Here is a 109,483-nt window from a genome sequence, read left to right on the forward strand (position 1 = left end):
TCAGGCTTTTGCTGTCTCTCCTGCTCGCCGCCGCACTCCGCATGGTCAGATCCGACCCGCCAAGCAGCCAAGCCGCCTGAGCGATTTCTTCACGGACGACGTCGGTGCCCGACACCACTTCGGCCAGCAGGTAGGCCCGGTCGACGAAGCGGCGACCGGGTACCGGGTCGTAATCGATCACCGCCACATCCGGCTCCGGCCGGTAGGCGCCGGCGAAGCCGAGACCCGCCAGCACGGCGGGGCTGAGGCCGAGTTCGAGGCCCGGGCGCTGCACCGCCTCGCGGTCTGGGTCGTGCCGCTCCAGGGCATCGTTCAGCAGGCGCTCGAGGTTGCTGGCGATCCGGTTGTGATCGATCAGCGGCGGCGTCATCATGACGGGCATCCCATCGATCAGTTCCCAGCGTTCCTCGTCGGGCCGGCCCTCCTGGAAGAGCCGGAACGCCGCGGGAGAGAGGCGGCTGTCCATGGTCACGGCCCCGTCGGACGCATCACCCCGTCGGCGTCGCGCCGCAGGGGAGCGGGCTGGAGCGGGAGAGGCGCGCCGGGCACCGCCTCGACGCTGACGCCGTGCGGCCAACCCGCCGGCGCGATGGCGACGTAGCGGGCATAGCCCCCGGTGCCGCCGAGGGGCTTGGCGAAGCCGATGGCGACGAGCGCCCCGGCCTCCGGCACCTGATCGAGATTGGCGACACCCTCGGCCTGCGCGAAGTTGTTGTGCATCAGCCAGGCCTCGCCCTCGAGGGTCGGGGTCGTGTCGGTGTCGAGGGGCTCGTGGCCGTGGAACAGGATCTTGCGCTCGAGATGCAGGAACTGGAGCGCCGCGAGGCTCACGCCGGGAAAGGGCTTCTGCCGGAACCGCTCGGGATCGCCCCAGCGCTTCGACCAGTCGGAGCGCACCATCACCACGGCGCCGGCCGGGACGCGGCCATGCTTCGCCTCCCAGGCCGCGATGTCGGCGACCTGGAGATGGTAGCCCTCGTCCTTGGCGACCTGCGGGGAGATGTCGATCACCGCGAGCGGCCGCAGGGTGTAGGTCGCCGGCAGGTCGCTGATCGTGGCGCCGCGGGGGTTCCAATGCGCCGGCGGATCGAGCTGGGTGCCGTACTGGTCGGTCGGCAGGTCGTAGGCGGTGGCGACGAAGCCATGGGTCTCGTAGGTGAAGACGTCGCCCTCACGCGCGAAGCCCTCGAGGGTGCGGCCGGCCCGGGCCGGCTTGAAGCGGGCACCGGCGAAACCCGGCCAGACCGGCTGCACCGGCGCGAAGGCGTGGGTGAGGTCGATGTATTGCGCCGACCGGAGCGTCCGGTCGTAGAGCGACCAGAGGGAGAGGTCGTCCGCCATCGCCGGGCGGGCGAGGAGCCCCGCCGCCAGCGCCAGTCCGATGAGCCGCTTCATCGCGCATCCCCGCCGATTACAGGCGCCCAGAGTGCCGGCCCGCGGGCAGGGCCGCAACCGGCGGGGCCGGCCGCGCTCCGCGCGCTCATCGCGACGCAGAGGCGGACAGCGCCTGCGGCAGGATGAGGCTGGCGAAGCGCGCCGTGGCGAGGAGCCGGTCCCGGTCGTGACCTTGGCGGGCCATCGCGGAGAGGCCGGTCATCACGGTCACGACATAGTCGGCCAGGCCGCCGGCCGCGGCCGGGTGCGTGGCGGCGACGAAGCACCGGATCGTGTCCTCGGCCGCCCCCGTGAGGGCCCGGGCGGCCTCCCGCGCCTCCGGGTCATTGCAGCGCGCCCCCTCGATGGCGAGGCACCCGGCCGCGGCCGGATCGGCACCGTAGCGGCGGGCGGCCTCCTCCAGCACGGCGGCGAGGGCCTCCGCCACCGGACGGCCGGGGCGCAGGATCTCGGCCAGGGGGACGCCCTCGGCGTCGGTGTAGCGGCGGAGGATGCGGGCGTAGAGCCCGGCCTTGCTGCCGAAGGCGGCGTAGAAGCTCGGAGGGTTGATGCCGAGCGCCTCGGTCAGGTCGGCGACGCTGACGGCGTCGTAGCCGCGGGCGTGGAACAGGCGCTGAGCGGTGCCGACGGCCTGGTCGGGGTCGAAGCGGCGGGGACGGCCGCGGGGACGCGCTGATTTTGTCGTCATCGCCACAGAACAGTTTGACCAGGCTGCCGCCCCATTTATGTAATGGCCGCTAGGATAACTCTCAAGAACGCCTGAGGCGGCGCGGGACGGCTGGAGCCACGCGGCCCCGGTCTCCATCGCGGCTGATTCGGCACGACCGGGCCGCTCGCGATCCGCTCTCAGCGACGCCCGAGCACCTCCCGCACCCCGGTCCAATGCAGTCCCGGATACCGGTCGTTGTCGAGGGGCTCGAGCTTGCCCCGTCCCTCGACCATGTCGCGCCAGTATTGCAGGCCCTGCCAGACCGGAAAGACCTGGCCCCGCCCGGGCGCGAGGATGCGGGCCGCCGCGATCACCGGGGTGAGGAGGCCCGGGCCGCCGAGGCGCAGGACCGTGAAGGGCTCGCCCGTGACCTCGGACGCCGTCCGCGCCAGATCGCTGGCCGAGGTGACCGCGCCGGCGATGCGCAGGATCCGGGGCGCCTGCGGGTCGAGGGCGGCGCGCCCCGTGTAGGCGGCGACGTCGTCCATCGCCGTGACATCGAGGGGCTGGTCGGGATCGCCGAAGCAGAGGACGCGGCGCAGGCCGAACTGGATCAGCGGCATCGTGCCGGTGAGCATGTCCATGAAGGCGCCGTTGAGCACCGAGGTCGCGCGGAGCGGCGCCCGGTCGAGGTGGGCGTGGAAGTCGCGGCGCAGGTCCAGGTTGCGGTTGCGGCCGGGCGCGGTCCGGGTGAAGTCGAGGGCGAAGTCGGAGGGTATGAAGCGCGGCACCCCCGCCGCCGCCGCCGCGTCGAGCAGCACGGTCTGGGCGTCGAGGATCGTGTCGGCGAGGCCGTTGAGGGCCGAGACCACGCAGGCGACGTCGGAGCAGGCCGTCGTCACCGTCGCGGCGTGCAGGAGGTCGACCCGAACGACCTCGGCGCCGAGCCGCCGCAGCGGGTCGATGCGGTCGAGCGGGGTCCCGGGCCGGACCAGCACCCGGACGGAAGCGCCGCGCGCGGCGAGCGCCCGGACGATGCGCAGGCCGAGCCCGCCGGTCGCCCCGGCCACCAGCACGCGCTCGCTGGTTCCCGAACCGCTCTCCTCCGACCGTTCGCTCATCGTCGGCCTCCGATCCCGCCCTGCGGGCAATCGGCACCGCGCCGCGCGGTTCCGGGCGCGGCGTCTTGAGCGCCGCCCCGCCTCAGTTGGCGGTCGGCCGGTAGCAGCGGATCTCCGCCTCGGCCTGGGCACGGCGCAGCTCCGCCACCTTGTCGTCGAAGACCTTGGTCGAGCGGAAGCCGTTGGCGCGCTGGCCGATGCCCTGGCGCATGCCGAGGATGGTCGAGGCCTGGACATACTTGTCGTAGGGCAGGATCGCCGCGATGGCGTCGATCGAGCAGGCGCACTTCGTCAGCGCCTCGCGGGTCTGACCGTTGGCCGCCATGCAGCCGAAGACGTAATCGGCCCGCGCCTCGGTCGGGTAGTCGTTGTCGTCGGCCCGGGCGGGGGTCGGGACCGCCGCCAGGAGGAGAGCGCCCGCAAGGGCGCCTGCGAGGAGCGCCTCAGCCCGCGTTCGGTTCATAGGTCAGGGTTTCCTGGAGCAGGGATCCGCCTTCGGGGCTCGTCGCCCGCACGTCGATCGAAACGATCTGGCCGGGCACGGAATCTGAGACCACGACGGTGTAGGTCAGGCTGTCGAAGCCGCGCAGGCGGTCGCGGACCGGATCGTCGACGAGGGGCCGCGCCACCACGCGCCACCCCGGCCGCTTGGCCCCGTCGACCGTGACCTCGGTCGCGGTCACGCTCGCGCTCTCGCGCAGGGCGCGGCGGATGGCGTTCTTGATGTAGCGCGGATTGCCCTTGAGCACCCGGGCGAGATCGTCGAGGTGGTGCTCGAGGAAGCGCACCAGCACCGGGTTGCCCGGCACGTCCTCGTAGGTCGCGGTCGGCATCCGTCGCTCGCCGGAAAACATCTCGACCTTGAGGTTGCGGGTCTGGGGGCTGGCGCCCGGCGCCACCACCTCGCGGATGCGGTCCTCGACCGGCGGCCCGAACGGCGCACCCTCGATGCCGCTGAAGCGGGTGTAGCGGTAGGTGAGGGCCTGGCCGGCCGGGGCGTTGGCGAGCTGGTTGGTCTCGAACAGCAGGGCGGTGGCGTTCGGCGGCGCCTCCTGCGCCGGCGCGGGGCCGGCGAGGACGGCGGCGACCGTGGCGAGCAGGATCAGGCGTCTCACACGGGCGCTCCCTCGGGAACGGCGACGCGCGGCGCGCCGCCGATGGTGCGGTACTGGTAGTCGGGCGCGGTCTCCAGCGCCGATTCGGCGATGGCCAGGGCCTGGACCTTGCCGTGGAGGGGGGAGAGCGAGCAGGCCGGGTCGGTGGCGGCAGCGTCGCCGGCGAGCGCCAGGGCCTGGCAGCGGCAGCCGCCCCAATCCTTCTCGCGCCGGTCGCAGGAGCGGCAGGGCTCCTGCATCCAGGCCGTGCCGCGATAGGCCTGGAAGGCCGGCGACCGCGCCCAGATCTCCGCCAGCGACCGGTCCTGCACGGACCAGAACTCGAGGCCGGGAATCGTCTCGGCCGCGTGGCAGGGCAGCACCTTGCCGGCCGGGGTGACGTTCATCAGCCGCCGGCCCCAGCCGCCGGCGCAGGCCTTGGGGTACTTCGCGTAGTAGTCCGGCACCACGAGGTCGATGACGAGCTGACCTTTCAGCCGCTCGCGCGCCTCCTCGACGATGCGGATCGAGCGGTCGACATCGGGCTTGGCGGGCATCAGGGCGGCGCGGTTGACGTAGGCCCAGCCGTAATACTGGGTGTGGGCGACCTCCAGCCGCTTGGCGCCGAGGCGGACCGCCAGGTCGATCAGCGCCGGCACCTCGGCGATGTTGCCGCGGTGGATCACGGCGTTGAGCGTCAGCGGCAGGCCGAGGGCCGTCACCCGCTCGGCGAAGGCGAATTTCTGGGGCTGCGCGTTCTTCAGGCCGCCGATGCGCTCGGCATTGGCGGCCTCCGCCGCCTGGACCGAGAGCTGCACGTGGTCGAGCCCGACGTCGGAGAGGGCGTCGAGCTTGTCGAGCGCCCCCGCCACCCCGGAGGTGATCAGGTTCGAGTAGAGGCCGAGCTCGGCGCAGGTGCGGGTGATCTCGACGATGTCCTGCCGCGCCGTCGGCTCGCCGCCCGACAGGTGGACGTGCAGCACGCCGAGCGCCGCCGCCTCGGCGAGCACCCGCTGCCAGGTGGCGGTGTCGAGCTCGGCCGAGCGCCGGTCGAGTTCGAGCGGGTTCGAGCAATAGGGGCAGCGCAGCGGGCAGCGATGCGTCAGCTCGGCGAGGAGCCCGATCGGGGCCGGCAGGGGATTGGGCGCGACGGCGTTCATGAGTGTCTCTCCCGGCGAGTCTCTCCCGGAGCTCACGCCGCCGGCACGGTCTCGAGCACGCGCTTGAGCAGCAGGCCGTCCAGCATGGTGATGACGTCGGGCTCGATGACGCCGCGGTCGGTCTCGTATTGCTGCGCCAGCGCCTCGGCGATGGCCCGGATGCTGCGCGTCCCGTCGACGAGGCTCAGCACCGCGACGGCGTTCTGGTCGAGGTCGAAGGTGCGCTCGGGCGCCAGCAGCACGTGAGCGTTGCGCACCGCATCGACGCGCATCCGCACCCCGCGCGGCAGGCGCGGCACGCTGTCGGGGGTCAGGCTCATGCGGCCTCTCCGGCGGCGGCGACGTCCGCCCGCAGACCTTCCCCGGGCCGCCAGGCATCCGGCGGGACCATCGCGGGCGCCACATAGGCGAAGTAGAGCGCGTCGAGCTGGGTCCACAGCACGCTGCACTTGAAGCGCAGCGCGTCGAGGGCCTGGGCCTGCAGCTCCGGCGTGGTGGCGTGGCGCTTGACGTAGTCGAGGGCGAAATCCGCGTCGCGGGGCGCCTGGGTCAGGCGCTTGTCGAAATAGGCCAGGGTCTCGCGGGTGATGAAGTCGTAGTTCTTCAGCATCCCGGAGACGCGCTCGGAGATGATGGTCGGCGAGAACATCTCGGTGAGCGAGGAGGCGATGGCCTCGAGCAGCGAGCGCTCGGCGACGAAATGCACGTAGGCCTCGACCGAGAAGCGCGTCGCCGCCAGGATGCCCTTCGTCGACAGCACGTAGTCCCGGTCGAAGCCGACGCCCTCGGCGAGCTTGAGCCAGCGCTCGATGCCGCCGTCGCCCTCGTGGTCGCCGTCATGATCGACGATGCGCTGGCGCCAGATCCGCCGAAGGCTCGCATCCGGCAGGCGCGCCAGCAGCGTGGCGTCCTTCACCGGGATCATCGCCTGGTAGTAGTAGCGGTTGAGCGCCCAGGCCCTGACCTGATCCTTGTCGAGCTTGCCGTCGTGCAGCAGGCGGTGGAACGGGTGCAGGTTGTGGTAGCGCCGCGCGCCGATGTCGCGGAGCGCCGCCTCGAGCTCGGCCGGGGAGAGCAGGCGGCCGGCGGGCTCGGCCGGGGGGAGGGGCATGGCGGAGGCGGTCATGGCGGCGGTCATGGCGTCCTGGCGTTCCGGTTTCTTCGTTGGCGACTGACCCGTGGCCGGGAGATTGCCCCCCCGGGAGGGGCGGTCAAGGGCGACCAAAGTGCCCGGGGCGGGGCTGCCCTCCTGATCGCCGTGGGCGATCGCCAAACTCCAAAGGTAAAGCGCAATTCCCCTCTCCCGTGTGGGAGAGGGGCTAGGGGTGAGGGTGGCGCGCTTCAGTGTGAACCACTGAGCATGGTGCTGGCAGCGGGACGGTTCAGGCATCTTGCTGAAGCGTGTCACCCTCACCCCTACCCCTCTCCCACACGGGAGAGGGGATCCCGCGTCTTTTCTTTATCTGCTCATTGTCTGCAAGGACGGGTCAAACGGCCGCTCACAGGCTCAGCGCCAGCCCGTCATGCGCCACCGTCCACCCTTCCGCCTCGATGCCGCGGCGCTCCTCCGAGCCCTCGACCAGGACCGGGTTGGTGTTGTTGATGTGGACGAAGACCCGCCGGCCGACCGGCACCGCGGCGAGCGCCGCCACGGAGCCACCGTCGCCGGTCATCGGCACGTGGCCCATGCGCCAGCCGGTCTTGGTACCGACGCCGGCGCGGATCATGTCGTCGTCGGCGAGCACGGTGCCGTCGAACAGGAGCGCATCGACCCCGGCAATCCGGCTCTTCAGGCCCTCGGTGACCCGGGCGCAGCCCGGCACGTAGGCGAGGCGCTTCGCCCCGGCCTCGATCATCGCGCCGACCGTGGTCTCGGTCTCGGCGCCGATCTCCGGCGTGCCGTCCTCGAGCCAGAGCGGCACCTTGCCGGGCACCGGGAACAGCGTGACCGTCAGGCCCGGCACCGGCGAGAAGCTCTCGTTGAGCGCGATCTCGCTCCGCTCGACCACGCCCGGCGCCATCACGTCGAAGACGCGGTTGGCGGCGATCGAGTCGAGGATGCCGCGGGTGGCGTGGAGTCGGAAGGGCTGGCCCTCGCGCAGGGTGAGCAGGCCCGCGACGTGATCGACGTCGCCGTTGGTGAGCAGCACCGCCCGGATCGGCGAGTGGCGCAGGCCCTCGCGCGGGTGCAGGGCGGGCGTGTCGAAGAGCTGCTGACGGATGTCCGGCGAGGCGTTCACCAGGAGCCACTGGTCACCGTCGGCGGAGACGGCGAGGCTCGACTGGGTGCGGGCCAGGACCCGGCGGTCGCCCGCCCGGGCCATGGCGCAGATCGGGCAACGGCAGTTCCATTGCGGGACGCCCCCGCCCGCGCCGGAACCCAGAACGATGGCCTGCATGGTCCGTCCCGGTGCGGTTTACGCGGGTCTTGCCGAACCCGTCAGTTGAACGGATCGACCTCGGCCGATTCGTACGCGGTGACTTCCATGCCGACGCAGATCTCGGCGACGACGGGCAGCGACCAGGCAGCATTCTTCTTCATGGCGTTCCTCCTTCGACTTCGGCGGACGGTCCGGCTCGTTGATGAGCGAATGTGGAGGCCGGAATTCTGATCGGTCCATGCCGAGCGCCATCCGGCGGCGACCGCCGGAGGCGCGAACCGGGCGAGCCCTTAGTTGAAGGGATCGATCTCGGCCGACTCGTAGCTGGTGACTTCCATGCCGACACAGACCTCGGCGACGACGGGCAGCGACCACTTCATGGCGTTTCTCCTGAGCGGCAGAATCCTCTAAGAGGATCCTAAGACATTGAGATGACAGTGTTTTCCGTCACCCCGGGATATATCGGCAATCGGGGCCCAGAGCGCAAGCGCTATTTTGCCGCTCTTCCGGGGCGGGCGGGGGCGGTCCTTCTCATGCCGGTCTTATTGTGCAGGATTCTTGGGGATTTAGACCAGGTCGATCGCGCCCAAAATAATTTCGTCACTGGCGGAATCCGGCCTCGTGCAGGTCGAGCATGAAGCCGCGGCCGCGCACGGTGACGAGGCTCGGTCCGCCGGTCCGGCCGATATCGGCGAGCTTGGTGCGCAGGTAGCCGACATAGACGTCGACCACGTTGAGGGAGAGGCCGCCCTGGCTGGCCCAGAGCCGGTCGAAGATGTCACCTCGGGTGACCGGGCGGCCTGCCTGCTCCATCAGGATCGCCAGCAGCTCGGCCTCGCGCTGGGTCAGGCGGGCGGTGACCTCGCCGAACCGGACCTGCCGGGTGGCGAGGTCGAGGGAGAGGCGCCCGGCGCTCACCAGGGTGCGGGCCTCGCCGGTGACCCGGCGGCGCTGCAGGTGGGTGCGCAGGCGCGCGAGCAGTTCGTCGAACACGAACGGCTTGACGATGTAGTCGTCGGCCCCGACCGCGAGGCCGTCGACCCGGTCCCCGACCTCGTCCTTGGCGCTTAAGAAAAGGATCGCCCCCGGATAGCCGCCCTCGCGCAACGAGCGGCAGACGTCGTGGCCCGAGCCGTCCGGCAGCATGTTGTCGAGGAGCACCGCCTCGGGCACCCGCTCGCGGGCCGCCGCGAGCGCCTCGTCGACGCCACCCGCGAGGTCGACGGCGAAGCCCTCGGCGGACAGGCCCCGGGCCAGCATGGCGCGGATGTCGCCGTCGTCCTCGACGATGAGCACGCTGGTCATGCGCGCCCCGCCGCGTCCGGTCGCTGGCTCACGCCGCATCCTCCCTGGTCTCGTCGCCGGGCAGCTCCAGGACGACCCGGGCACCGCCTTCTTGGATTCCTGGCCCGCCCGATTCCAGGCGGATCGCCCCATCATGGCGCTCAACGACCCAGCGCGCCAGAGCGAGCCCGATCCCGAACCCCGAGGCCGGGCTATGGCCCGGTGCCGGGCTATGGCCCGATGCCGGGCTGTGGCCCGGGCCGGCGGAGCCGCCGCGGCGGAACCGCTCGAACAGGGCCTCGGCCTGCGGCGGGAAGCCCGGGCCGTCATCCGCCACCGTGACGGTGGCGCCGCTGCCGCGCGGCACGAACCCGACCCGCACCCGGGTGGCGCCGGCGGCGTGGCGCAGCGCGTTGTCGATCAGCCCCTCGACGATCTGGCGCAGCCACTCGGCGTCGGCCAGCACCTCGGCATCCGCCTGGCTCGGCTCCAGCTCCAGGGCGATGCGGCGGCGCCCGGCCTCGGGCGCGCAGCTCTCCACCGCCTCGGCGAGGATCGCCGCGAGGCCGACCGGGCGGCGCTCCAGCTCGATCTGGCCGGATTCCGAGCGGGCGACCCGCAGCATGTCGCCGACCCGGCGGTGCAGCCGCACGGCCCGCTTGCGGATGGTGGCGATTACGGGGCGGAATTCGGCCGGGGTGTCGGGGGAGCGGGCGGCGAGATCGCACTCGCCCAGGATCACCGTGAGGGGCGTGCGCAATTCGTGGCTGACATCGGCGAAGAAGCGCCGGCGCGAGCGGTCGATCTCCTCGAGCCGGGCGTTCGCCCCGCGCAGGTCGGCGGTGGCGCGGTCGACGATCTCCTCCAGCGCGGCCCGGTCGGCGGCGACCCGCGCCTCGCGGCGCTTGAGCCGCGCCGCCATGCGGTTGAAGCTCGCCACCAGGAGGCCGAGTTCGTCGCGGCTCGCCACGGCTAAGCGGGTGTCGAGCTCGCCCCGGCCGATGGCGGCGGCCCCGGCCCGGATCGCCTCGATCCGCCGCAGGATCGGCCGGGTCAGGCTCTGGTGCAGGAGGATGAGGAGCAGCACGACCACGACGGCCGCCGCAGCGGCGACGCCCCGCATGCGGCCCGCGAGCATCCGGACCTCCGCCGAGGAGGCCTCGACCGCCCGGCGCTCGGCCTCGACCAGGAAGGTGAGGGGCTGGCCCGTCACCGCCCCGAAGCCGTTGAGCGCCCCCCGGATGGCGTCGGCGCGCCGGGCGGGATCCGGCTCGCGCTGGATCTGCGCCACCTGGCGGTCGAGCATGGCGCGGGCCGCCCGCAGGCGGGCGAGCGGCCGGGCCCGGGCAGTGTACTGCGTGCGGTCGAGGACGCCGCCGGCCCCCGCGACCGCCCGGCTCAGGCCGTCATCGACGGCGTTGAGGGCCCGATCGACCTCGTTGCGGGCATTGACCAGCCGCTCCGGCCGGCCCGGATTGTCGCCTACCGCCTCGACGGCGGCGAGGCCGAACTCGGTCAGGCGTCCGGACAGCTCGGCGATCAGCTCCAGCCGCACCTGGGCGTTCAGTGTCGCGTCGAGGGTGCGCTCGGCGGCGTGCAGCGCCCCGTAGAGGCCGGCCGCCGCCAGCACCACGAGGGCGGCCGCGCTCCCGACGAGCAGCCCGAACCGTAGCCTGAGCGATCCCATCCCGGCGCGCCTCTCCCGTTCGCGCACCATCCTGCACGGGATCGGACCGGGGTGCGACCCGGACTCCGGTGCGGAGCGGGGCCCGCGCGCACGGACCGGGATCGCGGCGCAGCGCTTTGCCGGATCAACCGGACCGGCGAGAATGGCCGCCTCGGTTAGGAGCGATCCGTGACCATCGCGGCCGGGCGGGGCGAGAGGCCGCGGGCCTCCTCCACGGAGCCCGGGCCGGGCGGGAGGCACCCCAGCCCCGCCAGCGTCTCCCGGACCGCCCGGTCGAGGGGCGTGCGCGGCTCGGCCCCGAGGAACCCGACCAGCTCGGCATTGCTCATCCGCAGGGGCTCCTGCCAGAGGTAGCGCATCTCGCGGATCTCCCGGGCGAGCGGCCAGAACGGGGCGGCCAGCGGCAGCAGGCCCCAGGGGAAGCGGCGCACCCGGACCTCGCGGCCGACCGCGCGGGCGATGGCGGCGATCATCTGCCGGCCGTCCGGATCCCAGTGCCCGTCCATGTTGAAGGCGGCGAAACGCGGCAGCTCCGCCTCGCGGGCGGCCAGGCGCACCATCGTCTCGGCGACGTCGGGCAGGTAGGCCCATTGGTGGCCGATGCCCGGCGCGCCCGGGGCGAGCACGGTGCGGACCGGACGGCCCGGGCGCACCAGCCCGGCGGAGAACCAGGAATTGCCCGTGGTGCGCGGCCCGAAGAAGTCGCCCGCCCGCACGACGAGGCTGCGCAGGCCGGACTCCCGCAGGCGCGCCTCCATGGCGATGCGGATGCGGCCCTTCGCGGTCCGGGGCGTCTGGGGGGCGTCGGCGCCCGGGTTCGGTCCGGCGTCGCGGCCGTAGACGTAGACGTTGCCGGGGAGCAGCAGGCGGGCGTCGGCGGCCCGGGCGGCCTCGATCGAGGCGTCGAGCATCGGCAGCACCAGCCGGTCCCAGTCGCGGTAGCCGGGCGGGTTGACCGCGTGGACGAGGAGCGAGGCCCCGGCGGCGGCGGCGGCCACGTCGGCCGCCACCATCGCGTCGCCCCGCACCCAGGCGAGCCCGTCCTCGGCCCGCCGCACCCGCTCGGGGTCGCGGTGCATCGCCCGCACCGTCCATCCCTCCGCCATCAGGCGCCGGGCCACCGCGCCGCCCACCCCGCCCGTCGCTCCCAGAACCAGGGCCGTTCTCGTCGTCATCGCGCGCTCCTCATCCGCTGACGGGAGGAGTCATGCCAGGGCGTCCGTGCGGCGAAAATTGCCGAAGGGCGGCGATCGGCTATACGGTTTCGCATGACCGAGCCGAGCTGGGACCATTACCGCGCCGCCCTCGCGGTGATCGAGGAGGGCTCGCTCTCCGGCGCCGCCCGGGCGCTCGGCCTGACGCAGCCGACCCTGGGCCGCCAGATCGCGGCCCTCGAGCAGGCGCTCGGCGTCGCGCTCTTCACCCGCTCGCCCGCCGGCCTCGCCCCCACGGAAGCGGCGCTCACGCTCGCGCCCTATGCCCGCTCGCTCAAGGCGACCGCGGAGGCCCTGCACCGGGCGGTGACCGCGGAGGCGGAGGGCCTCGTCGGGCGGGTGCGGGTCACCGCCTCGGAGGTCGTCGGTGCCGAGGTGCTGCCGCCGATCCTGGCGGCCCTGCACGCGCGCCATCCGGACCTCGCCCTCGACGTGGTCCTGTCGGACCGGATGCAGGACCTGCTGCGGCGCGACGCCGACATCGCGGTCAGGATGGCGCCGCCGACGCAAGACGCCCTGGTGGCGCGCCGGGTCGGCACGGTACGCCTCGGCCTCTACGCCCATCGCCGCTACGCCGCGCAGCGCGGCCTGCCGGAGGGCCCCGCCGACCTGGCCCGCCACAGCCTGATCGGCTTCGACGCCGAGACGCCGTTCCTGCGGGCGATGATGCGGGTCGCGCCGCCGCTGGGCGAGGCCCGCTTCGCCTGGCGCAGCGACAGCACGCTCGCCCAGCTCGCCGCCCTGCGGGCCGGCTTCGGCCTCGGCGTCTGCCAGACGGCGCTCGCCGCCCGCGACCCGGACCTGATCCGGGTGCTGCCCGACCTCGTCTGGGAACTGCCGACCTTCATCGCGATGCACGAGGACCTGCGCCGGCTGCGGCGCTGCCGGGTGGCGTTCGACGCGCTGGTCGAGGGGATGGGGGCGTATTGCGGGGAGCCGGCCGCCGGATGATCCGGCATTGGCGCGGGCGATCGGATCTACGCCCGCCCCCGCCTTCACACACCCACCCGATCCCCCGCATCGCAGGCAGTCCAAGGGATTCTTCCGTGCGGCTCCCGGGATATCCCGGCAACCGGACGAGAGGGCCCACGATACGCGACACGAGGAGCTTGATCGCAGCATCGGTGTTTCCCACCCACGCCCTCATCCTGAGGTGCCGGCGATCGAAGATCGCACACGATCGGAGATCGGTTGGGCCTCGAAGGAGACCTCCCGGGATCGCGGAAGCCTCTGGAGCCCTCCTTCAAGGCCCAGCGATCGACGATCGCCGGTCACCTCAGGATGAGGTTTGCGGGTGGGATCAACGAAAGCCTGCGACCTTGATGCCGTGTCGTGGACTGTGAAGAGGGCCGATTTCACCTCACCCTGACCGAGCCGACGACCGCGCTCATCGGCGCCTCGATCCCCGGGAGAAACGCAGTCCTGCTCCTCGATCGCCCGCCGTGCTGCGGTCCGGCATTGGCTCTCTGCCGAACAATCAACAAGAATTCGGGACGCACTTCGATGAAGTGCGTCCCGCCCATTCGAACTTCAACGCGTGTCAGGCAGGCATATTACGCAGATCTTGAATCCTGCCTGTCGTTACAGGACCCACACTCAGCTGCATCCCGTCGTGCTGCCGCAAGTGTCGCACTTCAGGCAGGTCCCGTTCCGCACCAGCGTGAAGTTGGCGCATTCCGGGCAGGCCTCGCCGACATAGCCCTTCATCTTCGCCTCGGCCCGCCGGTCCGAGACGCTGCGGCCGGGCGCGATCGGATCCGGCTTGGCGAAGGGCAGGGACTCCGCCAGGGCCTCGATCGTGCTGGCGAGCACCGGCTCGGTCTTGAGGGCCACCGACCCCCGCACCGCGTGGATGCCGCCGCCGGCCGGGGCCGTCTGGCCCGTGGCCGGCGCCGCGACGCCGGGGGTGGCGCCCGCGGGGCCGCCATGGATCAGGGTGAGGCGGTCGCCGGAGCCGCGCAGCAGGCCCCGGGAGACGATGGTGCTCGCCGCCACCGGATCGGCGGCCGTCGCGGGCTTCGCCGGGGCGACGCCGGTCGCCGTGGTGCCCATCTCCGAGAGGTCGACATGGGCGAGGTCGGCACGGCCGAGATACGAGATTGCCAGCTCGCGGAAGACGTAGTCGAGCACCGAGGTGGCGTTCTTGATCGCGTCGTTGCCCTGCACGAAGCCGGCCGGCTCGAAGCGGGTGAAGGTGAAGGCGTCGACGTACTCCTCCAGCGGCACGCCGTATTGCAGGCCGAGCGAGACCGAGATCGCGAAGTTGTTGATGAAGGCCCGGAGCGCCGAGCCCTCCTTGTTCATGTCGAGGAAGATCTCGCCGAGCCGGCCGTCGTCGTACTCGCCGGTGCGCAGGAAGATGGTGTGGCCGCCGATCTTGGCCTTCTGGGTGTAGCCCTTGCGGCGGCTCGGCAGCTTCTCCTGGGAGCGCAGGCGCTCGACGCGCTCGACGATCCGCTCGACGATCTTCTCCGTCACCGCCACGGTCTTGGCGGCGGCCGGCAAAGCCTGCAGCGCCTCGACCGCATCCTCCTCCTCGTCCGCCTCGTCGCTGATCAGGGCGGCGTTGAGGGGCTGCGACAGCTTCGAGCCGTCGCGGTAGAGGGCGTTGGCCTTCAGCGCCAGGGTCCAGGACAGCCGGTAGGCGTTCTTGCAATCCTCCACCGTGGCGTCGTTCGGCATGTTGATGGTCTTGGAGATCGCCCCCGAGATGAAGGGCTGCGCCGCCGCCATCATGCGGATGTGGCTTTCGACCGAGAGGTAGCGCTTGCCGATCCGGCCGCAGGGATTGGCGCAGTCGAAGACCGGGTAGTGCTCGACTTTCAGGTGCGGCGCGCCCTCGAGCGTCATCGCCCCGCAGACATGGACGTTGGCGGCCTCGATCTCCTTCCGGCTGAAGCCCAGGAAGCTCAGCAGGTCGAAGGACGGCTCGGCGAGCTTGTCGGCGGGCACCCGCAGGGTCTGGGTCAAGAAGTCCTCGCCCAGGGTCCAGCGGTTGAACACGAACTTGATGTCGAAGGCCGACTTCAGCCCCGCCTCGACCGCCGCGATCTTCTCGTCGGTGAAGCCCTTGGCGCGCAAGCTACCCGGGTTGATCGCCGGCGCCTGGCCGAGCGAGCCGTGGCCGACGGCGTAGGCCTCGATCTCGGCGATCTCGGCCTCGCGGTAGCCGAGCGCCCGCAGGGCATCCGGCACCGCCCGGTTGATGATCTTGAAGTAGCCGCCGCCGGCGAGCTTCTTGAACTTCACGAGCGCGAAGTCGGGCTCGATGCCGGTGGTGTCGCAATCCATCACGAGGCCGATCGTGCCGGTCGGCGCGATGACGGTGGCCTGGGCATTGCGGTAGCCGTGCTCCTCGCCCAGCGCCAGGGCCCGGTCCCAGGCCGCCTTGGCATGCGCGACAAGCTCGCCCTGCGGGCAGCCGGCATGGTCGAGGGGAACCGGGTTGGTGTTGAGGAACTCGTAGCCCGTCGCCTCGCCGTGGGCGGCCCGGCGATGGTTGCGGATCACCCGCAGCATCGCGTCGGCATTCTCCTCGTAGGCCGGGAAGGGCCCGAGCTCGCGCGCCATCTCGGCCGAGGTGGCGTAGGACACGCCGGTCATGATGGCGGTGAGCGCGCCGGCCAGCGCCCGGCCCTCGCGGGAATCGTAGGGCAGGCCCATGGTCATCAGGAGGCCGCCGATATTGGCGTAGCCGAGGCCGAGCGTGCGGTACTTGTAGGAGAGGTCGGCGATCTCGCGGCTCGGGAACTGCGCCATCAGCACCGAGATCTCGAGGACCACGGTCCAGAGCCGGCACAGGTGCTCGTAGCCCTCGACGTCGAAGCGCTTGGCGGCACGGTCGTAGAGCGCCAGGAGGTTGGCCGAGGCGAGGTTGCAGGCGGTGTCGTCGAGGAACATGTACTCGGAGCACGGGTTCGAGGCCCGGATCCGCCCGCCCACGGGGCAGGTATGCCAGTCGTTCATCGTGGTGTTGAAGTGCAGGCCCGGATCGGCCGAGGCCCAGGCGGCCTCCGCGATCTTCTCCCACAGCTCGGCGGCCTTGACGGTCTTCGCCACCTTGCCGGTGACGCGGTGGGTCAGCGACCAGTCCTCGTCCCGGTCGACCGCCCGCAAGAAGTCGTCGGTGAGCGAGACCGAGTTGTTCGAGTTCTGGCCGGCGACCGTGAGATAGGCCTCGGAATCCCAGTCGGTGTCGTAGATCGGGAAGGAGATGTCGGTGTAGCCCTGGCGGGCGTACTGGATCACCCGCTTGATCGCGGCGTCCGGCACCATCGCCTTGCGGGCGCTCCTCACCTCGCGCTTCAGCGCCGGGTTGCGCTCGGGGTCGAAGCAGGCGTCGCCCGCGGCCTCGCAGTTGACGCAGGCCTTCATCACCGCCTTGAGGTGCTTCGACACCACCTTCGAGCCGGTGACCAGGGCCGCGACCTTCTGCTCCTCCTTGACCTTCCAGTCGATGAAGGCCTCGACGTCCGGGTGGTCGATGTCGACGATCACCATCTTGGCGGCGCGCCGCGTCGTGCCGCCGGACTTGATCGCGCCGGCGGCCCGGTCGCCGATCTTGAGGAAGCTCATCAGGCCCGAGGACTTGCCGCCGCCGGCGAGCCGCTCGTTCTCGCCGCGCAGGCGCGAGAAGTTCGAGCCGGTGCCCGAGCCGTACTTGAACAGGCGGGCCTCGCGCACCCACAGGTCCATGATGCCGCCTTCGTTGACGAGGTCGTCGGCGACGGACTGGATGAAGCAGGCGTGGGGCTGCGGGTGCTCGTAGGCCGAGGCCGACTGGGTCAGCTCGCCGGTCCTGTAGTCGACGTAGAAGTGGCCCTGCGCGGGACCGTCGATGCCGTAGGCCCAGTGCAGGCCGGTGTTGAACCATTGCGGCGAGTTCGGCGCCACCATCTGGCGGGCGAGCATGGCGCGCAGCTCGTCGTGGAACGCCGCCGCGTCCTCCTCGCTCGTGAAGTAGCCGCCCTTCCAGCCCCAATAGGTCCAGCAGCCGGCGAGCCGGTCGAAGACCTGCGTCGCCGAAGTCTCGGAGCCGTAGCGGTCAGCCTCGGGGAGGGCGGCCAGGGCCGCCTCGTCCGGCACCGAGCGCCACAGGAACGAGGGGATGCCGGTCTCCTCGACCTTCCTCAGGGCCGCCGGGACGCCGGCCTTGCGAAAATACTTCTGGGCCAGCACGTCGCAGGCGACCTGGCTCCAGGCCTCCGGCACGTCGATGCCGTCGAGGCGAAACACCACCGAGCCGTCCGGGTTGCGGATCTCGCTCACCGCCTTGCGGAACGGGATGCCGGCATAGGGCGAGAGCCCGGCCGTGGTGATGCGACGCTCGAACCGCATGGGGATACTCTCCGGTCACGAACAGCCGGGGACGGCCCGCGCCTGAGCGGGGTCCGCCGGATACGAGGAATGAGGGACGCACGGGGTCCGGTGGGCCAGCCTTCAGCCTCCCCGCGGGGACCGGCCGTCCTGTGCCCTGGAAACTACCGACCCTAGCGGCTCCACGTCAATAACTTGTGTCGCCTGACTCCGTTCCTCGCTAGATGTTGTGTCGACAGGCGGATTCCTGTGGATAGCGACGAACCCCGGCCTAAGCCCGCGCGAGTCCTGGCGGAATCGCGGCGGGGCTTGAAGCCGCCCACAGCCGGCGGGACGTCGGACCACGGACTTGTTCACAGCCGGTGAGGACTTTTGGTCACAATCGGGGGCCGGCGGGGACCGTTGGAGGTCCTTGGCAGCGGAATCATGCTGCGACGCGGGACGCGCTGGACATCCGGGGGTCCTCTCACCATAGTCCCGCGCGACGACGGGGGGCCTCCTCCCATTCCCGAGGGCCCTGGGCCCTAGAGACGGTCGCGATGGCGCTGAAAGACACCCTGCTTCGGATCTTCACCTGGTGGAGCGGCTCGACCGTCAGCCTGGAATTCTACACCAAGCGCCACGGCCGCTTCGTGGGCGAGGACGAGTTCGGCAACCGCTATTACCGCGCGCAGGGGCCGCTGATCGACGCCTCGGTCGGCTCGGAGCGGCGCTGGGTGATCTATAACGGCTACGCCGACGCCTCGAAGGTGCCGCCGGGCTGGCGCGGCTGGCTCTGCCATGCCACCGACGTGGCGCCCTCCGAGGAGACCTACCGCCCGCGCGAGTGGCAGAAGCCGCACGAGGAGAACCTCACCGGCACCGTGGCGGCCTACCGGCCGCGGGGCTCGCAGCTCTCCTACGGCCAGCGGCCGGCGGCGACCGGCGACTACGTGCCGTGGGTGCCGGGCGAGTAATCCGCCCTTTTTCCACCATCCTCCTCGCGTCTATCGCGGGTCGGGCGAGGGACGCCCCTGCGCCCGCTCGATTCGGGTGCGAGAGGCCGGCAACAGGGCTCGCGCCGAAGGGCCCCGGGCCAAGGGCCTTCGAACGACGAGCCGGGAGCGACTGGGTTTTGAGCCGCATGACCGCACGACGCGCCGCGGGCGCCTTCCTGCTCCTCGGCGGCGCGGTGCTGGGCGCCGTGGCGCCGGCCCGGGCCGACAAGATCCGCAACCCGACCGCGGTCTTTTCCGGCCTCGACAAGATCACCGGCCGCATCGTGTCCTTCGAGGTGGCGGTGGACGAGACGGTGCAGTTCGGCGCGCTCCAGCTCACCCCGCGGGTCTGCTACACCCGGCCGCCGACCGAGAGCGCCAAGACCACCGGCTTCCTGGAGGTCGACGAGGTCACCCTCGAGAACAAGTACCGGCGGATCTTCACCGGCTGGATGTTCGCCTCGAGCCCGGGCCTGCACGCGATCGAGCACCCGATCTACGACGTGTGGCTGGTCGACTGCAAAGGCGGCACCGACATCGTGGCCGAGCCGAAGGAGCAGGAGGACGCGCCGGTGGCCGCCGCCAAGCCCGAGCGGAAGCGCCGCGACCAGGCCCGCGGCGAGGAGGCGCCGCGCGCCCGCCAGGTCAACCGCCAGGGCCAGGTCGACGTCGAGCCGCTGCGCGGCACGCCGGTCCAGCCGCGCCAGACGCCGTCGCGGCGCTTCTTCCCGACCAATGACGGTCCGGCGGCCTTCGGCGGGGACGCGATGAACCCGAACCCGCGCTGAAGCCGGGCCGGGTCTCTCTCGTCCGCCACGACGGGACGGAGGCATGGTCCGATCGCTCGCGCCGAGCGGACCGGGCAATCCCATCGACATATCCCCGCATCGGAGACCCGGTTTCGCGTTGGAGGCGAGACCGCCTTCGCCGCGCCCGGCGCAGGCGCGCGGGGCGACGACGAGGACGCGTCGCGGGACGGCGACCATGGCCCGGTGAGAGCGGGGCGTTGCCCCGTTTCCGGGAGCCTGTTCGACCGAATCGACGGATCCCGTCCGACCCCGCACCCCGACAGGCGCTCAGTTGAACCGCAGCGGCACCGAGAAGCTCTGCTGCGCGCCCGTGAACTCGGCGGGCGCCGGCGGCAGGCCGCCGGAGGCGGCGGCGAGGGCGGCGGCGTCGAGGCTGCCGTTGCCGCTGCTGCCGACGAGCGAGGCGCCGAGCACCCGCCCCGAGCGGGCCACCGTGAAGCGCACCGTCACCGTGCCGCTCGCCCCCGCCGCACCCCGGGCGCGGCTGCGGATCGCCCCGGCGATCATCTGGCCCCAGGCCCGGGCGGCGTTGGCGCTCGCGGCGGCGGAGGCCCCGCCGTCGTTCATGCGGGACGCGGAGGCGGCGGCGCGGCGCTGGCGGGCGGCCTCGGCGTTGCGCTCGGCCGCCTGCTGCGCCTCGCGCTTGACGTCGCGCACGGGCTTGGGCGGCGGCTTGCGGGCCTCCACCGGCTTCTCGACTGGCTTGGGTTTCTCGACCGGCTTCGGCTTGGCCACCGGCTTCGGCACCGGCTTGGGAACCGGTTTCGGCTCGGGCTTGGGCTCGGGCTTCGGCTCCGGGCGCGCCAGGACGGCGGCCGGCGCCTCGGGATTGGTCGAGGTGACGACCTGCTCCTCGGGCTCCTGAACCGCCTCGGTCACCGGCTCGGGCGGCTTCTCCATCGGCACCGCCTCGGCCGGGGCCCGCTCGACCGGAGTCTCCTGCGGAACCTCATCGGCCTTCATCTCGGGCGTCGGCGGCGTCTCGACCGGCACCGTGTCGGACGGGGGCTCGGCGACGGGCGTGGTCGTCGGCTCGGTCGTGTCGGTCGGGGTCGGGGCGTTCTCGACGTCCTTCGACTCGTTCGGGACGTCGACCGCCGCCATGTCCGGCGCGAGGTCGATGGTGATCTCGTTCTCGCCGGGCGGGGTCGGGGTCGCGCGCCAGTAGGTGAGGGCGAAGAGTCCGCCGGCATGGAGCGCGAGCGCCACCAGGAAGGCGAGGCCGAGGCCCGCCCCCGGCTCCCGCGGCTCCGGCGCCTCGGTCGTGATCGTGCGGCTCATCGGCTTACCGCGGGGCCGCTGGCGTGGCGCCGCCCGGAGCCGATAGCGCCCCGCCCGGGGCGGGAAGCGCCCCGCCGGAGGGCGCGTTGGCGATCAGCGAGACCTTGGCGAAGCCGGCCTGGCCGACGATTCCCATCACCTCCATGACCTTGCCATAGGGCACGTCCTTGTCGCCGCGCACCAACACGGTCTGGCCAGGGTCCTGGGCGGCGGCGGCCTTCAGCCGCGCCAGGGCCGTATCGGCCGGCAGACGCTCCTTGGCCAGGAAGGCCTGGCCGTCCTTGTCGACCGAGACCACCACCGGCTTCTTCGACTCGGAGGTCTTGGCAGCGGCCGTCTTCGGCAATTGCACCGGCACGCCGACCGTCATCAGGGGTGCGGCGACCATGAAGATGATCAGCAGCACCAGCATCACGTCGACCATCGGGGTGACGTTGATCTCGGACATCGGCGCGGCGTCGAAGCCATCCTCGTCGCCGGCGCCGGCCTGCACCGGTCCCATACCCATCTGACGGGCCTCTTCGGGTTGCGTGCCTGGAGTTACGTACTTCTGGAGTTACGTACTTCTGGAGTTACGGAGTTGGGGCGGCCGCTCACTCGGCGGCGGCGCTGCGGGCGTGGTGGCTGCGGTCGCGCGCCAGCCGGTTGCCCAGGGTGCCGATGCCGGCCACGAAGGTCCCCTGGACCTTGGCGAGATCGCTCGAGAACTTGTTGTAGGCGAGCACCGCGGGAATCGCGACCACGAGGCCGATCGCGGTGGCGAACAGCGCCTCGGCGATGCCGGGCGCCACCACCGCGAGGCTGGTGTCCTGGCTCTTCGCGATCGACGAGAACGAGTTCATGATGCCCCAGACCGTGCCGAACAGGCCGATGAACGGCGCCGCCGAGCCGGCGCTGGCCAGGAACGGCAGGCCGATCTGCAGCCGCTTCAGGTCGAGGGTGAGGGCGGCCCGCATGGCGCGCTCGATGCGCTCGCGCCGCTCGGCGCGGGTCTCGCTCGGATCCTGGTCGCGCCAGGCCTCCTGGGCGGCGGCCACCACCCGGGCGCTGATGCCGGAGCGCGCCTCCGGCATGCCGCCGGTGGCCACCAGCCGGCCGAAATCCCGCGCCTGGCGCCTGGCGCCGGCGAGCCGCACCAGCTTCTCGATGATGATCGTCCAGGATACCAGCGAGCCCAGGACCAGGAGGATCATCACCCCCTTCACGATCGGGTCGGCCTGCAGGAAGAGGCCGAGGAAGGAGAAGTCGTGGCCTGCGGCCGCGGCGGGCGCGGTGGTCGGATCCATCTCGGCGGTCTCCGGAATCAGTGAAGAGAGGTCGGGGAGGTCAGCGCACGAACGGCGCCGCACCCTTGGCGGAGGCCGGCTCGATGCGCTCCAGGCAGGTCTCGCGCGTGAGGTCCTGGCCGTCGCAGGCCGTCACGTCGTTGAGCAGCACCCGACCGACCTGGGCGCAGGGCGTGGGCGAGATCTCGAACTGGCGCAGAGCCGTCTTGCGGGCCGGCACCGGCCCGAGCTCGACGAGGCTGCGCTTCTGCACCACCCCGTCCGGATCGAAGGCGTAGAGGTCGAGGCGCAGGGAGCGGATCGGGCCGCCCTTGCCGTTCTCGACGATCAGCACCGCCTTGCAGGCCTCGCCGGCGGTCTCGAGCTTGTTCAGCTCCACCCGCAGGGGGGCGCCTTGCGTCACGGCGACAGGGGTCGCGGCGACAGGGGTCGCGGCGGCAGGGGTTGCAGCGGCCTGCGGCTCGTTGGCCTGCGCGGCCACCGCCGAGGCGAGCAGCACCAGCGACAGGACGAGGCAGAAGGCCAGGTCGAGGGCGACGCGGCCGATGCGGGCCCGGAACCAGGGCAGCCCTTGCGTGAGCACGTCGTGCGACTCCTCTGGGACGGCGAGCGCCAAAACGCCGTCATGGCGCGGGCCGGCCGCCCCTCGCGGGCGTCGGCACGACGCCGTCCCGGCTCGCGCTCCTGTTCGTCGGACAAATCCGGAGGCTCCCTTGAGGCCTCCGGCAGGAACGAACTAGCGAGATGGCCGGGCCGGATCAAGGCCGCGCACGAAACTCAGAGGAATTCCAATCTGTTATCGGGGACGCCGGGAATCTCCGGCAAGCCCCGCTTCCACTTCGTCCTCTCCTTCGGCCTCTACTTGGACTTCTCGGGAGAGGTCTCCGGCGCCTTCTCCGGTGCCTTGGGGGTGCGGGCCTTCTCGACGGCCTCCGCCTTCTCCTCGTCGGTGTCGCCGCCCTGGTCGATCGCCCGCTCGGGATCGGCGGCGAGTTCGCGCAGGACCGTCAGAACCTGGGCGCAGACCTCCGGGTGCTTGTAGGCGTCCAGCACCACGGCGGCGTCGCGCAAGGTGCGCAGGTCGCGCAAGGCCTGCGCGTTGGCGGGCTTCTGCAACGCGGCCGACCTGGCGATCACGTCCTCGAGACGCAGGCCGACGACGTCGCAGGTCGCGCTCGGCGCCGCCGTTCCGGCGGGGGCGTCCTTGGCCCCGGCGGTGGGGGCGGGGCCGGCGAGCAGGACGGCGAGGAGGCCGGTCGCCATCAGGCCGGTCATGAACAGGGGCGGGCGCATCGGCGTCGGGCTCCAGCAGATGGGATCGGTCCGGGTCAGTGCCCGAGGATGCGGTTGGCCAGCGCCACGATCTGGCTCGGGCGGTAGGGTTTGGGGACGAAGACCGAGTCGGCCACCGCCTCGTCCGCGCGCAGGGTGTGGCGCCCGCCCGAGGTGTAGACGACCGGCAGGCGCGGGCAGTGGCGCCGCGCGTCGCGGGCGAGCGCCACCCCGTCGGTGTTGCGGGCGAGGTCGATGTCGGTGAACAGCATGTCGACCCGCTCGGCCCGCAGGATCCGGCCGGCCTCGACCGCGTCGGCGGCGGTGAGCACCCGGTAGCCCTCGTCCGCCAGGGCCTCGGCGGCGATCTCGCAGACCATCGCCTCGTCCTCGACCACCAGCACCGTCTCCCAGGGAAGGGCGGCAGGCGGCACCATCGCCGCAATGGCAGACTGGATCATGACGCAACTCGCTCCAGGAGGGTGGGGCGCCCGCCGGCTCGCCCGGGAGGCGCTCCGGCGACGGTTCGGAACAAGAACCGCCGGAACCTCGGCCGTGTTCGGGGCCGGTCCCTCGAATTGACGCGGTTTGGTGAGCGAAGCCTTAACCCTGCGGGACGGGCGGTTAATCCGGGCCGGAACCGGTGCCGCCCTTGCGCCGGGGGGCCTCGTGTGACAGGCCCGCCCGGGATCCGAGCCCCGCGACGATCCGAGCCAGACCCGAGCCCAGGAAGAGCGATGAGCGCCACCGCCGCCCCCTCCCTCACCCAGCAGGTCACCGGGATCGCCGGCAGCGCCCACGTGATCGCGGCGCAGTGGCTCGGCCGGACCCTCGCCCTGGCGCAGGGCGACGGCGCGGTGCTCCTCGTCCAGGAGGGCGGCGGGACCACCCGGGTCGAGGCCCACCCGGAGGCCGGCATCCTGGTGGCGGCCGGCGACGGCAAGCGCCTCGTCACCGGCGGCGACGACGGCCGGGTCGTGGCGCTCAAGGCCGACGGCAGCCTCGAGACCCTGGCGACCGCGAAGGGCGGCGCCTGGATCGACGCCCTGGCGCTGCACCCGGAGGGCGGCGTCGCCTACGCGGCCGGCAAGCGGGTCGTCGCCCGCGACGCCAAGGGCCGCGAGAAGACCTTCGAGGCGCCCTCGACCGCCCGCGGCCTCGCCTTCGCGCCCAAGGGCTACCGGCTGGCGGTGGCGCACTACAACGGCGCCACCCTGTGGTACCCGAATCTCGACACCGCGCCCGAAGCCCTGACCTGGAAGGGCTCGCATATCGACGTGACCTGGTCGACGGACGGGCGCTTCGTCATCACCACGATGCAGGAGAACGCGCTCCACGGCTGGCGCCTGCAGCCCGACCGCGGCCACATGCGGATGACCGGCTACCCGGCCAAGGTCCGCTCCTTCGCCTGGTCCTCGGACGGGGACTGGCTGGCGACGAGCGGGGCGGAAGCCGTGATCGTCTGGCCGTTCGATTCCAAGGAAGGCCCGACCGGCAAGGCGCCGCGGGAATGCGGCGTGCGCCCGGCCCGGGTCTCGCGGGTGGCGTTCCACCCCAAGGCCCCGGTCCTGGCGGCGGGCTACGAGGATGGCTGCATCCTCCTGATCCGCTTCACCGACGCCTCCGAATTGCTGGTGCGCCCCGCCGTGAAGGGCAGCGCCGTGACGGCGATGAGCTGGCATCCCGGCGGCGAGCACCTCGCCTTCGGCTGCGCCGACGGCCAGGCCGGCCTCCTCAGCCTGCCGCGCTGACGATGAGTCTCCTCGGCGCCTTCCGGCGCCGCCCCTCGCCGGACGCCGCCGCCCGGGCCCGGGTGGCGGAGATCGCCCGCCGGCTCGGCGGCTTCGGCCCCGAGGTGAGCCTGACGGTCAACGAGATCGTCTGCCCCGACCCGGCCTGCCCGGGCACCGAGACGGTGATCCTGGTGATGCGCCCCGGGGCGCGCTCGCGGGCCTGCAAGGTCGGCAAGCCGCTCGAGGCGGTGACGGAGGAGGATGTGGCGGCGGCGTTGCACGCCGAGGCGCCCGGCGCCTGAGGCCGGCCGCTTCACAAAGGCCGGGGAACCGCACACATTTCGCAGACGGGACGCTCGTCGTCCCGGGCGAGTTCCTCGCGGCGAGACCGGCAGACGATCCATGAAGACCCGACGCCCGAAACGCCGCTTGCCGCAAGGTCATGGACGGGATAGCGTGCCTCCTACGCACATCCCGAACCGGCCGGCATGGAGCAACCGCGTGTACGCGATCTGCTTCGACCTCGATACCGAGACGCTTAAGAACCAGTACCACAACGCATCCTGGCAGAATGGCTACCAGGACATCGCCCGGGTGCTAGAGCGCCACGGCTTCGACCGGCAGCAGGGCAGCGTGTATTTCGGCAACGACCAGGTCGACCCGGTGCGCTGCGTCCTGGCGATCCAGGACGTGGCGCGGGAATGCCCCTGGTTCCGGGCGGCGGTGGTCGATGTCCGCATGCTGCGGATCGAGGAGAACAACGACCTGCTACCGGCGCTCCAGCCGCCCGCCTGAGGCCCCGCCCGCCCCCAGTGTTGCACCCGCTCTACAGCGCACGGGCCGCCCTCTCGACTAGGAGGGGAGGGCGGCGCCCTCCGGCGCCGCCTTCCGGATTGGCCGCCATGCCGCGCGCGACGTCGCCCACCCCCGATCCCGCCGTCGACGCGGCGGCGCTGCTGCGCCGCCTCGCCTTCTTCGGCCTGACGGTGGTGATCCCGGTCACCGCCCTGGTGTCGCGGCGCAGCGTCGTGATCCTGGCGCCGATCGGCATCGCGCTCCTGATCATCGCGGCCCTCCTCGACGGGGCCCAGCGTCCCCTCGGGGCGGGGCTGACGCGCCTCGGCGGCGCGCGCGCGATCCTGGCCGGCGCGCTGCTGCTCGGCTGGTGCGCCCTGTCGCTGGTCTGGACGCCGTTCCCGGGCCCGGCGAGCGAGCGCCTGCTCAACCTCGCGGCCACGGTGGGATTGACCGTGGCGGGCTATCTCGCGCTGCCCGACCGGATGCGCTCGGCCAACCTCTACCTCCTGCCCCTCGGGGTCGGGGCGGCGGCGATCGGGGCGGTGCTGCTCGGGCTGTTCAGCGGCGCCGCGTTGCGGGGGGGCTTCGAGGACGACAGCGCGCTCGAGCGCGCCGCGATGCTGCTCGCCCTGCTGGTCTGGCCGGCCGCCGCCTGGCTGCGCTCGCGCCGCCGCGACATGGAGGCGCTCGGCCTCGCGGTGGTGGTGGCGCTGGCGCTGGTGCTCGCCCCCGGGCCGGTGCCGCTCCTGGCGCTGGCCTTCGGGGCCGCCGCCTTCGCGCTCTCGGCCTGGCGCCAGGGCCTCGGCGTGCGGGTCACCGCCGGCGTCGCGGCGGGCCTCGTCGCCCTGGCGCCGCTCCTGCCCTTCCTCCTGCGGCCGCTCCTGTCCCCGGTCCTGGGACCGCTCCACCCCACAATCCTGTCCCTGAAGGCCTGGCAGCGGGTGGTGACGGGCGAGCCCCTGCGCCTCATCACCGGCCACGGCCTCGAGACGGCGCTCCGCGGCAAGGTCATCGGCATGCTGCCGGTCAATGCCCCGGCCTCGCTGCTGTTCGAGATCTGGTACGAGCTCGGCATCGTCGGCGCCGTCGCGGCCGCCTTCGTGCTGTGGAGCGGCATCCGCCATTCCGGCCGCGAGCACCCGGTCCTGACCCCCGGCGCCATGGCGACCGCCGCCACCGCCTTCGCCTCCGCCTGCCTCGGCATCGGCACCACCGCGAGCTGGTGGTTCACCAGCGTGACCGTGGTGGTGCTGGTCTTCATCGCGGCGGAGCGGGGCCAGTTCCGCACCAGCCGCCCGAAGGCGAGCGCCCTGCCGCCGCGCAGCGCGGCATAGCCTCGGACACGATCGCCGCGCGATGCGCGGCGTGGCGTGGCGTTTCAGAACGTCGCCGCGCAGCGCGGCGTCGAGCCCGGCATGGTCGTCGCGCAAGGTGGCGCGACCTCCGCCATCCGGCTGTCCAGCCAGGCGCGGGCCTGGTCGAGGGTCGGGAAGATGGGCGGGCGCGGCCCGCCGGCGACGTACCCGAACCCGGCCTCGAGATACCAGTGCCGGCCGACGCCCAGTTCCCCGTGCAGTTCCGGGTCGAGCTGGGTCAGGACGCCGATCAGGCGACCGTCGCGGTAGGCCAGGCGTCCCTCGGTGTCGGCGCTGCCGGTGTCGACCCGGACCGGGTCGAGAGTGATGCGGGCTGACATTTTTGATTCGATTCGTGGATGAACTTGCCGGAATTTGCAACCGCAGATACATAAACTGTGCGACATCGGCAACGGGTTCACGGTTAACCTGTCATCGACCATAAGGACTAGGCACATCGCGTCGACCGGTGCGGCCTCGAGGATGATCCGGCCCCGTCCGGACGTCACTCCTCGGCCGCCGCCTCGATCGCCGCCATGTCGGCGTCGGAGAGGCCGACATGGTGGCCGATCTCGTGAACCAGCACGTGGGCGACGAGGTGGCCCAGCGTCTCGTCATGCTCGGCCCAGTAATCGAGGAGGGGCCGGCGGTAGAGCCAGACCATGTTGGGAAACTGACCCGTCGCGAGGTTCACCGCGCCCCCGCCCTGCGCCAGGCCGGTGCCGCGAAACAGGCCGAGGAGGTCGAACTCGGTCTCGCAGCCCATCTCGTCGAGGGTCTCCTCGTCCGGAAACTCCTCGACGCGGATCACCACGCCCTCGCACAGGGCGCGGAATTCCTCCGGCAGCCGCGCGAAGGCCGCCTCCGCCAAGGCCTCGAAGGCGGCGAGGTCGGGGGCCCGTTGCGCGCTCCAGTCGATCTCGGCCATCTCGGTTCCCGGTTCGGTCGTCACCACAGGTGGAGTTGCCGGCCGAGCAGCCAGGCCAGGACGGCGAGCGCCGCGACGCCGAGGCCCCGGCCGATGCGCCTGCCCCAGACCTCGGCCGGGTCGTTCCCGTCTTCCTGCCGGCTCCGGTCTTGCCGGCTCTGATCCTGCCGATTGTCGCCGTGCCGGCGCTCGTCCGGCGGGCTCACGCCGCCACCGCCGGGGCGACCCTTTCGGTCAGGAAACCCGCCAGGTCGTTGGTGATGTGGTCGATGTGCGGGGCGCGCACCGCCTCCTGCTCGAAGCTCTCGCGGAACGGATCGATGGTGCGGGGCACCACCAGGACCGTCGCCATGCCGAGGTCGTGCGGGACGACGAGGTTCTTGGCGATGTCCTCGAACAGGGCCGAGCGGGTCGGGTCGACGCCGTGGCGGTCGAGGAACTTCTCGTAGGCCGTGCGCTCGGGCTTGGGCACGAAATCGGCCGCCGCGATGTCGAACACGTCCTCGAAATGGTCGAGGATGCCGAGCTTCTTCGCCACGTTCTCGGCGTGCCGGCGCGAGCCGTTGGTGAGGATCAGCTTGCGGCCGGGCAGGCCCTCGATCGCCTCGCCGAGCCCCGGATTGAGCGCGATGCTCGAATGGTCGATGTCGTGGGCGAAGTCGAGGAACTCGTAAGGATCGATCTTCCACTCGGCCATCAGGGCGCGCAAAGTCGTGCCGTAGCGGTGGTAGAAGTATTTCTGCAGCGCGCGGGCCGAGATGCCGTCGAGCCCGAACAGGTTCATCACGTAGAGGGTGATGCGCTCGTCGACCTGCGGCCACACCCGGGCGTCGTGGGGATAGAGCGTGTTGTCGAGGTCGAACACCCAGGTGTCGATCCCGGAGAAGCCGCGGGCCTTGGGCGCTGTGAGGTGGCTCTCGCCTGGCAGGAGCAAGGGACGTTCCGGCGACGGGGGCCCCACGGCCCCGGACGCCCAAGATAGGCGAGGCGGGCCGGAAGGGAAGATGAAAGAACGGCAAGACGTCCGGGCGGCCGCGTCAGCCGCCCGGACGTCGTTCCTTACGACCGGCGGATCAGGGTGCCGGCGCCGTAATCGGTGAACAGCTCGAGCAGCACCGCGTGCGGCACCTTGCCGTCGAGGATGACCACCGCCTCGACGCCCTGCTCCAGGGCGTAGATGCAGGTCTCGATCTTCGGGATCATGCCGGCCGTGATGGTCCCGTCGGCGATCAGCCGGCGGCAATCCTCGATCGACAGTTCCGGGATCAGGTTCTTGTTCTTGTCGAGCACGCCCGGCACGTCGGTCAGCAGCAGCAGGCGCTTGGCCCGCATCGCCCCCGCGATGGCCCCCGCGAAGGTGTCGGCGTTGACGTTGTAGGTCTGGCCGTCGCTGCCGACCGCCACGGGGGCGAGAACCGGGATCAGCTCGGCCTTGAGCACCGCGTCGAGGACCGTGCGGTCGACGTGCTCGGGCTCGCCGACGAGGCCGAGATCGATGTGGCGCTCGATGTGGGAATCGGGATCCATCACCGTGCGGGCCGCGCGGCGCGCCCGCACCATGTTGCCGTCCTTGCCGCACAGGCCGATCGCCTTGCCGCCCTCGGCCGAGATCCAGCCGACGATCTGCTTGTTGATCGATCCGGCCAGCACCATCTCGACCACCTCGACGGTGGCCTCGTCGGTGACCCGCAGGCCCTCGCGGAACTCCGACTTGATGCCGAGCCGGTCGAGCATGCGGCCGATCTGCGGCCCGCCGCCATGGACCACCACGGGCTTGAGGCCCGACTGCTCGAGCAGCACGATGTCCTCGGCGAAATCCTCCGCCGCCGCGCGGTCGCCCATGGCGTGGCCGCCATACTTGATGACGACGATCTCCTCGTCGTAGCGCTGCATGTGCGGCAGCGCCTGCACCAGCACCTCGGCCCGCACATGGACGTTGGGCAGTTGCACGTTCGGCGCTGTGTCCGCTCCGGAATCGCTCATCGCGGCGGATTTCCTCTGGCAAGGTCGGGCCGCGGCACGCGGCAGGGGAAAGGTTGGCCGCGGCACGCGGCTTGGGGACGGCGCGGGGTTCTACGCATCATCGCGCGGCCTGTCACACCGAAATCGCGCGAGGCGGTCTCCCGGCTGCGGCGGCCGCGGCCCCGCACGGGGCGGCCGGGTTCTGGCGCCGTCCCGCGACGGTTCGATGACGGCCGGCCGCCTCAACCCCCGGTTAACCATGATCCGATCATCGTGGCCGCGGTCCAACAGGGTTCTTGACCGATGCGCCCCGCCGATTCGCTCCTGCCGCGCCCCGCCCTCACCAGCCCCTCGCTCCTCGCCGCCACGGTCCACTCGCTCAGCGACCGCGCCGCCAGCCGCCAGGACCTCTGGCGCCTCCTCACCGACAGCTACACGGTCGACCTCGACGCCGTCGCGGCGGTGCTGCCGCGCCAGGAACCCGAGCCGGTCTGGCTGCCGGCGAAGCGCTGATCCCGGGAAGGGCCGTCAGCCCGCCGCCCGCAGCACGTCCCCGGCCCGCACCTCACCCCCCGCCATCACCTCGGCGTAGATGCCGCAATCGGCGTGGCCGAGGTGCTTCTGCAGCGCCTCCGGGATCGCGAGGTCGCGCTCTCCCGTCGCCGGATCGACGTTGGTGGCCGCGCAGCGCACGATGCGCTTCGTCACCTTCAGGCGCAGGCCCGCATCCGTGACGAGTTCGGCCCCGACGAGGTCGAGCTCGGCGAAGGCCGGCAGCCCGGTGACGTGGAGGTTGCCGCGAAAGCGCAGGGGGTCCACCGGCGCACCGACCATGTCCTCGACCGCCGCCACGCTCGCCAGGTTGATGAGCGACACGAAGCCGCTGCGCGAATCGGTGAAGCGGTAGCCCTCCGGCGCCGCGAGCACCTTCGGGGGGCCGCGCAGTTCCTTGGGCACGAAGCGGCGGAAGAACGCCTCGATGGCGAGGCGTCCCTCCGGCGTGGCGAGGTCGCCGCGGGCCACCTCGCGGTCGCCCTCGCGGATGGTCAGCACGCCGGTCGCGTCGTCGTAGGCCGTGCGCAGGCGCGCCAGGGCCTCGTTGCGCATCAGCATCAGGTACTTGATCTTGGGCTGATGCGCCGGGGCGGCGGGGTCGAAGCCGCTCGGGCCGTTCTCGACCGCGAACAGCCGGTCGCCCGGGAAGTAGGCGCCGGCACTCAGCGCCGCCGAGGCCAGGGGCTCGGGCGAGAGGCCCTTCACGGGGTAGCGGTGGAGGGCGGTGACGGTGAGGGCGGCTGTCGTCATGCCCCCGTGGGTAGCGGAATTCGCGGGCGCTGAGAATTGCGGTCCCGCTCCCCGCTGCCGAGCCCTGCCGCAAAGCCATCCGCCGGCCGCATGCCTCGCGCCCGCTAATCGCGTCGCCGGCCCCTTGTGTTACCGATATGTCACACCACATGGGGAGGGCCGGCGGCTTCCGGGAAGGGCCGGCGCCCGGCGCGCGACCGACGCGCGAGGGCGAACCCTACGGTCCCCCGACGCCTCCTCACAGGGCGGGCGGACCGGCCGAGGAGGAGCGAATTCATGAACTTCGAACAATACACCGAGCGGGCGCGGGGCTTCGTGCAGGCGGCCCAGGCGCTGGCCCTGCGCGAGGGCCATCCGCAGCTGGCGCCCGCCCATGTCCTGAAGGTGCTGCTCGACGATCCGGAGGGCCTGTGCGCGGGCCTGATCGACCGCGCCGGCGGCCAGTCGCGCGTGGCGCTGGCCCAGACCGAGGCGTGGCTCGCCAAGCAGCCGAAGGTGTCCGGGGGCGCGTCGCAGCCGCAGGCGACCCGCGAGCTGATGCGCCTGTTCGACACCGCCGAGAAGGCCGCCGAGAAGGCGGGCGATTCCTACGTCACGGTGGAGCGGCTGCTGCTCGCGCTCGCCGTCGAGAAGGATTCGGACGCGGGAAAGATCCTGGCGGCGGCGGGCGTCACCGCGGCCTCGCTCAACGGCGCCATCAATGCCCTGCGCAAGGGCCGCACCGCCGACAACGCAACGGCCGAGAACGCCTACGACGCCCTGAAGAAATACGCCCGCGACCTCACCGAGGCGGCCCGCGAGGGCAAGCTCGATCCGGTGATCGGCCGCGACGAGGAGATCCGCCGCACCATCCAGGTGCTGTCGCGGCGCACCAAGAACAACCCCGTCCTGATCGGCGAGCCCGGTGTCGGCAAGACCGCCATCGTCGAGGGGCTGGCCCTGCGCATCGTCAACGGCGACGTGCCGGAATCGCTTCGCGACAAGCAGCTGCTCGCCCTCGACATGGGCGCGCTGATCGCCGGCGCGAAGTATCGCGGCGAGTTCGAGGAGCGCCTGAAAGGGGTGCTCTCCGAGGTCACGGCCGCGGAAGGCCAGATCGTGCTGTTCATCGACGAGATGCACACGCTGGTCGGGGCCGGCAAGGCGGACGGGGCGATGGACGCCTCGAACCTCCTGAAGCCCGCGCTCGCCCGCGGCGAGCTGCACTGCGTCGGCGCGACCACCCTCGACGAGTACCGCAAGCACGTCGAGAAGGACGCGGCGCTGGCCCGGCGCTTCCAGCCGGTCTTCGTCTCGGAGCCGACCGTCGAGGACACGGTCTCGATCCTGCGCGGCATCAAGGAGAAGTACGAGCAGCACCACGGCGTGCGGATCCAGGACTCGGCCCTCGTCGCGGCCGCGACCCTGTCGAACCGCTACATCACCGACCGCTTCCTGCCCGACAAGGCGATCGACCTCGTCGACGAGGCGGCCTCGCGCCTGCGCATGCAGGTCGATTCGAAGCCGGAGGAGCTCGACAGCGTCGATCGCGAGATCGTGCGGCTGAAGATCGAGGCCGAGGCCCTGAAGAAGGAGACCGATTCCGCCTCCCGCGACCGCCTGGTGCGGCTGGAGAAGGAGCTCGGCGACCTCGAGGAGCAGTCGGCCGCGATCACCGCGCGCTGGAAGGCCGAGAAGGACAAGCTGGGCCGGGCCGCGGAGCTGAAGAAGAAGCTCGACGAGGCCAGGAACGAGCTCGCCGCGGCGCAGCGCCAGGGCCAGTACCAGCGGGCGGGCGAGCTCGCCTACGGCATCATCCCGGGGCTCGAGCGCGAGCTGTCCGAGATCGAGGCCAGGGGCGCGGACGGTTCGCGCGGCAACGGCGGAGGCATGATGGAGGAGGCGGTGACGCCGAGCCACATCGCCGGGGTCGTGTCGCGCTGGACCGGCGTGCCGGTCGACAAGATGCTGGAGGGCGAGCGCGAGAAGCTGCTCGGGATGGAGGCGGCTTTGGCCAAGCGCGTCGTCGGCCAGCACGAGGCGGTGGTGGCGGTGGCGACCGCCGTGCGGCGCGCCCGCGCCGGGCTGCAGGACCCGCACCGGCCGATCGGCTCGTTCATGTTCCTCGGCCCCACCGGCGTCGGCAAGACCGAGCTGACCAAGGCGCTGGCCGGCTTCCTGTTCGACGACGACACGGCGCTCGTGCGCATCGACATGTCCGAGTACATGGAGAAGCACGCGGTGGCCCGCCTGATCGGCGCGCCTCCGGGCTATGTCGGCTACGAGGAGGGCGGGGCGCTGACCGAGGCCGTGCGGCGCCGGCCCTACCAGGTCGTGCTGTTCGACGAGGTCGAGAAGGCGCATCCGGACGTGTTCAACGTCCTGCTCCAGGTCCTCGACGACGGGCGGCTCACCGACGGGCAGGGGCGGACGGTCGACTTCCGCAACACGCTCATCGTCATGACGTCGAATCTCGGCTCCGAGTACCTGGTCGCCCAGCCGGAGGGCCAGGATACGGATGCGGTGCGCGACGACGTGATGAACGTGGTCCGCGCGCACTTCCGGCCGGAGTTCCTGAACCGGGTCGACGAGATCATCCTGTTCCACCGCCTGCAGCGGCAGGAGATGGGGGCGATCGTCGACATCCAGCTCGGGCGTCTCGCCCGGCTGCTCGAGGACCGCAAGATCACCCTCGAGGTCGAGCCCGACGCCCGCGCCTGGCTCGCCCAGAAGGGCTACGACTCGGCCTATGGCGCGCGCCCGTTGAAGCGCGTGATCCAGAAGGCGGTGCAGGACCCGCTCGCCGAGCAGATCCTGGCCGGCCGGGTCCATGACGGCGAGACCGTGCCGGTGCGCCTCGGCCCCGCCGGCCTGTTCATCGGCGACCAGGCGGTGGCGCCGGACGAGCGCCGGCCGGCGAACGCCCTGCTGAACTGACGCCGCCGCGCGGCTTCCAGGGGCCCGCCTCCAATCCGGAGGCGGGCCCTTTTTTCGTCTCAGCAGCCGAGTTGTCGCGCCAGGTCGGCGAGGTCGGAGGCGGCGTGATCCACCGGCACCAGAGGCGCCGTCTCGCCGGTGCCCGGCCCGCTCTCGTCGGGCCGGGCGACATGGGCGGTGGCAAGCCCGCAGGCGGCGGCCGCCGCGAGGTCGGAGGAATGGGCCGCCACCATCATCACCTCGCTCGGCTGCAGCCGCAGCGCCTCGACGGCGCGGAGGTAGACGGCGGGCTTGGGCTTGTAGTCCTGGGCGAACTCGGCGCCGAGCACCGCGTCCCAGGGCAGGCGGTTGCGGCGGGCATGCGCGATGGCGAGCCGCACATGGGCGTTGGAGCAGGGCGCCAGCAGGTATCTCTCCCGCAGCCGCGCGAGCGCGTCGGGCACCTCGGGCCAGGCGTCGAGCCGGTGCCAGGCGAGGACGAGCTCCTGCCGCACGCCCGGCGGCACCGCCTCGGCGAGGGTGAGGCCGGCGAGCACGCCCTCCAGGCTCTCGGCATGCAGGGTGTCGAGGTCGGCATACGCGCGGGCGCCCTGGCGGATCGGCTCCATGCCGGGCTGGTAGCGGTCGCGCCAGGCCTGCGCGAAGGCGCCGCCGTCGAGGTCGGGCCGGAACGGCGCCAGGAGGCGCGAGGCCTCCCGGGCGACGCCGCCATGCCAGTCGAGCAGGGTGCCGAAGACGTCGAAGATGAGGGCCTGGATCGCCATGTGGGCCGCCTCCCGGGTTGGACTTGTGCTGCCCCGGTTATCGGCCCGGCCGCATGCGCTTCAAGCCCGCCTCCGGCGATCCTTCACCATCGGGTGAGCGGGTCCGTCCCCGGGCCAGGAACGAACGGAATTTCATACTCTGTTAACGATGGCGTCAGAGCATGCCGGGCATGTCGAGTCTCCGCAAATCACCGCCCCTGTCCGAGCAGGACGCCGCACCGCGGAACACCATCCTGCGTCAGCAGATAGAAATCCTGCGGCAAACGACGCGCTCCCGCCCGACCCTGATCGAAGAATGGGCACAGGATGTGCAGCGCGATGATTCGGCTGAGCGGGCTGTGCAGCGGCTGACACAGTTGAAGGCCAGCGGCAAGATGTGAGGATGGTCTTTCGCGGGCGGGCGCGGGCGCCGTTACGACGGCGATGAACGTCCCTCGGCCTCCCGCGCGAGAGCCGGATGCCGAATCAGTGCCGCTCGTGGAGCCCGATGGACCGTCAGAGAGCTGACATTTCCTTGCGGTGTTCAGTTCGATACTCGACGAGAACCGCGCAGGGCATCCGCCCTGGCGACGGAGAACCGCGAACGCGCGCCTGTTCTCCAACCCTCTGCGTCATCTCGGGGCTCACCGGAGGTGAGAACCCGGGATGAAGCGGTGGGCACGCCCCCATCGAGGGGGCATGGCGCCTCAGCGCCGGCGCACGAAGCCCACGATGTCCTTCACCGCCGCGATGTTCGGGGCGGCGATCGCCTCGGCCCGGGCGGCGCCCTCGGCCAGCACCGCATCGATGTGGCCCGGATCGGCGACGAGGCGCTTCATCTCGGCGCCGATCGGCCCGAGCTTGGCGACCGCGAGATCGACGAGCGCCCCCTTGAAGGCCGAGAACTGGGCGCCGCCATACTCGCGCAGCACGTCCTCGCGGCTCGCGTCGTTGAGCGCCGCGAAGATGCCCACGAGGTTGTCGGCCTCCGGCCGCTTCTCGAGGCCGGCGGTCTCGGAGGGCAGGGGCTCGGCGTCGGTCTTGGCCTTGCGCACCTTCTGGGCGATGGCGTCCGGATCGTCCGTCAGGTTGATCCGCGAGTAGTCGGACGGGTCCGACTTCGACATCTTCTTGGTGCCGTCGCGCAAGGACATCACCCGGGCGGCGGGCCCGCCGATCAGCGGCTCGGTGAGGGGGAAGAACGCCTCGCCGTGGCCGTGCTCCGCAATTGCGCCAGCAAAGTCGTTGTTGAACTTCTGGGCGATGTCGCGGGTCAGCTCGAGATGCTGCTTCTGGTCCTCGCCGACCGGGACGTGGGTGGCCCGGTAGGCCAGGATGTCGGCCGCCATCAGCACCGGATAGTCGTAGAGGCCGATGCTGGCGTTCTCGCGGTCCTTGCCGGCCTTCTCCTTGAACTGCGTCATGCGGTTGAGCCAGCCGAGGCGGGCGACGCAGTTGAAGATCCAGGCGAGTTCCGCGTGCTGCGGCACCTGGCTCTGGTTGAACACCACCGAGCGGGCCGGGTCGATGCCGGCGGCCAGGAAGGCGGCCGTGACCTCGCGGATCTGGCGCGTCAGTTCGCCCGGGTCCTGCCAGACCGTGATCGCGTGCAGGTCGACGACGCAGTACAGGCACTCGTATTGGGCCTGCATGGCGACGAAGCGCTTGATCGCGCCGAGATAGTTGCCGAGGTGCAGGTTTCCGGTCGGCTGGACGCCGGAGAAGACCAGTTCCTTGAACGCGGGCATCGTCGTGTCGTCGTCCCCTGCCGAGGGCGCGTAACGGTCCCGCGGGCGCGGCGTTCTGGACCGTTCCGGAGGGGGGGTCAAGCGCGGGAATTCAGGGGTGGAGCGCGGCGGTTTCCCACGGGGCGCGGGCGCCCTCCCTCGCCTGTCCGGTGGGGCAGAGATCGAGCAACGCGCAGCGCCCGCAGGCCGGGTTGCGGTGGAAGCAGCAGCGCTGGCCGTGCAGCATCAGCACCTCGTGATTGTCGTAGAGGGCCTGCGCGTCCCAGTCCGCCGGCAGTTGCGCGCGAAGAATGGCGTGGGCGGGCCCGACATCGACCTTGGGGCCGATCAGCCCGGTGCGCTGGGCGACGCGATGATGGTGGCTGTCGACCGGGAGCGCCGGCATCCGGAGTGTGCTGAACGACAGGACCGCCGCGCTGGTCTTCGGCCCGATGCCGGGAATCGCCTCGAGCCAGGCCCGCGCCTCCGGCACCGGGAGGTCGCGCAGGAAGCCGAGATCGAGGCTGCCGGCCCGCTCCTGCACGGCGCGCAGCACCGCCTGGATCCGCGGCGCCTTCAGCTCCGGCCAGGTCACCCCTGAGATCAGCGCCTGGACCTCCTCGGTCGGCGCCGCGATCAGCGAGTCCCAGTCGTTGAAGCGCGCCCGCAGGGCCTTGAAGGCCCGGCCCGACTCCGCGTTCCTGGTGCGGTGGGACAGGAGCGAGGAGATCAGCTCGCTCACCGGGTCGAGGTCGTGGAAGTACGGGATCGGGCAGTGATAGACCCCGCACAGGCGGCGGTGGATGGCGAGCGCCTTCTCGGCGAGATCTTGGTGCACGGGGCTCATGACGGAGGCAATCGCCGAAGTCCCGCGGACGTTCCGGCTGCGGCACCGCGTCCCCTGTGGCCTATGCTTGCCCCGACTTGGTCTCGTCCGTCTTGCGCTCGTGGCGCAGGAGCAGCGGCGTCTGGGCCAGCGCGAAGGCGATGGTGAGCGGCATGATGCCGAACACCTTGAAGCTCACCCAGAAATCCGTGGTCTGGGTGCGCCACACCACCTCGTTCAGCGCCGCCAGCACGAAGAAGAACAGCCCCCACCGGAAGGTGAGCTTGCGCCAGCCCTCCTGGGTCAGGTCGAACACGCTGTCGAGCACCAGCGCCAGCAGCGGCCGGCCGAAGGCGAGGCCGCCGAGCAGCACCGCCCCGAACAGGCTGTTCACGATGGTGGGCTTGAGCTTGATGAACAATTCGTCCTGCAGGAGCAGGGTGAGGCCGCCGAACACCACCACGACGACGCCGGAGACGAGCGGCATGATCGGCAGCCGCCGCACCCAGACGTAGTGCACCGCCAGCGCCGCCAGGGTCGCGGCGATGAACAGCCCGGTCGCCACGAACAGGCGCTGGTCGGCGGCGAAGCCGAATTTGTCGGAGTAGGCGTTGCCCAGGAAGAACACCCCGAGCGGCCCGAGTTCCAGGGCGAGCTTGGCGAGGGGCGGCAGGTGGGTCTGCGGCGGGACGGCTTCGATCTGCATGGGGCGGGGGCGACGCTCCTCTCGACGCGCGGGCTCGCGGCTCTCTCGCCGCAAGGTGGCGCCCCGGGGCGCCTCGCGCAACGGGACGCGAGGCCATAGACTGGCGCGCCCGATTCATCCACCCCGGAGCGGACCCGGATGGCCATCGCGATCGACAACCCGGAGGCCGAGGCCCTGCTCGCCGAGATCGAGGCCTGGACCGGCCGGGAGGCCCCCGACCTGCTGGTCGAGGTCCTGCGCCGGGAGCGGGACCGGCTGGAGGCGGAGCGGGACCGGAGGGTGACGGAAGCCCTCGAGGACATGCGTTGGCTGCAGGAGCGCTGGCGCGCCGGCGGCGACCTGCGCTCCATCGATGAGATCATCCCGTACGACGAGAACGGCCTACCCGTATGATCGTCGTCGATACCTCGGCTTTCATGGCGATCGTGCAGGACGAGCCGGAAGCTGTTGCGTTCATGAGCCGCATCGCGCTGGCGGACCGAGTCGTGATGTCGGCGGGCAATTACCTCGAATGCGCGATGCTGGCCCGGATGCGTCTCAGCCGGCCGATGGACCTCGACGAGTGGTTGGCGCGCCGCGGCATCGCGGTCATGCCCGTCGACCACGCCCAGGCCCGCCTCGCCGCCGAGGCCTTCGTCCGGTTCGGGAAGGGACGGCACCCGGCCGGCCTGAACTACGGCGACTGCTTCGCCTACGCCCTGGCGCGGTCGCTCGACGCGGCCCTGCTGTTCAAGGGCCGGGATTTTTCCCGGACGGACGTCGCCCCGGCCAACTGACGGTCTCCCGTCACCCCTTGTCGAGGCCCGCGATCGCCCGGGCGAAGTCGCGGGCCGCGAAAGGCTCGAGGTCGTCGACGCCCTCGCCGACGCCGATGAAATGGACCGGCAGGCCGAACTTGGCGGCGAGCGCCACCAGGATGCCGCCCCGCGCGGTGCCGTCGAGCTTGGTCATGACGAGGCCGGTGACGCCGGCGGCCTTCTGGAAGATCTCGACCTGGCTCAGCGCGTTCTGGCCCACCGTGGCGTCGAGGACGAGGAGCACCGCGTGGGGCGCCGCCTCGTCGAGCTTGCGGATCACCCGGATCACCTTCTCGAGCTCGGCCATCAGCCCGGCCTTGTTCTGGAGGCGGCCGGCGGTGTCGATCATCAGGATGTCGGAGCCGGCGTCGCGGGCGGCCTGGAGCGCGTCGAAGGCGAGGCCGGCGGCGTCCGACCCTTGCGCGCGCGCCACCACCGGCGCGCCGGTGCGCTCGCCCCAGACCTTCAGCTGCTCGATCGCCGCGGCCCGGAAGGTATCGCCGGCGGCCAGCATCACGCTGTGCCCCTGCGCCCGGAATTTCTGGGTCAGCTTGCCGATCGTCGTGGTCTTGCCGGCGCCGTTGACGCCGATCATCAGGATCACGAAGGGCTTCTTCGTCGTGTCGACGACGAGGGGCTCGGCGACCGGATCGAGGGCGCGCTCGACCTCCGCGGCGAGGATCGCCCGGACCTCGTCGGGGGCGATGCCCTTCTCGTAGCGGCCCTTGCCGACGGCTTCCGCGATCCGGGTCGCGGTCTCGAGGCCGAAATCGGCCTGGATCAGCGCGTCCTCCAGCTCCTCCAGGGTGTCGGCGTCGAGCTTGCGCTTGGTGAACAGCCCGGTGACCCGGTCGGAGAGGGCCGAGGAGGTGCGCCTGAGGCCGCCGGTCAGCCGGCTCCACCAGCCGCGCTTCTCCGCCGGCGCCTCGGGCTCGGCCGGGGGCTGGTAGATCACGAGCGGAGACGCCTCCGCCGCCTCGGGAGCTTCGGCCTCCGCCGTCTCGGGCTCGGGCGCCGCCGGCACCTGGCCTTCCGGCTGCATGCCCTCGACCGGCTCCAGGTCCGCCCCGGCAAGTTCCTCGGGCAGGTCCTGCTCCGGCTCCGTCTCGGGCGAGGCTTCGGTCACCGTCGGCGGGGCCGGCAGCACCTCGTCGGCGGCGGTGGCGAAGTCGGGCACGCCCTCCGAGAGGGTGCCGGTCGGCTCCGTCGGCATCGTCTCGGCGGGATCGGGGCCAGGTGCCGGCGTCTCGGCCGGCGTCTCCTTCCGGCCGAACAGTCGGCCGAGCCAGCCCGGCTGTTTCGTCTCACTCATCCGCACTTGCTCCAGACCCTTCGGACGATCTAGGGCGGCCTGCCCTTACTTTCGCCCGCCTCCCACCGCCGCTGCGACAGGCTCATGATCGTTGACGACATACTCGCGCGGCTCCTCTACCGCGATGCCCTCGTGCTCGTCATCGACAAGCCGGCGGGATTGCCGGTGCATCCGGGACCGAAGGGCGGCGAGACCCTGACCCAGCACCTCGACGCCCTGCGCTTCGGCCTGCCGCGCCGGCCGGAAGCCGCCCACCGCCTCGACCGCGACACCTCCGGCTGCCTGGCGCTCGGGCGCCACGCCAAGGCGCTCGCCCGGCTGAACGCCCTGTTCGCGAAAGGGCAGGCGGAGAAGACCTACTGGGCGCTGGTGGAGGGCGGGCCGGCGGAGGAGGAGGGCCAGATCGACTTAGCCCTGGCGCGCCGCTCCGACGACCCGCGCAGCTGGTGGATGAAGACCGACCCCGCCGGCGACCCGTCGCTCACCCGCTGGCGCGTGATGGGGCGCGATCCGGCGGGCGGGCGGACCTGGCTGGCGCTGACCCCGGTGACCGGCCGCACCCACCAGCTCCGGGTGCACTGCGCCGCGATGGGCTGGCCGATCCTCGGCGACACGGTCTACGGCACCGCCCCGCGCCAGGGCGGGCCGGGGCTGCAGCTCCACGCCCGGGCGCTCGCCCTGCCGCTCTACCCGAAGAAGCCGGCAATCGCCGTGGAGGCGCCGGCGCCGGAGCATATGCGGGAGGGGCTGCGGGCGTGCGGGATGGGTGCCCAAGCCTGATCAGGCATCGAGGCAGGGCACACGAAAGTGGATTTGCGTGTGGCGATGACCTTCCCACCCGCAAACCTCATCCTGAGGTGCCCATAAGTGGGCCTCGAAGGAGGGCTCCAGAAGGCTCCGCGATCCCTGGAGCCCTCCTTCGAGGCTCGTTTCACTCGCGATCTTCGATCGCCGGCACCTCAGGATGAGGTCGCGAGTGGGAGAGGAGCAGAACGACCGCGGCGAGGCCTGGAGAGGCAGACGATCTCTCACGCGGCCTGCAGCACCTGCCCGTCATGCCCGGCGATGCCAAGATCGACGAGCGCCCCGGCCTCCACCCCCTCCGGCAGCCGCACCGGCAGGAAACCTTCCGTCCGCCCGATGCCGCCGCGCTCAGCCAGCACCCGGCGGGTCTGCCCGACCTCGCGGTCGAGGCGGCGGGCGAGGGCGGCGGCACCGGCCTCGCGCAGGCGCGCCGCGCGGTCGCGGATCTCGGTCGGAGCGACCTGGGGCATCCGGGCGGCCGGCGTGCCGGGGCGGGGCGAGTAGGGGAAGACGTGGAGCTGGGCGAGGCCGCATGCCTCCACGAGGTCGAGGGAGCGGGCGAACTGCGCCTCGGTCTCGGTCGGGAAGCCGGCGATCAGGTCGGCGCCGAACACCGCGTCGGGGCGTAAACGCCGGACCGCGGCGCAGAACCGGATCGCGTCGTCGCGGCCGTGGCGGCGCTTCATCCGCTTGAGGATCAGGTCGTCGCCGGCCTGGAGCGAGAGGTGGAGATGCGGCATCAGCCGCGGTTCCTCGGCGAGCGCCGTGATCAGCTCCGGATCGGCCTCGACGGAATCGATCGAGGACAGGCGCAGGCGGTCGAGGTCCGGCACGGCGCGCAGGATCGCCCGCACCAGGCCGCCGAGGCTCGGCCCGCCGAGGTCGCGGCCATAGGCCGTGAGGTCGACGCCGGTGAGCACCACCTCGCGGGTGCCGTGCCCCACGAGGGCGCGGACCTGCGCCACGACCGTCTCGACCGGCACCGAGCGCGAGTTGCCGCGGCCGAACGGGATGACGCAGAAGGTGCAGCGGTGGTCGCATCCGTTCTGCACCGGCAGGAAGGCGCGGGTGCGGGCGCGCATCGGCGCCGGCTCCGGCAAGGGATCGGGGTCCGGCCGCATCACGTCGTCGATCCGGATCCGCCCGGTCGCGGAGTCGGTCCCACGATTCGCCCATGTCGCCGGATCGAGCTTGCGGCGGTTGCCGACGATCTCGGCCACCTCCGGCATGGCGGCATAGGCCTGCGTCTCGACCTGCGCGCCGCAGCCCGTCACCACCACCCGCGCCGCCGGGTTGGCCCGTACGGCGGCCCGGATCGCCTTGCGGGCCTGGCGGCCGGCCTCAACGGTGACCGCGCAGGTGTTGACGAGGACGAGACCGTCCCGGCCCGCTTCCTCCGCCTGCCGGCGCATCGCCTCCGATTCGGCGGCGTTGAGGCGGCAGCCGAAGCTCAGGACCTCCACGGCCATCAGGCCGCTCCCGCAGGAGCGGTGGTCGCGCCCTCGACGGGCGCCGCCGCGAACAGGGACGGCGCGAAGGTGCCCTCGTGTTCGAGCTCCGTCGGGCCGGTCATGCGGACGTGGTCGTCCGCGCCCCAGGCGATGCGCAGGTCGCCGCCCGGCAGGGTGACGGTGGCCTCGCGGCCGGTGAGGCGCAGGCGCGAGGCGGCCACCAGGGCGGCGCAGGCGGCGGTGCCGCAGGCGCGGGTGAGGCCGGCGCCGCGTTCCCAGACCCGCAGGCGGATGTGGGAGCGGTCGATCACCTGCGCGAGCGAGATGTTGGCCCGGTCCGGGAAGATCGGGTGGGATTCGAGCAGCGGGCCGATCCGGGCGAGGTCGTAGGCGTCAGGGTCGCGGTCGACGAAGAACACCGCGTGCGGGTTGCCCATGCTGACCGCGCCGGGCGAGTGCAGCACGGGATCGTCGATCGGCCCGATCTGCAACTCGATGCGGCGGGTGTCGGGGAAGGGCTCGGCGAGCGGGATCTCGTCCCACGCCAAGCGCGGCGCCCCCATGTCGACGGTGAAGTCCAGGTGCGAGACGCGGGTCACGTCGAGGAGGCCGGCCCTGGTCTCGAGGGTCAGGCGGTCGGCCTCCGCCGGGCGGGCCATGACGGGATCGTCGAGCATCGCCCAGGCGACGCAGCGGGTGCCGTTGCCGCAGGCGCCGGCCTCCGAGCCGTCGGTGTTGTAGATCCGCACATAGGCGTCGGTGCCCGGGGTGACGGGGTCGTGCAGCACCATCATCTGGTCGAAGCGGGAAGCCGGGTCGGCCGCGATGGCGCGGGCCTCGTCGGGCTGCACCCGCACGTCGCCGCCGCGCAGGTCCAGCACCACGATCTCGTTGCCGAGGCCGTTCATCTTCAGGAAGCGGCGATGGGCGAGGGGGGACACGCGGGGCCTCATGGGTGACGATACCGCCCAGATGGGGGGCGGGCGCTCTATGGACCAGAAGTTCGGCCGAGGCGAGCCGCGCGGGGTTTGTGGACCGGCCCCGGCGCTCACGCTCTCGCGATGGACCTGCAACGGCTTTGCGCTTGACGCGTTCGACCCGTCCGGCGATGCCGGCCCACGCTGTCCCCGCCCGGAGCGCTCCGCCCGTGATGAAGACCCGCCTCCCGACGATCGCGATCGGCCTCGCCGCGTCCCTGGCCTGCGGGACCCCGGTTCCGGCGCAGCAGCCCGCCCCGGCTCCCGCTCCTTCGCCCGCCGCGCCCCCGGCCGGCACGCCCTCGCCGGCGCAAACGACCCCGCTGCCGACCACCACGGCGCCGGGGCCCGGCCCGGGGACGAACCAGGCCCCGACCCCGCCCGCCCCCGAGAAGGCGCTGCCGCCCGCGACCCCGGTGCCGCCGACCGCCGGCCGGCCGCCGCTCGTCGCCAATCCGGGCGACCCGTCCGACGTCGACGAGGTGACCCTGCCGGCCAAGCCCACCGCGATCCTGGCCGGCAAGGCGACCTGGGACCAGGCGGTGCCGAACCTCAAGGACGCGATCGGCAAGGTCGAGACCGCGCTAGCAGGGGCCGGCGTCAAGGCGAACGGCAAGCCGCTCGCGGTCTTCACCCGCACCGACGACGACGGCTTCCAGTACGAGGTGATGGTGCCGGTGGAGACGGTCCCGAACCCGCGCCCGGCCGGCCTGCCCGACGACCTGCGCTTCGGGGCGACGCCGAGCGGCAAGGCCCTGCGCTTCACCCACAAGGGGCCCTACGAAGGCATCGACCAGACCTACGAGACGGTGACGGCCTATCTCGACGCCAAGGGCATCATCGTCCAGGACGCCTTCGTGGAGGAGTACCTGACGCCGCTCACCAGCCCGGCCGACGATGCGCTCGAGGTCAACATCTACGCGCTGCCCAAGTAACCGGCCCAAGTAACCGGCGGGCGCTACTGCATCGCCCGGACCCGGGCCAGGAAGGCGTCGTAATTCTCCGGCGTCAGGATGCCGACGAGCTTTTCGCGGATCCGCCCGTCGGGCCCGATCACGAAGGTCTCCGGCACGCCGTAGACCCCGAGGTCGATGCCGACCCGGCCGGCCTCGTCGGCGCCCACCGCCCGGAACGGATTGCCGTGGCGTCCGAGGAAGCGGCGGCCGTTCTCCGGCTGGTCCTTGTAGTCGATGCCGACGATGTTCACGCCGTCGCGGGAGAGCCGCACCAGCATCGGGTGCTCGACCTGGCAGGGCGCGCACCACGAGGCCCAGACGTTCAGCACCGTGACCTTGCCCTTGAAGTCCGCCGCCGCGAGGCCCGGCACCGCGGCGCCGTCGCTCGTCAGGCCCGGCACGGGCGGCAGGGTGAAGTCCGGCACCTGGCGGCCGATCAGCGCCGAGGGCACGGCGGAGGGGTCGTAGCCGGTGGTGAGCAGCTTGCCGAGGAAGATGCCGGCGAGGCCTGCGAAAGCCAGGAGCGGCAGGAGGAACAGCAGCCGGCCGCGGCGCGGCGGCTCCTCGCTCTCCTCGACCGGGTGCACGGGGGCCTCGCTCACCGGCGGCCCCGGAGGTCTTGTCCCCGAAGGTCTTGCCTCTGCGGCTCCTCCTGGAGGCGGGCCAGCGCCCGCTCCTGCGCCCGCCGGTCGAGGATCGCGTGGGCGACGAGCGCACCGATCACCAGGGCGGTGAAGCCGTAGGCGCCGAGGATGTACGCGGCGTGGGGTCCGAGATCCATGTCAGGCGGCCTGCGGGGCCAGCAGGGCGGCGTCGAGCCGCTCGGCCTCGAGGATCGTCAGGGTGCGCACGCGCCGGCGCAGGATCTCGGTGCGCATCGCCTGCAGGTGCAGCGCGATGCCGAGCACCGAGGCGGCGGCGATCATGACGAGCAGGGGGTAGAGCATGGTCGGGTGGATGGTCGGCCCGCCCATCCGGAGGATCGAGGCCGGCTGGTGCAGGGTCGACCACCAGTTCACCGAGAACTTGATGATCGGCAGGTTGACGGCGCCGACGAGGGTCAGGATCGCCACCGCCCGGGCGGCCCGGTTCGGGTCCTCGATGGTCCGCCACAGGGCGAGCAGCCCGCAATAGATCAGGAACAGCACCAGCATCGAGGTCAGGCGCGCGTCCCAGACCCAGTAGGTGCCCCACATCGGCTTGCCCCAGAGCGAGCCGGTGACGAGGCAGACCAGCGTGAAGGCGGCGCCGATCGGGGCGGCGGCGCGCTGCGCCACATCGGCGAGCGGATGGCGCCAGATCAGGGTGCCGAGGGCCGAGACCGCCATGGCGCCGTAGAAGAACACCGCCATCCAGGCCGCCGGCACGTGGATGAACATGATCCGCACCGTCTCGCCCTGCTGGTAGTCGGGCGGGGCGACGAACCAGGTCAGGTACTGGCCGACCGCGAGCAGCACGAGGGCGAGCCCCGCCACCCAGGGCAGGAGCGCCCCGGACCAGCGCATGAAGTGGCCGGGCTGCGCCAGCCGCGTGAGACGACCCATCGACCTGGCCTCCACCGACTTGGCTTTCGACGCCTCGGCATCCATCGACATCGCCGCCGGTGTAGCGCGCGGGCGCCCGCACGGGCAATGCGGACGAACGGCGCAGAACGGCGCAGACGGGTGTGGCAAAGGGGCGTGGATCATCCGGAACGAAGCGTGGCGGTGCCGGTTACCCTCGCGACTTCTCGCAGAGCCCGGAGCGCTCCCGCCATGTTGAAATGGGCGATCATCTTCTTCGTGATCTCGCTGGTGGCCGGCGCGCTCGGCTTCACCAACGTGGCGTCGGGTGCCCGCGGCATCGCGCGGCTGCTGTTCGGGCTGTTCCTGGTGATCGCGGTGGTGATCGTGATCGCGGCGGTGCTGCTCGGGCAGGCGGTGTTCTAGGACGGTCCTGCGCTCCCCCGGGCTGCGCAGGCGCCCGGGAGAGGGTGGCGATGGCGTTCGAGATCCGGCCGGCGACGGCGGACGATGCGGCGGAGATCAGCCACGTCGTCCTCTCGGCGTTGCACGAGAGCAATGCCGCCGATTACAGCCCGGAGATCATCGCGCGGGTCGCCCGGAGCTTCACGCCGGAGCGGGTCGCCGCGCAGATCGCCACGCGACAGGTCTTCGTCGCGGTGGAAGCGGGACGCATCGTCGGTACGGCGAGCCGCGACGGCGCCGTCGTGCGTGCCGTCTTCATTGCTCCCGACGCGCAGCGGCGGGGCATCGGCCGGGCCCTGATGGCCGACATCGAGCGGGCGGCCCGTGCGGCAGGCGTCGCGAAGCTGACCTTGCAGTCGTCGCTGACCGCCGTGCACTTCTACGGCAGGCTCGGGTTCCAGGTGCTCACGGAGCTACGGCACGGCGACGAGCGGACGATCGTCATGCAACGGCGGCTGGCGTGAGCGGCGGCACCGGCCCTTCATCCTCCAAGCCGTATCCCCCCAAGCCGTCCGGGATCGCGGTCGCGGAGCAACGGGTCGGGCCGCGGGCCCTTGATCCAGGCCAGGCGGCCGCTCATCACGGCCGGAACCGTCCCGCGCCCGTCTAACCGTTAGACGGTCGAGGCATTCGGCCTCATCAATAATTCTGTCGATTCTATTTAACTCCCCTGCGGTATCGCGATCGTGCGTTCGCCTCGATCAGTGCAGCCGGCAGGAAGCAAAAGATGCCCGTTTCTATAAGAGTGGCGTTGGCTGGACTTCTCTCGCTGTTAGTGCTCGTGATCGGGCTTCAGGGCGGCCTGACCCTCATGAAGCTCGAGGCGATCCGCGGGAATGCCGGGGACAGCGCGAGCCGGCTCATCCCTGCCATACGGCTCATCAGCGAGCTGGGATCCGCCGTCGACAAGTCGCGGGTCCGGCAGTATCGGCTGGCGGCCGCGACGCAGGGCGCGCAGCAGCTGGTCGAGCACCGCAAGATGTATCTGTCGGTGGTCGAGAAGGTCGCCGCCCTGCGCGCCCGCTACGAGCCCATGATCTCGTCGTCCGAGGAGCGCACGCTCTACGAGCAGTTCTCGCGCGCCTGGGCGCGCTACGAGGAGATCGGCCGTCGGGCCGTGACGCTCATGGAGGCCGACCGGTCGAAGGAAGCGCTGGCGGAGATCGTCTCGCCGGAGATGCTCAAGCTCTCCGGGGAATTGGGTGACGCGATCGCGCAGGCCATCGCCCTGAACGGTCGCCGGGCGCAGGGCGCAGCGGACGCGACGCTGGACAGCGCAGGAACCGCAACCGTGGCGACCTGGGTCGCGCTGGCGACGGCGCTCGTCGTGGCCTTGGGCGCGATGCTGTTCAGCCAGGTCAGGATCTCCCGTCCGATCGCCCGCATGACGGCCGCGATGGCGGCCCTCGCCGCCGGAGACATGACGGTTGCGGTTCCGGGAGCCGGTCGCCGCGACGAGATCGGTGCGATGGCCGACGCCGTGCAGGTCTTCAAGGACAATCTGGGCCAAACCCGCCGGCTCGAGGAGGAGACGGCACTGGCCCGCGCCTCCGCCGAGGACCAGCGCAGGGCCGGCATGCGCCAGATGGCGGATCGCTTCGAGCAGGTGGTGGGCGGCGTCGTCGGGACGGTGTCCGCCTCGGCGACCGAGCTGCAGGCGACCGCCCGGACGATGAGCGCCAACGCCGGAGAGACCGCCAGCCAATCCACCGCCGTGGCCGCGGCCGCGGCGGAGGCTTCGGCCAATGTCGGCACGGTCGCCACCGCCGCGGAGGAGCTCGGCGTCTCCGTCCAGGAGATCGGGCGCCGGGTGTCGGGCTCGGCGGACCTCGCCCAGCGTGCGGCGGCCGAAGCCGATGCGACGGCCGCCCTCGTGCAGGAGTTGAACGGCGCCGTGGCCAAGGTCAGCGACGTCGTCGGCCTGATCGCGAGCATTGCCAGCCAGACCAACCTCCTGGCCCTGAACGCGACGATCGAGGCGGCCCGGGCGGGTGAGGCGGGACGCGGCTTCGCGGTCGTGGCCCAGGAGGTGAAGGCGCTCGCCACCCAGACCGCCAGGGCAACAGAGGAGATCACCGGGCAGATCGGCCGGATCCAGGGCGCCACGGACCAGGCGGTCGGCGCCATCGGGGCGATCACCGGACGGATCGGCGAGATCAGCGCCGTCGCCATTTCCATCGCGGCGGGGGTCGAGGAGCAGGCGGCTGCGACCCGCGAGATCGCCCGCAACGTGTCGCAGGCCTCCTCCGGCACCCGCGACGTGACCCACACCATCGCGGGGGTCGCGCGTGCCTCGGGCGAGACCGGCGCGGCGGCGAACCAGGTGCTCGCGTCGGCCTCCGCGCTGTCGCGCCAGTCGGAGCACCTCACCGCGGAGGTCGCGCGCTTCCTCGCCACGGTGCGGGCGGCCTGAGCCGTCGCCCCGGGGCCCTCCGGTGGGGGACCTACTCCCCCCACCGCAGCGCCGCCGCCGCGGCGAGCGTCCCCACCACCCCCGCCGCGAGGCTGAGCGCCCCCAGGATCGCCAGCGGCGTCGTGAACGGCACGGTTCCGCCGAGCGCCGCCTCCGCCGCCGAGACGCCGAAGATCAGGGTCGGCACCATCAGGGGCAGCACCACCACGGCGAGGATCAGGCCGCCGCGGCGGATCGAGGCGGTGAGCGCCGCGCCGACGGCACCGATGAAGGTCAGCGCCGGGGTGCCGACGAGGAGCGTCAGGCTGGTCGCAGCCATGCCGGCGGGACTCAGGGCGACGAGGAGCCCGAAGAGCGGGGTGGCCAGCGCCAGCGGCAGGCCGGTGGTGAGCCAGTGCGCCGTGACCTTGGCGAGGACCAGGAGCTCGAGCGGGGCGGGGGCGCCAGAGAGGAGGTCGAGGGAGCCGTCCTCCTCGTCGGCCTGAAAGAGGCGGTCGAGGCCGATGAGCGTCGCCAGCACCGCGGCGATCCACAGGATGCCGGGGCCGATCCGGGCCAGCAGGTTGAGGTCGGGCCCGAGGCCGAACGGCACCAGGGCGACGATCATCAGGAAGAACACCAGGGACAAGGCCCCCGAGCCGCCGATGCGGCCGGCCAGGCGCAGGTCCCGGGCGACGACCGCCAGGAAGGCGCGGCCCATCAGACGGCCTCCGCGAAGGGGTCGGCCGCGACGTCGGACCGCGTGGGGCGGAACGCCTCGACGGAGAGTTCGCGCGCGGCCTCCAGCTCCAGCGCCTGGTGGGTCGCCGCGATGACGAGGCCGCCTTCCGCCAGATGCGCCCGCATCAGCCCGGCGAGCGCCGCTTGCGAGGCCACGTCGAGGGCGGCGGTGGGCTCGTCGAGGAGCCAGAGCGGCCGGCGGCAGACGAGGAGCCGGGCGAGCGCCACCCGCCGGCGCTGGCCGGCCGAGAGGTAGGCGACCGGCAAACCCGCCGCATGGGCGAGGCCGAGCCGGGCGAGCGCCGCGCGGGGCGCGAGGTCGGCTGCCCCCAAGAGGTCGCGGGCGAAGGCGAGGTTCTCTTCCGCGGTGAGCGCCCCTTTCAGCCCGTCGCGGTGGCCGACGACGTGCAGGCATTCGGGGATCGTGCGCTCGCCCACAGCCTCGGCCGTCAGGCGCCCGGCCTCCGGCCGCAGGCGCCCGGCGAGGATCGCCAGCAGCGACGATTTGCCGGCGCCGTTGCGGCCGGTGACGGTGAGCGCCTCGCCGGCCTTGAGGGTGAAGGAGAGCCCGGAAAAGAGGCGCCGGCCGGAGCGCCGGCAGGCGAGGTCCTCGGCGATCAGGCGCAACGGCAGGGGTCTCCGGAGGGCAGGGGGACGCCCGCGTTTACGCTATGCCGGCCCTGCCGAGAATGCGCGAATGCGCGGCCACCAGACCCGTAGCGGCCAGTTTCGAAGTGTTCTATACGCAGTCCCGGCTGCGCCGCGCGACCTTCAGAGGCGTCCAAACCGTCCTTCGCGCATCCCAGTCCGGGCACCCCCGGGGCGGCGCGCGCACCGTCCGATTCCCGCCGTCAGGCGAGGGCGGGCGGCATACGGGCCCGTTCCTTGCGTCAGGCAGGGACGACCCCGCAGCGCATCCGGCCGAACACTGTGGTGTGGCGCAGGCCCTGCCTGTGCCGTGTTCGACAACCCCTCGCGAGGACCACGCCGTGGCATCCATCGACAGCTTCAAGGCCCGCCAGACGCTCCAGGCCGGCGGAAAGACCTACACCATCTATGCGATTCCCGAGGCCGAGAAGAACGGCCTGCCGGATGCGAGCCGCCTGCCCTTCTCCATGAAGGTGCTGCTCGAGAACCTGCTGCGCTACGAGGACGACCGCTCGGTCCGCAAGGCCGACATCGAGGCCGTGGTCGGCTGGCTGGAGAACCGCGGCAAGACCGAGGTCGAGATCGCCTTCCGTCCCTCGCGCGTGCTGATGCAGGACTTCACCGGCGTGCCGGCGGTGGTCGACCTCGCGGCGATGCGCGACGCCATGGTGGCGCTCGGCGGCGACCCGCAGAAGATCAACCCCCTCGTGCCGGTCGACCTCGTCATCGACCACTCGGTCATCGTCGACGAGTTCGGCACCCCGAAGGCGCTGGCCGACAACGTCGCGCTCGAATACGAGCGCAACGGCGAGCGCTACACCTTCCTGAAGTGGGGCCAGTCGGCCTTCGACAATTTCTCCGTCGTGCCCCCCGGCACCGGCATCTGCCACCAGGTCAACCTCGAGTACCTGTCGCAGACCGTCTGGACCAAGCCCTTCGAGGGCCATGAGGTCGCCTATCCGGACTCGCTCGTCGGCACCGACTCGCACACCACGATGGTCAACGGCCTCGCGGTGCTGGGCTGGGGCGTCGGCGGCATCGAGGCCGAGGCCGCGATGCTCGGCCAGCCGTTGTCGATGCTGATCCCCGAGGTCGTCGGCTTCAAGCTGTCGGGCAAGCTGCCCGAGGGCACCACCGCCACCGATCTCGTGCTCACCGTCACCCAGATGCTGCGCAAGAAGGGCGTGGTCGGCAAGTTCGTGGAGTTCTACGGTCCGGGCCTCGACGACATGTCGGTCGCCGACCGCGCCACGATCTCCAACATGGCGCCGGAATACGGCGCGACCTGCGGCTTCTTCCCCGTCGACCAGAAGACCATCGACTTCCTGAAGGTCACGGGCCGCGCGGATGATCGTATCGCCCTCGTCGAGGCCTACGCCAAGGCGCAGGGCATGTGGCGCGACGCGACCACCCCGGACCCGGTCTTCACCGACACCCTCGAACTCGACATGGGCGACGTGAAGCCCTCGCTCGCCGGGCCGAAGCGTCCCCAGGACCGGGTGCTCCTCGACGGCGCCAAGACCGGCTTTGCCGGCGCGATGGAGACCGAGTTCAAGAAGGCAGCCGACATCGCCAGGCGCTACCCCGTCGAGGGCGCGAATTTCGACATCGGCCACGGCGACGTGGTGATCGCCGCGATCACGAGCTGCACCAACACCTCGAACCCGAGCGTGATGATCGGTGCGGGGCTGCTGGCCCGCAACGCGGTCGCCAAGGGCCTGCGGTCGAAGCCCTGGGTGAAGACCTCGCTCGCTCCCGGCAGCCAGGTGGTGGCCGAGTACCTCGAGAAGGCCGGCCTGCAGTCGAGCCTCGACGCGCTCGGCTTCAACCTCGTCGGCTTCGGCTGCACCACCTGCATCGGCAATTCCGGCCCGCTGCCGGCGCCGATCTCGAAGGCGATCAACGACAACGACGTGGTCGCCGCCGCGGTGCTCTCGGGCAACCGCAACTTCGAGGGCCGGGTGAACCCCGACGTTAGGGCGAACTACCTCGCCTCGCCGCCGCTCGTCGTCGCCTACGCGCTCGCCGGCTCGATGCAGGTCGACCTGACCAAGGAGCCTCTCGGCACCGGCTCGGACGGCCAGCCGGTCTACCTGAAGGACATCTGGCCTTCGACCGCCGAGGTGCAGGCGTTCATCGAGGCCAACATCACCTCGGCCCTGTTCAAGTCGCGCTATGCCGACGTGTTCGGCGGCGACCAGAACTGGAAGGGCGTCGAGGTCACCGAGGCCGAGACCTTCGCGTGGAACGGCGGCTCGACCTACGTCCAGAACCCGCCCTACTTCGTCGGCATGGAGAAGACGCCGAAGCCGGTGGAGGACGTGGTCAATGCCCGCATCCTCGGCTTGTTCCTCGACTCGATCACCACCGACCACATCTCGCCGGCCGGCAACATCCGGGCGGCCTCGCCGGCAGGCCACTACCTGCAGGAGCACCAGGTCCGGGTGCAGGACTTCAACCAGTACGGCACCCGCCGCGGCAACCACGAGGTCATGATGCGGGGCACCTTCGCCAACATCCGCATCAAGAACCAGATGGTGAGGGACGAGTCCGGCAACGTGGTCGAGGGCGGCTACACCCTCTACCAGCCGTCGGGCGAGCGGATGTTCATCTACGACGCCGCGATGCGCTACGAGCAGGAGGGCACCCCGCTGGTGGTGTTCGCCGGCAAGGAGTACGGCACCGGCTCGTCGCGCGACTGGGCCGCGAAGGGCACCAAGCTGCTCGGCGTCCGCGCGGTGATCGCCGAGAGCTTCGAGCGCATCCACCGCTCGAACCTCGTCGGCATGGGCGTGGTGCCGCTGGTGTTCCAGGGCGACACCTCCTGGGCCTCCCTCGGCCTGAAGGGCGACGAGACCGTGACGATCGAGGGCCTGGCCGGCGAGCTGAAGCCGCGCCAGACCCTGACCGCCAGGATCACCTCGGCCGACGGCACCGTGAAGGAGGTCCCGCTGACCTGCCGCATCGATACCCTCGACGAGCTCGAGTACTTCCGCAACGGCGGCATCCTGCCTTACGTGCTGCGCCAGCTCGCGGCGTAAGGCAAAGGGCCACCTCCACCCTCCGGGTCACCCTCGGAGGGTGGGGTTACGGCGCACCGGGAGCCCGTGACAGGCTTTTGGGGAACCGCCACCACGACGGGGGCCTTTCCGGCGGGAAGGGCCCCCTTCCTGTTCTCGGGAGACGCGCGCGATGAGCCCGGACGACAAGATCAACGGCCTGACCACGCTCTCGGCCCGCCACGGCGAGATGATCGCCCGGCTCTCCGAGGCGCAATCCGACGTCGCTGCCAAGCAGGTGGCTTTGCAGATGGCGGTTCGCTTCGTCGCCGGCATCCTGCGCGGGATCGATTCCGACCATTACCGCCACCAGCTCGGCGGCTTCCTCGCCATGCTGGAGGACGCGCTGACCCGCGACGACCCCGATTCCGACCTCGCCCGGCGGGTGCTGGACACGGTCAAGTCCACCCTGGAGCCGGAGGAGGACGAGGAGGCGTGATGCGGTTTCCTTGCGGAAACCGCATCACGCGCCGGCGCGGCGCCTGAGCGAAGCCGAGGTCCGCATTGCAAAGCAATTCGTCGGACATCGCATGACGCACCCGATCACGTGTACGCGAGACGATTGTCCGGCGCCGCCGGGGCGAACCATAAAGGCCGGGGCTCCCCGATCCCGGAGCCCTTGCAGTCCCCGGAGTTCTCATGACCATCCTCAGGACGATCGCGGCCGCCGGCCTGGCGCTCGCGGCGAGCGGAACGCTGGCGGCGAGCATTAAGCTCGCGATCGGCGTCGCGCTCGCCGCTCCGCAGGTCGAGCGCCTGCGCGGCACGATCGAGCGCGTCGAAGGGGACGCGGTCACCATCCGCACCCGCGCCGGCGCGACGGAGACGATCCGGCTCGTTCCCGGCACGCGGGTGGCGCTGTTGGCGCCGGCGAGCCTCGACCAGGTCAGGGACGGCAGCTTCATCGGCACCGCCGCGAAGGCCGGGCCGAAGCCCGGCGATCCGCCGGTGGCGCTCGAGGTGCTGATCTTCCCCGAGGCTCTGCGCGGCACCGGCGAGGGCCATGGCCAGTGGGACCGGCTGCCCGACGGCGCAGGCAGCTTTCCCGTCGAGACGACCATGACCAACGGCACCGTCAAGGCGCAGGGTCCGGAGACCTTGGTCGAGACCACGATGACCAACGGCACCGTCGCGGGCGCAGCCGGCGCCGGCGCCGGCCGCACCATCACGGTCTCCTACAAGGGCCAGAGCCTCGCGGTCGCGGTGCCGCCGGGCACGCCGATCGTGACGCTGGAGCCCGCCGACCGGGCGGCTCTGGTGCCGGGCGCCAAGGTCTTCGCCTCCGCGACCCGGGACGGCGACCGGCTCGAGGCACGCAGCATCTCGGTCGGCAAGGACGGTCTGACGCCGCCGATGTGAGGCGGGGCCGGATGACCTGACGCAGCAGAATCCGACCGCGGCCCCGTGCGCCGGCGCACGGGGCCGCGATTGCTCCGGGGGTGTACGCGAAAATCGGGCGCAACTGCCTCCCTGGACGTGCGTTGAACATGTCGAGCCGGGGATCCGGCGCAATCCTTCGACCGTGCGGGCGCCGCCCCGTGCCCCAAACCTCGACCCTTTATCTTGACGGAGCCGGGACCCCCGTCCCGTAATCGCGCCATGAAGCTGATTCCGAGCAATCACGCCGCGACCTTCGGTCAGACGCACACGACCGCGTCGTCCCTGGCCGACGCGCTGCTGCTCGCCAAGCTCGGGCACGACCTGCGGTCGATGTACACCGACGTGACGGACGAGCCGGTGCCGCAGGAACTCGACGCGCTGATCGACCGGTTGCATGCCGTGCTCGGGGACGAGCCCGAGCCGCACGGCTAGAATCTGGGCGGGCCGCGCCCGGGACTCGGCGTCTGCTCCCGGATGCGCGAGCGTGACTGTACCGCGGAAGCGACAAGCCGGACGAACGAACCGGGCCGGCGCGATCTCGCCTTGAGGTCGGGCGCGAAACAGTGTGGGGTGCGCGTCCCGAGCCGTCAGCCCCCCAGCCTCATGCCGCCGCTTTCCCTCATCCGTCTCGCCCGTCCGCTCGCCCTCGGCCTTGCTCTCGCGGGCCTCTGCGGCGTGCCCGGCGCGGAGGCCGCCACGCCGCCCGCCCAGCCGAAGGAGGGACCGGGAGGGCAGGCCTACGCCGCCGCGAGCGTGACGAAGCGGGTCCTCGGCCGGGCCGGCGCGGTGACCCTGGCTTATTGGGGCAGCGGCGCGGCGCCGGCCCAGGGGCGGCCGGTGGCGGTGATGCTGCATGCCTGGGGCGCGGTGAACCCGCAGGCCTACGGCGCCTGGATCGAGCACCTCGCCCGCTCCGGCTACCTCGTGCTGTTTCCCCGCTTCCAGGAGGTGGGGCGTACCCGCCCGGTGGATGCGAGCACCATCGCGGCGGGCCTGGTCAAGGACGCCCTGGCGGATCTCGCGACCGACCCGGAGGCCAAGCCCGATCTCGGCCGGGTGGCGCTGATCGGCCATCTCGCCGGCGTGCCGCTCGCGGCGAACCTCGCGGCGCATGCCAGGACCAACGGCCTGCCGGTGCCGCGGCTGATCTTCGGCGCCATGCCGGGCGGCATCGCCCGGGACGACAAGTCCCGCGGCATCGCCCTGCACGACCTCGCCGACATCGCCCCCTCGACCCTGATCGTCACGGTGATCGGCGACCGCGACGCCCGCGCCGCCGACGTCGCGGCCCGGCGCGTGATGCGGGACGCGAGCGCGGTGCCGGTCGACAACAAGCTGATGGTCCGGGCGCTCTCGGACGATCACGGCTTCCCGGCCCTCTCCGCCACCCTGGCCTCGCCCGCCGGCGGCAACCCGGCCTACGACCTGGGCCAGCTCAAGCTGCCGGCCCCGGACCCGAAGCAGAAGCCGGCGCCGTTCAAGTGGTCGGCCGACATGACCCTCACCGGCGAGCAGACCGTGCTGGTCGGCCAGATCAACGCGGCCGGCACCGACAGCCTCGACTACCTCGCCTACTGGAAGACCTTCGACATGGCGGCGGCCGCCGCCTTCGCGGGCCAGAGCGCCGCCACCCTCAAGAACTCTCCGCGCTTCACCGACATGGAGCGCTGGAGCGACGGCTGGCCGGTGCGGCGCCTCGCCGTCGAGAGCCCGCGCCCGCCGGCCCCGGCGAAGCCCGGGGCGGCGCCCGCCGCCGCGCCAGCCAAGCCCGCGGCGAGGCCGACGGCGCGGGGGCAGTGAGGGGTCGTTCGGCACCACTCAAGGAGCCCGAGCCGCCAGAATGCTCGGTGACCATCAACACACCCGGGGGAACCCCATGAAGCTGTTCTACGCCAAGACCTCTCCGTTCGTCCGCAAGGTGCTGGTCGTCGCCCACGAGCTCGGGTTGTTCGAGCGGATCGAAAAGCTGCCGGCGGCCGCCCACCCGATCACCCGCGATGCGACCATCCGGGCACAGAACCCCCTCGGGCAGGTGCCGACCCTGATCCTCGACGACGGCACGGTGCTCGCCGACAGCCGGGTGATCTGCGAGTACCTCGACCATCTGGGCGGCGGCGGCTTCTTCCCGGCCCCCGGCCCGGCCCGCTGGGCGGCCCTGGCGGCGCAGTCGACCGGCGACGGCCTGCTCGATGCGGCGCTGCTCTGCGTCTACGAGACCCGGGTGCGCCAGGAGGGCGAGCGCTCGGCGGGCTGGGTCGCCGGCCAGCGCGAGAAGATTGCCGACGCGCTCGCGCGGATCGAGGCGGCGGCGCCGGGCTTCGGCGAGCGGGTCGACATCGCCACCATCACGTATGGGTGCGGGCTCGGCTATCTCGACCTGCGCCTGCCCGACCTCGGCTGGCGCGAGCGCGCTCCGGCGGCGGCGGCCTGGTACGCCCGCTTCGGCGAGCGCCCCTCGATGCAGGCGACGCGGCCGGAGTGAGCCGATCGAGGACCGGGGTGCCGCGCGTCCGGCGCCCGTCTGGCGCGGCTCTTGCTCCGCCGCCCGGCAGACCAGCCCCGTGCAAGCCGACCCGGGTTTCATGGTCGCGCCTCGCCCCATGACGCCCGGCAGAGTGACGGCCGGCGGACTGGCGCAGTGGCGTCCTCGTCCGCGGGGCTTCTCGCACATGAACGACTTCGTCGCACTCCTCCTCGCCGCCCTGACCTTCTGCCTTGGCTACTGGACGGCGGGCCTCGCGGTCCGGCTCGCGATGCGGCTCGGGCTCGGCCATGCCCATCTGGGCGAGGGAAGCCTCGCCCAGGTCACCGTCGCGCTGGCGGTCGCGGTCGCGGCCTGGCGGTGGGCGCGGGGCACCCCCGCCGGGGCCTGAGCCGCAGCCGCGATCCACGCGGGCCCGGGCCCGACGGGGCAATCCATGCGGGCGAGGATGGGCGGCCCTGCTTCCCTGACCGTTGCGCGGGCGGGGCATTTCTCGTGGACTCTCCGGCGAGCACGGAGGCCGCGCCATGTCGACACGCCTGGTGAAGAAGATCGCGATCGTGTTCGGGGCGGGCTCCGCCGGCACCGGCTGGGGCAACGGCAAGGCGGTGGCGGTTGCCTTCGCGCGGGAGGGCGCCCGGGTGATCTGCGTCGACCGCCTCCTCGCCGCCGCCGAGGAGACGGCCCAGATCATCGCCGAGGAGGGCAACGAGGCCGAGGCGCTCCGCGCCGACGTCACCGATTACGACGCGGTGGCGACGGCCGTCGCCGCCGGCGAGACGCGCTTCGGCCGCATCGACATCCTGCACAACAATGTCGGCCTGCCGGAGGCCGGCGGCCCGGAGGATCTCGACGAGGAGAGCTGGCGACGCGCGCTCGAGATCAATGTCGGGGGGGTCTGGCGCACCTGCAAGGCGGTGCTGCCCGGGATGCGGGCGCGGCGGCAGGGCGCGGTGATCAACATCTCGTCGGTCGCCTCCCGGCGCTGGACCGGGGTGCCGTCCTTCGCCTACGCGGCCGCCAAGGCGGCGGTGAACCAGGCCACCGTGTCGGTGGCGATGCAGTATGCCCGCGACGGCATCCGGGCGAACGCGATCCTGCCCGGCCTCCTCGACACCACGGTGGCGGACGAGTGCCGGGCGGCGGGCACCCCGGATGCCGGCCGCGACCGCCGGGTGCCCCTCGGCCGCCTGGGCGAGGCCTGGGACATCGCGCACGCGGCGGTCTTCCTCGCCTCCGACGAGGCCCGCTTCATCACCGGCGTGTGCCTGCCGGTCGATGGCGGCCAGAGCTGCAGCATGGCGGCCTTGGCCTGAGAGCGCCGCCTCATCGCCGCCTAGGGCCCCGGCCTCCGGAAACAATGTGGCCGAAGCGTTACAGCCGGGAGGGAAGCGCGAAGGGCGGCCAAGCTCGGCTTTCCGACCCGGGCCGCGGGGGTTAGGCTCAAGGGTATAACGGCGCGGCGGCCCGGAGGGGCCCGGCCTGCGCCGCCGGGAGCCGGCCTCCGGGAGCCTCGCTGAGGGTTCCGCGGATCCGGCTTCGCGCGATCCGGGAAAGCGACCGAATGCGGACGACACTCAAGGCTGCCTCGAGCGCGCGGGCCGCCCGCCGTCTGGCAGCCATGGCGGCCTTGGCCGCCCTCGCGGGCTGCGCCACGCCGGTGCTGACCCAGACGGGGCTGCTGACGCGCTACGACCGGCTGGAGGCGAGCGAGGCCACCGCCACGAAGTCGCGGATCTTCATCGACAAGGCGGCGATGGCGCAGGTGCGGACCGTCCGCATCATCCCGACCAGCTTCCCGGCCGCGGTCGCCGGCCCCGGGGTGACCGAGCAGGAGCGCCGGGTCGTCGCCAACGCGGCGGACCGGGCGCTCTGCTACGAGCTGTCGCTGCGCTACGACGTGGTCTCATCAGGCCCGGCCGACCTGACCGTGCGATCGTCCATCACCCGGGCGGGCCTCACCAACGTGCCGGCATCCGGCGTCGCGGTCGGCGCCTCGGCGGCGATCACGATCGCCGCACAGGTGGGCGTCGGCTTCGCCGACACGGTCGGCAAGGTCCCGGTGCCGCGGCTGCCGATCGGGCTCGGCGACCTCACGGTGGAGGCCGAGGCCCTCGATGCCCGCCGCCAGCAGCGCGCCGCGATGGTCTGGGCCGGGGGCGCCAATTCCTTCACCAACCAGGCCCGCTTCTCGCCGGTCGCCGACATCTACGACCTCGCCGGCGATTTCGGCCAGGATTTCGGCTCCTACCTCACCACCGGCGTGGACCCGTTCGAGGCCGAGCTCACCATCCCGACCTACGAGCGCATCCGCGTGACGATGCTGGGCGAGATGCCCCGCGATCCCGACTGCCAGGCCTTCGGCCGCGCCCCGGGCGTCGACGGCATCATCGGCGATACGATCGGCCTGCCGCCGGACTGGACCGACAAGGGGCCGACCGCCGGGCGATAGGCGCGGGGAAGCGTCGTCAGCCGGGGCCCGGCTCCGCGGTCATCGGCCACGGATCCAGCATCGCCGCGAAGGTCGGCCAGCCGCAGGCGAACCAGATCCGGAAGAGCCGGTTCGCGCGTCGGATGAGGCACCGACGGCAGAGACCTGAACGAGTTGGCGAATTTTGCTGTTCACGCAGGGCCGGAACAGGGCCCGCATGGCGGCGTCCTGCACGGCGCGCACGTCGTCGCGCGGGCCGTCCTGCAGCAACCCGGCGCAGTTCACCACCGCACCGCAGCCGCCGACGACCGGCTGCCACGAATCCGGGTCGGCCAGGACGGCGATGTCGCGGGCGATCCAGGCGACGTCGGGCCAGCGGCGCCGCGAGCAGGCGCGCGAGCTCGGCGGAGCCGATCAGGCCGTCGCCGCCGAGTACCAGGATTCTCCTCGCGGAACGGCCCTCGGGTGGTGGTCGGCACGGTGCCGCGTCACGCCGCTGGGACGATCTATGCTGGGGCCTGTTCGGCTCTCTCGCCGGGACTGATGCCGAATCCGGAAGATGACGTCCGGATCGGTCTCACCAGCCCGCGGCGGCGGAGCTTCGCTCCGCACGCCTGAGCGACGCCGAAATCCGCATCGCGAAGCGATCAATCGGATTTCGGATGACGCCCACCATCGTCATCTCAGGGCCGCGCACCGAACCCTGAATGACGATAAGGTGTTTCAAGCTTCGTCAGACGAGCTCGACGTTCGTCTTAGAAGTACGACTTCAGCACACCCCGCCGCCGCACGTCCAGCGTCGCGCAGTGGAACGAGCCGCCGAACGGGCCGTAGGACAGGAACGGCGTCGGGATCGGGTCGAAGCCCCAATCCTTGAGCGCCTTGATCAGCGTCGGCTGGCTCGAATCGACCACGATCTTCTTCTCGTCGATGGCGAGCACGTTGATCGAGGTCCAGGGCGAGCACATCGAGATCTTGCTCATGAAGCCCTCGACGGGGTCGGGGCGGGGCGCGATCAGCACGTCCCATGTCTTGAGCACCGCCGGCAGCTTCTCGACGTCGATGTAGTCGGGGTTGACCAGCACCTTGCCGGGGGCGAGGGGCATGAACGACGAATCGATGTGCATCGGCTGCGGGCAGCGGCTCTCGATCTCGTGGATGCGGAAGCCCGGGCCCAGGTGGCGGCGCAGCCACTCGATGCCCATCAGGTTGGTCACGTTCGAGCGGGTGACGAACAGGTCGCGGCCGCAGCGCACGAAGTCGGCCGCGTCGAAGACCGGCTCGAACTCGTTGACGGTGAACTGCATCGGTTCGCCGGCCTTCAGGTTCGGCACCCGGTAGTCGTAGTTGTAGAGCTCGTCGGTGAGCTGGGGCCGGGGCGCCGAGGTCCAGCGCGCGCCGGCGCGGAAATACTCCTTGAACAGCGAGCGGTAGGCGTCGCCCTCGAAGTAGCGCGAGCGCCAGCACATCGGGCTCTCGATGATCTCGTCGCCGATCACCAGGTATGGGTCGCGCGGGCAGGCGACGCAGAAGCCGCGCGACGACCAGCGCGGGGCGCGGAACTTCTTCGAGAAGTCGATCGAGTCGGGGCGGCGGATCTTCACGCCCTCGCCGGCCAGGATCCTGATGAAGCCGTCCAGTTCCTGCTGGGCGAGCTTCTTCATGAATTTCGGGTATTTCCAGCCCGAGGCGAGCCGGTAGAACGGCTGGGCGGCCCGCGGCAGGTTGAAGATCACCGTCAGGTGGTGGGTCGGGATCGTGGCGCCGTCGAGCGAGCCGACGATCACCTCCTCGAGCGGGTCCCACTCGTTCCAGGCCATCACCGGCGATTGCGGCGCCGGCGCCCGGCCGGGAGCATCGTCCCGGAACGTCGGCAGATCGTGCGCGGCCCCATCGTCGAGCGCGCCGCGCTCGGCCTCGAAGGTCGTCTCCCGGTCCATGTCCATCCCCTGACGGCCGTTACCTGCGGCCTTCTCTCGCGCGTCTGGCCTCCGCCGGCCCGTCCGAACCGGGGAGGAAGGTGCGCCATAACATAGGCTTGCGGCGATGCTTGGGCGGGCTCGCCGCGCCGGCGGAACGTGCCGGTTTCGCCGGCAGTGTGTCCGGGCGGTGATAGACAGCGCCCATCAAAGCTGCAACGTGCCGGGATGCAACGGCGCTGCTTTGTTTCGACTCCGTTGCCGGAATGGCGCGCCCCAGCGGTCGCTGCCGCGACGACAGAAAGAGGGTCATGAAGCGACTGACGACACTGGGCCTGATCGCCGGCCTCTGCACCGTGATCGGCCTGTTCGTCTCCTCGGGGCCGGAGGCGGTCGCCGACGCGCTGTGGGCCTCGGGCTGGGGCGCCCTCCTGGTCGTGGTCGCGCGCTTCGTGGCCGTGGCCTGGGCGGGCCTCGGCTGGTGGGTGGTGTTTCCCCGCGGCGAGAGGCCGCTCCTGCGCGCCTGCATCGGCGTGCGCTTCGTGCGCGAGGGCGTGAACACCCTGCTGCCGGTGGCGCAGGTCGGCGGCGACCTGATCGGTGCTCGGCTCCTGACGCTGCAGCGGGTGCCGGGATCGCTCTCGGGCGCCACCACCCTCGTCGACCTGATGGTCCAGGCCCTGACGCAGTTCCTCTTCACCCTGGCGGGCTTGGGCATCCTGGTGGCGCTCGGGGGCGACGGGCCGATCGTGCACTATGTGGGCCTGGGCCTCGTGGTGGCGGCCCCGGCGCTGCTGGCCTTCTACCTGGTGCAGCGCCGCTTCGGCCAGACCCTGCTCCAGGCGGCGATCAACCGCTTCGCCGGCGGGCGCGAGTGGCGGATCTTCGGCGCGGTCGACGTGCTGTTCGAGCGCCTGCGCGGCCTCTACGCCTCCCGCGGCCGCATCGTCGCCGCCATCGCCACCCACCTGTTCGGCTGGGTCATCGGCACGCTGGAGGTCTGGATCGCGCTCCGCTTCATGGGCTACGAGGTCGGCTTCCTCGAGGCGACCGTGATCGAGAGCCTGGCCCAGGCGGTGCGCGGCGCCGCCTTCGCGGTGCCGGGGGCGCTCGGCGCGCAGGAGGGCGGGCTGATCGCGCTCTGCGCCGTGTTCGGCATCCCGGCCGAGGCGGCGCTCGCCCTGTCGCTGATCAAGCGCCTCGCCGACCTCGTGGTCGGGCTGCCGAGCCTGATGCTCTGGCACGCCCTGGAAGACAACGCCGATCAGGGCCGCCCGGCGGCCGGGCTCGGCGCGGCCCTGCGGGCGCTGATCCGCCCGCGCCGGGCTCTCGGGCCCGCCTACGGCTACGCCGCGGCGCCCGTCGACGGCAAAGGAGAATGACCTGGTGCAGACCCGACGCGAGATCCTGCGCAGCCTGACGATCTCCGGCCTGCTGGTGGGCTCAGGCCTGCCGGCGCCGGCCCAGACCCCCGCTCCCGCGGCCGGGGAGGGCGACCCGGCGGTCGCCACCGTGCGGCGCATGACGGAGGCGTTCGAGGCCGCCCTGAAGGCCCCCGACGTGCGGGCCCGGGCCGAGACCCTGACCGCCCCGATGCAGCAGAACTTCGACCTGCCGGCGATGCTGCGCCTCGGCGTCGGCACGCGCTGGCGGGAGATCCCGGCCGACAAGCAGGAGGCCCTGACGGCCGCCTTCGGCCCCTACCTGACGGCGACCTACGCCACCCGCCTCACCGCCGCGACGGGCAGCAAATTCGCGATCGACCCGAAGAGCGAGCCGCGCGGCAACGGCCGCCTGGTCCACGTCACGGTGACCGATGCGGGCGGCGATCCCTCGCCGGTCGACTACGTGCTGAACGCCGACAACAAGATCACCGACGTCTACCTCCAGGGCACGGTGAGCGAGGCCGGCACCCTGCGCACCGGCTTCTCCGAGCCGCTGCAGGAGGGCGGGCCCGACGGCCTCCTCGCGCACCTGCGCAAATCCACCGAGACGATGCTGGCGGCCCCGGCCCCCAAGCCGGCGGCAGCCAAACCGTAATGTCGGCGGCCGCCAAGCCGTGATGCCCTCGGCGGCCGGGCCCTGACGGCACCGGCCGCCGAACCCCGACCGCCGGCGGCAACCGGGCGCTAACCAGCCGCCCGCAGCCTCATCACACGAAGACAGCCCGCCGCGCCCGCGCGCGGCCAACTCCTCCCCGGGATCGCCGCCTCGCCATGGATTGGACCTGGATCTCCACCCTGCTGCTCATCCTGGCGCTCGCGGGATGCGTGTACGGCCTGACCACCGCCTGGCTCGCCGGGCGCCTCGCGCGGCGCCCGGTGCCGCAGCTGGCCCCCGACGCCGCCCGCCCCTCGGTGAGCCTGCTCAAGCCGCTCTGCGGCGACGAGCCGAACCTCCACCGGAACCTCACCACCTTCTGCAGCCAGGCCTATGCGGGCGCCGTGCAGGTGATCTTCGGCGTGCAGACCGCGAGCGACCCGGCGATCGCCGTGGTGCACCGGCTCCAGGCCGAGCACCCCGCCCTGCGCATCGACCTGGTGATCGACGCCCGCCAGCACGGCTCGAACCGCAAGGTCTCGAACCTGATCAACATGGCGGGGCTGATCGCCCACGACGTCGTGGTGCTGGCCGACAGCGACATGGTGGTGGCGCCCGACTACCTCGAGCGCATCGTCGCGGAGCTGGGCCAGCCGGGCGTCGCGGGCGTCACGTGCCTCTATCACGGCGTGCCGGCGAACCGGAGCGTGTGGGCGCATCTCTCGGCGCTCGCCATCGACACCCAGTTCCTGCCCAACGTCCTGATGGGCACGTCCTTGAGCCTCGCCGATCCCTGCTTCGGCTCGACCATCGCGTTCCGGACCGAGCTGCTCCCCCGCATCGGCGGGTTCGAGGCGATCCGCGACGATCTCGCCGACGACTACGCGCTCGGGGCGGCGCTCAGGGCGCAGGGCGGCCTCGTGGCGATCCCGAACTTCACCATCGGGCATACCTGCGTCGACACCTCGCTCGCGGGCCTGTGGCGCCACGAGACTCGCTGGAACCGCACGATCCGCAACGTCGATCCGGTGGGCTACGCCGGCACGCTCGTCACCCACGCCTTCCCGCTGGCGCTCATCGCGGCGCTCCTGCCGGATTCGGGGCTCGATTCCCTGGCGGTCGCCGCCCTGGCGCTCGCCTGCCGCATCGTGCTGTGCGTGCGGGTGGAGCGGGCCTTCGGCCTCGAGCCGCACCCCTACTGGCTGCTGCCGATCCGCGACCTCCTGTCCTTCGCCGGCTTCGCGTGGTGCTTCGTGTCCGGCGCCGTGACTTGGAAAGGTCATGATTATCGGGTCGTTGCGGATGGCACGCTGATCCCCGAGCCCGGCCTCGCCCGCGAGTCCGGCGCGTCCTCGACGTAACAGACATCGTCGGCCGCCCGGCGGCCCCACCGGCCGTGAGACGGCCTCACCCGGCCGCGCAGGCGGCCCTCTCTTCAGAGACGACCTCCCGATGATGCGGACCCTCTTCCTCCAGGCCCCCACCTTCGACGGCTTCGACGGCGGCGCCGGCTCGCGCTACCAGGCCAAGCGCGAGATCAAGTCGTTCTGGTACCCGACCTGGCTCGCCCAGCCGGCGGCGCTCGTGCCGAACTCCAAGCTGATCGACGCGCCGCCGCACGACATCAAGCTGCCGGAGATCGTGGCCCAGGCCAACGACTTCGACCTCGTGGTGCTGCACACCTCGGTGCCGTCGTTCAAGTCGGACGTGAAGACCATCGAGGCCCTGAAGGCGGCGAACCCCAAGCTGATCGCCGGCCTGATCGGCGCCAAGGTGGCGGTGGACGCTGCCGGCTCCATGGCCCAGGCGCCCGCGGTCGATTTCTGCGCCCGCAACGAGTTCGACTTCACCGTCAAGGAGGTCGCCGAGGGCGTGCCGATGGCGGAGATCAAGGGTCTCTCCTACCGGGATGCCGACGGCGTCGTGGTCCACAACCCGGACCGCGAGATCATGACCGACATGGACCAGCTGCCGTTCGTGACCTCGGTCTACAAGCGCGACCTCGAGATGGAGAAGTACTTCATCGGGTACCTCAAGCACCCCTACATCTCGTTCTATTCGGGCCGGGGCTGCAAGTCGCGCTGCACGTTCTGCCTGTGGCCGCAGACGGTGGGCGGCCACACCTACCGCACCCGCTCGGTCGCGCACGTGATCGAGGAGATCAAGTACTGCCTGAAGGAGTTCCCCCAGACCAAGGAGTTCTTCTTCGACGACGACACCTTCACGGACAACCTGCCCCGGGCGGAGGAGATCGCCCGCGAGCTCGGCAAGCTCGGCGTGACCTGGTCGTGCAACGCCAAGGCCAACGTGCCGCGCAAGACCCTCGAGGTGCTCAAGGCCAACGGCCTGCGCCTGCTGCTGGTCGGCTACGAGTCCGGCAACCAGCAGATCCTGCACAACATCAAGAAGGGCATGCGGGTCGAGGTGGCGGAGCAGTTCACCAAGGACTGCCACGAGCTCGGCATCGCCATCCACGGCACCTTCATCCTCGGCCTGCCCGGCGAGACGAAGGAGACGATCCAGGAGACGATCGCCTTCGCCAAGCGGATCAACCCGCACACCATCCAGGTCTCGCTCGCCGCGCCCTATCCGGGCACCTTCCTGTACAAGCAGGCGGTGGAGAACGGCTGGCTCGACAAGGACAATGCCGAGCTCGTCGACGAGAACGGCGTGCAGATCGCGCCGCTGCACTACCCGCACCTGTCCCACACCGAGATCTTCAACTCGGTGGAGGAGTTCTACAAGAAGTTCTACTTCCGCGCCCCGAAGATCGCCTCGATCGTCAGCGAGATGGTGCGCTCGCCCGACATGATGAAGCGGCGCCTGCGCGAGGGCGTCGAGTTCTGGCACTTCCTGCGCGAGCGCCAGGGCGTCGCCAAGAAGGCGGCCTGAGGCCTCCTTCCCGCCTGAAGCGGGATGCCGAGCCTCCTCGTCCGGCCGGACGGGGAGGCTCTTTCGCGTCACGAGACCGACCATGACCGCAGCCGCAGCCCGCAAACGCCTCGTCGTCACCTCCGACGATTTCGGCCTCTCGGCCGAGGTCAACGAGGCGGTGGAGCGGGCCCATCGCGACGGCATCCTCACCGCCGCGAGCCTGATGGTCTCGGCGCCCGCCGCCGCCGACGCGGTGGCCCGCGCCCGCGCGATGCCGTCCCTGCGGGTGGGGCTGCACCTCGTGATGGTCGAGGCCTGGCCGACCCTGCCGGCGGCGCAGCTCCCGGACCTCACCGACCGGGCCGGGCTGATGCGGGCCGACCAGGCGCGGCTCGGGCTCGACCTGGCGCTGAGAGCCGGCGCCCGCCGCCAGCTCGCCGCCGAGATCCGGGCGCAGTTCGAGGCCTACCGGGCGACCGGGCTGCCCCTCGACCACGTCAACGCGCACAAGCATTTCCACGTCCACCCGATCATCGCCGGGATGGTCCTGGCCACCGGGCGCGACTACGGGATGCGGGCGATCCGGGTGCCGCGGGAATCGCGGGCGATCTTGCGCCGGGCCGAGCCCGGGGCGACGCCTGGCTTCGCCCTCGACACCGCGCCCTGGGCGGCGCTCCTCGCCGCGCGGGCCCGCCGCGCCGGCCTCCTTGTGCCGGACGGGGTGCTGGGCCTCGCCTGGTCGGGCGCCATGACCCCTGCCCGGGTCGCGGCGCTGCTGCGCCACCTGCCCGACGGCCTGACCGAGCTCTACCTCCACCCCGCCACCGCTGGCGGCTTCCCGGGCGAGGCGCCCGGCTACGCCTATGCGGAGGAGTTCGCCGCCCTGGTCTCGCCCGAGAGCCGGGCGGCGCTCAAAGCCTCCGGCGCCGTGACCGGCGGCTTCTCGGATTTCGCTCGCTGACGGGCGGCGTCCTCGGCTACCCATGGGGCAGGGCCGGACGACCGGGCCCGCTCCCGGAGACGCTTCGATGCGCCGCATCACGCCCCTCGCCACAGCCCTGCGACGCGCGGGCGGCGCGGCCGGCCTCGTCCTCGCCCTCGTGCTGCCGGCCGGGGCGGCGGAGATCGCGCTCCTGACCACCGGCGCCTACAAGCCGGTGGCGGCGGCGCTGGTGCCGGAGTTCGAGCGGCGCACCGGCCACAAGGTCGCGATCCGCAACGAGACCGCGGGCGCGGCGGCAAAGGCCATCCGCGACGGCGCTCGACCGGACCTCGTGGTGCTGACCCCGGGCGGCCTCGATGCGCTGATCCGCGAGGGGGCACCGATGCCCGACATCGCCACCCTGGCGGGCTTTCGCGAGGCCTTGCTGAAGGCCCGCGCCGTCGCGATGGTCGATCCGGCCTCGGGCGGATCGAGCGGGATCTACCTCGCGGGGCTCTTCGAGCGCCTCGGCATCGCCGACCGGCTCAGGGACAAGCTCGTTCTGGTGCGCGGCGGCCTGGCCGCGTCGCGCCTCGTCTCCGGCGAGGCCGACCTCGCCCTGCAGCAGACGAGCGAGCTTCTCGCCGTCACGGGCGCGCGCCTGGTCGGCCCGATCCCGGCGGAGGCGCAGAATTTCACGGTCTATGCCGGCCTGGTCCCGGCGGGCGCGAAGGAGGGCGACGCGGCGGCGGCGCTTCTGCGGGACCTCGCCGGCCCCGGCGCCGCCCCGGTCCTGGCGGAAAAGGGCATGGCGCCGCCGGGGCCGTGAGGGCGTCCGGCGGACCTGCTGGCCGGCCTCAGGCCAGCCGGCTCGAGGCGACCGGGGCTGACTCGGCGGTCTCGCGGATCAGGGGATCGCGCCGTGCCGCCGCCTCGGGGGCACCGTCCACGGCCTTGCGCTTCGGCGGCGGCCCCAGGAAGGCCGGCACGATGAAGAAGGCGGCGACCAGGGTGAAGAACAGCGACAGGGCGAGCAGCTTGCCCATGCTGGCGGTGCCCGGATGGCTCGACAGCACCAGCGAGCCGAAGGCCGTGCCGGTGGTTAGCGCCGAGAAGAAGATCGCCCGGGTCAGGCTCGAGGCCAGCATGTCGGCGACGCCGGCCCGCCAGGCGATCACGTAGTAGATGTGGAAGGCGACGCCCACCGCCAGCATCAGCGGCAGCGCGATGATGTTGGCGAAGTTCAGCGGCATGCCGATGAGGTAGAGCGCCTCCAGCGTCCACAGGGTGGCGAGCACCAGGGGCCCGAGCGCCATCGCGACGTCCCAGGGCCGGCGCAGGGCCACCGACAGGATGATGAAGATCGAGACGAGCGCCAGGAGGCCCGCCTCGATGAAGGCGCCGAGGATGGTGTGGCTCGACCGCGTGGTGGCGACCGGCGCGCCGGTGGCGTGGGGCGCCACGCTCAGAACCTCCTTGGAGAAGCGCCGCAGCACCGCGTTGTCGTTCGAGTTGCCCTTGGGCTGCACCTCGATGCGGGCGCGGCCGTCGGCGGCGACCCAGTCGGAGCGGGTCTGCGCCGGCAAGGTCTCCAGCGTGATCTTCTCCGGCGTGAGCAGGCTGCGCAGGCGGGTGAGCAGGGCCTTGAGGTTCGGCACCGTCGCGGCGGCGGCGGCCTCGCGCACCGGGGGCTCGGCGCCGGCCAGGCGCTCCAGCGTATCGGTGAAGCCCTGGATGGTGGCGAGCGGCCCGGAGGCGGCACCGCCGCCCTGCTGCTGGGCTCCTTGCACGATGCCGCGCAGGGCCGTGACGGCGTTGCGGATCGCCGTCACCACGTCGCGGTCGTTCGGGGCCGGGGCGACCCGGGGCGGGCTGAGCACCGGGCCCATCACCCCCGCGGCATCCTCGATCGTGGCGAGCTTCTGGTCCTGGTCGGCCGGCACGAAGGTGTCGATGTCGATCACCCCGGCGACGCTCGGCAGCGCGGTGAGCTTCTTGACCATCGGGGCGATCGCGTCGCGGTTCGGCACGACCACGTCGATGGTGTTGGGGCTGGTCTTCGGGTCCTTGGTCAGGTCGAGATAGGTCGCGACCGATTCCACCTTGGCGCTGCGCAGGTGCATGGGGTTCGAGTCGAACGGCAGCCAGTAGAGCAGGGGCAGGCCCGCCACCGTCACGAGGCCGGTGAGCACCAGGACCAGCTTGCGGTTGGCCAGGATCCAGTGGTCGACCGAGGCCATGCCGGCGGTGCCGACCTCCTGCTTCTCGCCCGGCGGCCGCAGCACCGCGATGAGCGCCGGCAGCAGGGTGAGGGAGAACAGGTAGGCGACGATCATGCCGACGCCGGCGATCAGGCCGAGCTCGGACACGCCGCGGAAGTCGGTCGGCAGGAACGAGAAGAAGCCGGCGAGCAGCGACACCGCCGCCAGCGTCAGCGACCAGCCGACGCCGCGGGCCGCCGAGCGGATCGCCCGGACGAGGTCTTCCTCCGCGAAGCGGTCGGCGCGGTAGCGCACCGCGAACTGGATGCCGAAATCGATGCCGAGGCCGACGAACAGGGCCGCGAAGGCGACCGAGATCGGGTTCAGCTCCCCGACCATCAGCAGGCCGAGGGCCGCCGTGACGACGAGGCCCGCGAAGGTGGTGATGAGCACCGCGACGACGAGGCTGCCCGAGCGCAGGGCGAGCCACAGGAACAGCACGATGGCGCCGCCGGTGACCGAGTAGTTGAGCGCCGCATCGTCCGAGAGGGTCGCGAACTCGTCGTCCGCCACCGCGACCTGGCCGGTCAGCCGCACCCGCACCCCGTTGGCCTCGGTCAGGCCGAGGTTGCGGGCGGTCTCGCGGATCAGCGCCGTCGCCTTCTCGCCGGGCTGGAGGGCGTCGTAGTCGAGCACCGGCTGGGCGATGACGAAGCGGCGCAGGTCGCTCGGCTCCGCCTTGCCGCCGGCGAGCAGGAGCTGCCAGGACAGCTGCGCCGGCTCGCCCTTGAGAACACGATCGAAGACCTCCTTCATCCGGCCCATCGGGCCGACGAGGTCGTCGGGCTTGGCCTGGCCGGCCTTCACCCCCTGGGCGCCCATCACCATCGCCTGCATGATGCCGCGCAAGGACGGGTCGGCCGCCAGCGGCCCGAGCAGGCCCTGCTGCTGGACCAGCTTCTCGGTGGTCTGCTCCAGCTCCTTCTGGGACATCAGGAGCAGGCCGTTCTTGTCGAAGAACGGGCCGCCATCGGGCCGGTAGACCACCGGCAGCAGGTCCTTGCGCGAGGACAGGGCCTGGGCCAGGCGGCTGGCCGCCTCCTCGGCCTGTTCCGGCGTCTGCCCGTCGATCACCGCGACGAGGAGGTTGCTGCGCTGCGGGAAGGTCTTCTCGAACTGGATCTCGTCCTGGCGCCAGGGCACGTCCGGGGTGATCAGGCGCTCGACGTCGGTGTTGATGCGGAAGAGGTGCGCCGCCGTGACGGCGCTCGCGACGGTGACCATGAGCGCGGCCACGATGATGAGCCAGCGCCGATGTACGGAAAACGCCACGAGCCGTTCGATCACGATGCGAAGCCTGCCTCTAGCTCTCGAGCCGCGCGGCGGACCGCGACGGCTGCGTGAAGTCCTGAAAGATCCTGCCGCCGCCGGAGCCGGGATGCCCCGCGACGTGCCGCACCGGCCGGGAGCCAGTATAGTGCGCGAGGCCGCGGCGCCCATGGTCACGGGATGCACCTGCGTCACGGACGCACCGACGGCGCGCACGTGGCCGGCTAGGTAGTGACCCGCAGGCCCGATTGCAACGCATTGGCCGCAAACGGATCCCGGTCCCGGGTCGCATCCCCGTCCGGCCGCCGCCGCGCAAGCTCGGCTTTACGGCGCCGGGATCCTCGCCTTAGACCTCGCAGGCAGGACCGGTCCGCCCGTCGGCGGATTCCCACGGGGTCGCGGCGAGAGGGACGGGTGGCGGCGAGGCAGGAGAACGGGCTCGACCTCGTGCTGGCCCAGCCCAGGGGGTTCTGCGCCGGCGTGGTGCGGGCGGTGGACATCGTCGAGCGCGTTCTCGCCCGGGGCGACGGCCCGGTCTACGTGCGCCACGAGATCGTCCATAACGGCCGCGTCGTCGCCGACCTGCGCGCCAAGGGCGCCCGCTTCGTCGAGAGCCTGGACGAGGTGCCGGACGGCGCCACCACGATCTTCTCGGCCCACGGCGTGTCGCGGGCGGTGGAGGCGGAGGCCGCGCGCCGGGGCCTGCCCGTCGTCGACGCCACCTGCCCGCTCGTCGCCAAGGTGCACGGGCAGGGGAGGCGCTACGCCGCGCAGGGCCGCACCGTGATCCTGGTGGGGCATCGCGGCCATGCCGAGGTCGAGGGGACGCTCGGGCAGATCGACGGCGAGGTCCATCTCGTCGGCAGCGTCGCGGAGGCCGAAGCGCTCGACCTGCCCGCCGACACGAAGCTCGCCTATGTCACCCAGACCACGCTCAGCGTCGACGACACCCGGGCGATCATCGCGGTTTTGCGCCGTCGCTTCCCCGACCTCGCCGGCCCCGAGACGCGGGACATCTGCTACGCGACCCAGAACCGCCAGGCCGCCGTGCGGGCGCTGGCGGCAATCGCCGACCTGATTCTGGTGGTGGGGGCGCGCAACTCCTCGAACTGCAACCGCCTGCGGGAGATCGCCGCCGAGGCGGGCCGGCCGAGCCACCTCGTCGAGGGGGCGGGGGACCTCGCGGGGATCGACCTGTCGGGGGTGCGGACCCTCGGCCTCACCGCCGGCGCCTCGACCCCGGAGGTGGTGATCGCCGAGGTGATTGCTGCGCTGCAGCGTCGCACCCCCCTGACGATTTCGACCCTTCCGGGCATTGTCGAGGGCGTGAGCTTCCCGCTCCCGTCGAGTTTGGGCCACACTTAGACCGTTTCGAACCTAGCTTGCTGGAAATCCGCCACTTTTTCGGCTAATCAGCGCGCTTGGCACAGCGTACAACGAACCACGACACGAAGGAGCCTTGGTCTTGGGCATTCCTCTACGGTACGTCGCGAAGATCGGCGGCTACATTCTCAAGCAGCACCTCACCGGTCGCAAGCGGTACCCGCTGGTGATGATGATGGAGCCTCTGTTCCGGTGCAATCTCGCCTGCGCGGGCTGCGGCAAGATCGACTATCCGGACGAGATCCTCAACAAGCGCCTGCCGGTCGACGAAGCACTCGAGTCGGTCCGCGAGTGCGGTGCACCCGTCGTGGTCATCGCCGGCGGCGAGCCGCTGCTGCACAAGGACCTGCCGCAGATCGTCGAGGGCATCATCGCGCAGAAGAAGTTCGCGATCGTCTGCACCAACGCTCTGCTGCTCGAGAAGAAGATCGCGCAGTACAAGCCCAGCCCGTACTTCACCTGGTCGATCCATCTCGACGGCGACAAGGAGATGCACGACCAGTCGGTGTGCCAGCGCGGCGTCTACGACAAGGCGGTGGCGGCGATCCGGAAGGCCAAGGAGATGGGCTTCCGGGTCACGATCAACTGCACCTTCTTCAACAACTCCTCGGCCGACAAGATCGCCGACTTCTTCGACAGCGTGACCCGGATGGGCATCGACGGCATCACCGTCTCCCCCGGCTACGCCTACGAGCGCGCGCCCGACCAGCAGCACTTCCTCAACCGCCGGGCCACCAAGGACCTGTTCCGCGGCGTGTTCCGCCTCGGCAAGGAGAAGGGCCGCGAGAAGTGGACCTTCCAGCAGTCGGGCCTGTTCCTGGACTTCCTGGCCGGCAACCAGACCTACCACTGCACCCCGTGGGGCAACCCGACCCGGACGGTCTTCGGCTGGCAGAAGCCGTGCTACCTGCTCGGCGAGGGCTACGCCAAGACCTTCAAGGAGCTGATGGAGACCACGGACTGGGACGCCTACGGAACCGGCAACTACGAGAAGTGCGCCGACTGCATGGTGCATTCGGGCTACGAGGCCTCCTCGGTGGTCGATTCGGTGAAGAAGCCCTGGAAGCCGCTCGTCTACGCGATGCGCGGGATCAAGACCGAGGGCGAGATGGCTCCCGAGATCTCCCTCGAGAACCAGCGCCCGGCCGAGTTCGTGTTCTCACGCAACGTCGCGCAGAAGCTCTCCGAGATCCGGGACGCCAAGGCCGACGCCAAGAAGCGCGCGACAGCGGCCTAGGGACTCGAAGGCCGCCGACGAGTCGCGGGCGAGGCGCACGAGCCCGCCCAACGTGGCGGAGCGGCGCGCCAGCGCCGCCAGGACGGCGAGGAGATCGGGCTCGCCGTCCGGCTTGAGGGCCTTGGCGATCGCCGCCGGCAGGGCGCGGTCGGCGGGGTCGCACACCACCCGCACGGCGCAGAACGGCAGGCCGTGCGCCTCCGCGAAGGCGGCCGCGACGTGGGATTCCATGTCGACCGCCGCGGCGCCGGTCTCGGCCCGCAGGACGGCCTTGGCGTGCGGCGACAGCACCGCCGCCTCCACCCCGACGAGATCGGCCTGGACCACCCGCGCCGGCGCGTCCGCCAGCCGGCGGGCGAGCGCCGCCACAACGTCGCCATGCGCCGGGTGCCGCACCCCGCCCGCGCTCACCCCCGTCGCCACCACGACGTCCCCCGGTGCCAGGTCTGGATCGAGCCCGCCGGCGATGCCGATGCTCATCACCGCCCGGCAGCCCGGGCCCCTGCGCCCCATCAGCAGGTCCCGCAGCCGCTCCGGGTTGCCGCCGGCCCCCACCGTCGCGACGCCGGGTCCCGCGGCGAGCCGCGCCTCGCGGGCCAGGCCGGTCACGGCCAGGACGGGATGCGGCCCGTTCGGGCCGGTGGTGTCCTCGACGACGATCATGCGGGAGCTGTCTCGGTGGCTTGAGGCGATACGCGCGTGCATCCCTCATACCAGAGCGGGTGCGGCGGTCCTGTGGCGTCGGTGACACGGGCGAATGCGCGCAGCGCACCGACGCCTGGGTCATGGAACGGCTGATCACGTCGGCGCCCCGCCAGGCCGGATCGAGAGAGCACGACCCGGAGAGGGGATGTCACCGGCTCCGACCCGATCAGACTGCGAAATGATAAGACACCTGGCTCGAGCCTCGAAGACAGACAGCGACGAGGATCTATTCAACGAAACTGGTGTCTTGCCCTGCAATTTATAAAAATTAAAAGTTGTAAAGATTTTCTCTCGTATCTATCGCATTTTAATCCTGAGGTAAAATCCGATAATATCTCGATATGACACACAAACTTGCATTTTTCTGTAAATGTATAATGGTATTGTCTCATATTGATCTTAGTCGCCATTGGCGAGGCCATTGAGATTTTTTCTTGATTCAGGCTTGATTTGAAATACAATCGCGATAATCAAAAGATCTAAGGGGAGAACTCTATGGCAGTGTCCGGCGGCCCGGCCAAGCCTCCCGGCCGGCGCGTGCGCCTGAGCGCACCACCTCCAACGATCCCGGATCCTCCACCAGTTCGCCCCGAGCCGACCGGTTCGGCGGCGGGGCCGAGAACGACCGGCCGCACCATCGTCATCTTCAAGACGGAGACGCCGAAGACCGAGATCAGGTCGACCCTGAACAGGCTCGCTGGGATCAATGAACTGGTCACCAGCGCGGATGCCGGCGGCAATGCGGCAGCCCTGGCGGCGCTTGACGACGCGAAGGCGGTTCATTTCGAGCGGCTCGGCATCGCGATCCTCGACAAGCAGGATGCCCTTCCGGGGCTGATGGCCGCCGCTGCGGGTGCCGGCGGCCCGATCATGACCGTCGAGCCGGAATACATCGCGCATCTGTGCTCGCAGGGCGGCCTCAGTCGGGATTACCTGAAAGGATTCCGGGACGCGGCCGCACGGCTGTACGACGAGGCCGGCAACGGCGACGCCGCACCCGCGGCGTCCGCGGCTCCGGCCGGTCCTCTCGCCTTCGCCGATACGGCACAATTCACCTGGGGCCTTCAAGCCACGGGCGCGAGCGTCTCGCGCTTCACCGGGCGGGGCGCCAAGGTCGCCATCCTAGACACCGGCGTGGATCTGCAGCACCGGGATTTCCTGGGCCGCCTCAACAACAACAGCTCGTTCGTCGAGAATGTCGAGACGGTGCAGGACATCCACGGCCACGGCACCCATTGCGTCGGCACCGCCTGCGGCTCCGCACGGCCGGCGACCGGGGTGCGCCGTTACGGCGTCGCCCCGGATGCGCAGATCTACGTCGCCAAAGTCTTCAACGATGCGCCGCGGCCGGAAGCCTTGACGGCCGACGTGATCGCAGCGCTGGAATGGGCCGTGGAGAACGGGTGCCACGTCGCGTCGCTGTCCCTGGGCGTCGCGATCGACCAGGAGATCGAGCAATACAGGGAACCCATACGACGGGCCCTGCTGGCGGGCACCCTGGTGATCGCGGCGGCCGGCAACAACGCCAACCGGCCGGGCCTGCCCGGATTCGACTCGCGCTACCCGGCCACGAACGGCTTCGTGGAGGCGCCGGCTAACGCGTCCGACGCCATGGCCGTGGCGGCGGTCGACGCCCAGCTCCGCCTGGCGGCCTTCTCGTCGCGCAGCAGCCGCGTCACCGGAGCCGGGGGCATCGTGAACGTCGCGGCGCCTGGTGTGAATGTATTCTCCAGCGTGCCGACCGCCCTCGGAACGCATGCTGCCTTAGACGGGACGAGCATGGCCACACCGCATGTCGCAGGCATCGCGGCGCTCTGGCACCGGGCCACCGGCCTGACGGGGGCGGCGCTCTGGGCGAAGGTCGTCCAGAGTGTTCGACCGCTCGACATCGCCTCGGCCGATGTCGGCTCCGGACTCGTGCAGGCGCCGTAACGACGGCGTCCGCATGTCAGGTGAGGCGCGACCCGGACGGAGGAAGCCGGGCCGCCGTCTCCTCCGCCACGCTCGTCACCCCTTGGACCGAAGCGAGCGCAGCGGTCTCGGTGGAATCGAACCGTCCGGAGATGATGCCAGTCAGGGGAAGGACCCGCTCTACGGCCATGCCCTTGTCGGCGAGGCGTGCGGCCACATCCCGGATTTTCGGGAGCGCCTCGTCCGACACGGTGACGATGATCGACCTGACCATGCGCGGGCTCTCGGCTGTGCTGCGGCAGCGGCGACCTCACCGTGAGGCACTGCTTCTGCGACAAGTCGCGGGTGCCGACTATGATCCCGTCGAAGCGAGAAATAAAGCCGTGCACCGGACGCTGCGCGAGGACATGCTCCGTTGCGTCCTCCTCCTTCACCGCTCTGGAGCCGCGGCCTGTCGTGGTCCCCTGTCGCGAGCCATGCGGGCGCTGCTCCACGGCGCGCACCGGCGCGCCTCTCGCCGGAATGCCGAGACCGGTCGATGCCGGCAGTCCTGAGAAGACGGCTCAGGCCCCCGTGAGCGCCTCCGGACCCGTCAGCGGCAGGGCCGCCGCCTCGTCGAGCGGCATCGGCCGGCCGGTCAGGAAGCCCTGGACGCGCGTCACGCCGATCCCCTGCAGCACCGCGTACTCGGCTTCGGTCTCGACGCCCTCGGCGACGATCTCGCAACCGATGCGGCGGCCGTAGCCCGTGAGCGCCTCGGTCAGGGCCCGGCGGGCGGAATCGGCGTCGATGTTCCGGATCAGGCTCATGTCGAGCTTGATGAACTCGGGCGCCAGGTCGAGGACGTGACGGAGCGTCGCGTGGCCGGCCCCGACATCGTCGATCGCGAGCCCGAGGCCCTGGCTGCGGAACGGTCCCAGCACCTCCCGCAGGCGCGCGTAGGACGCGACCGCCGCGTGCTCGGTGAGCTCGACGACCAGCCGGTCGAACGGGACGCCCGAAAGGATCCCGGCGAGCCCGGGCGAGGCGAGGGCGGCCGGCGACAGGTTGACCGACAGCTTGACCCGGGGCGGCAGGTCGGGGAGTGCGGCCAGGGCCTTCCGGAGCGCGAGGAACTCGAGCGCTTCGCCGAGGCCGACCTCGGCGGCGTCCGAGAACCAGGCATCGGGGCTCCGCCCCAGGGCGGGCTCGAAGCGCGCCAGGGCCTCGAAGGCGGCGAGGCTCCCGTCGGCGGTGCGGTAGATCGGCTGGAACACCAGCGCGAGGGCCTCGGCGTCGATCGTCCCGGCGATGCGCCGGCGCTTCGCGGCCCGCTCGCGCGCCGCGTCGCCGTCCTTCTGCAGGATCGAATCGATCATGTCCGCACACAGGCGCAGGACGCCGAGATCCCGGGTCGTGAGGCTGCGATCCGGCGTGTAGCTGAAGCAGCACACCGTCCCGTAGGGCTCGCCGTCGCCGTGCCGGAGCGGAACGCTCAGATGAGCCCCGACCGGCAGGTCGCGGGTGACCGGCATCTGCGCGGCGACCGGATTCTCGGACGCGTCGTGCATCAGCCCGGGCATCAGGCCCTTGGCCACGTAGTAGCAGAAGCTCTGCTCCAGCGGCGCATGCGCGCCCACCACCACGGGGTTGTGCGGCGAATCGGTATCCGAGACGCGAAAGACACGGTCGCCCGCGACGAACTCCGAGATGAAGCCGACATCCATCGCCAGATGCCGGCGGACGGCGCGAAGGACCGACAGGATCTGGTCGCTGACGCTTCCGGACTGGTCGCCAAACACTGAGCGCAGAGGCATCGTTCAACCCGACCTAGCGATGGGCACCGTTTCGTCATTCCGGATGAGGAATTTACTCTTGACAGCGTGCCACGGATGCTGAGAAATTACTCTTATTTTTACGTATTATCCGACTTCATGCGAGCATCAGGAATGCATTGACCAGGGCGCCGGCATCTCCGCCCGGGCCTTGATCGCCAGGGCATCACAGCAATCTGGCAGTCCAGCCGGGCGACGGCCCTGCGCAGAAACAACTCCCGCAGTCGAGCAATACAACTTCAGGTCTTTGCACGCTGAATGGCGGGCTAGATCCTCAGGGTCAGGACGGACCGCTCTACCGAGTATTGACTTCCGCCCGACATGCATGTTGCGCCACCAGCATAGATTTGACATGATTACCTGGCGAGCTACGGCCAGTCGGCCCAACCAGAGAAGCCACCATGCTCGGTCCGGATACCCACACGAGTCAGCGCTGTCCAGACATCCGAGAGTCCGAAGGCCTGAGCATGGCGCCGGAACCGCTCCGAGCACTCCTCGACAAGCTCGAGCGCGCCGCGGTCGACTTGGCGGAAGGGGTGAACACGCGCGAGACGATGCACGCGCTGCGCAGCGCCCTGTCCGACATCTGCGCATTGACGGAGACCAATCCGAAAGTGCTGCGCGCCGTGCGGCGGGTCGCGGTCGCGGGCGAGCGTCTGGCGGAGATGGCTGCCCTGCCGCCGCGCTCGCGGACGGAGATCGCGGCCCGCAGCGCCGTCGCCCGCGCCCTCGCGAGCCTGACCGCGGCCCTGGTCGACACGCGCCCGAGCCGGATCGCCGTGAGCCTCGGCCGGGGCTGGTAGCCGAGCGCGGCCCGCAGGCCCGGCCGAACGCCGGCACGGGAGGGAGACCATTCCTTGTGAAAGTCCCGGTTGAGCGTGAACGGTAGGAAAGGTCCGCCGGTCGCGGCTCCTTCGTCACCCCAGGCCCGGGCAGGCCATCATGCAGCGCGGCTCCGAGGACAACCGCAACCGGGCGCTCGCCGTCCTCGCGGGGCTCTGCGCCCTCGCGCTCCTCGGCCTCCCGACCGGGCGGGGCGCCTGGCGCGATCCCGTCCTCAACGCGCGCGGTGCGCTGGCCGACGCCTTCCTGCACGGGCGGCTGTGGATCGAACGCTGCCCGGAGATCGATTGCGCCCTGTTCCAGGGCCGGCCCTCCGTGATCTTCCCGCCGCTGCCGGCGCTCGTGGCTCTGCCCGTCATCGCCGTGTTCGGGTTTCCGGGCTTCGAGGGCTTCGTGCTGCTGGCAATCCTCGCGGGCGTGAGCCTGTGGGCCTGGCACCGCATCTTCCGGGCACTCGACGCCGAGGATGCCGACGCGCTCTGGCCCATCGCGACGATCGCCTTCGCGCGCCCGTAGTTCCAGGTCACCCTGCGCTCGGAGGGGGTGTGGTCCTACGCCCAGTCGGTCCCAGCATGAGGAACAGCATCAGGACGTCGCGGCGCAGGATCGCCGCCACGTCCTCGACGAGGAGGTCGGTGCGCCGCAGCGTGCCGTCGAGGTCGACCACGAGGGGCGCCAGCGGGCCCTCGTCCCGCCCCGGGATCGCCGCGATGTCGGGCCCGGGCCCTGGACGGCCCGCCGGGGCCGGGCTTGCCGCCGGAGAACTCGTCAGGGAAGGGACGTGCCAGGAAGGGACTTGCCAAGGACACCGTTCCGGCCCGCGATTCGGTGATCTCGGCCCAGGCTATGACGGCGTAGGGGCTGCCAGTCTCTAAGTGCACCTCACACAACTCCCGCTGCGCCGAGGCCGCCACACCGAGCAAGGCCGGCGATCGGGAGTTCTGTGAGAGACACTTAATCGGGCCCGAAGTGAGCGTTCCGTCGCGCATCAGGATGATCGCCGGGTGACGCGGCCGGCGGAATTTCGCCGATCCCCGGCAAGACTTCGTTCATCAAGACTCTGTTCATCATGCCGGGGACGGCTTCGTCACGATTCCGGATCGGCCCGGGTCGAGAAGCGGTCGCGGGCGGTGAAGCGGTCGGCGGGCAGGGCGGTGGCCGGCGCGCCGCGGTAGATCTCGCGCGAGAGGAACGAGCGCTCGATCTCGATCTGCTCCTCGTCGAGGTCGACGTACCAGCAGCGGCGCCGGGGCGACCAGCGGTAGTTGCGGTCCTTGAGCCGGTCCTTGAGGGCGATCGGCGCGTCCGAGGCCCAGAGCCGCACGGTCGGCCGCCGCGCCGCCTCGAGGAGGGCGGCGAGCGCCAGGCGCCCCGAGGCCCGCAGCGGCCGGGCGAGGATCGCGAGCAACGCCTCGCAATCGTCGATCGCCCGGTGGCCGTTGTGGAAGTGGCCGTGATCGGCGAGCAGGTGGCCGAGCCGCATCCCCTCGTGGCCTTCCGCCCGCCAGGGGATCTGGTGGCAGGAGCAGGCCCAGTTGCGCGAGACGAAGATCGGCCAGCGGCGCTCGCACATCTGCCGGTCGAAGCGGGCGTTGTGGGCGATGACGACCCGCGCCTCCGCGGCGAGCGCCGCCACCGCCTCGTCGTCGATGCGCTGCCCGGCCACGTCGGCGTCGGTGATGCCGGTGAGACGCACGACCGCCTCGGGGATCGGGCCGGAGGGCTCGTGGAGCTGGTTGAACCGCTCGAGCACCCGATAGATCCGGCCGCTGGCGCCGTACTCGAACTTGACGATGCCGAGCTCGATCACCTCGTCGGCCGCAACGTCGATCCCGGTGGTCTCGGTGTCGAGGATCAGCCCGACGAAGGTCGGCTCGTCGGCCGGCTCGGGCGGGGGCACGAAGGGGCTCAAGCGGCGCAGCACCCGGTAGTCGCCGGTGCGCTCCAGGATGGCGGCGATGTCGTCGAGGGCGTCGGTCACGCGGCGTGTCACCCCGGGATCGCAGGCGGCCGCGCCTCGGCGGCGCGTGTCGTTGCTTGGCTCCCCGGCTTACCCCCGGCCCGAGCGCCCAGCCAAGAGCCTGCCGGCCACGCTCCACCGCATTCGCAGCCGGCGAAGGAGCGCCTGGCGGCCAGGCCCCGACAGATCCGCATCTCGCCCGACCAGTGCAAGACACTGTCATGCATTGCGTTTCCTAGAAGGAGCGCATCGCGCCATTCGGAGAGGCGAACCGTCCCATCCGCCACCGGCTCCCGCAAAGAAAACCCGCTGCCGCGAGGCAGCGGGGGAAGTGGAGGAGATCCGAGAGACAAGCCCCACGCCGGCAGGGGAGGAGACAGGGCCGGCGGGTGCGTCGGGGCGGCTCCATGCCGCCCGACCTGTGCCCAACCATCCGGGGCTACCCCGGTTTCGGGGGCGGCGGCGGAAACGCGTCGGGAGTAAACCTGTGGCAAACGGGAGCGCGGAATTCGGCAGCAAGCGCCGGGATGCGCGGCTCGGGGAAGGAAGCCAGGATGGCCGCATCGTCCAACGAGGGGCACAGGATCATGCGCAACCCGGATCTCGACCTCGCGGCCGTCGGCCGAAACCCGCTCGCGCAGGACCTGTCCCGGCAAGACCCGCCGCAGGACGACGCCGCGCGCTTCGCGGCCATCGCCCGCCGCGACCGGTCGGCGGACGGCCACTTCGTCTACGCGGTGCGCACGACCGGCGTGTATTGCCGGCCGAGCTGCGCCGCCCGGCCGGCCCGGCCCGAGAATGTCAGCTTCCACCCGACCTGCGCGGCGGCGGAAGCGGCGGGGTTCCGCGCCTGCAGGCGCTGCCGGCCGAACGAGGCGAGCCTCGCCGAGCGGCAGGCCGCGTCGGTGGCCCGGGCCTGCCGGCGGATCGAGGCGGCGGAGACGCCGCCGGCGCTGGCCGCCCTCGCCGCGGAGGCGGGCCTGAGCCCCTACCACTTCCACCGCGTGTTCAAGCAGGTCACCGGGGTGACGCCGCGGGCCTATGCGGCGGCCCGCCGCGCGACGCGGGTGGCGGAGGGCCTGCGGCAGGCCGGGACGGTGACGGAGGCGATCTACGAGGCGGGCTATTCCGCGGCGAGCCGGTTCTACGCCGCCTCGACCGCGCGCCTCGGCATGACGCCCACCGCCTATCGCCGGGGCGGCGAGGGGACGGCGATCCGCTTCGCGGTCGGCGCCTGCTCGCTCGGCCACGTCCTGGTGGCGGCGACCGCGTCGGGGGTCTGCGCGATCCTGCTCGGGGACGATCCCGAAACCCTGGTGCGCGACGTCCAGGACCGCTTCCCGAAGGCGGTGCTCACCGGGGGCGACCGGGACTTCGAGGCGGTGGTGGCGCAGGCCGTCGGCCTCGTCGAGGCACCCGGATCTGCCTCGACCCTGCCGCTCGACATCGGCGGCACGGCGTTCCAGCAGCGGGTGTGGCAGGCCCTGCGGGCGATCCCGCCGGGGCGCACCGCGACCTACGCCGAGGTGGCGCAGGCGATCGGTGCGCCGTCCGCCGCCCGGGCGGTGGCGCTCGCCTGCGGCGCCAACGCCATCGCGGTGGCGATCCCCTGCCACCGGGTGGTGCGCCAGGACGGCAGCCTCTCGGGCTACCGCTGGGGCGTCGCGCGCAAGCGGGCGCTGCTCGACCGGGAGCGGGAGGCGGCGGACCGGTCCTGACGGGGTCCCGGCGCGGACGAGTTCCCTCGCAGCGCGGCGTCCCGATCGATCTGCCGGTCCGGAGGCCGGCATTGCGACGGGCCCTTCGCGGAACAGCGGCAGCCGTCAGACTCCCTTAAGGCAGGTCGGACGTGAATTTGCGCAGGGACGGATCGCCAGGGCAGGATCGGCGTTCCTTCATCGGTTCTCGTCGCGCCGGTTGCGCGGCCGGCGCCGATGGAAAAGAATCCGCGCGAGCCTCCCCCAGGAGCGCAGTCCCATGTCGTGCCGCCACAACGCCGTCGCCCCCCTGCCGCACCTGATCGCGACGGCGCCGTCCCACCTGCGCAAGTGGCGCCGCTTCCCGCGCGACCTGCCGCGGGCGGCCAACGACAATGCCCGCCCGGGCTCCGCCGCCGAGGCCGGCCTGTGGGCCGCCGCCCTCGGGGCCACCGCCACCATGGTGGCGGTGCTGATGGTCGGGATGATGCTCTAGGGACGCGCCGGGTCCGGGCGCGCTCTCCGCGCCCGGTCCTCTTTCGCCAAGCCGGCGCGCTCTCGGCGCCCGGCCCTCTTTCGCCAAGCCGGCGCGCGTCAGCGCCCGGTCTTCTGGCGCCAAGCCGCGAAGTCGGCCTTGGCATGCTCGTCGATCAGCGGGTAGAGACCGATCACGGCGCGGCCGTTCTGGACCTCCTCGAGCACGAAATCCTCGAACACCGTCATCTCGGCGGCTTCCGCCGCGACCTCGTCGGCGAGCGCCGCCGGGATCACGATCACGCCCTCTCCGTCGCCCACCACCACGTCACCCGGCCAGACCGCGACGTCGCCGCAGCCGATCGGCACGTTGATGTCGAGGGCCTGGTGCAGGGTCAGGTTGGTCGGGGCCGAGGGACGGTTGTGGTAGGCCGGGAAGGGCAGGGCGCCGATCTCAGGCGAATCGCGAAAACCGCCATCGGTGACGACGCCGGCCGCGCCCCGCTTCATCAGCCGCGTCACCAGGATCGCGCCGGCGGAAGCCGCGCGCGGGTTCTTGCGGCTGTCCATCACCAGCACCGCGCCCTCCGGGCACTGGTCGACGGCGACGCGCTGCGGGTGGGCCGGGTCGCGGAACACCGCCAGGGTGTTCAGGTCCTCCCGGGCCGGGATGTAGCGCAGGGTATAGGCCTCGCCGACCATCGTCCCGGCATTCGGGTTGAGGGGGCGCACGTCCTGGATGAACTGGTTGCGCAGACCGCGCTTGAACAGGGCGGTGGCCAGGGTCGCGGTGCTGACGGTCTTCAGCGTGGCGCGGGTCTGGGGGCTCAGGGGCATCGGGGCTCTCCGGTCGGGGGCGCGGCCGCGCGCGACGGGCCGGACCCGCGGGATCGCCGCGGCCATGCCGCCCGCCCCCGATCCTCCCGCCGCACCGGACGGCTTCGCCGCTCCGCAGCCGCCCGCAAGGCGGCCTGTGACGGGCGCATTGAAGCACTAATGTTTTAGTACATCAACCGGGATGACGGGAAATTCGGCGCGCACATGAACCCTCCCTCCACGGAACCCGGGCCTGCCCGAGTTCCGCCTCTCCTTGCCCGACTTGGGTTGGGGGCGGATGCCCGGCGGATGCGGGGCGGGAACGCCGCTTCCGGAGAGGTCGCGATCCAGATGGCGGGCGCCCTATCCCCAATCGTCGCGCTACCCCTCTCGGCGGGACTTCGTCCCGCTGCGCTCACTCCGTTCGCCACCCTCCCCCGCAGAGGGGGGAGGGTTGATCTCGTGCCTCATCCGGCACAGGGGTCGGGCTGCCTCCCGGCGAGCCCCCCGCCTTACTTCTTGCGGGGCGCCGGCGGCGGGGGCGCCGGGGGCTCCTGGTCGGCCTCGCCGCCGCCGATGGTGGTCTTGATGGCGAAGGCCGCGAGCGGGCTCGCGACGTCGACCAGCTCGGCCTTGGTCAGGCCGTCCTTCGGATCGTAGGCGCCGACCAGCATCACGGTCCGGTTCTCGTTCCTGGCGAGGTCGAGGCCGTCGCCCGCCACGGTCAGCGGCTTGCCGGCGATCTCCTCGGCCTTCGGGTCGTTGGTGAACAGCACCATGACCTTGCCGTCCTTCACCACGCCGACGTAGCAGGTCTCGGCCGGATTCCGGCACGGGAAGAGCGCCGCGGCGATCGGGTCGGGCTGCGGCGCGGGCGCCTCCTTCGGCGGCGGTCCCTTCGGCGGGCCTTTGGGGGCCGGCTGGGCGGCGGCCGGGATGGCGGCGGCCGTGAGGGCGAGCAGCGTGACGGCGAGCGCGGGGCGGATCAATCTCGTCTCCTGAGCCTTGTCCTTTCGGAAGGTCGCGAAGTGGCGCGGCGGGACCGGGCAATCAAGGGCCGGGGCGCCTCACGCCTGCGCGAGATCGGCCGCGGCGACGAGGGCCCGGGTATAGGCCTCGCGCGGGCGCTCGAGCACCGAATCGGTCGGGCCGCGCTCGACCGCGCGGCCGTCGCGCAGCACCAGCACGGTATCGGCCAGCGCCCGCACCACCGCGAGGTCGTGGGAGATGAACAGATAGGCGAGGCCGTGCGCCACCTGCAGGTCGCGCAGCAGGGCGACGATGTCGCGCTGCACCGTGCGGTCGAGGGCGGAGGTCGGCTCGTCGAGGACGACGAGACGCGGGCGCAAGGCCAGTGCCCGGGCGATGGCGATGCGCTGGCGCTGCCCACCCGAGAAGGCGTGCGGGAAGCGGTGGCGCCAGGCGGGGTCGAGGCGCACCTCGCGAAACGCCTCCGCCGCCCGCGCGTCGCGGTCCGCCGCGCTCAGGTGAGGCTCGTGGACCCGCAGGCCCTCCGCGACGATCTCGCCGGCGGTGAGGCGGGGCGAGAGCGAGCCCATCGGGTCCTGGAACACCGGCTGGAAGCCCCGGCGCAGGGGCCTCAAGGAAGCGCGGTCGAGGCCGGTGAGGTCGCGGTCCTCGAACCGCACCAGGCCGTGGGCGGCGGGTTCGAGGCGCAGGACCGCCCGGCCGAGGCTCGACTTGCCCGAGCCCGATTCGCCGACGATTCCGAGGGTCTGGCCCGCCCGTAAAGTGAGGTCGATGCCCGCGACCGCGAGGCGCGGGGCATCGGCCCGGAGCCAGCGCCGAGGGCCCGGATAGGCGACCGAGACGCCCCGCGCCTCCAGCACCACCGGCGCCCCCTCCGGCACCGGGCCCTTGCGCCCGGCGGGCTCGGCGGCGAGGAGGTCGCGGGTCTCGGGCGCCTGCGGATCGGAGAACAGCCGCCCGGTCGGGCCGGTCTCGACGAGGCGGCCGGCCCGCAGCACCGCGGTGCGCTCGGCGATGCGCCGCACCAGCCGCAGGTCGTGGGTGATGAACAGGAGGGCGAGCCCGAGGCGTTCCTTCAGGTCGGCGAGCAGCGCCAGGATCTGGGCCTGCACGGTGACGTCGAGCGCCGTGGTCGGCTCGTCGGCGATGAGGAGGTCGGGCTCGCCGGCGAGCGCCATCGCGATCATCACCCGCTGGCGCTCGCCGCCCGACAATTCATGGGGAAAGGCGGAGAGGCGCGCGGCAGCGTCGCGCAGGCCCACGAGGCCGAGGAGCTCGCCCGCCCGGGCGGCCGCCTGGCGCCGGCTCATGCCGCGATGGGCGCGCAACGGCAGGGCGATCTGGTGGCCGACGGTGAAGAGCGGGTCGAGGGCGGTCATCGGCTCCTGGAACACCAGGCCGATGCGGGCGCCGCGGATCCGGTCGAGGGCGGGGCGCTTCAGCCCGGTCAGCTCGGTCCCGTCGAAGCGCACCGAGCCCGACACCCGCGCCTGCGGCGGCAGGAGGCCGGTGACGGCAAGCGCGACCTGGCTCTTGCCCGAGCCCGATTCGCCGACGAGGGCCAGGGTCTCGCCGCGGGCGAGGTCGAGGTCGAGGCCGTCGAGGGCCGTCACCCCGGCCCGCTCGTAGCGCACGGTGAGGCCGCGCAGGGCGAGAAGGCTCATGGCTGAGGGCTCACGGCTCAGGCCCGCACGTCGAGGGCGACGCGCAGGCGCTCGCCCAGCAGCGTCAGGGCGAGCAGCGTCGAGACCAGGAACCCGGCCGGCACGACCAGCATCCAGGGCGCGCTCTCGAGGCTGCGGGCGCCGTCGGCGATCAGCACGCCCCAGCTCGTCGCCGGCTCCTGCACGCCGAGGCCGAGGAACGACAGGAAGCTCTCGAGCAGGATCACCCGCGGCACCATCAGGGCCGCGAAGGCGACGACCGGCCCGAGCAGGTTCGGCACGACGTGCCGGCGCAGGATCGCCGCCGTCGACAGGCCGAGCGCCTCGGCGGCACGGACGTAGTCGCGCCGGCGGATCGCCTGCGCCTCGGCCCGGACGATGCGGGCCATGTCGAGCCACTCGACGGCGCCGACCGCGACGAAGATCAGCGCCACCGAGCGGCCGAAGAACACCACCAGCATGATGACGAAGAACACGAAGGGCAGGGAGTACAGGATGTCGACGAGGCGCATCATCGCGGCATCGATCCGCCCGCCGAGCGTGCCGGCGAGCGCCCCGTACGCGACCCCGATGCCGAGCGCCACCGCGGTCGCCAGCAACCCGAGGGCCAGCGACAGGCGCCCGGCCACCAGCGTGCGGGTGAGGAGGTCGCGCCCGAGCGTGTCGGTGCCGGCAAGGAAGCGCAGGCGGCGCAACGGCGCCTCGACGGTGAGCCGCCGGCCGTCCTCGGCCCGCCCGAGGATCCTCGCCTCCCCGAAGGTGTCGGAGCGGGCAAAGAAGGTCAGCACCCGCGGATCGACCGGCTTGTCGGCAACGAGTGTCAGGCGGACCGCCTCCGGCGTCACCGCGACGTCCTCGGCCCGCACCCGCATGCGGAGGGCGAGCCGGTCGAGGGCCGGGCGCACGGCGTCCGGGCGGGGGTAGAGCGAGAGCGAGGGCCGGGTGGCGGGATAGTCGTAATGGAGCCGGTCGTAGGGGTGCCCGGTGAGGAAGGGGCCGAGCAGGCAGGCCAGCGCCAGGAGGGCGAGGATCGCCATCCCGGCCCGCGCGGGACGATCGCCGGCGAGGCGCCGGCGGGCGCGGGCGAGGAGCGAGGCCCCGTCCTCCACCGGGGTCGCCGCGGCGCTCACCCGAAATCCCTCAGGCGCGGGTCGATGAGGGCGCAGAGGAGGTCGGCCATGAGGTTGAGCACGAGGACGAACACCGCGATCAGCACCACGGTGCCGAGCACCAGCGTGTAGTCGCGGTTGATGGCGCCGTCGACGAAGTAGCGCCCGACCCCCGGCAGGCCGAACACCGTCTCGACCACGACCGAGCCGGTGAGGAGGCCCGCGGCGGCGGGCCCGAGATAGGACACGACCGGCAGGGCCGCGCCCCGCAGGGCGTGGAGCGCCAGGAATCGGGGCGGCAGGCCGAGGGAGCGCAGGGTGCGCCAGTGCGGCCGGTCGACCACCTCGACGAGGCCGGCCCGGGCGAGACGCGCCACCACGGCGACCTGCGGCAGCGCCAGGGTGACGACCGGCAGGACGAGGTTTTTGGGGTTTCCGCCGTCCCAGCCGCCGACCGGGAGCCAGCGCAGCGACAGCCCGAAGGCGATCTGCAGGAGAGGGGCCACCACGAAGCCCGGCACGGTGAGGGCGAAGGTGCCCAATGTCGTGACGGCGTGGTCGAGGCCGGAGCCCCGCCGCAGGGCCGCGAGGGCGCCGAACGCCGTCCCGAGGACGAGCGCGACCAGGAGGGCGAGGCTGCCCAGGGTCATCGAGACCGGCAGGCCGCGGGAGAAGAGCTCCGCCACCGAGAGGTCGCGCACCGAGAAGGACGGCCCGAGATCGCCCCGGGCCAAAGCCGCGACGTAGCGCCCGTACTGGACCAAGAGCGGCTGGTCGAGTCCGTAGACCCGCCGCAGATTCTCCATCGCGGCCGCCGGGAGCGGCCGCTCGAGGTCGAACGGACCGCCGGGCGCGAGCCGGACCAGGAAGAACGACAGGGTGACGACGATGACGAGCGTCGGGATGCTCTGGGCGAGGCGGCGCAGCAGATAGGCGAGCACGGAAGCGGGATGGACCGGAGTGGGATGGGATCGGTCCGGGAGGATAGGGCATCGGGGCGGGGCAGGGGGGCCTTTTTTCGCCAGGAGGACGGCGACGCCATGCCGGGCCGGCGGGGCGGAAGGCGCATCACCCGCGTCGGCCCTGGCGCGCGCCGTCACCTGTCAGGCGCAAGGACGTTCCCGCACGGCCCGACGGCCTCCGGGACGCCGCGGCGGGCACGCACCGGCGCGTCCCGCAGCCAGGGAAGCGTCGCGGTCGCCCATCTCGGTCCGGCGCGTCAGGCCGCGGCGCCGGCCGGGAGAGGCGAGAACGGCACCCCTGTCGGTGGAACGGAGCGATCGGGAAATCGCTTGAGACAGCCGAGCCTCCGCCACGCCTCCCGGGTCCCGTGATCCTCTCCGCCTTCCTCTCCTTAAGCCTCGCGGCCGGGCCCGCGACCGACACGGCCGCCGCCCTGGTGCGGGACGCCGCCGCGCGCCTCGGTGCGGGGCTCGGCACGGCCACCGTCCTGGCGGCGCCCGCGCCCGGGATGCCGGTCTACCAACCCGAGGCGCGGGCGGTGTCGAACTGGCGCAGCGAGACGAAGGCCGGGCTGCTGCCGCTCTCCCTCGCCTGGACCGCCTGGGCGGCGCCGGCCGACCCGGCCTTCGTGGCGCGCTGCGTCAAGCTCAACAATTACTGGTGCATCAAGCGGGCGCGCTGGGACGGCGAGATCGGCGGCGACCAGGAAGGCCATACCGGCTTCGCCACCGCCGGGCAGGGGGCCGACGCCGCCGTGTCCCTGCTGCGGCGCTATTACGGCGAGTACGGGCGGCGCTCGGGCCTGGCGATCGTCCGCCGCTGGGCGCCGGCCGAGTGCGCCGGCCCGGTCGCGGCCCGGGCCGTGACCCCGGCGCGCGCGGCCGCACCTTTCCGCGCCGCCTCGCCGGCGCTGGCGGCCCTGGCGCCCCAGGGCATCGGCCGCACCCTGCGGGCCCGCTTCCTCGCCAGCCACGGCCGCGGCGGGGCGCCCCGGCGGATCGCGCGGAATCCCGCGCGCCCGGCCGCCGCGCCCGCGGTCCGGCCGGTCGCCGGCAACGCCCTGCGCGTCCAGCCCTGGTCGGCGCTGGCCCGGATGCAGGGGCGGCCGCGCCAGCCGGCCCGCACCGTCAAGGCGCTGCCGTTGCCGACCATCGCGACCGGCATCGGCGAGGCGCCGCGCCCGGCGATGCAGGCCGCGCTCGAGCCGGTCCGTGCCCTCGACGGGGCCCGCCTCGCCGCGGAGGCGGCCGCCCTGCCGACGCTCGTCGCCGCCCCGCTCTCGGCCCTGCCGCCATCCTTACGCCCGCCCGCGCCGCTCTGCGGCTCGGACGAGATCCGCATCCAGAACTACGCCGCCCGCATCGCCGGCAGCGTCGGCCTCAAGCCCGGGGACGATCTCGGGCTGTTCACGCCCGAGGGCCGCGCCACCGAGCGCCTCGCCCCGGTGCTGCTGGCGATGTCGTCGGTCGAGCTCGGGGCGCTGCGGGCGAGCCCGGCCCTCGTCGCCGCGGCGATCGCCCGGGCCGACGCGGAGCGCGGGGCGGGGCGCCAGCAGGCCGAGGCGCAAGCCCCGGCGCCGTGACGACCGGCCCTTGCGCAACCCCCGACGCCGCGCCACCTCCCGGATCACGATGAAGCGAGAGCGTACCGCGTGCCGCCCCTGACCGACCTCGCCGCGCGTGCCGGCTCCCTCGCCAAGACCGTCACCGAGGCCACGCGCTCGCTGGCCGAAGCCTCCAACGACCTCCTGGTCCAGCCGACCGTGAGGCTCGGCGTCACCGGCCTCGCCCGGTCGGGCAAGACCGTGTTCACCACCGCGCTCGTGCACCAGCTCACCGGGCTGCATCCGCTGCCGGCCCTGCGCGCCTCGCAGGAGGGCCGCCTGCGCAGGGCCCGCCTCGTGCCCCAGCCCGACGACGCGGTGCCGCGCTTCCCCTACGAGGACCACCTCGCGGCGCTGACCGAGGCGCGGCTCTGGCCGCGCTCGACCGACCGGATCAGCCAGCTGCGGCTCGAGGTCGATTACGAGCGCAGGGGCGGCTGGCGCACGGGACCTGCGAGCCTGATGGTCGACATCGTCGACTATCCGGGCGAGTGGCTGCTCGACCTGGCGCTGATCGAGCAGACCTACGAGGGCTGGTCGCGCGAGACGATCGCCGCCGCCGAGCGCCCCGGCCGCGCCGCGATGGCCGCCCCCTGGCTCGCGTCCTTGCGGGCGCTCGACCCGAACCAGCCCCTCGACGAGATCGTGGCCGAGCGGGCGAGCGAGGCGTTCAAGACCTACCTCGCCGCCGTGCGGGCCGGCCCCGAGGCGGTCGCCACCACGCCGCCCGGCCGCTTCCTGATGCCGGGCGACCTCGCCGGCTCGCCGGCGCTGACCTTCGCGCCCCTGATCCTCACCGGCCCGGTCGCCCCCGACAGCCTCGGCGGCCTGATGCAGCGGCGCTTCGAGGCCTACAAGCACCGCGTCGTGACGCCGTTCTTCCGCGACCACTTCCAGCGCATCGACCGGCAGATCGTGCTCGTCGACGTGCTGGCGGCGGTCGATGCCGGGGCGGCGGCTTTGGCCGAGCTGGAGGAGGCCCTCGACCGGGTGCTGATGAGCCTGAGGGTCGGGCGCAACAGCATCCTGTCGCGGCTGTTCGCGCCGCGGGCCGACCGGATCCTGTTCGCCGCCACCAAGGCCGACCACCTCCACCATTCCAGCCACGACCGGCTCGACGCGCTGCTGCGCCTCCTCGTCGCCCGCTCGTTGCGCCGCACCGAGGCCGCCGGCGCCCATGTCAGCACCCAGGCGCTCGCCTCGGTGCGCTCGACCCGCGAGACCGTGGTGCATGACGGGCCGGCTGCGTTCCGGGCCGTCGCCGGTACGCCGGAGGCCGGCGAGAGCATCGACGGCGAGACCTTCGACGGCGCGACCGAGGCGGCGATCTTCCCGGGCGAGCTGCCCGAGCGGCCGGAAGCCGTGCTGGAGGGGGCGGTGCCGCCGGGATCCTTGCGCTTCCCCCGCTTTCGCCCGCCGCTCGTGTCCCGCGACGCCCTCGGCCGACCGGGCCGGCTGCCGCAGATCCGCCTCGACCGCGCCCTGCACTTCCTGATCGGCGACCGCCTCGCCTGAGGGTGTTCCATGACGCACACGCCGACCCCGCAAGGTCCGAAGCCCCGGGCCTTCCGCCTGCCGCCGGCCGGAACCGAGACCGCCGCGCCACCGTCCCCTGGCACCGAGACGGCGCTGCCCGACGGGATCCGGGTGGTGGAGGAGCCGTTCGAGATCGTCGAGGCGGCCGACGGCGTCGCCGTGCCGGTGGCGCCGCGCCCCCGCGCGCCCTGGGCGACGCTGCTGCTCTCGGCCCTCGGGGGACTGGCCTCCCTCGGCATCGGGCTCGCTGTCGAGCGGCTGATCGCCGACCTCTTCTCCGCCGCGCCCTGGCTCGGGATCGTGGCCCTGGTGCTGCTCGCGGTCGCGGTGGTGGCGCTTCTGGCGATCGTCTGGCGCGAAGTGGCGGGCGTGCTGCGCGAGCGCCGCATCGAGGCCTTGCGCGGGGACGCCCTCGACGCGCTGCGCTCCCGCGACCACAGCGCCGCCAAGGCGGTGGTGCGCAGCCTCTCGGCGCTCTATGCCGAGCGGCCGGCGATGGGCGCGGCCCGCGCGCGGCTCGCCGCCCTCGACGACCAGATCCTCGACGTCGAGGACCGGATCGGGATCGCGGAGGCCGAGCTGCTGAGCGCCCTCGACCGCTCCGCCAAGGCGGCGGTGGCGGAGGCCGCCAAGCAGGTCTCGGCGGTGACGGCGCTGAGCCCGCGGGCGATCGTCGATGTCGGCTTCGTGATCTTCGCGGCGGTCCGGTTGCTCCGCCGCATCGCCACCATCTATGGCGGCCGCCCGGGCCTGTTCGGCTTCCTGCGCCTCGCCCGCGCGGCGCTCGCCCATCTCGCCGTCACCGGCAGCGTCGCGGTGGGCGACAGCCTGGTGCAGCAGGTGCTGGGCCTCGGCGTCGCCGCCCGCATCTCGGCGAAGCTGGGGGAGGGCGTGCTCAACGGATTGATGACCGCGCGCTTCGGCCTCGCGGCTCTGGCGGTGTGCCGCCCGCTGCCCTTCACCCGCGAGCCGCCGCCGCGGCTCGGCGACGTGGCGGGGGAGCTGCTCAGGGGCGGGGGTGATACGGAGGGGCGGGACGGATCGCGCTGAGGTCCGACCCCCCCAGCCCGACCGTGCGAGGGGCTGATCGCGACCCGTTGCGGCCCCGGGGCGGTCCGCTTTCAGGCTCTCGATGCGGCAGAATCTATCGTCAGGGAGGGTGGTCTTGCGACTGATCGCTCGAGGGGCTTCCCGAGGGTCGAAGCAGACGCCTCCCAGCACCAGACGACGGTGGGGACCGAGGCGACGTCCCGATGGCCAGCCCCTCCTCATGGCGTTCGCCTGAACCACCCCCGAGCCGACCAGGTCGATGCCACCTGCATTCTCGGTCGCCGTCGTCACGGTCGACAACGCGGTCCGCACGCCCACGGTCTGCCGGACGGGCCAAGGGTCGGCAGGCTGCCCCCACAACCCGAACGAGAGCCGATGGAGCGCGGCGCCCTCCCGGTGGGACATCCGACGCCTTCGCTTGCGCCCGATCTGAGCGCCGCCGTGCGGCGTCCGCCGGACGGCCCCCACTTGCAACACGCGTTGCAGACGCGGCGGCGGGTGCCGCCTGGTCGGGCGCCGTCGTCCCGTCCGGGTTGAGAAGGTCGCTCTCGACGCCGACCCGGACATGCCCGCCAAGCAGGGCGGAGGTCGCGGCGCAGGCGTTCTCATGCCGGCCGACAGCACGGGTCGTCGCGTGCCTCGCCCGGGGTTGGTCCGGTGCCAGAAACGGCAGAAGGTCGGACGGCGTCGAGCAACGGCCGCGGCTTCAGGTCGGGCCCCTCGCACCACCGCCATCCGGCGCCGGCGGGTCAAGGCCCGACATCTCGCACGGGATCGGGATCACCCCCTTGTCGCCCGAGGCCGCCCGGACCGCTTTCGTCGCGTCCGCCTTAGGCACCGGCGTCCAGGAGGTGACGTGACGACCCATCCGCGCGGCGCACATGCCGAACCATGCAGGCGCCGGCCTCCAGGCGGGAGGCGACCCCGACGGCGTGCTCCGTCGGCGTCAGGAGGATCGCGGGATGGTCCTCCTTCGTCCGACGCCCGCCTGTCGGTGTGAGGGCGATGGCGGTAGGGCCTGGAAACGACATCGATGCCTCCTCGTTGGCCAGGATGCCCGGCTAAGATACATTCGTTGCAAAAAATCTATCATGCAACAAGTGTTGCAAACGAAAATGAAGAAGGGTACACACGCTGCCATGGAACACGGTCCGCTCACCGAACAGATCGTCGATGCCTTCGAGACCCTCGGGCCTCAGCTGAAGGCCGCTGCGCGCTTCGTCCTGGACCAGCCCAGCGAGGTCGCATTGCTGTCGATGCGCGAGCAGGCCAAGCGTGCCGGGGTTCAGCCCCACACCATGACGCGCCTCGCCCAGCGCCTGGGTCTTGCCGGATACGACGACCTGCGCGCGCTCTATGCCAGCGCCGTTCGCGAGGGATCGCTCGGCTTCTCGGGCCGGGCGGACCTGCAGGTCGCCCACCAGAAGGCGAAGGGCGAGCGCGCGCTGGCGGTCGACATCATCGCGTCGGTCGGGGCGCAGGTGCAGAGGCTGGCGGAGCCCCAGGCACTCGACCGGCTCGTCGCGGCCGCCGACCTGCTCGCCTCCGCCGAGCGGATCTACTGCCTCGGCCTGCGGTCGTGCCATCCCGTCGTCGGGCATTTCGCCTACGTGATGTCCTTTCTCGGGGAGCGCGCGGTTCTGCTCGACGCGGGCGCCGGCACCGGGCTCGACCCGATCCGCTCGGCCTCGCCCGCGGACGTCCTCCTGGCAGCCTCGGTCGCCCCCTACACCCGGGCGACCATCGAGACCGCCCGCTACGCGCATGGCCGCGGCGTCCCGATCGTGGCGGTGACGGACAGCCCCGTCTCGCCGCTCGCGGGGCTCGCCCGGGAGAGCGTCATGGTTCCGGCCGACAGCCCGTCCTTCTTCCACACCATCGCCCCCGCCCTGGTGGTCGGGGAGATCCTGGCCGCTCTCGTCGCCGGCCGCGGCGGCGACGCCTCGCTGGCGGCGATCAAGCGCAGCGAGGCGCAGCTCACCGCCTTCGGCATCCACTGGTCGCCTCCGACCGCCAGAACGACACCCTGAGGACATCGTCATGACCCGCATCCTGCACCGACAGATCAACGCCGACCTGCGCGTCGCCTCCGGCGGCCGGGGGGTCGAACTCTTCGACCAGCACGGGCGCGGCTACATCGATGCCTCCGGCGGCGCAGCGGTGTCCTGCCTGGGCCATGGTCATCCCGACGTGATCGCCGCCCTCCACGCCCAGGCCGACAAGCTCGCCTACGCCCATACCAGCTTCTTCACGAGCGAGGCGGCCGAAGCGCTGGCCGAGCGCCTCGTCGCCGGCGCGCCGGCTGGGCTCGACTACGTCTACTTCGTCTCGGGTGGTTCGGAGGCGGTCGAGGCCGCCCTCAAGATGGCGCGCCAGTACTTCGTCGAGATCGGCCAGCCGCAGCGGGCGACGATCATCGCCCGGCGCCAGAGCTACCACGGCAATACCCTGGGCGCCCTGGCAGCCGGCGGCAATGCCTGGCGACGGGCCCAGTTCCAGCCGCTGCTCGCCGAGACCCACCACATCGATCCCTGCTACGCCTACCGCTACCGGGAACCCGGCGAGACGGAGGAAGCGTACGGCCTGCGTGCCGCACAGGCCCTCGAGGACAAGATCCTGGAGCTCGGCCCGGAGACGGTGATGGCCTTCGTGGCCGAACCGGTCGTCGGGGCGACCGCCGGCGCCGTCCCGGCCGTACCGGGATACCTGCGGCGCATCCGCGAGATCTGCGACCGGTACGGGGTGCTGCTGCTCCTCGACGAGGTGATGTGCGGCATGGGCCGCACCGGCACGCTCCACGCCTGCGAGCAGGACGGCGTCGCCCCCGACCTGATGACGGTCGCCAAGGGGCTCGGCGGCGGCTACCAGCCGATCGGCGCGACCTTCCTGTCAGGCCGCATCTACGACGCCTTCGCCGGGGGCTCGGGCCTGTTCCAGCACGGGCACACCTACATCTGCCACCCGATGGCCTGCGCCGCGGCGCTGGCCGTGCAGGAGGTGATCGCCCGCGACCGGCTGCTCGACAACGTCAAGGCGATGGGCGCCCATCTCGCCCGGCGGCTCGGGGAGCGCTTCGGCAACCACCCGCATGTCGGCGACGTCCGCGGCCGCGGCCTGTTCATGGGCGTCGAGCTGGTCGAGGACCGCGGCACCAAGGCCGCCTTCGATCCGGCCCTGAAGCTCAACGCCCGGATCAAGCACGAGGCGATGAGCCGCGGACTGGCCGTCTACCCGGCCGGCGGGACGATCGACGGGGCGCGCGGCGACCACATCCTGCTGGCTCCGCCCTTCATCATCGACGCCGCGACCGTGGACACGGTCGTGGAGCGCCTCGGCGAGGCCGTCGACGCGGCGATCGCCCAGGCTGCCTGAGAGACGACGCCCGAGGGCGTCCCCGAGACACGCCGCCGCTGGGGCGGCGTGAGCCCCGGATCCGCAGCAGATCGGTTCCGGACCGAACCCTAGGACAATCGACATGATACACTTGAAGCGAGCGGCCGCGGCCGCGGCCGCAACGATGACGCTTGTCTTGACGACACTCGCGCCGATGGCGGCGGCACGGGCCGACGACCTCACCGGGACGTTGAAGAAGGTCAAGGAGACCGGCACGATCACCCTCGGCTACCGGGAGACCTCGGTGCCGTTCTCCTACCTCGACGGCAGCCAGAAGCCGATCGGGTTCTCGATCGACCTGTGCGGGCAGGTCGTCGAGGCGTTGCGCAAGAAGCTCGGCATGGCCGACCTCAAGGTGGCCTACAACCCGGTCAACTCGGCGACCCGGCTGCCCCTGGTGGCCAACGGCACCGTCGACCTCGAATGCGGCTCGACCGCCAACCAGCTCGCCCGGCAGAAGCAGGTGGCGTTCTCGGTCTCGACCTTCGTGGCGCAGTTCAAGTGGCTCACCCGCAGCGACAGCGGCATCGCCTCCGCGGACGACCTCAAGGGCAGGACCGTCGCCGTCACCTCCGGCACCAACACGTCGCAGTTCCTGAACAAGCTCAACCAGGATGAGGGGCTGAAGCTCTCGATCTCGCAGGGCAAGGATCACGCCGAGAGCTTCCTGCTCGTCGACACCGGGCGCGCCGCGGCCTTCATGGAGGACGACATCCTGCTCGCCGGCTTGCGGGCGAATGCCAAGGACCCGTCGCGGTTCAAGATACTCGACAAGTCCTATTCGGCCGACCCCTACGCGCTGATGTTCCGCCGCGACGATCCGGCGTTCAAGGCCTTGGTCGACGAAACCCTGATCGGCCTGATGAAGTCGGGTGCGTTCACAACGCTTTACGTCAAGTGGTTCGAGACCCCGATCCCGCCGCGGAACCTCAACCTCGACTTCCCGATGTCGGACAATCTCAAGGCGCTGATCAGGTCCCCGTCCGACAGGGCGAATTCCTGACCCGATTTCGCGACCGTTGGGTCCGGGGACTCGACGGCCCACCCGCTTCCGACCTCCCAAGCTCCCCGAGCATCGAGGTCCGGGACGCATCGGGACGGTGCGTCCGCTTGCGGGCGATCGACCAATCTCTGCACTCCGCCGTGAGCAGACCCTCGCGCGATCGGTCTGATCGGGTGGGGACCCGAGAGGCGGAACCGGGCCGCCGCCGCCTCTCCGATGCCGGATGCGCGACTGAGCCGACCGGCGGCCCCGCCAGAACCCGTCTCCCGGGTAGGCCCGAGCGGTGACCGCGGTCGTGAGCCGCTTTTCCGACCTCGACGGTGCGAGCCTGCATCACCGCGACACGGGTGCGGGCGAGGACGTCGTGCTCGTGCACGCTGGACGCCGAGGACGACCGGGCGATGCTCGCGCACGGCGACGACGGGAGCTTCGGGCGCGGCCTCGAATGCGTCGAGTCCCTGCGCCGCGTCGCCGAGGACGTGCATGGGGGCGTCGTGGAGGCGTGCGGGTATGGGCCCCCCGAGGAGCGGCCGGATGTCCTGAGCGAGGAACTCCCGCGCTTCTTCGGCAAGGCGGGCGCCTGATCCTGGCGGTCCGGCCGCGGAGCGGCCGGCCGGTTCGGCGCCGCGCGCGAGGCGCCCGCCCTTCGGCCGCCGGTCACAGGCTCGACCGGTCGCTCCCCGAACCCATCGGCAGCCCGACGTAATTCTCCGCGATCACCGTCTGCGCCGCCCGCGAGCCGCGGATATAGGCCAGCTCCGCCACCTGCATCCGGCGGGCGAAGTCGTCCATGTCGGGGAAGCGGTGGGTGAGGCCGGTGAACCACCAGCTGAAGCGCTCGGCCTTCCACACCCGGGCGAGCGCCCGGGCCGAGTAGCCGTCGAGGCCGGACGGGTCGTCGTCGGCGTAATGCAGGGTCAGCGCCTCGGCGAGCATCCGGACGTCGGAGACCGCGAGGTTCATGCCCTTGGCGCCCGTCGGCGGCACGATGTGGGCGGCGTCGCCGGCCAGGAACAGGCGGCCGTAGCGCATCGGCTCGGCGACGAAGCTGCGCAACGGCGCGATGCTCTTCTCGAAGGAGGGGCCGCGCACCAGCCCGGCCGAGGCGGTGGGCCCGAGGCGGGTCTCGATCTCGTCCCAGAAGCGGTCGTCGGACCAGTCCTCGATCCGCTCGTCGAGGCCGACCTGGACGTAGTAGCGGCTGCGGGTGGGCGAGCGCATGCTGGCCAGGGCGAAACCGCGGGCGTGGTTGGCGTAGATCAGCTCGTGGTTGACCGGCGGCACCTCGGCCAGGATGCCGAGCCAGCCGAACGGGTAGACCCGCTCGTAGACCTTCAGCACGTCGGCCGGGATCGTCGCCCGCCCGACGCCGTGGAAGCCGTCGCAGGCGGCGACGAAGTCGCAGGCGAGCGTCTGCGCGACCCCGTCCTTGACGTAAGTCACGCTCGGGCTGGCGCCGTCGACGCCCTCGAGCCGCAGGTCCTCGGCCTCGAACACGATCCGGACGCCGCGGGGCTCGGCGGCGTCGAACAGGTCGCGCATGACCTCCTGCTGGCCGTAGACCGTGACGACGGAGCCGCCGGTCAGCGCCGCCATGTCGATGCGGAAGATCTCGCCGTCATAGGCGAGGTTGGTGCCGGTATGGGGCAGGCCCTCGGCCTTGAGCCGGGCATCGAGGCCGAGCTCTTCCATCAGCGCCACCGTGCCCTGCTCGAGGACGCCCGCCCGCACCCGTCCCTCGACGTAGTCGCGGGTGCGGCGCTCCAGCACCACCGCGTCGATGCCCGCGCGGGCCAGCAGGTGGGCGAGGAAGAGGCCGGCCGGGCCGGCGCCGATGATCGCGACCTTCGTGCGCATGGGAGATGTCCTCGAGGTTTCCATCCGGGGCGCCGCCTGTGTCGCGGCGGCTGCCGATACGCGAAAAGGTGACCGTTGCCCGCGCGGTTGACGATGGACGGGGCGAGGAAAAAGTTGGATTTTTCGTCGACCCCGCCCGTTCCGCCCCGGCCCGCCCGCGATGCGCCTCGATCCCGCCCAACTCCCTGCGGTGCCGCATTTCTTCCTGTACGGCGAGGCGCCGCGGGACGCCGACGACCGCTTCCTGCACCTCGAGGCCTTGGACGATCGCAGCCGTCCGAACCGGTGGACCATCCGGCCGCACGTGCATTCCGGCCTGCATCAGGTCCTGCTCATCGCGGAGGGCGCGGGCGAGATGCGGGCCGAGGCCGAGCGCCTCGCCTTCGCGGCGCCGTGCCTGCTCGTCGTGCCGGCCGGCACCGCCCACGGCTTCCGCTTCGCCGACGGCACGGTCGGGGCGGTGCTCACCCTCTCGGCGCGCTACCTGCACGACCTCGGCGGGCGCGAGCCGGAGCTGGCGGGGCTCGTCTCCGCGCCTGCGGCGCTCACGCTGCCGGAGCCGGGCCCGGTCGAGGAGGCCGTGGCCGAGCTCGCCCGGGAACTGGCCTGGGCGGCGCCGGGCCGGCGCGGCGCCATCGAGGCTCACCTGATGCTGATCCTGGTCGCCGGCCTGAGGCGCCTCGCCGCCGCGAAGGCGCCTCAGGCCCCGCCCGGTCCGCAGGCCCTGCTCACCGCGCGCTTCCGCGAACTCGTCGAGGCGCATCACCGCCGCGAGCGCCCGCTCGCGGCCTATGCCGACGACCTCGGGGTGACCGAGGCGCGGCTGCGGGCCGCCTGCCGGGCGGTGGCGGGCGCGAGCCCGGGCCGGATCATCCGCGAGCGCCGCCTGCTCGAGGCCAAGCGCAGCCTGCTCTATTCCGACCTCGGCATCGCCGAGATCGCCTACGGCCTGGGCTTCACCGACCCGGCCTATTTCTCGCGCTTCTTCGCCAAGGGCACCGGAGAGTGCCCGCGGGCGTTTCGCGACAGGCGCGGCGCGGACCGGGGAGAGGCGCGATGACGATGGGGCGGGACGGACTGACGCGGCAGGGCTTTCTCGGCGGCGCGCTCGCCGCCGCGGCGGCGCTCGGGGGCGGTGCGGCCGCGCAGGGCGCGGAGCCGCACCGGCGGCCGATCCCGTCGAGCGGCGAGACCCTGCCGGTGATCGGGCTCGGCACCTGGCGCGGCTTCGACGTCGGGGCGGGTCCCGCCGAGCGGGCGCCCTTGCGGGAGGTGGTGTCGACGCTGCTTTCCGCCGGCGGCCGGGTGATCGATTCCTCGCCGATGTACGGCCGGGCCGAGGGCGTCGCCGGCGACATCGTGGCGGAGCTCAAGGCCCGCGAGCGCAGCTTCCTCGCCACCAAGGTCTGGACCAGCGGCCGCGAGGCCGGCATCGCGCAGATGAAGCGCTCGTTCGCGCTCCTGCGCACCGAGCGCCTGGATCTGATGCAGATCCACAACCTGCTCGACTGGCGCACCCACCTGCCGACGCTGCGGGCCTGGAAGGAGGAGGGACGCATCCGCTATCTCGGCATCTCGCACTACACCGAGAGCGCCTACGACGCCGTCGAGGCGGTGCTGCGGGCCGAGCGGCTCGACGTCCTGCAGATCAACTATGCCCTCGACGACCGGGCGGCGGAGGAGCGCCTTCTGCCGCTCGCCGCCGAGCGGGGCGTGGCGGTGCTGGTCAACCGGCCCTTCGGCGGCGGCGGGCTCCTGCGCCGCCTCGCCCGTCAGCCGCTGCCCGACTACGCGGCGGAGCTCGACTGCACCTCCTGGGCCGAGATCCTGCTCAAGTTCGTGGTCGGCCACCCGGCCGTGACCTGTGCGATCCCCGGCACCGCCGATCCCGGCCACATGGCGGCGAACCTGCGCGCCGGCACCGGGCGCCTGCCGGACGAGGCCCTGCGCCGCCGCATGGCGGCGACCTTGCCGGCCTGACCTGAAGCTGAAGGCAGCAATCGTCGAAGAGCTCGGCAGCAGAGCGGCACCGGAACGCCGCCGCTTACAGTCAAGCCGGCGGAAAGGAATCCCCGACCCGCCATATTGCTGCCGTTCTGCCCGTGTTAAGGATCCCTCATCCACATCGGTCCACGTCGAGCGCGCGATCCTGAGCGGTCGTGCCGCGGACGGTCGCGGTTTTCGCGACGACATTCTGCCAGCCTCACCAACCGGCCAAGCTTCGACAATTCGGCCGGGCTCGAACGATCCGGGGGTCCCATGCTCAAGTCGTCCATCGCCGCTCTCGTCCTCTGCGCCGCGCTGCCGGCCAGCCTGCAGCCGGCGGCGGCGGAGGGACGGAGCTTCAACGGAACCTGGTCGGTGCAGCTCGTCACCGAATCGGGCCTCTGCGACAGCCGCTACAGCGTGGCGCTGGCGATCACCGACGGCGACGTGCGGGTGGCTTCGGCAGGCGAGGGCGGCGCGACGGTGAGCGGGCGCATCGGGCCGGACGGCAATGTCGGGCTGACCGTCCGCCGCGGCTCGGCGAGCGGCGCCGCCTCGGGCCGGCTCCAGGCCAATTCCGGCGCCGGCACCTGGAGCGTCTCCGCCCTCTGCTCCGGCCGCTGGACCGCGCAGCGCCGCACCGCCCGGGTCGCGCAGGCGGACTGATCGCGCGCGGATCGCTGCGGGATGCAGTGATCGTCGCCGTGAGTCACGCGCCGGCCGTCGAGCCGGCGCAGAACCGGCTCCAGTGCTGGGCATGCACGGTGCTGATGATGCCCGAGGCCCAGACCAGGCGGCGGTCGGGCATCAGCGGCGCGTTGTGGCTCTCGAGGTGATAGGCGCCGCGCTGCGAGCCGCGCAAAATCTTCTTCAGGAAGCGGTGCCCCTCCGCCGTCGCGACGGCCGCGTAGAGGTCGAGCAGGCGCTCCGGGCTCTCCCCTGCCTCGGCGCAGAGCACCACGTCGTCCGGCTCGTATTTCGGATACATCGACAGGCCGGCGACCCGGAACGCGATGGTGCCGGGCGGCACCCGGAACGGCACCGCGATGCGGAAGAGGTCGCCCTCGGGCCCGGGCTGCTCGTCCCCGGTGTCGATCAAGCCGCCGGCGCTGATCAATCCCTTCACCCCCACGATCTGACTTCCGTCCGCTTGCGGCTCCGGCGCGTCGTCGTCGCCGAACAGGAGTCCCTTGGCGCTGACCTCGACGCCGTCGCGGCGGAAGCGGGCGGCGTAGCGTTCGGCATCGTCCTGCCCGATGGTCCGGGTGCCGGCCTCGTGCGCCCGGTAGGTGCTCTCCGGCCAGGCATTCTGCAGCGCGGCGTCCCGCGCCGAGCGGTAGCCGGCAGCGATGCGCGCCTGGCGCAGCCGCTCGCCCTGGGCCGTCCGAACCCGGTTCTCTGCGAGATGAATCACCTCAGCGAATATCCTCGGCACTTGAGGTATTGAGCATGATCATTACATCATGTAGCGACTTCGGTCGCAAGGACCGCGAGACCCTCCGCTCGCGCGTCCCTCGTCCTGTCCCTGGGGCAGCCTATCCCAGGGGCGCCCGTGCGCCGTCTTCCTCGTGGCGGGAGTTCTCCGATGGTCCACCGATTTCTCGCGCCCCACCGCGCATCGCCCGTCGACGGGGCGGGTCGGTTGCGCAACGCCGGAATGCCTCGGGACGATCCGGGGCCGCCGGCATCGGGCCGATTCGGCGGCGAATTGCCACAACGGGATCGCATCGCCCGGAAACGCCTGGCGGCCTGCCGCGAAGCCCCTCGCCCTGCGGCCCGCTCCGGGGCAGGAGGAGCGCATGAAGGTTGCCTTGATCGTGCTGTGGACCCTCGCGGCGGGGGTCGGCCTGTTCCTGATGGTGCGCAGCCGGATCGTGCGCATGACGGAGGCATTGACGCGGGAAGCCGCGCAGGGCCGCCGCGATGCGCCGGATCGCCGCGACCCGCAGGGCTCACGGGACCCGCAAGGCCCCCGCGACGCGCAGAGTCGCCGCGACGCGCAGAGTCGCCGCGACGAGGCCTGAGCGGGGTCGCGCTCGGGCGACCGGGGAGGGCGGCGTGAGCCGGTCCAAGCGCCGCATCCCCCGCCGCCGCCGCGAGGTCCTGGCGCAGGGCCGTCCGCCGGCGGACCGCGCGGCCGAGATCAGCCGCCGGCGCCGCCGGCGGGTCCGGCCCGCCCGCATCGTGCTGGAGGCCGATCGGGTCTGGCTCGTCGCCGAGACGAAGCCGCGCTGGGCCGCCCGGGCCGCCCGCGACCTCGCGGCCGCCGGCATCCCGGCCTTCGACCCGCGGGAAGAGGTGGAGCTGACCTCGCCCACGGGCCGCCGCCGCACCGCCCGGCTGCCGCTCCTCCACCGCACGATCTTCGTCGGCCTGACGGATGACGGGGACCTCGCGCGGGTCGAGGGCCATCCGGGCATCGACCGGGTCCTGTTTCGCGACGGCCGCGCGGTCGTGATCGCGCCGTCCGTGCTCCAGGGCTTCGCCGATGCGGTCACCGGGCATGGCGGCGACGAGGAGGCGGTCGCGGCCGTGCTGCTCGCCCTCGGCGACGGCGTGCGGGTGACGGAGGGACCGCTGGCGGCCCTGCGCGGAACGATCGAGGCGATCGACCCGGCCCGCCGGCGCTACCGGGTCGCCCTCTCGCTGTTCGGGCGCGAGACCCCGGTTGTGCTCACCGAGGGGCAGATCGAGCGCGAGTGACGGCGTCGAAAAAATCGCGTCCCGCCGAAGAGAACATTTGACGAACATCGGCGGGGCGGGTACAAAGGCCGCAGGTTATCCGGGTCTGCGGCCTGCCCTTGGAGGATGTGGCTGCTCGACTGCCCCGCGACGCGGGGATGTGTCCCCGGACCCGGCCCACGGCATCACCGAGGCGACGGGCGGCGCGTGCCCACCGGCCGCCGATTGGCGACTCACCTCTGCGGGTCGCTCCGGGCCGCGCCGCGCGTCTCCCACAATCCAAGAGGCGATATGGCCAAAGGCACCATGGCACGGCGAGTCATCGACTGGGCGGGCATCGCGGCGGCTTATCGGACGACGCCGGAGGCGGGGCCTGCGATCGCGCGTCGATTCGGGATCAGCCCGGCGACGCTCCGGCGCCGGGCCCGGGCGGAGGGGTGGGGGGTCGCGAAGACCCCGCGCGACGAACCGCCCTCCGGCGACGTGCTCGGCGGCCACCGCCTCGTGGTGGCGCAGGGCGCCGCCCTCACGCTGCAGCTCCTCGACGACCTCCAGGCCGCCGCCGGGGAGCCCGTGCCCGAGGACGGCACGGAGGAGGGCGGTCTCGCCCGCGCGGCGGTCCTGCAGAAGCGCATCGCGGCCCTGCGCGACCTCGCCGCCGCGGCGCGGCTGTGGATCGCCCTCGAGCGGCAGGCCTGGGATCTCGACAAGGAAGAGGGGAAGCTCCGTGACGGCACCGCGCTCCCCGATCCCGCCGCGATCCTCCGCCTCCTCGACGGCGAGCAGCGGGCCCAGCTCCGGGCCATCGCCGAGCGCCTGGCTGACCGACCCGCCGGCCCTGCTGCGGGCGCTCGACCGGCTCGATAGCGAGGAGAGCCTGGCGGGCTTCGTGCGCCGGGCCTGGCCGGCGATCGAGCCGGGCAGCGCCTACATCCACGGCTGGCACATCGACGCGGTCAGCGCCCATCTGGAGGCGGTCACCGCCGGGCAGATCACCCGGCTCCTGATCAACGTGCCGCCCGGCACGATGAAGAGCCTGCTCGCCGGCGTGTTCTGGCCGGCCTGGGAATGGGGGCCGAGGAACCGCCCCGCCTTGCGCACCGTCGCGGTCTCGCACACCGAGCGGCTGGCGCTGCGCGACAACCTGCGCACCCGGCGCCTGATCACCTCGCCCTGGTACCGGGCCCTGTGGGGCGAGCGGGTGCGCCTCACCCGCGACCAGAACCGCAAGGGCCGGTTCGAGACCACGGCGTCGGGCCTGCGGGAGGCGGTCTCGGCCGGCTCGATCACCGGCTCGCGCGGCGACCGGGTGATCCTCGACGACCCGATCTCCGTCGAGGGCGCCGGGTCCGAGCGGGTGCGCGAGGCGGTCGAGCGCTGGTTCCTCGAAGCCGTGCCGACCCGCCTCAACGACCCGGTCCGCTCGGCGATCGTGGTGATCATGCAGCGGCTGCACGAGCGCGACCTGTCGGGCGTGATCCTGGCGAAGAACCTCGGCTACGAGCACCTGATGCTGCCGATGGAGTTCGAGCCGGAGCGCGCCTGCGCCACCCGGATCGGCTTCCGGGATCCGCGCCGCGAGCCGGGCGAACTGCTCTTCCCGGCCCGCTTTCCCAGGGCGGCGGTGGAGCGCGACAAGGCCGCGATGGGCGCCTACGCGGCGGCCAGCCAGTACCAGCAGCGGCCGGCCCCCCGGGACGGCGGGCTGTTCAGGCGCGGCTGGTTCACCCTGGTGCGGGCCTTGCCCGCGGGCTGCGCCCATGTGCGGGCCTGGGACCTCGCCGCCAGCGTGCCGCGGGCCGGGCGCCAGCCGGACTACACCGCCGGCGTCAAGCTCGCGCGGGCGCCCGACGGCCGGCTCTACGTCGTGGATGTCCGCCGCGACCGGCTCTCGGCCGGCGGGGTCGAGCGGCTGATCCTCGCCACCGCCGCCGAGGACGGGCCGTCCTGCCGGATCTCGCTGCCGCAGGATCCGGGCCAGGCCGGCAAGGCGCAGGCGCAGTACCTCGTCGGGCGGCTGTCCGGCTACGACGTCAGGGCCTCGCTGGAGAGCGGCGACAAGGCGACCCGCGCCGCCCCGGTCTCGGCCCAGGCCGAGGCCGGCAACCTGCACCTCGTCGCCGGCCCCTGGAACGAGGCCTTCCTCGACGAGCTCTGCGCCTTTCCCAACGGCGCCTTCCTCGACCAGGTCGACGCCCTCTCGCGCGCCTTCTCGGCGCTCGCCCGGCCGGGATACGGCCTGCTCGGAGTCCTGTGATGTGGCTCGCCGACCGCCTCGCCAACCTCGTCTCCGGCCTCGGCGGCCAGCGGGACAAGACCACCGGCAACCTGCACGTCCACGTGCCCCGCGCCCGCGCGGAGCTCGACGCCGCCTACCGGGACAACTGGCTCGCCCGCAAGGTCGTCGACATCGTGCCCTTCGACATGCTCCGGGAGTGGCGCGCCTGGCAGGCGCCGCCGGAGGTCGCGGCGGCGCTCGCCGCGAGCGAGGAGCGCCTGTCCTTGCGCGACCGCCTGCTGCGGGCCCTGCGCCTCGCGCGCCTCCACGGCGGCGCCGCGCTCCTGATCGGCGACGGCGCCCCGGATCCGGGCCTGCCGCTCGACCCCGAGACGGTCGGGCAGGGCGCCTTGCGCTACCTCCACGTCCTGCCCCGGGCCGCGATCCAGGCCGGCCCCATCGAGCGCGACCCGCTCTCGCCCTGGTTCGGCGAGCCGACGGTCTACACGATCGCCGGGGGGCAGGCGGTGCATCCCTCGCGGGTCGTGCGCCTCCTCGGCGCAGCCCTGCCCGACGCGGAGACCGGGGACGCGTTCGGCGACAGCGTGCTCCAGGCGCTCCTCGAGGCGATCGACCAGGCGAGCGCGGCCTGCGCCCACATCGCCGCGATGCTGCCCGAGGCCAAGCAGGACGTGATCTCGGTGCCGGGCCTGTCGCAAGCCCTCTCGACCGAGGACGGCACCCGGCTTCTCACCGAGCGCTTCGCCTACGCGGCGCGGATGAAGGGCCTGTTCGGGATGCTGCTCCTCGAGGGCGACGGCCGCTCGCCGGAGGGCGAGCGCTATCAGCAGAAGCAGCTCGACTTCTCGGGCCTGCCGGAGGTGGCGCGCCTCTTCCTGCAGGTCGCGGCGGGGGCCGCCGACATCCCGGTGACGCGGCTTCTCGGCCAGTCGCCCGCCGGCCTCAACGCCACCGGCGAATCCGACCTGCGCAACTACCACGACCACATCGCGGCGCGGCAGGCCGTCGAGCTGACGCCGGCCATCGCCCGCCTCGACCGGCTGCTGATCCGCGACGCCCTCGGGCGCTCGGACCCCGCCTTGCGCTACGCGTGGCGACCGCTGGCCCAGGCGAGCGAGCGCGAGAAGGCGGAGATCGGCCGTCTCAAGGCCGAGACCGCCGCGACCCTCGCCCGCGAGGGCGTGGTGCCGCCCGCCGTGCTCGGCCGCGGCGTCGAGGGCTGGCTCTCGGCCGCCGACCTCTTCCCCGGCATCGCCGCGGCCTTCGGCCGGCCGGCGGGCTGAGAGCGGCCTTCCCGACTCCTTCGATCTCCCGAGCGGGCCGACACCGATCCACTTCGGCGAAGAAGGCCCAGATTTCTCCTCTCCCCGCGGGCGGGGAGAGTGCGCGCAGCCCGGCGTGTGAACCGACGGTCCTGGTCGGGAGCGAAATCAAACCTCCCTCAACGCGAGACGACTCCCCATGCAACTCTTCGACCGGTTCACCCTCGGCCCCGCGGCCGAGATCGCGGGCGCGCGTCCGCTCGGCAACGGCGCCCTGGTGGTGCAGGCCCGGGCGGCGCGCGCCGGCAACGTCCAGGTCTATCGCGGCGACGAGGTCGCGCGGCCGGACCTGGCGCAGGTCCGGATCTACCGCGACCCGGACGAGATCTTCCGGCCCGAGTCCCTGCGCAGCTTCGGCCACAAGCCCGTCACCCTCGACCACCCGCCCGAGGCGGTGACGCCCCGGACCTGGCGCGGGGTCGCCCGCGGCCATGTCGGCGACGAGGTGGTGCGCGACGGCGCCTTCGTGCGCATCCCGATGCTGCTCGCCGATTCCGCCGCGATCGCGGCGGTGCAGGCCGGGCGGCGCGAGGTCTCGGTCGGCTACGCCTGCGACCTCGACTGGACCCCCGGCACGACCCCGGACGGGGAGCCCTACGACGCCCGCCAGACCCGGGTCGTCGTCGACCACGTCGCGATCGTGGCTCAAGGCCGCGCCGGACCGGAATGCCGCATCGGCGACGCCGACCTCGCCAGGCGCCTCGCGGACGCCGAGGCCCGGGCGCAGGCCGCCGAGACGCGGGCGCAGGCCGCCGAGACCGCGCTGGCGCAGCGCGACGGCGAGGTCGCGGCGCTCCGCGCCCGGGTGCCGAACGAGGCGGCCCTCGACGCGCTGGCGGCCGAGCGCGGCGCCCTGGTGGCGCAGGCCCGCCGGATCCTCGGCGACGCCTTCGATCCCGCCGGCCTCACCCCCGAGGCGATCCGGCGCGCGGCGGTGGCCCGCGCCCTCGGCGAGGCGGACGCCGCCGCGATGGGCGCCGCCGCGCTCGAGGGCGCCTTCCGGGTGATCGCCGCCGGCCCGCCTCCCGCCGCCGACCCGCTGCGCGACGCCCTGCGCGACCGCCGCCCCGACGCCCTCACCCCGGAGGCGGCCCACGCCGCCATGGTCGAGACCCTCCGCACCGCCTGGAAACCCGCAGGAGCCCGCTGATGCCCCCCGTCCAGACCAGCTATCCCGACCGCCCGGCCGCCGCCTACGAGGGCATGCTGGCCGACCAGAATCCGGCCACGATCCTCAGCCGCACCGTCGAGACCCCGGAGGGCATCGGCTTCGGCCGCGCCGCCTTCCAGGGCGCCCGCGACGAGGGCATCGCCGCCGCGGGCGCGATCTTCCGCGGCATCGTGCTGGCCGACCGCAACGCGCGGCCGAGCCCGAGCGGGGCCGACCTCTTCGCCAGGGGCGAGACCGCGCCCGTGCTGGTGCGCGGCGCCGTCTGGGTCGTCACGGCGTCCGCCGCGAGCGCCGGCAGTCCCGCCTACGTCACGCCCGCCGGCGCGGTCACGGCCAGCGCCTCCGGCACCACCCCGGTCCCGAACGCCCTGTTCGACACCTCCGCGCCCGCCGGCGGCCTCGTCCGCCTGCGCCTGAACTGAACGAGGCACGAGCCATGACCCGCCCCCTCCTCACCGACGCGCCCCGGGCACTCGCCTTCCTGGTCAGCCAGCAGGCCTTCATCGAGCCGACCGTCTACCGGGCGCAGTACCCGGCGATCCGCTACCCGCGCCTCGTGCCGGTCGACACCGCGGCGCCCGAATGGGTGCCGACCGTGACCTACTTCTCGGTCGACCGGGTCGGGCAGGCGACCTGGGTCCACGGCGCCGCCGCCGACCTGCCGAAGGCCGAGCTCACGCGCCGCCAGCACGAGACCGCCGTCGCCATGGCGGGGATCGGCTACGGCTACGACCTGGAGGAGCTCGGCAAGGCCCAGCTCCTCGGCATGACTCTCGACGCCGACAAGGCCGACGCGGCCCGGCTCGCCTCGGAGGAGTTCATCGACCAAGTCGCGCTCCTGGGCGATCCGGCGAAGGGCTTCTCCGGCCTCCTCAACCATCCGGGCGTGACGGTGGGCAGCGCCGCCGCCACGGGCGCCAACGGCAGCACCGCCTGGGCCCAGAAGAGCCCGGAGCAGATCCTCGCCGACGTCAACGGCCAGCTGATCGGCATCTTCACCGGCTCGAACACCGTCGAGATGGCCGACACCCTGCTGCTCCCCTACGAGCAGATGCTCGGCATCGGCCTGCGCCGCCTCGACGGGATCAGCCCGCTCACGCTCCTCGACTGGATCCGGCGCCACAACGTCTACACCCTGGAGACCGGGCAGGACCTGACGGTCTACGGCGTGCGGGCGCTCGAGACCGCCGGCACCGGCGGCACCGCCCGGATGGTCGCGTATCGCCGCGACCCCTCGGTGCTGAAGCTGTGGCTGCCGATGCCGTTCCGGTTCTTCCCGGCCTGGCAGACCGGCCCGTGGCGCTTCGAGGTGCCGGGCGCCTTCCGGCTCGGCGGCCTCGACATCCGCCGGCCCGCCGCCTGCCGCTACCTCGACGGCATCTGAAGGGAGGCGCGCCATGATGCGGGTGACGAACCACGCGGCCGGTCCCCGGCTGGTCTGGCCGAAGGGGGCGCGAGCCCCCCGGCT

The 109,483-nt window shown here is 72.1% G+C and carries 114 protein-coding genes (1 of these 114 cut by a window edge); 58 read left to right on the forward strand and 56 right to left on the reverse strand.

What is annotated here, in order from left to right:
• The 15 genes from EU555_RS23195 to EU555_RS23265 all read right to left on the reverse strand — a co-directional run.
• The coding region (locus EU555_RS23195) for a Uma2 family endonuclease (RefSeq protein ID WP_205820987.1) at positions 1-466 on the reverse strand (466 nt) is incomplete at its 3' end.
• A 2-nt stretch (positions 467-468) separates the two neighbouring features.
• Positions 469-1,395 (reverse strand): cyclase family protein, encoded by a 927-nt coding sequence (locus EU555_RS23200; protein ID WP_135417597.1) that lies wholly within the window; start codon positions 1,393-1,395, stop codon positions 469-471.
• Positions 1,396-1,480: 85 nt separating this feature from the next.
• Entirely contained in the window at positions 1,481-2,083 is a 603-nt protein-coding gene (locus EU555_RS23205) for a TetR/AcrR family transcriptional regulator (RefSeq protein ID WP_135417598.1), read from the reverse strand.
• Between the two features lie 158 nt (positions 2,084-2,241).
• Entirely contained in the window at positions 2,242-3,165 is a 924-nt protein-coding gene (locus EU555_RS23210; protein ID WP_135417599.1) for an NmrA family NAD(P)-binding protein, read from the reverse strand.
• Between the two features lie 82 nt (positions 3,166-3,247).
• Positions 3,248-3,628, reverse strand: coding sequence for a hypothetical protein (locus tag EU555_RS23215; RefSeq protein WP_135417600.1), 381 nt, complete (start codon positions 3,626-3,628; stop codon positions 3,248-3,250).
• Positions 3,609-4,280 carry a hypothetical protein gene (locus EU555_RS23220; RefSeq protein ID WP_135417601.1) on the reverse strand — a complete coding sequence of 224 codons (672 nt, stop codon included), beginning with the start codon at positions 4,278-4,280 and terminating at the stop codon, positions 3,609-3,611. Before EU555_RS23220 ends, EU555_RS23215 begins: the two co-directional genes overlap by 20 nt.
• Positions 4,277-5,419, reverse strand: coding sequence for a pyrroloquinoline quinone biosynthesis protein PqqE (gene pqqE / locus EU555_RS23225; RefSeq protein ID WP_135417602.1), 1,143 nt, complete (start codon positions 5,417-5,419; stop codon positions 4,277-4,279). Before pqqE ends, EU555_RS23220 begins: the two co-directional genes overlap by 4 nt.
• Before the next feature lie 32 nt (positions 5,420-5,451).
• Positions 5,452-5,739, reverse strand: a complete 288-nt coding sequence (pqqD, locus tag EU555_RS37820) for a pyrroloquinoline quinone biosynthesis peptide chaperone PqqD (protein ID WP_135417603.1) — start codon at positions 5,737-5,739, stop codon at positions 5,452-5,454.
• Positions 5,736-6,557, reverse strand: a complete 822-nt coding sequence (gene pqqC, locus EU555_RS23235; RefSeq protein WP_483466646.1) for a pyrroloquinoline-quinone synthase PqqC — start codon at positions 6,555-6,557, stop codon at positions 5,736-5,738. The genes pqqD and pqqC overlap by 4 nt, the downstream gene beginning before the upstream one ends.
• Positions 6,558-6,918: 361 nt before the next feature.
• The gene (pqqB, locus tag EU555_RS23240; protein ID WP_135417604.1) at positions 6,919-7,818 is read right to left on the reverse strand and encodes a pyrroloquinoline quinone biosynthesis protein PqqB; all 900 of its coding nucleotides are present in this window, start codon (positions 7,816-7,818) and stop codon (positions 6,919-6,921) included.
• Positions 7,819-7,859: 41 nt separating this feature from the next.
• Positions 7,860-7,961 (reverse strand): pyrroloquinoline quinone precursor peptide PqqA, encoded by a 102-nt coding sequence (gene pqqA, locus EU555_RS23245; RefSeq protein WP_135417605.1) that lies wholly within the window; start codon positions 7,959-7,961, stop codon positions 7,860-7,862.
• A 129-nt stretch (positions 7,962-8,090) separates the two neighbouring features.
• Positions 8,091-8,180 (reverse strand): pyrroloquinoline quinone precursor peptide PqqA, encoded by a 90-nt coding sequence (gene pqqA / locus EU555_RS23250; RefSeq protein ID WP_048442745.1) that lies wholly within the window; start codon positions 8,178-8,180, stop codon positions 8,091-8,093.
• Positions 8,181-8,400: 220 nt separating this feature from the next.
• Positions 8,401-9,105 carry a response regulator transcription factor gene (locus EU555_RS23255; RefSeq protein WP_135417606.1) on the reverse strand — a complete coding sequence of 235 codons (705 nt, stop codon included), beginning with the start codon at positions 9,103-9,105 and terminating at the stop codon, positions 8,401-8,403.
• Between the two features lie 28 nt (positions 9,106-9,133).
• The gene (locus EU555_RS23260) at positions 9,134-10,771 is read right to left on the reverse strand and encodes a sensor histidine kinase (protein WP_135417607.1); all 1,638 of its coding nucleotides are present in this window, start codon (positions 10,769-10,771) and stop codon (positions 9,134-9,136) included.
• Between the two features lie 155 nt (positions 10,772-10,926).
• Positions 10,927-11,946: an NAD(P)H-binding protein gene (locus tag EU555_RS23265; RefSeq protein WP_135417608.1), complete on the reverse strand. Its 1,020-nt coding sequence runs from the start codon at positions 11,944-11,946 to the stop codon at positions 10,927-10,929.
• A 93-nt stretch (positions 11,947-12,039) separates the two neighbouring features.
• Between EU555_RS23265 and EU555_RS23270 the strand changes: the two genes are divergently transcribed.
• Entirely contained in the window at positions 12,040-12,936 is an 897-nt protein-coding gene (locus tag EU555_RS23270; RefSeq protein ID WP_135417609.1) for a LysR family transcriptional regulator, read from the forward strand.
• 645 nt (positions 12,937-13,581) lie between these two features.
• Here the strand turns inward: EU555_RS23270 and EU555_RS23275 are convergent.
• Positions 13,582-17,322, reverse strand: coding sequence for a vitamin B12-dependent ribonucleotide reductase (locus EU555_RS23275; protein ID WP_135417610.1), 3,741 nt, complete (start codon positions 17,320-17,322; stop codon positions 13,582-13,584).
• Between the two features lie 518 nt (positions 17,323-17,840).
• Between EU555_RS23275 and EU555_RS23280 the strand changes: the two genes are divergently transcribed.
• Positions 17,841-18,257 (forward strand): NADH:ubiquinone oxidoreductase subunit NDUFA12, encoded by a 417-nt coding sequence (locus EU555_RS23280; protein WP_135417611.1) that lies wholly within the window; start codon positions 17,841-17,843, stop codon positions 18,255-18,257.
• A 158-nt stretch (positions 18,258-18,415) separates the two neighbouring features.
• Positions 18,416-19,066: a DUF2155 domain-containing protein gene (locus EU555_RS23285; protein WP_135417612.1), complete on the forward strand. Its 651-nt coding sequence runs from the start codon at positions 18,416-18,418 to the stop codon at positions 19,064-19,066.
• 288 nt (positions 19,067-19,354) lie between these two features.
• Here EU555_RS23285 and EU555_RS23290 read toward each other — a convergent pair whose 3' ends face one another.
• From EU555_RS23290 to EU555_RS23315, 6 genes are all read right to left on the reverse strand, one after another.
• Positions 19,355-20,368 carry an energy transducer TonB family protein gene (locus EU555_RS23290; RefSeq protein WP_135417613.1) on the reverse strand — a complete coding sequence of 338 codons (1,014 nt, stop codon included), beginning with the start codon at positions 20,366-20,368 and terminating at the stop codon, positions 19,355-19,357.
• Positions 20,369-20,372: 4 nt separating this feature from the next.
• Positions 20,373-20,876: a protein TolR gene (tolR, locus tag EU555_RS23295; RefSeq protein ID WP_135417614.1), complete on the reverse strand. Its 504-nt coding sequence runs from the start codon at positions 20,874-20,876 to the stop codon at positions 20,373-20,375.
• Positions 20,877-20,961: 85 nt separating this feature from the next.
• Positions 20,962-21,654: a MotA/TolQ/ExbB proton channel family protein gene (locus EU555_RS23300; RefSeq protein ID WP_135417615.1), complete on the reverse strand. Its 693-nt coding sequence runs from the start codon at positions 21,652-21,654 to the stop codon at positions 20,962-20,964.
• 40 nt (positions 21,655-21,694) lie between these two features.
• Positions 21,695-22,237, reverse strand: a complete 543-nt coding sequence (locus EU555_RS23305; protein WP_135417616.1) for a Tat pathway signal protein — start codon at positions 22,235-22,237, stop codon at positions 21,695-21,697.
• Between the two features lie 275 nt (positions 22,238-22,512).
• Positions 22,513-22,947 carry a photosystem reaction center subunit H gene (locus tag EU555_RS23310; RefSeq protein ID WP_245524447.1) on the reverse strand — a complete coding sequence of 145 codons (435 nt, stop codon included), beginning with the start codon at positions 22,945-22,947 and terminating at the stop codon, positions 22,513-22,515.
• Between the two features lie 35 nt (positions 22,948-22,982).
• On the reverse strand, positions 22,983-23,387 hold the full coding sequence (locus tag EU555_RS23315; RefSeq protein WP_135417617.1) for a response regulator: 405 nt from the start codon (positions 23,385-23,387) through the stop codon (positions 22,983-22,985).
• A 276-nt stretch (positions 23,388-23,663) separates the two neighbouring features.
• Between EU555_RS23315 and EU555_RS23320 the strand changes: the two genes are divergently transcribed.
• The 4 genes from EU555_RS23320 (at position 23,664) to EU555_RS23335 (ending at position 26,791) form a co-directional block, all read left to right on the forward strand.
• The gene (locus EU555_RS23320) at positions 23,664-24,677 is read left to right on the forward strand and encodes a WD40 repeat domain-containing protein (protein WP_135417618.1); all 1,014 of its coding nucleotides are present in this window, start codon (positions 23,664-23,666) and stop codon (positions 24,675-24,677) included.
• 2 nt (positions 24,678-24,679) lie between these two features.
• Positions 24,680-24,961: a hypothetical protein gene (locus EU555_RS23325; RefSeq protein WP_135417619.1), complete on the forward strand. Its 282-nt coding sequence runs from the start codon at positions 24,680-24,682 to the stop codon at positions 24,959-24,961.
• A 199-nt stretch (positions 24,962-25,160) separates the two neighbouring features.
• Positions 25,161-25,454 (forward strand): virulence factor, encoded by a 294-nt coding sequence (locus tag EU555_RS23330; RefSeq protein WP_135417620.1) that lies wholly within the window; start codon positions 25,161-25,163, stop codon positions 25,452-25,454.
• 107 nt (positions 25,455-25,561) lie between these two features.
• A complete protein-coding gene (locus EU555_RS23335; RefSeq protein WP_135417621.1) occupies positions 25,562-26,791 on the forward strand; it encodes a peptide ABC transporter permease in 1,230 nt (409 codons plus the stop codon).
• A 44-nt stretch (positions 26,792-26,835) separates the two neighbouring features.
• Here the strand turns inward: EU555_RS23335 and EU555_RS23340 are convergent, their stop codons facing one another.
• The 5 genes from EU555_RS23340 to argB form a co-directional block, all read right to left on the reverse strand.
• Positions 26,836-27,153: a hypothetical protein gene (locus tag EU555_RS23340; protein ID WP_135417622.1), complete on the reverse strand. Its 318-nt coding sequence runs from the start codon at positions 27,151-27,153 to the stop codon at positions 26,836-26,838.
• 164 nt (positions 27,154-27,317) lie between these two features.
• Positions 27,318-27,740 (reverse strand): metallopeptidase family protein, encoded by a 423-nt coding sequence (locus tag EU555_RS23345; RefSeq protein ID WP_135417623.1) that lies wholly within the window; start codon positions 27,738-27,740, stop codon positions 27,318-27,320.
• A gap of 20 nt (positions 27,741-27,760) precedes the next feature.
• Positions 27,761-27,946, reverse strand: coding sequence for a hypothetical protein (locus EU555_RS23350; RefSeq protein ID WP_135417624.1), 186 nt, complete (start codon positions 27,944-27,946; stop codon positions 27,761-27,763).
• On the reverse strand, positions 27,943-28,674 hold the full coding sequence (locus EU555_RS23355; RefSeq protein WP_135417625.1) for a pyrimidine 5'-nucleotidase: 732 nt from the start codon (positions 28,672-28,674) through the stop codon (positions 27,943-27,945). The genes EU555_RS23350 and EU555_RS23355 overlap by 4 nt, the downstream gene beginning before the upstream one ends.
• A gap of 125 nt (positions 28,675-28,799) precedes the next feature.
• The gene (gene argB, locus EU555_RS23360) at positions 28,800-29,723 is read right to left on the reverse strand and encodes an acetylglutamate kinase (RefSeq protein ID WP_135417626.1); all 924 of its coding nucleotides are present in this window, start codon (positions 29,721-29,723) and stop codon (positions 28,800-28,802) included.
• Positions 29,724-30,005: 282 nt separating this feature from the next.
• Here argB and EU555_RS23365 point away from each other — a divergent pair, with 282 nt between their 5' ends.
• Positions 30,006-30,215: a hypothetical protein gene (locus EU555_RS23365; protein WP_135417627.1), complete on the forward strand. Its 210-nt coding sequence runs from the start codon at positions 30,006-30,008 to the stop codon at positions 30,213-30,215.
• A gap of 15 nt (positions 30,216-30,230) precedes the next feature.
• Here the strand turns inward: EU555_RS23365 and EU555_RS23370 are convergent, their stop codons facing one another.
• Positions 30,231-31,007 carry an MOSC domain-containing protein gene (locus EU555_RS23370; protein ID WP_135417628.1) on the reverse strand — a complete coding sequence of 259 codons (777 nt, stop codon included), beginning with the start codon at positions 31,005-31,007 and terminating at the stop codon, positions 30,231-30,233.
• 276 nt (positions 31,008-31,283) lie between these two features.
• Here EU555_RS23370 and clpB point away from each other — a divergent pair, with 276 nt between their 5' ends.
• Positions 31,284-33,923, forward strand: coding sequence for an ATP-dependent chaperone ClpB (gene clpB / locus EU555_RS23375; RefSeq protein WP_135417629.1), 2,640 nt, complete (start codon positions 31,284-31,286; stop codon positions 33,921-33,923).
• A 59-nt stretch (positions 33,924-33,982) separates the two neighbouring features.
• On the opposite strand, the gene EU555_RS23380 is transcribed toward clpB, so the two are convergent.
• Complete coding sequence (locus EU555_RS23380; protein WP_135417630.1) at positions 33,983-34,687, reverse strand: haloacid dehalogenase type II; 705 nt, start codon at positions 34,685-34,687, stop codon at positions 33,983-33,985.
• Between the two features lie 161 nt (positions 34,688-34,848).
• Between EU555_RS23380 and EU555_RS23385 the strand changes: the two genes are divergently transcribed.
• On the forward strand, positions 34,849-35,067 hold the full coding sequence (locus tag EU555_RS23385; RefSeq protein ID WP_135417631.1) for a hypothetical protein: 219 nt from the start codon (positions 34,849-34,851) through the stop codon (positions 35,065-35,067).
• A 306-nt stretch (positions 35,068-35,373) separates the two neighbouring features.
• Here EU555_RS23385 and trpS read toward each other — a convergent pair whose 3' ends face one another.
• From trpS to EU555_RS23400, 3 genes are all read right to left on the reverse strand, one after another.
• Positions 35,374-36,414, reverse strand: a complete 1,041-nt coding sequence (gene trpS / locus EU555_RS23390) for a tryptophan--tRNA ligase (protein WP_135417632.1) — start codon at positions 36,412-36,414, stop codon at positions 35,374-35,376.
• 91 nt (positions 36,415-36,505) lie between these two features.
• Positions 36,506-37,240, reverse strand: a complete 735-nt coding sequence (locus tag EU555_RS23395) for an endonuclease III domain-containing protein (protein WP_205820985.1) — start codon at positions 37,238-37,240, stop codon at positions 36,506-36,508.
• A 61-nt stretch (positions 37,241-37,301) separates the two neighbouring features.
• The gene (locus EU555_RS23400; RefSeq protein WP_135417633.1) at positions 37,302-37,925 is read right to left on the reverse strand and encodes a septation protein A; all 624 of its coding nucleotides are present in this window, start codon (positions 37,923-37,925) and stop codon (positions 37,302-37,304) included.
• A gap of 138 nt (positions 37,926-38,063) precedes the next feature.
• Here EU555_RS23400 and EU555_RS23405 point away from each other — a divergent pair, with 138 nt between their 5' ends.
• Together EU555_RS23405 and EU555_RS23410 are read left to right on the forward strand one after the other, a co-directional pair.
• On the forward strand, positions 38,064-38,318 hold the full coding sequence (locus EU555_RS23405) for a type II toxin-antitoxin system VapB family antitoxin (protein ID WP_135417634.1): 255 nt from the start codon (positions 38,064-38,066) through the stop codon (positions 38,316-38,318).
• Entirely contained in the window at positions 38,315-38,701 is a 387-nt protein-coding gene (locus EU555_RS23410; protein WP_135417635.1) for a type II toxin-antitoxin system VapC family toxin, read from the forward strand. Before EU555_RS23405 ends, EU555_RS23410 begins: the two co-directional genes overlap by 4 nt.
• A gap of 10 nt (positions 38,702-38,711) precedes the next feature.
• On the opposite strand, the gene ftsY is transcribed toward EU555_RS23410, so the two are convergent.
• Entirely contained in the window at positions 38,712-40,034 is a 1,323-nt protein-coding gene (ftsY, locus tag EU555_RS23415) for a signal recognition particle-docking protein FtsY (protein ID WP_135417636.1), read from the reverse strand.
• An 84-nt stretch (positions 40,035-40,118) separates the two neighbouring features.
• Between ftsY and EU555_RS23420 the strand changes: the two genes are divergently transcribed.
• Positions 40,119-40,814, forward strand: coding sequence for an RluA family pseudouridine synthase (locus EU555_RS23420; RefSeq protein ID WP_135417637.1), 696 nt, complete (start codon positions 40,119-40,121; stop codon positions 40,812-40,814).
• Positions 40,815-41,062: 248 nt separating this feature from the next.
• On the opposite strand, the gene mtaB is transcribed toward EU555_RS23420, so the two are convergent.
• Entirely contained in the window at positions 41,063-42,307 is a 1,245-nt protein-coding gene (gene mtaB / locus EU555_RS23425) for a tRNA (N(6)-L-threonylcarbamoyladenosine(37)-C(2))-methylthiotransferase MtaB (protein WP_135417638.1), read from the reverse strand.
• Positions 42,307-43,230, reverse strand: coding sequence for a diaminopimelate epimerase (gene dapF, locus EU555_RS23430; protein ID WP_135417639.1), 924 nt, complete (start codon positions 43,228-43,230; stop codon positions 42,307-42,309). Before dapF ends, mtaB begins: the two co-directional genes overlap by 1 nt.
• Positions 43,231-43,439: 209 nt before the next feature.
• On the opposite strand from dapF, the gene EU555_RS23435 reads away from it, so the two are divergent.
• Positions 43,440-44,201, forward strand: a complete 762-nt coding sequence (locus tag EU555_RS23435; RefSeq protein WP_245524448.1) for a GyrI-like domain-containing protein — start codon at positions 43,440-43,442, stop codon at positions 44,199-44,201.
• Positions 44,202-44,224: 23 nt separating this feature from the next.
• Here the strand turns inward: EU555_RS23435 and EU555_RS23440 are convergent, their stop codons facing one another.
• From EU555_RS23440 to EU555_RS23450, 3 genes are read right to left on the reverse strand one after another with little or no spacing between them, the layout of a single operon-like run.
• Positions 44,225-44,824, reverse strand: coding sequence for a DsbE family thiol:disulfide interchange protein (locus EU555_RS23440; protein ID WP_425375142.1), 600 nt, complete (start codon positions 44,822-44,824; stop codon positions 44,225-44,227).
• Positions 44,821-45,003 carry a heme exporter protein CcmD gene (gene ccmD, locus EU555_RS23445; RefSeq protein WP_135417641.1) on the reverse strand — a complete coding sequence of 61 codons (183 nt, stop codon included), beginning with the start codon at positions 45,001-45,003 and terminating at the stop codon, positions 44,821-44,823. Before ccmD ends, EU555_RS23440 begins: the two co-directional genes overlap by 4 nt.
• 1 nt (position 45,004) lies before the next feature.
• On the reverse strand, positions 45,005-45,766 hold the full coding sequence (locus EU555_RS23450; RefSeq protein WP_135417642.1) for a heme ABC transporter permease: 762 nt from the start codon (positions 45,764-45,766) through the stop codon (positions 45,005-45,007).
• 210 nt (positions 45,767-45,976) lie between these two features.
• Here EU555_RS23450 and EU555_RS23455 point away from each other — a divergent pair, with 210 nt between their 5' ends.
• From EU555_RS23455 to EU555_RS23465, 3 genes are all read left to right on the forward strand, one after another.
• On the forward strand, positions 45,977-46,150 hold the full coding sequence (locus EU555_RS23455; RefSeq protein WP_048450062.1) for a DUF1328 domain-containing protein: 174 nt from the start codon (positions 45,977-45,979) through the stop codon (positions 46,148-46,150).
• A gap of 50 nt (positions 46,151-46,200) precedes the next feature.
• The gene (locus EU555_RS23460; RefSeq protein ID WP_135417643.1) at positions 46,201-46,653 is read left to right on the forward strand and encodes a GNAT family N-acetyltransferase; all 453 of its coding nucleotides are present in this window, start codon (positions 46,201-46,203) and stop codon (positions 46,651-46,653) included.
• Between the two features lie 263 nt (positions 46,654-46,916).
• Positions 46,917-48,602, forward strand: coding sequence for a methyl-accepting chemotaxis protein (locus EU555_RS23465; protein WP_135417644.1), 1,686 nt, complete (start codon positions 46,917-46,919; stop codon positions 48,600-48,602).
• Between the two features lie 31 nt (positions 48,603-48,633).
• Here the strand turns inward: EU555_RS23465 and ccmB are convergent, their stop codons facing one another.
• Complete coding sequence (gene ccmB, locus EU555_RS23470; RefSeq protein ID WP_135417645.1) at positions 48,634-49,302, reverse strand: heme exporter protein CcmB; 669 nt, start codon at positions 49,300-49,302, stop codon at positions 48,634-48,636.
• Positions 49,302-49,949, reverse strand: coding sequence for a heme ABC exporter ATP-binding protein CcmA (gene ccmA, locus EU555_RS23475; RefSeq protein WP_135417646.1), 648 nt, complete (start codon positions 49,947-49,949; stop codon positions 49,302-49,304). Before ccmA ends, ccmB begins: the two co-directional genes overlap by 1 nt.
• 362 nt (positions 49,950-50,311) lie before the next feature.
• Between ccmA and acnA the strand changes: the two genes are divergently transcribed.
• The 9 genes from acnA to EU555_RS23520 all read left to right on the forward strand — a co-directional run bounded on the left by acnA (position 50,312) and on the right by EU555_RS23520 (position 59,343).
• A complete protein-coding gene (gene acnA / locus EU555_RS23480; RefSeq protein ID WP_135417647.1) occupies positions 50,312-53,011 on the forward strand; it encodes an aconitate hydratase AcnA in 2,700 nt (899 codons plus the stop codon).
• A gap of 151 nt (positions 53,012-53,162) precedes the next feature.
• Positions 53,163-53,468, forward strand: a complete 306-nt coding sequence (locus EU555_RS23485) for a hypothetical protein (RefSeq protein ID WP_135417648.1) — start codon at positions 53,163-53,165, stop codon at positions 53,466-53,468.
• Between the two features lie 200 nt (positions 53,469-53,668).
• On the forward strand, positions 53,669-54,388 hold the full coding sequence (locus tag EU555_RS23490) for a metal ABC transporter permease (protein ID WP_425375143.1): 720 nt from the start codon (positions 53,669-53,671) through the stop codon (positions 54,386-54,388).
• Between the two features lie 240 nt (positions 54,389-54,628).
• The gene (locus EU555_RS23495) at positions 54,629-54,841 is read left to right on the forward strand and encodes a NepR family anti-sigma factor (protein WP_135417649.1); all 213 of its coding nucleotides are present in this window, start codon (positions 54,629-54,631) and stop codon (positions 54,839-54,841) included.
• Between the two features lie 171 nt (positions 54,842-55,012).
• Positions 55,013-56,209, forward strand: a complete 1,197-nt coding sequence (locus tag EU555_RS23500; RefSeq protein ID WP_135417650.1) for an alpha/beta hydrolase — start codon at positions 55,013-55,015, stop codon at positions 56,207-56,209.
• Positions 56,210-56,285: 76 nt separating this feature from the next.
• Positions 56,286-56,891: a glutathione S-transferase gene (locus tag EU555_RS23505; protein WP_135417651.1), complete on the forward strand. Its 606-nt coding sequence runs from the start codon at positions 56,286-56,288 to the stop codon at positions 56,889-56,891.
• Between the two features lie 187 nt (positions 56,892-57,078).
• Positions 57,079-57,282 (forward strand): hypothetical protein, encoded by a 204-nt coding sequence (locus EU555_RS23510; RefSeq protein WP_135417652.1) that lies wholly within the window; start codon positions 57,079-57,081, stop codon positions 57,280-57,282.
• Positions 57,283-57,418: 136 nt separating this feature from the next.
• The gene (locus EU555_RS23515) at positions 57,419-58,207 is read left to right on the forward strand and encodes an SDR family NAD(P)-dependent oxidoreductase (RefSeq protein WP_135417653.1); all 789 of its coding nucleotides are present in this window, start codon (positions 57,419-57,421) and stop codon (positions 58,205-58,207) included.
• A 248-nt stretch (positions 58,208-58,455) separates the two neighbouring features.
• On the forward strand, positions 58,456-59,343 hold the full coding sequence (locus EU555_RS23520) for a DUF3313 domain-containing protein (RefSeq protein WP_135417654.1): 888 nt from the start codon (positions 58,456-58,458) through the stop codon (positions 59,341-59,343).
• 734 nt (positions 59,344-60,077) lie between these two features.
• Here the strand turns inward: EU555_RS23520 and EU555_RS23525 are convergent.
• Positions 60,078-61,142, reverse strand: coding sequence for an amidinotransferase (locus EU555_RS23525; RefSeq protein WP_245524455.1), 1,065 nt, complete (start codon positions 61,140-61,142; stop codon positions 60,078-60,080).
• 410 nt (positions 61,143-61,552) lie between these two features.
• Here EU555_RS23525 and EU555_RS23530 point away from each other — a divergent pair, with 410 nt between their 5' ends.
• The 6 genes from EU555_RS23530 (at position 61,553) to EU555_RS23555 (ending at position 67,906) form a co-directional block, all read left to right on the forward strand.
• Complete coding sequence (locus tag EU555_RS23530; RefSeq protein ID WP_135417656.1) at positions 61,553-62,623, forward strand: lysylphosphatidylglycerol synthase domain-containing protein; 1,071 nt, start codon at positions 61,553-61,555, stop codon at positions 62,621-62,623.
• Positions 62,624-62,627: 4 nt separating this feature from the next.
• Positions 62,628-63,281, forward strand: coding sequence for a Tgt2/MlaC family protein (locus EU555_RS23535; protein WP_245524449.1), 654 nt, complete (start codon positions 62,628-62,630; stop codon positions 63,279-63,281).
• Positions 63,282-63,457: 176 nt separating this feature from the next.
• Positions 63,458-64,642, forward strand: coding sequence for a bacteriohopanetetrol glucosamine biosynthesis glycosyltransferase HpnI (hpnI, locus tag EU555_RS23540; protein ID WP_135417658.1), 1,185 nt, complete (start codon positions 63,458-63,460; stop codon positions 64,640-64,642).
• A gap of 94 nt (positions 64,643-64,736) precedes the next feature.
• Positions 64,737-66,173: a hopanoid biosynthesis associated radical SAM protein HpnJ gene (hpnJ, locus tag EU555_RS23545; protein WP_135417720.1), complete on the forward strand. Its 1,437-nt coding sequence runs from the start codon at positions 64,737-64,739 to the stop codon at positions 66,171-66,173.
• A gap of 82 nt (positions 66,174-66,255) precedes the next feature.
• Positions 66,256-67,116, forward strand: a complete 861-nt coding sequence (hpnK, locus tag EU555_RS23550; RefSeq protein ID WP_135417659.1) for a hopanoid biosynthesis-associated protein HpnK — start codon at positions 66,256-66,258, stop codon at positions 67,114-67,116.
• A gap of 67 nt (positions 67,117-67,183) precedes the next feature.
• Complete coding sequence (locus EU555_RS23555; RefSeq protein WP_167858644.1) at positions 67,184-67,906, forward strand: molybdate ABC transporter substrate-binding protein; 723 nt, start codon at positions 67,184-67,186, stop codon at positions 67,904-67,906.
• A gap of 28 nt (positions 67,907-67,934) precedes the next feature.
• Here the strand turns inward: EU555_RS23555 and EU555_RS23560 are convergent, their stop codons facing one another.
• Positions 67,935-70,625, reverse strand: coding sequence for an MMPL family transporter (locus EU555_RS23560; RefSeq protein WP_135417661.1), 2,691 nt, complete (start codon positions 70,623-70,625; stop codon positions 67,935-67,937).
• 396 nt (positions 70,626-71,021) lie between these two features.
• Here EU555_RS23560 and ispH point away from each other — a divergent pair, with 396 nt between their 5' ends.
• Both ispH and hpnH read left to right on the forward strand, forming a co-directional pair.
• Positions 71,022-71,972 (forward strand): 4-hydroxy-3-methylbut-2-enyl diphosphate reductase, encoded by a 951-nt coding sequence (gene ispH, locus EU555_RS23565; protein ID WP_135417662.1) that lies wholly within the window; start codon positions 71,022-71,024, stop codon positions 71,970-71,972.
• Positions 71,973-72,072: 100 nt separating this feature from the next.
• Positions 72,073-73,227, forward strand: a complete 1,155-nt coding sequence (hpnH, locus tag EU555_RS23570) for an adenosyl-hopene transferase HpnH (RefSeq protein WP_135417663.1) — start codon at positions 72,073-72,075, stop codon at positions 73,225-73,227.
• Here the strand turns inward: hpnH and EU555_RS23575 are convergent.
• Positions 73,150-73,890 (reverse strand): phosphorylase, encoded by a 741-nt coding sequence (locus tag EU555_RS23575; RefSeq protein WP_135417664.1) that lies wholly within the window; start codon positions 73,888-73,890, stop codon positions 73,150-73,152. The genes hpnH and EU555_RS23575 overlap by 78 nt on opposite strands.
• A 537-nt stretch (positions 73,891-74,427) precedes the next feature.
• Between EU555_RS23575 and EU555_RS23580 the strand changes: the two genes are divergently transcribed.
• Positions 74,428-75,864 (forward strand): S8 family serine peptidase, encoded by a 1,437-nt coding sequence (locus tag EU555_RS23580; protein WP_135417665.1) that lies wholly within the window; start codon positions 74,428-74,430, stop codon positions 75,862-75,864.
• A 16-nt stretch (positions 75,865-75,880) separates the two neighbouring features.
• Here the strand turns inward: EU555_RS23580 and EU555_RS23585 are convergent, their stop codons facing one another.
• Both EU555_RS23585 and EU555_RS23590 read right to left on the reverse strand, forming a co-directional pair.
• The gene (locus EU555_RS23585; RefSeq protein ID WP_135417666.1) at positions 75,881-76,117 is read right to left on the reverse strand and encodes a ketohydroxyglutarate aldolase; all 237 of its coding nucleotides are present in this window, start codon (positions 76,115-76,117) and stop codon (positions 75,881-75,883) included.
• 289 nt (positions 76,118-76,406) lie between these two features.
• A complete protein-coding gene (locus EU555_RS23590) occupies positions 76,407-77,639 on the reverse strand; it encodes a sensor domain-containing phosphodiesterase (protein WP_135417667.1) in 1,233 nt (410 codons plus the stop codon).
• 485 nt (positions 77,640-78,124) lie between these two features.
• Here EU555_RS23590 and EU555_RS23595 point away from each other — a divergent pair, with 485 nt between their 5' ends.
• Positions 78,125-78,460 carry a hypothetical protein gene (locus EU555_RS23595; protein WP_135417668.1) on the forward strand — a complete coding sequence of 112 codons (336 nt, stop codon included), beginning with the start codon at positions 78,125-78,127 and terminating at the stop codon, positions 78,458-78,460.
• A gap of 139 nt (positions 78,461-78,599) precedes the next feature.
• Positions 78,600-79,016, forward strand: a complete 417-nt coding sequence (locus tag EU555_RS23600; RefSeq protein WP_135417669.1) for a hypothetical protein — start codon at positions 78,600-78,602, stop codon at positions 79,014-79,016.
• Positions 79,017-79,023: 7 nt separating this feature from the next.
• On the opposite strand, the gene EU555_RS36320 is transcribed toward EU555_RS23600, so the two are convergent.
• Together EU555_RS36320 and EU555_RS23605 are read right to left on the reverse strand one after the other, a co-directional pair.
• On the reverse strand, positions 79,024-79,167 hold the full coding sequence (locus tag EU555_RS36320; RefSeq protein ID WP_167858645.1) for a hypothetical protein: 144 nt from the start codon (positions 79,165-79,167) through the stop codon (positions 79,024-79,026).
• 420 nt (positions 79,168-79,587) lie between these two features.
• Positions 79,588-80,481, reverse strand: coding sequence for a 3'-5' exonuclease (locus EU555_RS23605; RefSeq protein WP_135417670.1), 894 nt, complete (start codon positions 80,479-80,481; stop codon positions 79,588-79,590).
• Between the two features lie 533 nt (positions 80,482-81,014).
• Here EU555_RS23605 and ada point away from each other — a divergent pair.
• Both ada and EU555_RS23615 read left to right on the forward strand, forming a co-directional pair.
• On the forward strand, positions 81,015-82,178 hold the full coding sequence (gene ada / locus EU555_RS23610) for a bifunctional DNA-binding transcriptional regulator/O6-methylguanine-DNA methyltransferase Ada (RefSeq protein ID WP_245524450.1): 1,164 nt from the start codon (positions 81,015-81,017) through the stop codon (positions 82,176-82,178).
• Between the two features lie 259 nt (positions 82,179-82,437).
• Entirely contained in the window at positions 82,438-82,653 is a 216-nt protein-coding gene (locus tag EU555_RS23615) for a hypothetical protein (RefSeq protein WP_135417671.1), read from the forward strand.
• Positions 82,654-82,751: 98 nt separating this feature from the next.
• Here the strand turns inward: EU555_RS23615 and EU555_RS23620 are convergent, their stop codons facing one another.
• The 5 genes from EU555_RS23620 to EU555_RS23640 form a co-directional block, all read right to left on the reverse strand.
• On the reverse strand, positions 82,752-83,468 hold the full coding sequence (locus tag EU555_RS23620) for a ribonuclease activity regulator RraA (RefSeq protein ID WP_205820986.1): 717 nt from the start codon (positions 83,466-83,468) through the stop codon (positions 82,752-82,754).
• Between the two features lie 491 nt (positions 83,469-83,959).
• Positions 83,960-84,436, reverse strand: coding sequence for a hypothetical protein (locus EU555_RS23625; RefSeq protein WP_245524451.1), 477 nt, complete (start codon positions 84,434-84,436; stop codon positions 83,960-83,962).
• Between the two features lie 78 nt (positions 84,437-84,514).
• Positions 84,515-86,101: an ABC transporter ATP-binding protein gene (locus EU555_RS23630; RefSeq protein WP_135417672.1), complete on the reverse strand. Its 1,587-nt coding sequence runs from the start codon at positions 86,099-86,101 to the stop codon at positions 84,515-84,517.
• Positions 86,102-86,118: 17 nt separating this feature from the next.
• Positions 86,119-87,231 (reverse strand): ABC transporter permease, encoded by a 1,113-nt coding sequence (locus EU555_RS23635; RefSeq protein WP_281041302.1) that lies wholly within the window; start codon positions 87,229-87,231, stop codon positions 86,119-86,121.
• Positions 87,228-88,151: an ABC transporter permease gene (locus EU555_RS23640; protein WP_135417673.1), complete on the reverse strand. Its 924-nt coding sequence runs from the start codon at positions 88,149-88,151 to the stop codon at positions 87,228-87,230. Before EU555_RS23640 ends, EU555_RS23635 begins: the two co-directional genes overlap by 4 nt.
• A gap of 389 nt (positions 88,152-88,540) precedes the next feature.
• Here EU555_RS23640 and EU555_RS23645 point away from each other — a divergent pair, with 389 nt between their 5' ends.
• From EU555_RS23645 to EU555_RS23655, 3 genes are all read left to right on the forward strand, one after another.
• Entirely contained in the window at positions 88,541-89,755 is a 1,215-nt protein-coding gene (locus EU555_RS23645; protein WP_135417674.1) for a hypothetical protein, read from the forward strand.
• 69 nt (positions 89,756-89,824) lie between these two features.
• Positions 89,825-91,291, forward strand: coding sequence for a YcjX family GTP-binding protein (locus EU555_RS23650; RefSeq protein WP_135417675.1), 1,467 nt, complete (start codon positions 89,825-89,827; stop codon positions 91,289-91,291).
• Between the two features lie 9 nt (positions 91,292-91,300).
• The gene (locus EU555_RS23655; protein WP_135417676.1) at positions 91,301-92,362 is read left to right on the forward strand and encodes a YcjF family protein; all 1,062 of its coding nucleotides are present in this window, start codon (positions 91,301-91,303) and stop codon (positions 92,360-92,362) included.
• A 100-nt stretch (positions 92,363-92,462) separates the two neighbouring features.
• Here EU555_RS23655 and EU555_RS37145 read toward each other — a convergent pair whose 3' ends face one another.
• A complete protein-coding gene (locus EU555_RS37145) occupies positions 92,463-93,035 on the reverse strand; it encodes a 3-keto-5-aminohexanoate cleavage protein (protein ID WP_342636496.1) in 573 nt (190 codons plus the stop codon).
• 157 nt (positions 93,036-93,192) lie between these two features.
• A complete protein-coding gene (locus EU555_RS37150; RefSeq protein WP_245524452.1) occupies positions 93,193-93,393 on the reverse strand; it encodes a 3-keto-5-aminohexanoate cleavage protein in 201 nt (66 codons plus the stop codon).
• A gap of 108 nt (positions 93,394-93,501) precedes the next feature.
• Between EU555_RS37150 and EU555_RS23665 the strand changes: the two genes are divergently transcribed.
• The 4 genes from EU555_RS23665 (at position 93,502) to EU555_RS23680 (ending at position 97,342) form a co-directional block, all read left to right on the forward strand.
• The gene (locus EU555_RS23665) at positions 93,502-94,392 is read left to right on the forward strand and encodes a MurR/RpiR family transcriptional regulator (protein WP_135417677.1); all 891 of its coding nucleotides are present in this window, start codon (positions 93,502-93,504) and stop codon (positions 94,390-94,392) included.
• 10 nt (positions 94,393-94,402) lie between these two features.
• Positions 94,403-95,734 carry an aspartate aminotransferase family protein gene (locus EU555_RS23670; protein WP_135417678.1) on the forward strand — a complete coding sequence of 444 codons (1,332 nt, stop codon included), beginning with the start codon at positions 94,403-94,405 and terminating at the stop codon, positions 95,732-95,734.
• A gap of 103 nt (positions 95,735-95,837) precedes the next feature.
• Positions 95,838-96,758, forward strand: coding sequence for a transporter substrate-binding domain-containing protein (locus tag EU555_RS23675; protein WP_135417679.1), 921 nt, complete (start codon positions 95,838-95,840; stop codon positions 96,756-96,758).
• 401 nt (positions 96,759-97,159) lie between these two features.
• Positions 97,160-97,342 carry a hypothetical protein gene (locus EU555_RS23680; RefSeq protein WP_135417680.1) on the forward strand — a complete coding sequence of 61 codons (183 nt, stop codon included), beginning with the start codon at positions 97,160-97,162 and terminating at the stop codon, positions 97,340-97,342.
• A gap of 73 nt (positions 97,343-97,415) precedes the next feature.
• On the opposite strand, the gene pobA is transcribed toward EU555_RS23680, so the two are convergent.
• The gene (gene pobA / locus EU555_RS23685; RefSeq protein WP_135417681.1) at positions 97,416-98,615 is read right to left on the reverse strand and encodes a 4-hydroxybenzoate 3-monooxygenase; all 1,200 of its coding nucleotides are present in this window, start codon (positions 98,613-98,615) and stop codon (positions 97,416-97,418) included.
• A gap of 160 nt (positions 98,616-98,775) precedes the next feature.
• Between pobA and EU555_RS23690 the strand changes: the two genes are divergently transcribed.
• From EU555_RS23690 to EU555_RS23700, 3 genes are all read left to right on the forward strand, one after another.
• Complete coding sequence (locus EU555_RS23690; protein ID WP_135417682.1) at positions 98,776-99,675, forward strand: helix-turn-helix domain-containing protein; 900 nt, start codon at positions 98,776-98,778, stop codon at positions 99,673-99,675.
• Positions 99,672-100,595 carry an aldo/keto reductase gene (locus EU555_RS23695; protein WP_135417683.1) on the forward strand — a complete coding sequence of 308 codons (924 nt, stop codon included), beginning with the start codon at positions 99,672-99,674 and terminating at the stop codon, positions 100,593-100,595. The genes EU555_RS23690 and EU555_RS23695 overlap by 4 nt, the downstream gene beginning before the upstream one ends.
• A 279-nt stretch (positions 100,596-100,874) precedes the next feature.
• Positions 100,875-101,267, forward strand: coding sequence for a hypothetical protein (locus EU555_RS23700; RefSeq protein ID WP_135417684.1), 393 nt, complete (start codon positions 100,875-100,877; stop codon positions 101,265-101,267).
• 43 nt (positions 101,268-101,310) lie between these two features.
• On the opposite strand, the gene EU555_RS23705 is transcribed toward EU555_RS23700, so the two are convergent.
• On the reverse strand, positions 101,311-102,015 hold the full coding sequence (locus EU555_RS23705; RefSeq protein WP_245524453.1) for a LexA family transcriptional regulator: 705 nt from the start codon (positions 102,013-102,015) through the stop codon (positions 101,311-101,313).
• Between the two features lie 385 nt (positions 102,016-102,400).
• Here EU555_RS23705 and EU555_RS23710 point away from each other — a divergent pair, with 385 nt between their 5' ends.
• The 9 genes from EU555_RS23710 to EU555_RS23750 all read left to right on the forward strand — a co-directional run.
• Positions 102,401-102,625 (forward strand): hypothetical protein, encoded by a 225-nt coding sequence (locus EU555_RS23710; RefSeq protein ID WP_135417685.1) that lies wholly within the window; start codon positions 102,401-102,403, stop codon positions 102,623-102,625.
• Positions 102,626-102,659: 34 nt separating this feature from the next.
• Entirely contained in the window at positions 102,660-103,304 is a 645-nt protein-coding gene (nusG, locus tag EU555_RS23715) for a transcription termination/antitermination protein NusG (protein ID WP_135417686.1), read from the forward strand.
• Between the two features lie 285 nt (positions 103,305-103,589).
• The gene (locus tag EU555_RS23720) at positions 103,590-104,150 is read left to right on the forward strand and encodes a hypothetical protein (protein WP_135417687.1); all 561 of its coding nucleotides are present in this window, start codon (positions 103,590-103,592) and stop codon (positions 104,148-104,150) included.
• Positions 104,151-104,172: 22 nt separating this feature from the next.
• Positions 104,173-105,540, forward strand: a complete 1,368-nt coding sequence (terL, locus tag EU555_RS23725) for a phage terminase large subunit (RefSeq protein ID WP_135417688.1) — start codon at positions 104,173-104,175, stop codon at positions 105,538-105,540.
• Positions 105,540-106,805: a DUF1073 domain-containing protein gene (locus EU555_RS23730; protein WP_135417689.1), complete on the forward strand. Its 1,266-nt coding sequence runs from the start codon at positions 105,540-105,542 to the stop codon at positions 106,803-106,805. Before terL ends, EU555_RS23730 begins: the two co-directional genes overlap by 1 nt.
• A 178-nt stretch (positions 106,806-106,983) precedes the next feature.
• On the forward strand, positions 106,984-107,994 hold the full coding sequence (locus tag EU555_RS23735; protein ID WP_135417690.1) for a DUF2213 domain-containing protein: 1,011 nt from the start codon (positions 106,984-106,986) through the stop codon (positions 107,992-107,994).
• The gene (locus EU555_RS23740) at positions 107,994-108,437 is read left to right on the forward strand and encodes a structural cement protein Gp24 (RefSeq protein ID WP_135417691.1); all 444 of its coding nucleotides are present in this window, start codon (positions 107,994-107,996) and stop codon (positions 108,435-108,437) included. The genes EU555_RS23735 and EU555_RS23740 overlap by 1 nt, the downstream gene beginning before the upstream one ends.
• A 14-nt stretch (positions 108,438-108,451) precedes the next feature.
• Positions 108,452-109,399 carry a DUF2184 domain-containing protein gene (locus EU555_RS23745; RefSeq protein WP_135417692.1) on the forward strand — a complete coding sequence of 316 codons (948 nt, stop codon included), beginning with the start codon at positions 108,452-108,454 and terminating at the stop codon, positions 109,397-109,399.
• 13 nt (positions 109,400-109,412) lie between these two features.
• Positions 109,413-109,483, forward strand: partial view of a hypothetical protein gene (locus tag EU555_RS23750; protein ID WP_135417693.1) — the beginning only. 199 nt of this gene lie beyond the right edge of the window; the window shows 71 of its 270 coding nt (coding positions 1-71); it begins with the start codon at positions 109,413-109,415; the stop codon falls past the right edge of the window.

It is taken from the genome of Methylobacterium nonmethylotrophicum, from assembly GCF_004745635.1.
Lineage (GTDB): Bacteria > Pseudomonadota > Alphaproteobacteria > Rhizobiales > Beijerinckiaceae > Methylobacterium > Methylobacterium nonmethylotrophicum.

Coding starts and splice junctions, on each gene's coding strand:
- EU555_RS23200 (WP_135417597.1), bottom strand. CDS start 1,395: ATGAAGCGGCTCATCGGACTGGCGCTGGCGGCGGGGCTCCTCGCCCGC.
- EU555_RS23205 (WP_135417598.1), bottom strand. CDS start 2,083: ATGACGACAAAATCAGCGCGTCCCCGCGGCCGTCCCCGCCGCTTCGAC.
- EU555_RS23210 (WP_135417599.1), bottom strand. CDS start 3,165: ATGAGCGAACGGTCGGAGGAGAGCGGTTCGGGAACCAGCGAGCGCGTG.
- EU555_RS23215 (WP_135417600.1), bottom strand. CDS start 3,628: ATGAACCGAACGCGGGCTGAGGCGCTCCTCGCAGGCGCCCTTGCGGGC.
- pqqE (WP_135417602.1), bottom strand. CDS start 5,419: ATGAACGCCGTCGCGCCCAATCCCCTGCCGGCCCCGATCGGGCTCCTC.
- pqqD (WP_135417603.1), bottom strand. CDS start 5,739: ATGAGCCTGACCCCCGACAGCGTGCCGCGCCTGCCGCGCGGGGTGCGG.
- pqqC (WP_483466646.1), bottom strand. CDS start 6,557: ATGACCGCCGCCATGACCGCCTCCGCCATGCCCCTCCCCCCGGCCGAG.
- pqqB (WP_135417604.1), bottom strand. CDS start 7,818: ATGCAGGCCATCGTTCTGGGTTCCGGCGCGGGCGGGGGCGTCCCGCAA.
- pqqA (WP_135417605.1), bottom strand. CDS start 7,961: ATGAAGAAGAATGCTGCCTGGTCGCTGCCCGTCGTCGCCGAGATCTGC.
- pqqA (WP_048442745.1), bottom strand. CDS start 8,180: ATGAAGTGGTCGCTGCCCGTCGTCGCCGAGGTCTGTGTCGGCATGGAA.
- EU555_RS23255 (WP_135417606.1), bottom strand. CDS start 9,105: ATGACCAGCGTGCTCATCGTCGAGGACGACGGCGACATCCGCGCCATG.
- EU555_RS23260 (WP_135417607.1), bottom strand. CDS start 10,771: ATGGGATCGCTCAGGCTACGGTTCGGGCTGCTCGTCGGGAGCGCGGCC.
- EU555_RS23265 (WP_135417608.1), bottom strand. CDS start 11,946: ATGACGACGAGAACGGCCCTGGTTCTGGGAGCGACGGGCGGGGTGGGC.
- EU555_RS23270 (WP_135417609.1), top strand. CDS start 12,040: ATGACCGAGCCGAGCTGGGACCATTACCGCGCCGCCCTCGCGGTGATC.
- EU555_RS23275 (WP_135417610.1), bottom strand. CDS start 17,322: ATGCGGTTCGAGCGTCGCATCACCACGGCCGGGCTCTCGCCCTATGCC.
- EU555_RS23280 (WP_135417611.1), top strand. CDS start 17,841: ATGGCGCTGAAAGACACCCTGCTTCGGATCTTCACCTGGTGGAGCGGC.
- EU555_RS23290 (WP_135417613.1), bottom strand. CDS start 20,368: ATGAGCCGCACGATCACGACCGAGGCGCCGGAGCCGCGGGAGCCGGGG.
- tolR (WP_135417614.1), bottom strand. CDS start 20,876: ATGGGTATGGGACCGGTGCAGGCCGGCGCCGGCGACGAGGATGGCTTC.
- EU555_RS23300 (WP_135417615.1), bottom strand. CDS start 21,654: ATGGATCCGACCACCGCGCCCGCCGCGGCCGCAGGCCACGACTTCTCC.
- EU555_RS23310 (WP_245524447.1), bottom strand. CDS start 22,947: ATGCGCCCGCCCCTGTTCATGACCGGCCTGATGGCGACCGGCCTCCTC.
- EU555_RS23315 (WP_135417617.1), bottom strand. CDS start 23,387: ATGATCCAGTCTGCCATTGCGGCGATGGTGCCGCCTGCCGCCCTTCCC.
- EU555_RS23320 (WP_135417618.1), top strand. CDS start 23,664: ATGAGCGCCACCGCCGCCCCCTCCCTCACCCAGCAGGTCACCGGGATC.
- EU555_RS23325 (WP_135417619.1), top strand. CDS start 24,680: ATGAGTCTCCTCGGCGCCTTCCGGCGCCGCCCCTCGCCGGACGCCGCC.
- EU555_RS23335 (WP_135417621.1), top strand. CDS start 25,562: ATGCCGCGCGCGACGTCGCCCACCCCCGATCCCGCCGTCGACGCGGCG.
- EU555_RS23340 (WP_135417622.1), bottom strand. CDS start 27,153: ATGTCAGCCCGCATCACTCTCGACCCGGTCCGGGTCGACACCGGCAGC.
- EU555_RS23345 (WP_135417623.1), bottom strand. CDS start 27,740: ATGGCCGAGATCGACTGGAGCGCGCAACGGGCCCCCGACCTCGCCGCC.
- argB (WP_135417626.1), bottom strand. CDS start 29,723: ATGAGCGATTCCGGAGCGGACACAGCGCCGAACGTGCAACTGCCCAAC.
- EU555_RS23365 (WP_135417627.1), top strand. CDS start 30,006: ATGCGCCCCGCCGATTCGCTCCTGCCGCGCCCCGCCCTCACCAGCCCC.
- EU555_RS23370 (WP_135417628.1), bottom strand. CDS start 31,007: ATGACGACAGCCGCCCTCACCGTCACCGCCCTCCACCGCTACCCCGTG.
- clpB (WP_135417629.1), top strand. CDS start 31,284: ATGAACTTCGAACAATACACCGAGCGGGCGCGGGGCTTCGTGCAGGCG.
- EU555_RS23380 (WP_135417630.1), bottom strand. CDS start 34,687: ATGGCGATCCAGGCCCTCATCTTCGACGTCTTCGGCACCCTGCTCGAC.
- EU555_RS23385 (WP_135417631.1), top strand. CDS start 34,849: ATGCCGGGCATGTCGAGTCTCCGCAAATCACCGCCCCTGTCCGAGCAG.
- trpS (WP_135417632.1), bottom strand. CDS start 36,414: ATGCCCGCGTTCAAGGAACTGGTCTTCTCCGGCGTCCAGCCGACCGGA.
- EU555_RS23395 (WP_205820985.1), bottom strand. CDS start 37,240: ATGAGCCCCGTGCACCAAGATCTCGCCGAGAAGGCGCTCGCCATCCAC.
- EU555_RS23400 (WP_135417633.1), bottom strand. CDS start 37,925: ATGCAGATCGAAGCCGTCCCGCCGCAGACCCACCTGCCGCCCCTCGCC.
- EU555_RS23405 (WP_135417634.1), top strand. CDS start 38,064: ATGGCCATCGCGATCGACAACCCGGAGGCCGAGGCCCTGCTCGCCGAG.
- EU555_RS23410 (WP_135417635.1), top strand. CDS start 38,315: ATGATCGTCGTCGATACCTCGGCTTTCATGGCGATCGTGCAGGACGAG.
- ftsY (WP_135417636.1), bottom strand. CDS start 40,034: ATGAGTGAGACGAAACAGCCGGGCTGGCTCGGCCGACTGTTCGGCCGG.
- EU555_RS23420 (WP_135417637.1), top strand. CDS start 40,119: ATGATCGTTGACGACATACTCGCGCGGCTCCTCTACCGCGATGCCCTC.
- mtaB (WP_135417638.1), bottom strand. CDS start 42,307: ATGGCCGTGGAGGTCCTGAGCTTCGGCTGCCGCCTCAACGCCGCCGAA.
- EU555_RS23435 (WP_245524448.1), top strand. CDS start 43,440: ATGAAGACCCGCCTCCCGACGATCGCGATCGGCCTCGCCGCGTCCCTG.
- ccmD (WP_135417641.1), bottom strand. CDS start 45,003: ATGGATCTCGGACCCCACGCCGCGTACATCCTCGGCGCCTACGGCTTC.
- EU555_RS23450 (WP_135417642.1), bottom strand. CDS start 45,766: ATGGGTCGTCTCACGCGGCTGGCGCAGCCCGGCCACTTCATGCGCTGG.
- EU555_RS23455 (WP_048450062.1), top strand. CDS start 45,977: ATGTTGAAATGGGCGATCATCTTCTTCGTGATCTCGCTGGTGGCCGGC.
- EU555_RS23460 (WP_135417643.1), top strand. CDS start 46,201: ATGGCGTTCGAGATCCGGCCGGCGACGGCGGACGATGCGGCGGAGATC.
- EU555_RS23465 (WP_135417644.1), top strand. CDS start 46,917: ATGCCCGTTTCTATAAGAGTGGCGTTGGCTGGACTTCTCTCGCTGTTA.
- ccmB (WP_135417645.1), bottom strand. CDS start 49,302: ATGGGCCGCGCCTTCCTGGCGGTCGTCGCCCGGGACCTGCGCCTGGCC.
- EU555_RS23485 (WP_135417648.1), top strand. CDS start 53,163: ATGAGCCCGGACGACAAGATCAACGGCCTGACCACGCTCTCGGCCCGC.
- EU555_RS23490 (WP_425375143.1), top strand. CDS start 53,669: ATGACCATCCTCAGGACGATCGCGGCCGCCGGCCTGGCGCTCGCGGCG.
- EU555_RS23495 (WP_135417649.1), top strand. CDS start 54,629: ATGAAGCTGATTCCGAGCAATCACGCCGCGACCTTCGGTCAGACGCAC.
- EU555_RS23500 (WP_135417650.1), top strand. CDS start 55,013: ATGCCGCCGCTTTCCCTCATCCGTCTCGCCCGTCCGCTCGCCCTCGGC.
- EU555_RS23505 (WP_135417651.1), top strand. CDS start 56,286: ATGAAGCTGTTCTACGCCAAGACCTCTCCGTTCGTCCGCAAGGTGCTG.
- EU555_RS23510 (WP_135417652.1), top strand. CDS start 57,079: ATGAACGACTTCGTCGCACTCCTCCTCGCCGCCCTGACCTTCTGCCTT.
- EU555_RS23515 (WP_135417653.1), top strand. CDS start 57,419: ATGTCGACACGCCTGGTGAAGAAGATCGCGATCGTGTTCGGGGCGGGC.
- EU555_RS23520 (WP_135417654.1), top strand. CDS start 58,456: ATGCGGACGACACTCAAGGCTGCCTCGAGCGCGCGGGCCGCCCGCCGT.
- EU555_RS23525 (WP_245524455.1), bottom strand. CDS start 61,142: ATGGCCTGGAACGAGTGGGACCCGCTCGAGGAGGTGATCGTCGGCTCG.
- EU555_RS23530 (WP_135417656.1), top strand. CDS start 61,553: ATGAAGCGACTGACGACACTGGGCCTGATCGCCGGCCTCTGCACCGTG.
- hpnI (WP_135417658.1), top strand. CDS start 63,458: ATGGATTGGACCTGGATCTCCACCCTGCTGCTCATCCTGGCGCTCGCG.
- hpnJ (WP_135417720.1), top strand. CDS start 64,737: ATGCGGACCCTCTTCCTCCAGGCCCCCACCTTCGACGGCTTCGACGGC.
- hpnK (WP_135417659.1), top strand. CDS start 66,256: ATGACCGCAGCCGCAGCCCGCAAACGCCTCGTCGTCACCTCCGACGAT.
- EU555_RS23555 (WP_167858644.1), top strand. CDS start 67,184: ATGCGCCGCATCACGCCCCTCGCCACAGCCCTGCGACGCGCGGGCGGC.
- EU555_RS23575 (WP_135417664.1), bottom strand. CDS start 73,890: ATGATCGTCGTCGAGGACACCACCGGCCCGAACGGGCCGCATCCCGTC.
- EU555_RS23580 (WP_135417665.1), top strand. CDS start 74,428: ATGGCAGTGTCCGGCGGCCCGGCCAAGCCTCCCGGCCGGCGCGTGCGC.
- EU555_RS23585 (WP_135417666.1), bottom strand. CDS start 76,117: ATGGTCAGGTCGATCATCGTCACCGTGTCGGACGAGGCGCTCCCGAAA.
- EU555_RS23590 (WP_135417667.1), bottom strand. CDS start 77,639: ATGCCTCTGCGCTCAGTGTTTGGCGACCAGTCCGGAAGCGTCAGCGAC.
- EU555_RS23595 (WP_135417668.1), top strand. CDS start 78,125: ATGGCGCCGGAACCGCTCCGAGCACTCCTCGACAAGCTCGAGCGCGCC.
- EU555_RS23600 (WP_135417669.1), top strand. CDS start 78,600: ATGCAGCGCGGCTCCGAGGACAACCGCAACCGGGCGCTCGCCGTCCTC.
- ada (WP_245524450.1), top strand. CDS start 81,015: ATGGCCGCATCGTCCAACGAGGGGCACAGGATCATGCGCAACCCGGAT.
- EU555_RS23615 (WP_135417671.1), top strand. CDS start 82,438: ATGTCGTGCCGCCACAACGCCGTCGCCCCCCTGCCGCACCTGATCGCG.
- EU555_RS23620 (WP_205820986.1), bottom strand. CDS start 83,468: ATGCCCCTGAGCCCCCAGACCCGCGCCACGCTGAAGACCGTCAGCACC.
- EU555_RS23630 (WP_135417672.1), bottom strand. CDS start 86,101: ATGAGCCTTCTCGCCCTGCGCGGCCTCACCGTGCGCTACGAGCGGGCC.
- EU555_RS23655 (WP_135417676.1), top strand. CDS start 91,301: ATGACGCACACGCCGACCCCGCAAGGTCCGAAGCCCCGGGCCTTCCGC.
- EU555_RS37150 (WP_245524452.1), bottom strand. CDS start 93,393: ATGTCGTTTCCAGGCCCTACCGCCATCGCCCTCACACCGACAGGCGGG.
- EU555_RS23665 (WP_135417677.1), top strand. CDS start 93,502: ATGGAACACGGTCCGCTCACCGAACAGATCGTCGATGCCTTCGAGACC.
- EU555_RS23670 (WP_135417678.1), top strand. CDS start 94,403: ATGACCCGCATCCTGCACCGACAGATCAACGCCGACCTGCGCGTCGCC.
- EU555_RS23675 (WP_135417679.1), top strand. CDS start 95,838: ATGATACACTTGAAGCGAGCGGCCGCGGCCGCGGCCGCAACGATGACG.
- EU555_RS23680 (WP_135417680.1), top strand. CDS start 97,160: ATGCTCGCGCACGGCGACGACGGGAGCTTCGGGCGCGGCCTCGAATGC.
- pobA (WP_135417681.1), bottom strand. CDS start 98,615: ATGCGCACGAAGGTCGCGATCATCGGCGCCGGCCCGGCCGGCCTCTTC.
- EU555_RS23690 (WP_135417682.1), top strand. CDS start 98,776: ATGCGCCTCGATCCCGCCCAACTCCCTGCGGTGCCGCATTTCTTCCTG.
- EU555_RS23695 (WP_135417683.1), top strand. CDS start 99,672: ATGACGATGGGGCGGGACGGACTGACGCGGCAGGGCTTTCTCGGCGGC.
- EU555_RS23700 (WP_135417684.1), top strand. CDS start 100,875: ATGCTCAAGTCGTCCATCGCCGCTCTCGTCCTCTGCGCCGCGCTGCCG.
- EU555_RS23710 (WP_135417685.1), top strand. CDS start 102,401: ATGAAGGTTGCCTTGATCGTGCTGTGGACCCTCGCGGCGGGGGTCGGC.
- EU555_RS23720 (WP_135417687.1), top strand. CDS start 103,590: ATGGCACGGCGAGTCATCGACTGGGCGGGCATCGCGGCGGCTTATCGG.
- EU555_RS23730 (WP_135417689.1), top strand. CDS start 105,540: ATGTGGCTCGCCGACCGCCTCGCCAACCTCGTCTCCGGCCTCGGCGGC.
- EU555_RS23735 (WP_135417690.1), top strand. CDS start 106,984: ATGCAACTCTTCGACCGGTTCACCCTCGGCCCCGCGGCCGAGATCGCG.
- EU555_RS23740 (WP_135417691.1), top strand. CDS start 107,994: ATGCCCCCCGTCCAGACCAGCTATCCCGACCGCCCGGCCGCCGCCTAC.
- EU555_RS23745 (WP_135417692.1), top strand. CDS start 108,452: ATGACCCGCCCCCTCCTCACCGACGCGCCCCGGGCACTCGCCTTCCTG.